Here is a 115,343-nt window from a genome sequence, read left to right as displayed (position 1 = left end):
TCTTGTCGAATGGAGGGGCCGTTGTCGTTATAGGGGCCGTGGATGGTGGCGAACCTGCGGCTGGAGACGGATTCCAGCCGCACTCTGGCGGGCAGGCCGGTGACCTGGCTCGAGGCGTCGGGCAGCATCAGGAAGCCGATCTCCCACTTCCCGTCGCTGCCCGCGTCGAAGACGAGTGCCCGCTTGGAGGTCCGATAGGCGCCCATGCGTAGAAGCATCTCCACGAGGTTCTCGCTGGTGCGGACCAGTGCAGCGATCTTGCGCACCACTCCCTCGGGCGGGGGATTGCGCAGGGTGTCCTGGATCTGCTTCTGCAGCATCAGTACCGGCTCGGGCACCAGCAGTGAGTAGGTGCCGATGTGATCGTCCTGGTTCGTCAGGATCTGCCTGAGGAAGGTGAGAATCATTGCGAACATCGCTACGGCCGCAGGAGGCACTCCGACGCCCGTCAGCTCACCGATGACGGTCTCGACCATGCCCTTCCAGGTGTCGATCGACAGCTCATCCATCAGGATCTTGAGAATCTCGTCGATGATGAATAGGGCCTTCTCGTCACCCCCACCGTGGTCCATCTCCCAGGCGTCGACCGTCACGGCAAGGCCGCCATTGGCCACCGTGGTGTTCCACAGCCGGTTCGGCTCGAAGGCGCGGGTATAGCCGGTGTTCATGCTGAACTGCTCGCTTACGTAGCGACGCTGAGTATCCCCGTCGCACAGGGCCAGCGAAAACTTGGGTTCGTCCTTGCCCCACTCGTTCGACTCACGATGGCATGTGAGGTAGTCGAGCGACACCCAGTACGTGCCCGAGCCGCCGGATCGTGCGGTCGCGGCAGTGGGGTGGTCGAGGGGCAGCCCCATGCAGACCAGCCCCCATCCCTTGTCGGCGGTCTCCTGCAGGAAGGCCGCGCTGGGCTCGGGGTCGGCCATCTCCCGCACGGCCTGTGCTTCTGCATCGTCACCGAGAGGACCCGTCAGGCGGGTGGCGTCCACCGCCCGGATGTTGCTGCACGTGGCGAGGAAATCCCTGCCCAGCTGCGGCAGATCGGCTCGCAGGTCGGCGAGACCGTAGGAGTCCTCCATGCCCAGAGCGGAGAAACGCCCGGGGAAGAGCCGCTCGCGGACCTCCGGCTCCGCGCTGGAGAAAGCTTGTCCCATCTCGTTGAGCTCGCCGGCAGTGAAACCGGCACGGGAGAAGACGTCCGTAAAGACGGCTTCCAGATCCGACAGGGGCTGCCCGGCCGCGCGTCGGGCGAACCCGTTGAGCATCACAGCCAGCAGAACGTTGGTGGAGCTGCTGCGCTCCATCATGGTCCCCATGCGCGTGCGGACGCCCGTACCGCCCAGTGCGCCGCAGATACCGGCCACCACGTCGCGCTGGAACTCATGCTCGTCGCTGACGACGGCACTGTCACTCATCCTCATACCTCCCCGAAGCTGGCAGGCGCGTATGCACGCCTGCGGACGTACTGTCTGATCAACGGCACCTCTGTCTGTACCGGCTCCCGGATCCTCCGATCCTGACAGGCCGACAGTCACGTCGCTGACGGCAAAGCAACTTGAGGTCTCGCAGGCTCAGCCCAGTGCGGATAAGAGCGCGCGCTCGACAGAACGGCAGCCCTTGCCCCACACCGCAGGGATGTCGCCGGAGCGAGTCCGGCAGATGGGATCAGTCAGCAGCCCGCTTTACGCTGTGATGGCCGGGCGCCGCGAGTCTGCGCTCGGCCAGTCCTGCAGGCGTCATCACTCGGGCTGCCTGGCCATTTCACCGTGCTCACGCTTACTGCGATCACCGCCCTACCCCCGCCCTGCTGCTTCACCACAAGCGCTGACCTGTCTGACATTCCCCGCCGGGTGCCGATGGTCCGCGCGTTGCGAGGACAGCAGGCTGCGCTTCGAACCGCTCCCTCCCGGTCGCAGGGGCACGCGCACGCGGTGGGGCAGCCCGTCAGGGCGTCGGACTGCCCCACCTCCGCCAATGGCCTGGCTATCGGTCTACACGAGGTAACTGGCGACCTTGTCCACGAGCATCCTGGCGAGCTCGGGCTGCTGCCCGTTGTAGTAACCGATGACAATGGCTGTGCTGGTCCTGGCGAGGGCGACGCCGGTGTCGCCGTTCTTGCCGTAGATCGAGCGCTCGTCGGCCTCGACCACCTTGTACGTGACGCCGTTGACGGCGACGCCCTCGACGTGCGCCTTGACGGGGGTCTCGAACTTGCCGATGATGGCCGCGCCCTCGCCGGCCTTCAGGCCGTACCCGTTGCTGTGGGCCAAGGTGGCGCCGTCGGTGGCGTCGATGATGACCGCGGCCGTGAGCAGGTCTCCGCTCAGGTCATCGTCGACGTACGACTGCCAGTCCGTCATTTCACGTCCTCTCCGCTAGTCCGCGCCGCGCTGATCGCGGCCGCTGCGCCCCGAGCCTTCCCCTCCACCGCCCTAGGAAGTCGCAGACGCGCTCAACTGGCCGAGATCCCGCGACATTCGTCATCCGCGTGGGAGTGCACCGCGTCAAGCTCGTCAGCCGGCGTGGTCGACAGCTTGTCCGGCGCTGACGTGCCCAAGGTGTTACTGATCTTGAAGTCGTCTTGTCGTAGGGGCTGACGGTTGGTGATCGTCGCGGTATCCCGGAGGTGTGAGGTATCCGCAGGGTGGGGGTCTGACCGCGGAGGGGCAAGCATTTCGCGAGCGGGTCCGGATGGAAGCGGTCGCCGTGTTCGTAGACGGACGTGGCAGTACGGAGATCGCGAAGGAGTTACGGGTCAGCGTCCGGTCGGTTCAGAGGTGGCGGCGGTCCTGGCGGGAGGCCGGCCAGGACGCGGTCCGTTCCCGCGGCCCGGTGTCCCGTCCGAAGCTGAATGACCGACTGTTCGCGGTGCTCGAAGAGGAGTTGGCCAAGGGACCGGTCGCTCACGGCTGGCCGGACCAGCTGTGGACGCTCGCCCGGATCAGGACGCTGATCGGCCGACGGTTCCACAAGTCCATGACGCTGTCGGGGATCTCCCAGATGCTGCGGCGCCGTGGCTGGAGCCATCAGGTTCCGGCCCGTCGTGCCGCCGAGCGCGACGAGGCAGCCGTCGCCGGCTGGGTGAAGGAGGTGTGGCCGCACCTGGAACCACCGCGGCGGCGCTCGGGGCCTGGATCGTCTTCGAGGACGAGGCCGGATTCTCGATGACCCCGCCGGCCTCACGCACGTGGGGGCAGACGGGGATCCACCCCGGTCATCAACGTCCGGGGCCGTTCCCAGCGTCGCTTCTCCGTCGCAGCCCTGTGCTGCTACCAGCCCGGCGAGCGGTCCCGCCTGATCTACCGGCCCAAACGGCATACCGACCACAAGAGCGGCGGCCGCAAGAGCTTCGCCTGGACCGAGTACCGCGACCTCCCCATCGCCGCCCACCAGCAGCTCGACGGAGCCATCGTCCTCATACGGGACAACCTGAACGTCCACAAAGACCGCCGCATGCGGGCCTTCATCGACGCACAGGACTGGATCACCGCCTACCACCTGCCGCCTTACGCACCCGACCTCAACCCCGTCGAAGGCATCTGGTCAGTGCTCCGTCGGACCACCCAGGCCAACACCGCCTATACCGACCCCGACCACCTCATCCGCCGGCTACGGCACGGCCTCCGCCAGATCCAATACCGCAGCGACATCATCGACGGATGTCTCATTGGGACCGGCCCCACACTGACGACACCACGCCTACAACCTCAGTAGTAGGGCATCTGGACAGCCCAGCCCCCACACCCGGAGAGCTGGGTACCGAGGCGGTTTGACTCCCACACAGGACGCGTCATCCCGTGCCCGCCAGCCGTCAGCGGGGCGGCAGGTCGATCTGGTCGCGCAGAAAGGCCAGCCCCGACGTTCCGCCACTGCCGGGCTGGTCACCGGTCATCCGCTCGACCAGGAGCAGGTGCCGGACCCGCCAGCGGACGACGGCCCCGCGCAGAGCCTGCAACGCAGAGCTGGCAAGGGGCTGCTCCGTCGGAAGGTCGTCGGTCGGCGGGCCGAGGAGGTTTGCTGCGGCGATGCGTTGGAACAGCTCGGCGAACTGGCTGGACTGGGCTCCGCTGGCATTGTCGAGCAGCGGGCGGAAGGAGGCGAAGCTGTCGGGTTCGAGGTGGTCCAGGAGCGTGAGGTGGTGTTCGAGGATGTCCACAAGTGCTGTGACTCTGCGCAGGGCCGCAGCGGCCTCGGGATCCTTGCCCGTCTGCGCGTGCTCGGCGGCCCGGTGCAGATATACCAGGGCCTGACTGGCCAGGACTTCGGCGGACTGGTGCACGGTGATGAAGAAGCGCTCGTCCGCCCACTGACCAGTCCGCTCGTCCGGGGTGCGCGGCTGCTGCAGATCGAGGAGCGCGGGAAGTCGAAGGTAACAGGCGTAAGGCGTCTCCATGCACTCGATGATGACGGGAGGCGGCCCCCGATGCGCCGGTCGCCGCCTGGTGTGCCACTACGTCACCCGACCGGCTCCCATTGGTGAATCGCCGTCGAGGGGCCTGACAGCGCCCTGAGGGAGCACACATCGCCCGCCCTCGCAATAACCGGCGAGAACGGGGGGGTCCCTGTACTTCACGCCCGCCCCGGGGCTTGAGGAACAGATCCGCGCTGCCGTCCACGACCGGGCACTGGGCCGCTGGCTGCTGTGCCTGACGCAGGGTCAGATGGAGTCCGGGGCCTACGGGTTGTGGCTCCATGCGGTGACCCGCTCGGCGGCGGAGGCGAACCGGTTCGGCCGCGAGTACGACATCATCTACCGGCCCGCAACCGACGGGAGCCGCTCGCGCACCGCCGATTGTTTGATCCCGATTTCGTTGGCGTTGAGAGTGTCCGCAGCGGACGAGATCATCCCGCATCGAGGTCCAGGATGTCCACGAACGTCTTGGTAATGCCGTACTGCCGCAGAAGGTCTTCCGCGACCGCGACGAGATCGCTGAGCCCCGGGCCCACCGGGCCTTCGGCGGCCATCTTGTGAGTCGGCAGGGGGGCGGTTTCGGCGGCCTGGGAGGGACGCTCCTGGACCACGAAGGGCATCCGCTCGCGGTCGGTGACATGCTGTGCCGCCTCACCGACCACATCGGCCCCGGCGTTGGAGGAGCACGGCGACACACGGCACGTCGAGCCGCTCCTGCACCGTCTCCTACGTGAAGGAACCGGCGCCGACCGGCAGCGCCAAGCCCTCCAGGAAGGGGGAATGGCCGGCCTCATCGGCTTCATCACCGGGGAGACCCGCGGCACGCCGCAGGACAGCGACTGACGCGGTTCCGGTTCGCCGCTTGGCCGGGACAGCTGAGGGGCTCGACGCGGCACCCGCGTCGAGCCCCTCTCGTGTGGTGAGGTCAGCCGCCCACGTACCAGTGGAAGCCGCCGTTGGAGGCGGCCACCATCAGCAGCACTACGAAGAGCAGTACGTCGATGATGCCGAGCGCGAGAGCGGCCTTCGCCATCCCTCCACCCCCCTTGGCCGCGGACTGCCGCAGGGCGACCGCACCGAAAACGATGGCCAGCGGACCGAGCACGATGTTCAGGAAGAAGATGCCGACGATGCCGCACACCAGCCCGGCCACGGCCAGACCGTTGGTGCGGGACGGGTTGGCCTCGGAGTTGCTGAACGGTGTCATCGCTGTCTCCCACCTCGGGCTTCGGATTCCGTATGGGTTGCGGATGCCCTGCTTCTCGATGGGCAGTCAACTACCGTTGCAGATAGGCCAGTTGAGAGTTTGGCTTCCGCTTCCGGCCTCATCTGCCCCTGGGCGGCGCACTCACCCGTCGCGGCGCCCCCTCGCCGACATGCCGCCGCTTGCGCGGAGCTACTCGCCGTGGACCGTCGTCAGATCGAGCAGGCCCGAGATGGTCAGGACGGGGACCAGCAGGGGGTTTGTGATGAGCTGGAGGCGTTCGGCGTGCGGGAACAGGACGCTGAGACCGGCGCTGTCGAGGTATTCGACGCCGCTGAGGTCGAGGACCAGGGGGGCGGCCGTTCCCGTGAGGGCGGCGGCCAGTTCGCCCGCGTTGCTCATGTCGATCTCGCCGACCGCGGTCAGCAGCGCGGTGCCGTCGGGCCGTCGTCCGTGAGTGAGGGTCAGGTGGGTGGTCATCAGGCGATCCTCGTGTGCATGTCGACGGTGGTACCGGAGGCGCCCGGCGTGACGGTGACCCGCTGCATCAGCGCCCGCATCAGGCGCATGCCGCGGCCGCGGTGGGTGTTGAGTTCAGGCTGCGGGTCCCTCCAGCTGCCACTGTCGGCGATGGTCAGGCGCAGATCGTCGACGTACACCTCGGCGCGGAAGTGGATCGGGTCGCCGGGGGAGTGGCGGTGGCCGTGCTCGACGGCGTTGGCGCACGCCTCGCCCGCGGCGACCAGAATGTTCTGCGCCGTGGTGGGCGGCAGGTCGCACTGGCTCAGCCAGCTGCGCAGTGACTTGCGTACGGGGGCGAGCTGGGACGACTCGGCCGGGAAGGACATCTCCAGCGGGGCCGGGTGCCGGTAGAGCAGCAGGGCGACGTCGTCGTCGTAACCGCCCGCGGGGGCCAGCCTGGACATGACGTGGGTGGCGAGTTCGTCGACCGCGGTGTTCCGGCCGTCCTGGAGGGCCTGGCTCGCCTGGTCGATGCCGTCGCTGAGCGGGCGGCGGCGGCGTTCCACGAGGCCGTCGGTGTAGAGGAGCAGGGTGGACCTCGCCGGGATGGCACATGTTCCCTCGGGGCGCCGGCTGCCGGTCCGTACGGCCAGCGGGAGTGACCGGCCGTCCTCCAGAAGCAGGGTGGCACCGTCCGGCCGGACAAGGATGCCGGGCGGATGGCCGGCGCTCGAGTACGTCAGCTGCCCGATCTCGGCGTTCAGGACGCCGCAGAAGACGGTGGTGCAGGCCGCGCCGGGGACGCCCGCCGCGAACTGGTCCAGGGCCATCAGCGTCTGCGCGGGGCTGGCGTCCTGGAGCAGCAACGCCCGGCAGGCGCTGCGCAGTTGACCCATGACGCTGGCGGCCTCCAGGCCCCGGCCGACACAGTCGCCGACGACGATGCCGATCCGGCCGTCGGGCAGGACGACGGTGTCGTACCAGTCGCCGCCGACCTCCAGCGGCTGGGTGGCGGGCTCGTACCGGACGGCGAAACCTGCGGGCAGGCGCGAGGGGCCGAGGATGGCCCGCTGCAGAGCGATGGCGGTCTCGCGCTGCTGGTCGATCTGGTGGGCGCGGCTCAGCCCCTGGGCGAGATGCCCGGCCAGCAGGGAGAGCAGCAGCTGGTCCTCGCCGGTGAAGGGGCGGTTCTCGCCCATGTGGATCCACAGGGCGAGCGGGCCCTCGGGGAACTCCAGGAGGATGCTGGCCCCGGTGGCGTCGTCGATCGGGGTCAGGACCGGGCCATGGCGCAGGGTGTTGAGCGCCGCTCGCCGTTCGGCGGGCAGGTCCCGCCAGTGGGGCGTCTCGTCGGTGGAAGTCAGCGTGGGTTCGTCGCCGCGGTCGAAGACGGCCGCCATGACCCATCGGGCGCGCCACAGCTTCTTCAGCTCGTCCAGGGCCCCCGTCAGTGCCTGCTGCACGCTGGTCGCCCGTGCCAGGCAGGTGCCCAGGGCCGCCAGGGCGCTCTCGCGCTGGATGGCGTAGTGCTCGGCCGTGACGTCGCGGAAGGTGCCGACGGTCACGCGGCGCCCGGTGTCGGGATCGTCGACCTGGTTGAACGTGGCCGTCACCCACAGCCGGTGGCCGTCCCGGTGGGTGATCGGAATGGTGTAGGAACCCTTCGGGTTGCCGAGCAGCTGCGTGAAGGCGGCGCTGACCTGCTCGTACGCCTCGGAGTCGGCGGCGTCGGGCCACCAGGGATGGACCGGCCGGTAGGGCAGCCCCTCGGGACCGTAGCCGAGGATGTCGGCGAACGCCGTGTTGATCTCGACGACGGCGCCGTCCTCGTCACAGACGAAGAACGCCTCCTGCAAGGAGTCCACCAGGGCGGTGCGCCAGCGGGCGTGATGGCTGCGCAGGCGCGCCAGCTCGACGTTGGCCCGTACCCGGGCGAGGAGTTCGGCCGCCGCGAACGGTTTGACGAGATAGTCGTCGGCGCCCGCCCGCAGGCCCTCGATCGATGACTCCTGCCCGGCCCGCGCCGATAGCAGCAGTACGGGGACCGAGGCGGTCCGCGAGTCGGCCCGCAGCGCCGCGACCAGGGCGAGCCCGTCCAGGTGGGGCATCATGACGTCGCTGATCACGAGGTCGAAGGCCTGGGCGCGTACGGCCCGCAGGGCCTCTCGGCCGTCATTGACCGAGGCCACCCGGTACCCCGCGCCGCGCAGCAGCTGGGTGAGGTACTCGCGCATGTCGGCGTTGTCGTCGGCGATCAGGACATGGGGCGGGACGTCCTCGCCGACGGCCGATTCGTCAGAGCCCGCGCCTGCGGAAGTCGCGTGCGCGGCAGTCCCGTTGGTGATGCTCTCGACCGAGGCGGGCAGCGCCGCGCTCTGTTCACCGGGCAGCCAGCGCAGGGCCTCCTGCATGAAGGGCTCGGCCATGGGGGCCGGGGCGCGGCACGACTCCGACCGGACGGCGCCGGCCGGGAGGTGCGCGGCGCCGAACGGCAGCCGGATGGTGAACCTGGTGCCGCGGCCCTCGACGGAGGCGGCGCTGATCTCGCCGCCGTGCAGTCCGACCAGTTCCTTCACCAGGGCAAGGCCGATGCCGCTGCCCTCGTTGGAGCGGGTGCGGGCGTTCTCGATGCGGTGGAAACGTTCGAAGAGCCGGGGCATTTCCCCCGCCGCGACACCGATCCCGGTGTCGGCGACGGTCACCACGGCCATGCCGTCCTCGACGGTGGTGGCGACCCTGATCGAGCCGTCGAAGGTGAACTTCAGCGCGTTGCTGAGCAGATTGAGAATCACCTTCTCCCACATGCTCCGGTCGAGGAAGACCGGCTCGGGCAGCGGCGGGCAGTCCACCTCGAAGTCCAGCCCGGCCCGGTCGATGGCCGAGCGGAACACGCTCGCCAGCTCACCGGTCACCACGGCCAGATCGACCGGCTCGTAACTCGCCTGCATCCGGCCGGCCTCGATGCGGGAGAAGTCGAGCAGGGTGTTGACCAGTTTGCCCAGGCGCAGCCCGTTGCGGTGGATGACCTCCAGCTCCGCACGGGCCCCGTCGTCCGGGAGCCGGTTCCTCAGCTCCTCGACTGGCCCCATGATCAGCGTCAACGGCGTGCGGAACTCGTGACTGATGTTGGAGAAGAACGTCGTCTTCGCCCGGTCCAGCTCCGCGAGTTCCTCCGCGCGGCGCTGCTGAGCCTGATAGCTGCGGGCACTGGCGACTCCGGAGGCGACGTGCCCGGCGACCAGTTCGACGAAGCCGCGGTATCCGTCGTCCAGGGCCCGATAACGGTTGAGGCCGACCACCATGAAACCGTACGGGTCACCGCCCTGTTGCCGCAGCGGCACGATCAACGCCTGCCGGGGTGCTTCGGGCCACGCCCCCGTCGGCAGATCCGTATGCGTCGCTCCGTCGAGCGGGACGAGGACGGTCTCGCCCCGCGCCGGGGCGGCGGTCGGCCACGCCGTATCGGAGCCCGGCGCGAGGTGGGGCACGGCGGCCGGGTGGTCGTCCGCTACCCCGGTGGCGGCGGCCAGCGCGGCACTGCCGTCGTCCTGGAAGAGATAGGTCAGCGTGAACGGCAGGTCGTGCGGATTGCGGCTCAGTTGCACGCGCGCGAAGTCGAGCATCTCCTGCTCGGTGCGCACCACACTGGGGTCGGAACCCAGATCGCGCAGGGTCGCCATCCGCCGTTCACCGATGACCCGTTCGGTCTCCTCGCTGACCACGCACAGCATCCCGACCACGAGACCCGCGTCGTCGCGCAGGGGGCTGTAGGAGAAGGTGTGGTAGCTCTCCTCCGAGTAGCCGGAACGCTCGACGAACAGCAGCAGCGCCTGGTCCCAGGTGGCCTCGCCGGTGGTGAGCACGCTGTCGATGCGGGGACCGATGTCGCGCCAGATCTCGGCCCAGACCTCGCTCGCCGGCCGTCCCAGCGCCCACGGATACTTGCGCCCCAGAGTGTCGCGCCGGTAAGCGGCGTTGCAGAAGAAGGTGAGCTCCGGCCCCCAGGCCATCCACATCGAGAACTTCGACGACAGCAGGATGCTGACGGTCGTCCTCAGGCTCTGCGGCCAGCCTTCCGGGTCCCCGAGCGGGGTGGTCGCCGCCCAGTCCACCAGCGCCAGGTCACCGCCGACCGCGGTGTCCGCGGCGAACACATCGCTTCCGGCCGCTGCCGTGCCTCGGGGCCCGGCATCCTCGGAACGCGTCACTACCCACCCCTTCGTTCACGGCAGCCGACGTACGAGCACATGGCCGCCGCGCTCGTCGTGCTGTCGTCCCTCCGCGCGCCGCGGTGTTCATGATTGGAGCTACCCGCGTGATCGCTGGACCATCCGGGGTACTTGCAGACAGATCCATAGGATATAACTGCCGCGCCTGACACCAGCAGGCACGATCCAGCGGGCGGAACGGGGGGCATGGCGGTGTGTGAGTACGGTCCGCGCCGCGGTGCGAGCTCCGCGACCAAGGACGAGCAGCGACGGCTCGACGCGGTGCGCCGCTACGCGGTCCTGGACACGCCCGCCGACCCGGTCTTCGACAAGATCGCCTCCCTCGCGGCGCGCGTCTTCGCGGCTCCCATGGCCATGGTGGCGATCGTGGACAGCGACCGGGTGTGGTGCAAGGCGGCGTACGGCCTCGGGGACGTCGGGGAGTTCCCCCGTGCGGCGGGCGCCTGGTCCCTCGCGGTCGCGCATGACGGCCCCCGCGTCCTCGTCGACACCCGCGCCGATGCCGGTCCGGTCGCCGGCCTCCTCGTCCCCGGGCAGCTGGACGTACGCTTCTGTGCCGCCGCGGCGATCACCACACCGGACGGGCACCAGCTGGGCACCGTCACCGTCTTCGACACCTGCCCCCGCCGGCCGGCCGACGACCAGCTCGCCGCCCTCCAGGAGCTGGCCGCGCTCGCCATGGACGAACTCGAGCTGCGGCTGGCCGCGTTGCACACCGTGGCCGCCGAACGGGAACGGCGCGCGGACGCGGAACGGCTGGCCCGCACGCTCCAGCGCACCCTGCTGCCGCCGACCCTGCCGACCGTCCCCGGGCTGGACACGGCCGCCGCCTACCACCCCGCGTCCCTCGACGAGATCGGCGGCGACTTCTATGATCTCTTTCCGCTCGACGACGGCCGCTGGGCGTTCTTCGTCGGCGACGTGTGCGGCAAGGGAGCCGACGCCGCCGCCCTGACCTCGCTGACCCGCTACACCCTGCGGGCCGCCGCCATTTACGACCCCGACCCCCGGACCGCCCTCGCCAACCTCGACACGGTCCTCAAGGGTGAGTTCCAGGGCGACTTCCAGCGGTTCTGCACGGCGGTGTTCGGCGTGCTCGACGCCGGTGCGGACGGGTCGTTCACCGTTACGCTGGCCGGCGGCGGCCATCCTCCGGCCCTGGCCGTGCGTGCGGACGGCACGGTCGAGCCGGTGTCCACGGCCGGCGGCCAGCTGATCGGCCTGCTGCCCGAGCCCCAATTCGTGCAGGCCAGCACCCTTCTCGCGCCGGGCGACGCACTGCTGCTGTACACCGACGGGCTCATCGAAGCGCGCACCGCGAACGGACACATGCTGGGCGAGGAAGGGCTCGCGCGCCATCTGTCCGCCCACACCCCCCGCGGAGCCGACCACTTACTGGCCACCGTGCACAAACTTTTCACCGATCTGGGTACCGGGGTGAGCGACGACACCGCGCTGCTCGCCCTGTCCGTCCCGCCCCGCCGCACGCCCCAACTCGCTCAGGAGACCCGGTGACCGACCCCACTCTGACCGCCACCCGCCGCACCCACGCCGGCGGGGCCACGGTGCTGGCCGTGGCCGGCGAACTCGACCACCACACGGCGCCGGAGCTGACCCGGCTCATCCAGGAAGAGCCCTTCGGTCCCGCCCTTCCCGTACTGATCGACCTCTCCGGCCTCACCTACTGCGACTCGACCGGCATCACCGTGCTGATCGGCGCCGACCGCCAGGCGCGCGAGGCCGGCGCCCCGCTGGTCCTGGTCGGTGTGACCGCCGACCAGATGCACGTCTTCCGCATCATCGGCCTCGACCAGCTCTTCACCTTCCAGCCCACCGTCGAGGACGCGATCGAGGCGCTACGCGCTTGACGGGCCCGCATTGAGTGGGGTCCGGCCGGGCGGGCGAACCGGTCCGCGGCAGGTCAGCGGTCGGCTGCGAACTCGGCTGCGGTGCGTACGGCGGTGTGGACCGCGCGTGCCAGGCGGGCGCCCCACAGCGAACGCGGACCGGCGAACGCGTGCACCTCCTCGTCGGCGCGAGGCACCCTGGCCGCCACGCACACCGCGTCCGTCGGCGTCCCCGAGCAGTCGAAGCCGGCGTCCAGCAGCGCCTGCACCTTGGCCTCCGTGGCCGTGGCCACGGCGTTGACCAGAGCCGCGTCACTCAGCGCGACCGGCACGGCGGCCACGATGTTGATCGTCCCGGGCCGGGCGGGCACGTCTGTACCGGACGCGGGGGATGCGGCCCAGCCGCGCACACCGAGTCCGGCGGTCGCGACGGTTTCGACCCCGCCGTCCTCCGCGCGGCCGGACGACCTGATGTCGGCGGCCGTCATCAGACCGACCCCCGGCCCCTCGGCGCCGATCCGCCGGGCGATCGCCGCCAGGTGCCGGTCCGGGTCCGTACGCCGATAGCCGTGCGGCACCTGGGTGTTGAGCACCCACGCACGCGCGCCGATGCCGCCCCCGAGGACCGCACTGCTGACCATGCGCCAGCCCGTGCCGGCCCGCCACACCAGGCTGCGCAGGCAGTCCGCCGTGTCGTGCGTGACTTCCTGCATGTGCAGCAGTCCGGCAGTGGTGCCGGCGGGCGGCAGGACGACGGTCACCGGTATGGGCTCCTTGTGCGGCGGGATGAGCGATGGTAACCGGGCCGTGGAACGACTCCCCGGGTGGGTGTGCTGGGGGCCGGGCGAGTGGCAGGGACGGCAAGGTCGTCTTCCGATCGGTGACACCAGCCGCGTGTGCGGGCCTGTCGACGTCACGGCCCGGACCCGCGGGCACGCGAAGACCGACACGGGAATCCGGGTCACGATCTCCGACTACGCAATCGGGCGGTGCGGCAGCATCCAGCTGACCGTGACCGCCTTGCCGCTCTCATGCACCGTGACGGTGTTGCTGTCGCAGAGGCGTCCCACGATGTGCAGCCCGAACCCCCCCAGCCCGTCGAACGGATCCGCCTGCCGGGGCTGGGGGAGGCGTGAGCTGGAGTCCGTCACCGTCATGGTCAGGGCCGTCTCGTCGGCACGCAGGAGCAGGTGCCAGGTGCCCGCGGCGGTGTGCCGCACGGCGTTGCTGATCAGTTCGCCCAGGACGAGTTGCACCGCGATGAGGTCCGCGCCGGGACACGTGTCCCTGACGAACGCCACCGCCCGGCGACGTGCCTCCGGAACGGCATGGCGTGCGGAGTCGGTCTCGAACACGGGCCAAGGGGTTTCGCGGGGTGCGCGCTCACGTCCGCCCCGGGTATTTGGCGGCGGGTCGGCGTTCGGGGTCTGAGCTGCGTCATTGCCTGTCATCGACCGCACGTTCGTCGCTGGTGAGGGATCGGGCGGCATCCAGTGTGGCGACCCGGGTGAAGACGTGGGCCACGCCCGTCACGTCCAGCAAGCGGTCCATGAACGGGTTGGTGCCCGCCAGGACCACGTGCCGTTGACGTGCCGTGCGCAGGAGGTGGTTGAGCAGCGACGAGTCGCAGAAGCCCATGGCGTCCAAGTCGTAGACCAGTAGGTGTGCGGTGGCCCGCTCGGCGCGAAGAGTGGCCTCCTCGACCAGGGCGACCACCGCGTCTTCGATGTCGCCCGACAGAGCGATGACCCACAGCAGGTCGTCGTGGCAGTGGCCGCGTACGTGAGGGATGGGGGTGTCCGGCTGGGGACCGGGTGTTCTCATGCTTCTGATCATCTCGTGTCACGGGTGTGGTGCGTGTGGTTTCACGATGCACGGCGGTGGGGAACCGGCGCGCGGCACGGCGCGATGGGTGCGCAGGTACCGATGGCTGTCTCCGCGATACCTCGGTACCCGGATGCCCGCGTGCCCGGGTGCTCCGTTGGCCACGCGCCACGTGTCGCTCGGCGTTTTCCCCGGCGTGCGCGGCGCGCTGGGGCACCCGGCGAGCAGAGCACGTACTCCGCATGGTCTTCCCCGTTGTGGACCCTGTTCCGTCAGGCATCGTGGAAGACGAAGTAGCTGTGGGTCCCGGTGACGTCGAAGAGGCGTGCGAGAACCGGATGCAAGGGTCCGCGCAGGACGAGCGGAGTGTCGTGGGAGCGCAGATGGCGCTGCGTATTGATGAGGGCGTGCAGCAGCGCGGAGTCCGCCCAGACCAAGCCGCGCAGGTCCACTGTGACGGACCGGGCGTCGACGGACTTCTGCATCGCGGTGACGAGTCGGCCGGTGGTGCTCCAGTCGAGGGCACCCGCGACCGTCAGGATCACCGACCTGTCCCCCTGCACTTGTTCGGTGATGGTCGCCCCGGGGAGGGAGGCGTGCGGTCCTGCGCCGGATTCGTCCGGAGAGGTTGTCGCCATGCGTGCACTTCCGTCGGGCGCCTGATCGGCGCGGGACACTTCTTTGCTGAAGAGCGCCGGTGGCGGGACGGTTCTGCCCCGGCTGCTCCTTCATGGCCGCCCGTCTACCCCTGAACGCCGTACATATCGCCACTCGATCGGGGGAAAAGAAAGACCAGTACACCTGGGGGTCGTGGAGTGGCAGGCGTCGTCAATGGTGACGCCCCACTCGTAGGGTCCTGCGAAGGCTACGTCGCGACAGGTCGGCGCGTGCCGCATCGCTGCGTCAATCCCTCGAACGTGTCTTCGCACCCCCCCGGCGCCGCTGATTTCATTCGCAGCACCGCGATGGAGTGCCACGGGGACGGTGGTCCGGCGAGACTGCGGCAGGGCCCGCCCGTCTCCCTGGTCGGATTTTGGTCCTGCGCCTACTCCCGCCGTGCCGACCGGGGCCCTTCCCCTGGGGTCGGTCGAGCCGGACTTCCGCAGCCTGGGCCAGGCCGGCGCGCCGGCTTTCGAGGTCGGGCTGCTGGCCGGCATGCGGTGACCCGGGCCTGGCATGCGGTGACCCGGGCCCGGCACGCGGTGACCTGGGCCCGGCACGCGCAGGCGATGGCGCTTACGCGCCCGGTCGGCATGCCGGCCCAGGGCATGAATGGATGTGCGCAAACAACTCACGGACTGAGGAACGGTGTTCGCCAAGCCCGCTGCAAGTGCGGGAGCCGTGTCCATGAGTCCGGCGCGCGGGCGTTCACGGGGGATTCCGACCTGAGTGCTGCGCGGTACACCGGCGTGCGAGCCGGTGCTCGTACTGGTGCGGCCGGCGTGCAGTCGGCGGAACACGAGCTGTCCGTGCTGGTCGAGCGCGGCCGGTCGACCGCTCGGGACGACCGAGCGGGGCGGATCCGGTGCCGCCTAAGAGGTGGCCGTCTTCTGGCGCAAGGTGACCTGGAGGGGAGGGCGTTCCGGTCAATCGACTTCAACTGGGCCTACGTGTGCGCTCGTTCGACAAGGTGCCGACGGGTTGGATCCCGTACGACGCCGTGAGTGAGGGGGATCGATGACCGAGTGCACGAGCGGGAAGCGCCTCCGGGAGCGCCCCCGTGTCGGCGCCGCCCGATCCTGACCGCGCGTAGGACCGTCCCGACGGCCGCTCTGCCTGAGGAAAGCAGACGTCGGAAAGCTGTCATAAATGAGCTTTATGAGGTCATAGCCAGAGATGGGCTGTTGTGGCGTTTCTGCACCAGTGAGAGTGATCTTGTCGAGTGCAACACGTGGAACAGAGAGCACCGTGCATTTTGAGAAGAACCGTGCTGGCCGTCGCGGCCGGTGTCATGGCGCCCGTCGCGCGCTGCTGGCCGCTCCGGCGGAGGCGGCCGGCGGCACGTGCGTAGGGCTCACGATGCCCGACCGATTGCCCGCTGACCCCGGCAGGGGGCGCGAAGCGGACGGGAACGGGCGATTGGACGACGGAGCGGAAGAGAGCCAGGGCGTGACTGTCTCCTTGCGGGGGCTTCCGGACGAATTCATCGCTGGTGGCCCATGGCGAGAAGTCACGGTCGTCGTAGACGCCGAGCCGTCGGCGCCGCTCGCGACGTGACGTTCATGCTCGTCGATGGTGACCTGGAACTGAGTTCCGACCACGTCGATGTGCAGGTACGCGAGGGGGCGGGTGGCGGAATGCGGATCCGACGATGCCATCCAGCACCGCGCACTTCGACCTGGTCGTTCCAAGCGGCATGGTGCAGCTGTCCATCCGCGTGCGGTTCCACGATGACGCTCCGCTCAAGGCCGTTGAGGTAGGAGCCTCCGACGGCATCAGTCTTGACTCGCCCTGGTACAGGTCGCATATCGTCCGTCCGCCGATCCCGGTGATCCGGGCGGTGACCCTACGGATCCCGGCGGTGAGGGTGGCGGTGACCCTGGCGGTGAGGAACCCGCGGATCCTGGCGGTGAGGCTGGAACAGAGGGGCCCGGCGAGTCAAACGGAGGCGGCGCCGGCGAGTCGACCACGGGCGAAACCGGCGAGCCCGCTCCGGGTGATCATCAACCGGCGCCCACCGGCGACCGGCCGGAGGTCGAGCAGGGGGCGGCTGCCGAATCCGCCGGGCAAGTGCCTGATGCTCCATCAGGCAAGCTCGCTGAGACGGGACTTGGCGCAGCGACGCGCTGGCAACTCGGTCTCGGCGCGACTGCCGTAGCTCTCGGTGCCGGTGTGTGCCGGTACCGCAGACGCACAGGCTGACCCTGAGCGGGCGGGCGGCTCGTCCGCCCGCCGGCGCACCTCCCCGACGGTCACCCCTCAGCCCGCATCGTGACCGGCTCGTGCCTGGAGGGCCCCATCGGGGGTCGGCGACGAGGGCTCATCATCACGGGCGGCGGGCAGCCGGGGCCCCCGGGGCCGGGGGAGCCCTTGGAGACGGCACCGAACTCCCGCGCCCGATCCTCACCGCCTCCGCCCGGCACGCCAGCGACAAAGCCCTTCCGTGGCAGCTGGCGCTGGGCCGCCCGAGCGCCGCGCCCATGGGTGACTTGCCCCCGCCGCCGGGCGTTACGGTGCCCGGTGTCGGGATGCCTGCTGCGAGGCGGGTTACTCCGCGTCGGCCACGCCCTTTCATGACGTGCTCACCTGAGGACAGACGGAGCCCCACTTCAGCGTCCACCAGGCGGACGCCCTCGATGCAGAAGGTCGCCCGGCGGGTCAGGTGAGGATGGCTCCGCTAACCAGATCGAGATCGTGTGCCAGGCGGAGCCCAGGCCGCGGGGCAAGGTGGCGACGCTGCCCGCACCGTGTGGGCCGAGGCTCGGCCGGCGTGGGGCCGCCGCCCCTGGCCGTGCCCCGTGATGCGGCGGAACCGGCTGGTGGCGAGGATGGGAACCCGTCGGCAGTCTTCGCCACGCTCCTACGGCGGCGCGCGCATCCTCTGTCGCACCAGGGGTACCGCCAGGAGGGCCATACGGAAGGCCATGGTCCCCCGCATCGTCCCTGGGCAAGGAGTACCGCCATGCAAGGCACCGCACGTGAGAAGCCGGCCGCGCCGGAGATCGGAGCGGGGCAGGCGCCGTGGGGTGAAGGGCTTCGCGACACTGTCGCGGCGGCCTTCGCCGACTGCGTGCAGGACATCACGTCGGGCGAGCTGGACATTCCCCTGCCCGGGTCGGGACGCACCCTGGACAGGTTCCTGGCCCTGGCGGACATGGCCGAGACGGACCTCTCGCTGGTGCGTCTGGTGGAAGGGCACGTCGACGCGGTCGCGATCCTCGCTGAACTGGACGGGCCGGCCGCCAGGCCCGGCGAGCGGTGGGGGGTGTGGGCCGCGGAGCCGCCGGGAGAGGGGCTCACCGCGTCGCTCGGTGACGACGGCTGGGTGATCAACGGACGCAAGCGGTACTGCTCGGGGGCGCACAGCTGCACCCATGCCCTGGTCACCGCGCGGGCCGACGACGGTCGCCGTCTGTTCGCCGTCGCCACGGGCCTCGGATCGGGTGCCGCGTGGTGCCGGCCGGTGGAGGGGAGCTGGCAGGCGCTGGGCATGGCGGCGAGCGACAGCGCCGACATGCTGTTCACGGATGTGCCCGCGATTCCGGTCGGCGGCGTGGAGTCCTACGTGGAGCGGCCCGGATTCCAGCACGGCGGCATCGGTGTGGCGGCCTGCTGGTACGGCGGGGCCCGGGCCGTGGCGCGCACGCTTGCCGCAGCTGCCGCGCGGCACGGCACCGACCCCTTGACCGATGCCCATCTGGGCGCGGTCGACATGCGTCTGCACGCGGCGAGCGCGGTACTGGCCCAGGCGGCGACGGAGATCGACAAGGACCCGGCCGATGTGGAAGGCGCGGGCCGCGCGCGGAGTCTGCGGGTGCGGGGCTTCATCGAAGGGGTGTGTGCCGATGTCCTGACCCACGTCGGGCGCGCCACCGGCGCCGAACCGCTGTGCCACGACCCGGCCCACACCCGCCACGCGACCGACCTCGAGGTCTACATCCGACAGCACCACGGCGAACGCAACCTGGCGGAGCTCGGCCGCCTCGTAGCGGAATCGGGGGAGTGGCAGTGACCGCTACCAAACCCGGGCCGCCCGCGCCCGCCGATCCGATCCAGGCCAATGGAACACCTGAGTCCGTGTGGCGGGCCTGGAGGCGGCTGGACCGGCTCCCCGCAGCGATTCTGCCGGACGGTGGGCGGATCGTGATCGTTGCCGCCCACCCGGACGACGAGGTACTCGGCGCGGGTGGCACCATCGCGCTGCTGGCGGCCGCCGGCGCCCGGCTCACCGTCGTGTCGGTCACCGACGGCGAGGCATCACACCCCCACAGCACCCGTGTCACGCCCGCCGAACTGGCCGCCATCCGGGCGGAAGAACTGCGCGCGGCTCTGACGGCCCTCGGGGCATCGAGCGCGGAGGTGGTCCGGCTCAAGGTCGCCGACACCCGGGTCGCCGGGCACGAGGACGAGGTCGCGGCAGCGCTCCGTCCCTTGCTCGACGGAAGCCGGCTGTGCCTGGCGCCCTGGGCCGGTGACGTGCACAGCGACCACGAGGCGGCCGGACGGGCCGCGCGGGCCGCGGCGCGGGCCGCATCCGTCGACTGCTGGACCTATCCGGTCTGGATGTGGCACTGGGCCCGGCCGGACGACACCCGCGTGCCGTGGGACAGTGCCGTCTCGGTCGGCCTGCCGCCGGGGATCGCGGAGCTCAAACACCGGGCAGTTCAGCGTTTCGTCTCCCAGATCCACCCGTTGGGCCCGGACGCGTCCGACGCGGCGATCCTGCCGCCCGACGAACTCGCCCACCATCTGCGCGACATCGAGGTGTTCTTCACGTGACCGCCGACTCGACCCCCGCCGCGTCCTTCAACACCGCTGACTCGACCTCCGCCGCGTCCTTCGACACCGGCGACTCGACCCCCGCGTCGTACTTCGACGACATGTACCGCGGCGCCGCGGACCCCTGGCACCTGGCCGAGCGCTGGTACGAACGGCGCAAGTACGACCTGACCGTCGCGGCCCTGCCGCAGGAGCGCTACCGCAGGGCCTTCGAACCCGCCTGCTCCGTCGGAGAACTCACGCGCCGCCTCGCCGCCCGCTGCGACACGGTGCTGGCCTGCGACCGGGTCGCCGGCGCGGTCCGCACCGCTCAGCAGCGCACCAGCGACCTGCCGCAGGTGACGGTGCGGCAGATGACCGTTCCCGCGCAGTGGCCCGAGGGGACCTTCGACCTGATCGTGCTCTCGGAAGTGCTCTATTACCTGGACTCGGCGACCCTCCAGAGCGTGCTCGACCACACGGTCGCGGCCCTCGAACCCGGCGGCACCCTGGCCACCGTCCACTGGAACCACCCCGTCGACGAACACCTCTGCAGGGGCAGCGACATCGCCGAGATCCTGGCGGGGCTGCCCTGGGTCCGCCTGCTGGCCGACCATCGCGAGGACGACTTCGTCCTGCAGATCCACCAGCGCCTGCGGGCCGACGGGGGCAGGCCCGCCACGCCCGCCGAGCAGGAGGGGCTGGTGTGAGGATCGAGGCCGTCGCCGTCGTCATCCCCGCGTGCGACGAGGAAGCCCTGCTGCCGGCCGCCCTTCGGGCGGTGCGCACCGCCGGTGCACATCCCGACCTGCCACCGGTCCGGCGGCTGACCGTGGTCGTCGCCGACTCGTGCGGCGACCGCACCGCCCGCCGTGCCCGGGAGGCTGGAGCCGCGGTGGTCACCGTGTCCTGCCGCAACCCGGGACGCGCTCGTGCCGCCGGTGTGGCCCACGCACTGCTCGAACTGGGGGCGCCCGCCGTTCCGGCGTGGATCGCCACCACGGACGCCGACAGCGAGGTCCCCCCGAACTGGCTGGCCCATCAGCTGGCCCGGGCGGCGCAGGGCTGGGAAGCCGTCGTCGGTACCGTCTCGCTGCCGCCCACCTCTTCGCTCACGCCCGTGCATCAAGTGGGGTACGAGAGCAGCAGACCGTCCCAGGGCGCCTGGGACCACCCGCATGTGCACGGCGCCAATCTCGGCGTCACCGCCGACGCGTACGTCTCCGTCGGCGGCTTCCCGCCCCTCGGCGTCGGGGAGGACCACGCTCTGGTCAGGGCCCTGCGCAAGGCAGGCCACCGCGTCCTCGCCACCGACGCCTGCCCGGTGCTCACCTCGGCCCGCCTCAAGGGACGGGCGGGCGGGGGATTCGCCGACCACCTGACGCAATTGGCCGCTCCGGAGGAGGCGTCGACGTGCTGACCCGCGGCTTGGTCGGTCGCGGCGCTCGCACCGAGCGGCGCCCGGCCGCTCTGGTGTGGTGCGCGTCGGCTCAGTGGCAGCCGCCGCTGTAGCGAAGTCCCCGAGCCAGGTGCTGTCAGCCAGATGCGACTTGTCGATACGGGTCTGATCGCCCTGGGCAGCCCAGACCTCCATGCCGTCGGCGAAGGGCTTCCCCACGCAGACCGCGACCTCGATCATGCAGAGCAGAAGACCGGCGGTAGGTCCGTGCCGAGGGACGTCCTGCGGGACCAGGGCCGCGGCAGCCGAGCCGCCGATGGGACGCATATCTGTCTCATGGGTCGGACCATGCCAGTACCTGTGAAGGGCGCGCCTGAGTACGCTTACTCATCCCCCGGTCCGGCTCCGGCACTGCCTGATCCTTCGGTTTGCGGGCGTCCTTCTCGGTGCGGTGCGGTGCGGTGCGGTGCGGTGCTGTGCGGTGCAGTGCAGTGCAGTGAGCCTCCGCCAACTTGAAGTCGCAGGTCAAAGGGCTGGTGCGACCCGTCCTTGGGGCGCTCATGCTGGTTGTGGGCAGAAGTCCACGGTGAAGATCGTCCGTCAGCGGTTGAACTTCGAGGTTCGTCAAGACGAGCAGGGCGCGCAGGAGATGGGTGGCGCGGGCGGGGTTGGTGCGGAGCTTGGTGAGGATCCGCCAGTTCTTGTTAATCGCCAAGGCCACCCTCACGCTGGAGCGGCAGCGCTGAAGAAGCTCAGTGAGCCCGCGCCCAGGTCGTCTCCGGGGATGGGGGCTGCGGAAAATGGCCTCACCACCTAAGAGTTGTCCCGTAAATGATTCACGGCGTGCTCGCTGACCTGTTTGTTTCTTCGTCACCCGGCGAGGGTGAGGTTGTGCAGGCGGGCGATGCCGAGCATCGCGTGGTGGACGCCGTCACCTTTGAGGCGGCAGTCGCGGAGGATCTTCCAGGTCTTCATCCGGGCGAAGGCGTGCTCGACGCGGGCGCGGACCTTGCGGTGCGAGGAGTTGTGCTCCTCTTTCCATGGCTCCAGTTCACTCTGGCCGGGTTCGCGGCGGTGCGGAATGACCAGGCCGGTGCCCCGGTAGCCGCCGTCCGCGATGACCGTGGTCCTGCCGACGGCGGCCTTCGCACCGGACAGCTCCCACGCCTTGCAGTCGTTGCGGTTGCCGGGCAACGGGCGGCCGACCGCGACGACCAGCCGGGTGTCCGCGTCGATGACGACCTGGTGGTTGGTGGAGTATCGGTAGTTCTTGGACTGCTCGGCGATGCTGTGGTCGCGGGTGGGGACCAGGGTGCCGTCCACGATCAGCACGGTGTCCTTGCGGAACCGCTTGCGTTGCTGGAGCGCGAGCGACGGCCCGAGATGGTCGATGATGCGATCGGCCGCGGACTTCGACACCCCAAAGAGCGGCGCCAGCTGCCGCAGGGTCAGGTTCGTCCGCCAGTAGGCGGCGACCAACAGGACGCGGTCCTCCAGCGGCAGGCTCCACGGCCGGCCCTTACGCACCGGATCCGCACCTTCCCGCCGGAGCGCAGTGATCAGCTTGCCGAACTGACGCGGGCTCAACCCGCTGAACGGGCCTATCCAGGAGGGCTGCGACGCCGTGATCACACCAGACACAGCAAGATCATCTCACCCCTGGCCAGTAGTTACGGGACAGATCTTAGAGGTATTTTTCCCCTCCGTGGCATTGAGGTCCAATTCTGCCCGTTGCGCCATGTCCATATACGTGCGGACGGCGAGCTTTCCCGCTTCTGACCCGAGTAGCAGACCCTGCTTCTTGATGTGCTGTGCCACCTGCTGCACGTAGGTATTTGCTCTGTCTTGCGGGATCTCCCTCAGCCATTGGCGCTGATCTTCACTCATGAGGTCCAAAATCTCCGCGGCCGTGCGGCCGTGCGGTCGTGTCCGGCGTTTCCGTCGTGTTCGTCGCTCATGATGTTCTCCCTGGATTCGGACATGGGCCAGAGCCTTTTTGATCGCCTATCTGACCACAGGCCGCGGGCCACGGACACCGCTCACGGGCTCGGCTGCTCCGAATGGCTCACGCTAACGTTTCAGCCCGGTCCGGCGATCGATTGTTGATCTTGCTCGCGCAAAGCAACGTTTGTGAGAAACCGGGGGGAGTTACGAGTTGGGTCCGCTGCCAGCGCCTCTCGCGCATCGGTGAACCTGACGGGGCCGCGCGGATCGGTGTCGGGCCCCGGTCTGGCTACGATTCCAGGAACTCAAGAGCCCGTGCGACGAATGCGTCGTGGTACTGGAAGATGCCCCCATGTCCGGCATCCGGGTAGAGGGGGACGAGTTCACCTCGGGGTAGCCGCGCGGCCAGGTCGAGTGTGTTCTCGCTCGGGACCATCCGGTTGCTCTCGCCGTTGGCCACCAGGACCGGCTGCTGGATGCGCGACAGGTCCTGCGGTGCTGTGCGGCCCCAGCGTTTGATGGCCTTCAGCTGGGCGCGGAACGACTGCACCGAGATCGTCTTGTCGCGGTCGTCCGTGCGCTCCTTCAGCCGCGCCAGAAATTCGCGCGCCGCCCGTTGGCCCCTCTCGGTCTGGGTGAAGAAGAGGTAGTGCTTCGGGTCCTTGCGCCGCAGCGTCGCCTTCAGCATGTCCTGGACGGTGAGGGACGTGACCTTGTCGATGCCGGGTCCGCCGGCGGGGCCGGTGCCCGCGAGGATGAGCTTGCGTACGAGGGCGGGTTCCTGTGCCGCGATGACCTGGGCGATGAAGCCGCCCATCGACAGGCCGAGCAGGTCGACCTGGTCGAGCCCGAGGGCTCGGATGAACAGCACGGTGTCGCGGGCCATCGCCTCGATGGTGTCGGGTGTGGAGCCGCCGGACGCGCCGACGCCCCGGTTGTCGTAGGTGATCACGCGGCGTCGGGCGGCCAGTTTGTCGACGACCCGTGGATCCCAGTTGTCCAGGACCGCGGACAGGTGGTTGAGGAGGATCAGCGGTACGCCGTCGTCCGGGCCGAGCTGCCGGTAGGCGAAGTTGATGCCCTGTACGGACACGGAGCGGGTCGGCGCGTTCTTGTACGACGACGGGGTGGGTGTGGGGGAGCTGGACGATGCGCTCATGGCTGGGTCCTGGTGTGCGCTGGGGGGTGAGGGGTTGGGCTTCTCGTTGTGACAGGCTGCCTCGGCGTCCGGCTGGGCTGTGCCCGCACTCACGTCATGGAGACGACGACTTTCCCGGCCTTCGCGCGTCCCTTCTCGACGTACTCCATGGCCTGGAGGGTTTCGTCGAACGGGAAGGCGCGGTCGACGACGGGTCGGACCTTCCCGGTGTCGATCAGAGGGGTGAGTTCGCGCAGTTGGTCTCCGCTGGCCTTCATGAACAGGAAGGAGTACGTCACGCCCAGGCGCTTGGCCTGGCGGCGGGTCTTGGAACTGAGGGCGGTCATGGCCAGGCGGAGGACCGGGTTCGCGCCGAGTTCGCGGGCGAAGGCGGGATCGGGCGGGCCCGCGACGCTGATGGCCGTGCCGCCGGGCTTGAGTACGCGCAGGGATTGGGCGAGGTTCTCGCCGCCGAGGCTGTCGAGGACGACGTCGTAGCCGTTGAGTACCTCTTCGAAGTCCTGGGTGCGGTAGTCGATGACGACGTCCGCGCCGAGGTCCCTGGCCAGGTCGACCTTGGCGGTGCTCACGGTGGTGGCGACGTGTGCGCCGAGCGCCTTCGCCAGCTGGACGGCGATGGAGCCGAGGCCGCCGGCGCCCGCGTGGACGAGGACCTTCTGGCCCGGTTGCACGCGGGCGCGCTCGACCAGTGCCTGCCATGCGGTGAGGGCGACCAGGGGCAGGGAGGCGGCCTCGGTCATGGTGAGGGTGGCCGGTATGGGCGCCAGATCCTCCTGGTGGACGGCGATGAGTTCGGCGAAGGTGCCGATGCGGTCCTTGTCGGGCCGGGCGTAGACCTCGTCGCCCACCGCGAAGCGGGTGACGGACGGGCCGACGCGGACGACCGTCCCGGCGAGGTCGTTGCCCAGGATGAGCGGGAGGCGGTAGGGCAGGAACGTCTTGAAGTCTCCGTTGCGGATCCTGAGGTCCAGCGGGTTGACGCCCGCCGCGTGGATCTTGACCAGGACGTCGTCGGCGCCCACCTGGGGGTCGGGCGCTTCGGCGGCGCGCATCCCGGCCTGGTCGCCGTACTTCTCGACCATGAAAGCCTTCATCCTCGTCTCCGTTCCGTGTCCCGTCCGTGGAAGGTCGGGGTCACCGCTCGCCCGGGCTTGTCCCAGCGAACTAGTTTGTGTTGTCTTTCTGGGTGCGGCGCGGGCGCACCGCGTCCTCGGCCGCGTTCACCTGTCAGGCCACCGGCACGACCGGGGCGGTGACGTGGTCGGCGTCGCCTCCCTGGAGGCGGTCCAGGGAGGCGGCGATCCCCTCGTGGGGCACGCCGAGCGGCACCGCGCTGACCTCGGCCAGACGGGTGTAGTGCTCGTCGGTCAGCTGGACGTCGAGGGCGCCGAGGTAGCTGTCGAGCTGGGAGAGACTGCGCGGGCCGATGATCGGGACGAGCGTGGCCACGGAGCGTGCGGCGCGCTCGCGCACCCACGCCACCGCGACCTGGGCGGGTGTCACGCCGGTCTCCTCGGCGACGGCCAGGACGGTGTCGACGACGGCGGTCTTCTGGCCGGTGCTCTCGGTGTGGACGACCGTGCCCAGGTCGCTCAGGCGTCCCTCGGCGGAGCTGCGGTACTTGCCGGTGAGCAGTCCGCCGCCGAGCGGGGACCACAGGGCCGCGCCGAGCCCGAGGCTCTCGGCCATGGGCAGGAGCTCACGGTCGGCGGTGCGCTCGACGAGGCTGTACTCGTGCTGGATGCCCACGATCGGGGCCCAGTTCTTCAGGTCCGCGAGGGTGACCGCGCGCGAGACGCGCCAGGCGGGGAAGTTGGACAGCGCGGCGTGGTGGATCTTGCCGGCGCTCACCAGGTCGTCAAGTCCGCGCAGGAGTTCCTCCATCGGAGTGAGCTCGTCGGGGAAGTGCACCCACAGCAGGTCGATGTAGTCGGTGCCCAGGCGCTTCAGGCTGGCCTCGACCGAGGCGACCAGGTTCTTGCGGCTGTTGCCGGTCTTGGAGATGTCCGGCTGCGGGGCGGCGCCGAGGGCGAACTTCGTGGCCAGGACGAAGTGGTCGCGGTCGGCGGAGATCAGCTTTCCGGTCAGTTCCTCCGACTCGCCGAACTGGTAGCCGTCCGCGCTGTCGAGAAAGGTGCCGCCGGCCTCGGCGAACCGGTCGAAGATCCGCCGGGCCTCGTCGGGCTCGGCGCCCGCGCCCCAGCCGGTGCCGAAGTTCGCGGTGCCGAGCGCGTACTCGGAGACGCGCAGTCCGGTCCGGTGGCCGAAGGTCGTGTAGCGCATGAGATGTCCTTGTCTGAGGGGTGTGGAGATGGTCGCGCCGGGGGGAGCGGCGTCAGCCTGCGTTCGGCTGGGGTGCCGCGGACAAGCTCTGCTTGACGTACCGGCTGGCCTCGTCCGCGAGGATCTCGGGCAGGCCGGTCTCGATGCCGTGAAGGGCCTGGGCCGCGACGTCGGCGGCGGCGACCTTCTGATCGGCGGGCACGCCGGCGGCCATGTCGGTGTCCATGTAGCCGACGTGCAGAGCCGAGACGGCGATCCCGCGCGGTGCCAATTCCTCACGGGTCGCGTCACTCAGCGCCCAGGCGGCGGCCTTGGACGCGGCGTAGGAGCCGAGGGCGGCCGGGTGGAACCAGGACAGGACGGACAGGACGTTGAGCACGGCGCCGCCGCCGTTGCCCTCGATCACGGGGGCGAAGGCGCGGGTCGCGGCGAGCGGGCCGAAGAAGTTGGTCTCCATCTCCCGGCGCACCTCGGCCAGGTCGCCTCCGATGAGTGCCGCGCCGGTGGAGACGCCCGCGTTGTTGATCAACAGTGTCGCGTCGGACGCCATCCGGGCGGCCTCCTGCACCGAGGCCTCGTCCGTGACGTCCAGCCGCAGCGGGACGACACCCGGCACGTCGACCGTCTCGGGGCGCCGGGCCGCCGCGTACACCTTCGCGCCACGCTCCACGAGCTGGGCGGCCAGATGCCGTCCGAGCCCCCGGTTGGCGCCGGTGACCACCGCGACCGCGTCCTTCAGTTCCATGCCCACTCCAGCGCTACGGCCGTCGGCGAGCTGCCGGCGGCCCCGAATTAGATTACAGCCACAATCTAAACACTGGTCTAGGATAGATGCCAGTCGACATCCAAGCAGGAGGTGGCCGATGGGGCGCGTATCGCAGGCACAGGCCGAGGAGAACCGCCGACGGGTCGTGGAAACCGCGTCTCGCCTGTTCCGGGAACAGGGGACTCACGCCAGCGTCGCCGACATCATGAAGGCGGCCGGACTGACCCACGGCGGCTTCTACAAGCAGTTCGCCTCCAAAGAGGCGCTCATCGACGAAGCCACCGCCCACGCCTTCGACGAACTCACCCGGCACCACAAGGACGGACTCGAGCAGCACGGCGGGCAGCGAGGCGCCGCCCAGCGGGCACTGATCGACGCCTACCTCTCCCCTGGACACCGCGACAGCCCGGCTGACGGGTGTCCCGTCGCCGCACTCGTCACCGACATGGCGCGTGAGGACGAAGTCCAGGAAGCCCGCCGGATCTATACCGAAGGCGTGGGCGACTTCGCCGAGTGGCTCACCACTGAGGACCAGGACGGCATCACCCGGCTGTGCACCATGCTTGGTGCGCTCGTCCTGGCCCGGGCCACCAACGGTTCCCCGCTCTCCGAGGAGATCCTCACCACCGCGCGCGCGGCACTGACGGCATCCGGCTGATCCGTGCCGCGCTGCCGGGCAGCCCGCCTGGACATTTGCCGACAGGGCAACCGGCCTCTCCCAGTGCGACCCGCACGACCGGATGGCGTGGCGATGCACCCCACCGGATCCAGCCCTCTGGGGCGACGTCGGGGATACCGGCTTTCAGGTTGCCGACCTGGCCGAGCCGCCCGCCGATCGGGCGGTTCCCGTCTCGGGCGGGGTTCGGGGGCCGGGCACTGGACGCCGCGGCGAGGGCGAGGTGTGAGTTCATGTCCAGCTCGAACCGGCCGTAGGGGTTCACGTGGGTCCAGAACAGCGGGGACAGGGCCCGCCGGTCGGCGTCGGTGAGCTGCTTCTGCCACTTCTCCTCACTCAGGACGTCCTGGAGGAGCAGGGTGTTGACGTGCACCAACGCGGACTGGAGCAGGTGCAGGGCGAGCATGGCGACTTCCTGGGACTCCTTGTCGGAGCCGGTCAGGTCGCCGTCCTTGCCGTAGAACAGGTCGTGGTTGGCGGAGTTCCGATTCTCCACGACCTGGAGCCCGTCGTTGATCTCGCGGCGCAGGTCGGCGTCGGCGAGGTAGTCGCAGATGAACGCCGTACGTACCGCCCGCCCGAGTTCCTCGATCGCCCTGTACGTCGGGTGCTTCGGCCCGCCGCGGGTGAAGCGCCGCCGGACCTGCTCGGCCTCCGAGGTGCCCAGGCGCAGAGCGGTGGTGTACTTCACGATCTGGTCGTACTGCTGGCGGATCAGGTCCCAGTCGATCGTCTTGGTCGACAGCACCGGCGCCAGGTTCGGCCACTTCTCGTCCTCCCCGGCCGCCGGCCGGTACAGGCGTGCCGAGCCGACGTTCTTCAGCCTGGGCAGCAGGTTGAAGCCGAGCATGTGGGCGAAGGCGAACCCGACGATGGAGGCGCCGTGCGTGTCGGTGTACTGCCGGTCGATCTCCACGTCCGTGCAGTGCCGCAGCACGCCCTCGATCATCGCCGCGACCTCGGAGGCAGAGCAGGACTTGAGCTGGCTGTAGACGCACAGCGACTTCTTCTCGACGTGCCAGTAGATCATCACCCGGGTCCGGAAGCGCGCGGGTTCGCGGATTCCTGGACGTGAACGGGGCGGAACCCGCGTGTAGTTGCAGCCTAACCGTCGCGAGTGTGGCGGGTTCCCGCATTCGCATACGCATGTGCCCGCCCCTGGGTAGCGTTGTTGCCCTCGTGCAGCTGAGTGTCGTAGTCCCTCTGGTGGTAACGGTGTTCGTGGCGGCTACCGGCTACGCGGCCACCTACCTGACGAATCTGCGTCTGGCGCGCCGCAAGGATCATCTGGATCGGGTCAACCGCCAGCTCAGCGAGCTCTACGGTCCGCTCTATGCACAGGCGGAGGCCGTGGACCGGGCCTGGCGCAAGTTCGCCGACGGGGGCGGGAACCCGTGGACTGCGTTGGCCCCCGTCACCACGGAGCACGCCGCCACCTGGCGCTTGTGGATGTCAACGGTCTTCATGCCACTCAACCGGCGCATGGTCGAGACGGTCGTCTCCCATGCCGACCTGTTGCGCGAGGACACCATCCCAGAGCCCCTGAAGGAGCTGTGCGCGCATGTGGCCTGCTATGAGCCCATCGTCGCCCGCTGGCAGGAAGACGGGTACGACTCCGTCCAGGTCGACGATCATGTGTCGATCGCTGGCAATTTCCCGCGTAGAGAGTTGGACGACTGCCTATCCCCGCGCCCACACGAGATCAGGCAGTGAGGAAATGCTTGTCATGCGTCTGCTCCGCTCCGTAGGCCGCGCGTCTATGGGCTCGATACCGGACACACTGTCTGGTATCTCGACGAGGGTGTCCGGTCCTGGGTAGGAGCGAGGGAGCCGGGTGGTTCCGGTGCAGTTCAGGGGGTGAGGTCGAGGGCTCCGGGGGCGTCGGACGGGGCGAGTCCGGTGGCCCAGACGCGGCCGTAGACCGACAGGTCGCGCAGGTGGGCGGTGATTTCGGCGGCGCTGTAGCCGGTGTCGTTCTCGACCCACCAGGTGAGCAGGCCGATGAGTTCGCCGGTCCAGGCGCGGGCGACGACGTCGAGGGGGATCCGCGGTGTCACCCCGAGCTGCTCGGTCCGTGTGCGGAAGGCGGCCTCGGCGTGGGCGCAGATGAGGTCCGTGAACTCCCGCAGGGCCCGGCCGTCGCCCTCGCCCCGCAGGACGACCCGGTAGACGGGTTTCTCCTGCTCGGCGTGTTCGAAGATGTACTTCACCGGCAGTCCGGTGAACCCCTCCGCGTGTGCCTGCCGGACCGCCGGCAGGAGGCGGTCCCGGTCCTCGGCGAGGTCGCGGACGATGCCTACCAGCAGGTCTTCCTTGTCGCGGTAGTGCGCGTAGAAGGTGGCCCGGCCGACGTCGGCGCGCTCGGTGATCTCCTCGACGGTGATCGCGTGGAACCCCCTCTCCAGGACCAGTTCGACCAGGGCCTGGCGCAGTGCGGCCCGCGTCCTGCGGACGCGGCGGTCTCCCGCGGGCTTCATGTCCAATTCGTTTCCTTCTCGTCCGAACCGTTGACCTGACCCTAACGCTGCCTTTACGTTGCCGCACACCAAGCTTGCTATCGGACATACTGTTCGGAAACTCTGGAGATGCGATGAACTTCGGGCGGTACGTACGCCGGACTGCCGGCCACCAACCCGATGCCGAGGCGGTGGTCTGCGGACCCGTGCGGCTGACGTACGCGGAACTCGACGACCACAGCAACCGGCTCGCGACGGCCCTGGTTGCCCTCGGCCTGAACCGGGGAGACCGGGTGGCGACCCTCGCCGGCAACCGCGCGGAACTGGTCGTCACGGAGGTGGCCCTCTACAAGGCCGGCCTGGCCCGGGCGCCGATCAACGCCAGGCTCGGCACCGCCGAGGTGGCCCACTTGCTCGCGGAGTCGGACGCACGGGTGCTGCTGACGGACGCCGCCCATCTGGACATCGCCCGCGCCGCGGTGCCCGGTACGGGGGTGAAGACCGTCATCGGCTACGACGGCCCGAGCGATCTGGGTCCGGGCTACGCCGAGACCCTCGCGGGCACCGAGCCGGAACCCGTCGAGACGGAGTGCGACGAGGGCGACATCGCCGTGCTGCACTTCACCTCGGGCTCCACCGGCACACTCAAGGCGGCGGTCCAGACCTACGGCAACCGGCTCGCCCTGATGCGCAAGTCGGTGATGAGCGCCGGCACCCGGGTGGGCCCCGGTGACCGGCAGATCCTGGCCGGACCCGTCACCCACGCCTCCGGCATGCCGCTGATGGGGATCTTCTTCGCCGGAGGCTGTGCGATCGTGCTGCCCCGCTGGGACGCCGAGGAGTTCCTCGCCACCGTCCAGCGCGAGCGCGCCACCCACGCCTTCGTCGTCCCCACCATGGTCAACACCGTCCTCGCGCTGCCGAACGCCCGCGACTACGACCTCTCCACCCTGCGCCAGCTGATCTACGGCGCCGCGCCCATGTCACCGGCCCGGATCAGGGCCGCCTGGGACCTCTTCGGACCCGTCCTCTCCCAGGGCTACGGGTGCGGTGAGACGACCTCCGGCGTGCTCTTCCTCTCCACAGAGGACCACCGGCGGGCGATCGAGGGCGAGGACGAGGAGCTGCTGCTGTCCTGCGGCCGTCCGCTCGCCGAGGCCGAAGTCGCCATCGTCGACGACAGCGGACAGCCCGTCGCCGACGGAGAGATCGGAGAGATCGCCGTCCGCGGCCCCGATGTCGTCCCCGGCTACCACAACGAGCCGAACCTCACGGCGGAGACCTTCCGGGACGGCTGGTTCCTCACCGGCGACCTCGCCCGCCGTCGTCCCGACGGCTACGTCTTCATCGTCGACCGCAAGAAGGACATGATCGTCTCCGGCGGGTTCAACATCTACGCCGTCGAGGTCGAGTCCGTCCTGCACCAGCACCCCGACGTCTACGAGGCCGCCGTCGTCGGCGTCCCGGACGAGCAGTGGGGAGAGGCCGTCAAGGCGGTCGTCGTGGCACGCGACGGCACCACCCTCACAGAGACCGGCCTCATCGACTTCTGCGCCGAGCACCTGGCCCGCATGAAGAAGCCCCGCTCGGTCGACTTCGTCGCTGCCCTGCCCCACAACCCCAACGGCAAGATCGACCGCCGCGCCATCCGCGACCGCTACTGGACGGGCGCCGAGCGCCGCGTCAACTGAACAGGACCCCTGGCATGCCCTTCACCCTCGAACCCTCCTACGACGACAACCCGCGCCTCCAGGACCTCGTCGTCCGCCTGCGCGCCTACCTTGCCGACGAGCTCATCCCGTACGAGCGCGAGCACGGCATCACCGCGGAGACCAAGCTCGACCGCACCACCCTCGAACACGTCTGGAAGCGCAGCGCCGAACTCGGCTTCTACGGCATCAGCCTGCCCCCGAGCTCGGCGGCCAGGGCCTGAGCTTCTACGAACTGTGCGCCCTCAAAGAAGAGCTGACCGCCTCCGGCGCCGCTCTCTCCCACTCGGTGCTCGGCGACATGGGCGGTCCGCTGCGCGTCGGCGCGATCGTGAAGTACGCCACCGAGGAGCAGCGGGAGCGCTACCTGATGCCCGTCGTCCGGGGTGAGCGGGCGTGCTGCTTCTCCATCACGGAGGAGGACGCCGGCTCCGACGTGCGCCGCATGACGACCACCGCCACCCCCGACGGGGACACCTACGTCCTCAACGGCAAGAAGGTGTTCTCCTCCGCGGCCCCCTTTGCGGACTTCGCGATCGTCGTCGCCCGCATGGCCGGCACCGAGGAGGCGTACAGCGCCTTCCTCGTCGACCTGGACACCCCGGGCTGCACGGTCCTCGACGGCGAAGTCCCCATGTCCGGCCAGCAGATGGAGGGCGACCTCGTCTTCGAGGACTGCCGGATCCCCGCCGCGAACCTCCTCGGCGAGATCGGACAGGGCCTGCGCATCGGCATCGGCCGCATCACCCTCAACCGCCTGCTGCACTGCCCGTCCCTCATCGGCGCCGCCCGCCGCGCCTGGGACCTGTCGGTGCAGTACGCCATGAACCGCGTCGTCTTCGGCCAGCCGCTCCTCGCCCACCAGGCCATCCACCACAAGATCGCCGAGATGGCCACCGAGATCTACGCCGCCCGCGCGATGGTGATGACCACCGCCGCCAAGGCCGACCGGGGAGACAACGTCTCCGTCGAGGCCAACATGTGCAAGCTCTTCACCTCCGAGGCGTCCTTCCGCGTCGCCGACCAGGCGGTCCAGATCCACGGCAAGGCCGGGCTGACCCGCGGCCACGAGGTCGAGCAGATCTTCCGCAGCCTGCGGATGTTCCGGATCGTCACCGGAACCACCGAGATCCACAAGAACGCCATCGCCAAGGGCCTGATCTGACCGACCCCTTGGTGCCCAGGGCGGTGCCGCGGGCCCTGCTTCGACCAGCGGGGCCCGCGGCCACGGGGGACGACCGCCCGCCCGTACGACCCCCTGCTCCACCCGCATCCGCAGGAGTCGCCCCATGACACCCCGTACCGCCGCCGCGCAGCCCCGGCACATCGCCGCCCCGGCGCCCGACCGTCGCAGAGCCTGGCTGATCATGGCGATGATCGTGGCCTTCATGGTCATCAACTTCGCCGACAAGTCGGTCCTCGGCCTCGCCGCCGTTCCGATCATGGAGGAACTCGACCTCAGCAACAGCACCTACGGCCTGATCTCCAGCTCCTTCTCCTTCCTGTTCAGCGTCTCCGGACTCCTCGTCGGCTTTCTTTCCACCCGGATCTCCAGCCGGGTCCTGCTGTTCGTCATGACCGTGGTGTGGGCCGTGGCCCAGCTCCCGGTCCTCGTGATGGCCACGGTCCCGACCCTGATGGCCGGCCGCATTCTGCTCGGCGCCGCCGAGGGACCGGCGGCTTCCATGTCCATGCACGCCCTGTACAAGTGGTTCCCGCCGGAGCGCCGCGCCCTGCCCTCGGCCCTCCAGATCGGCGGCGCGGCCCTGGGTACGCTGATCGCGGCACCCCTGGTCACCTGGTTGATCGACGGCTACGGCTGGCGCTCGGCGTACGCCGTCCTCGCGGTCGTCAGCGCCTGCTGGGCGCTGCTGTGGTGGCGCGTGGGCCACGACGGCCCGTACGACCACAAGCACACGGCCACCGGAGCCGGCGGGCTCCGGCTGCCGTACCGCAAGATCCTGCTGACCGGCACCGTGCTCGGCAGCATCGCCAGCGCCTTCGGAGCGGCGTGGGCGCTGTCCCTCAGCCACGCCTGGCTGCCCGCCTACCTCAGGACGCAGCTCGACATGTCGGCGGCGGCCTCCGCGACCGCCATCAGCGTCATATCCGGCTTCGGTCTCGTGCTGCTCCTTGCGGTCTCCCCGTTCGTCGACGCGCTGAAGTCCCGTGGAGTGAGCATCCGTTGGTCCAGCGGGGCGGCGCAGAGCATCGCCGTGTGTATGGCGGGGTGCGCGATGGCGGCGTTCCCGTTCGTCGACGCGTCCGGTCCGCGGCTCGTGCTGATCGCGCTGGCCTTCGGCGGCACCGCGATCGCCATCCCCCTCCACTACATGACGACCGCGGAGGTCGTCCCCCCTGCCCAGCGCGGCGCCGTCTTCGGCATCGTCGCCGGCATCGGCACCCTGCCGGGCCTCGTGGCACCGTTCCTGACCGGCCACCTCATCGACACGGCCGACACCCAGGCCGCCGGCTACACCACCGCCTTCCTCGTCGCCGGCTCCGTGATGCTCACGGCCGGCACCTGCGCCCTTGCGGCCATCCGCCCCGAGCGGGACATACAACGCCTAGGGCTCGACACCCGCCCCCGGGTCTGCCGCACGATCGGGTGACATCTGAACTGGCTTGCCCTGTGGGGCAGGTGGGAAGGATGTCGCTGTGCCCAAGCCTTACCCGGAAGAGTTCCGCCAGGACGTCGTGCGGGTCGCGAGGAACCGCGGTCCGGGTGTGACGGTCGAGCAGGTGGCCACCGACTTCGGGGTCTATCCGATGGCGCTGTGGAAGTGGATGCGCCGGGCGGACATCGACGACGGCTCCACGCCGGGAACGTCCAGCCAGGAGAGCGCGGAACTGCGGGAAGCACGTCGGCGGATCAAGCTGCTGGAGCAGGAGAACGAGGTCCTGCGCCGGGCATCGGCCTATCTGTCGCAGGCGCATCTGCCGGGAAAAGGATCTACCCGCTCGTGAAGGAGCTGGCCGGGGACGGGGTGCCCGTCACGGTGACGTGCCGGGTGCTGGGGCTCGCCAGACAGCCCTACTACCGCTGGCTCGACAAGCCGGTGCCCGACGCCGTTCTCGAGGAGGCGTATCGCGCGAACGCGTTGTTCGACGCCCACCGTGAGGACCCGGAATTCGGCTACCGCTTCCTGGCCGATGAGGCCCGCAGCATCGGGGCCACCATGGCGGACCGGACCGCGTGGCGGATCTGCCGCGACAACCGCTGGTGGAGCGTGTGCGGCAAAAAGCGCGGCCGGGGCAAGAAGGCTGGCCCGCCGGTGCACGACGATCTCGTCCGTCGTGACTTCACCGCGACTGGCCCGAACCGCCTCTGGCTCGCCGACATCACCGAACATGCCGCCGGCGACGGCAAGCTGTATCTCTGCGCGGGTGGATTCAACTGGTCGTCGCAACACCCTGATCTCGGAAGTTCGTCCGGGCGCTGGACCGCCACCGGATGGCCGGTTCGATAGGGAGGGTCGGGGCGGCCGGCGACAACGCGGCCATGGAGTCCTTCTCAGCCTGCTGCAGAAGAACGTCCTCGACCGCCGGACCTGGGCCACCCGTGAAGAACTGCGGATCGCGATGGTGACCTGGATCGAGCGGACCTACCACCGGCGCCGCAGACAAGCCTCTCTCGGTCGGCTGACCCCCATCGAATTCGAGACCGTCATGACCACACCGGCCCTCCAGGCCGCGTGACTCAACCTGTCACCCGATCGTGCGGCAGACCCGACGGTGGGAGCGCGGGTGTTTGTGTCGGGCCGTTGGCTTGGTGTCAGCCGCCGCAGTCCGTGCCGGCGGACGGGCCGAGGCCGCCGCAGCGTCCGGTGGTCCGACACCGCAGGACGGCATCTCAAGATCCCGCCCCCGCCCGTCCGGGCCTGGTGAGACCGGACGGGCGGGGCCTTACTTGGCGTGCCTCAGAACGTGTCCCGCTAGGGAGCCCTATTGGTCCTGTCCGTGAAGTCGCCGTGCGGGTCAAGCCAGAAGCTGCCGTGACCGTTGTCGTGGTCACCCTCGCCACCGTAGTACTTCTCGCCCTTGTCGGTGATGAGTCGCTCGCCCCCAGTACCTCGCACGGCTCCCGGCTCATCGCCCTCCCCAGGCAGACCGGCGCGAGCGCCTGGCAGTCCATCGCACTGCCATCAGCGCCGCCGGGCTCGAAGACGTGCAGCGTGATCCGCGGCCCGCGCCAAGCCGGGCCTGCCCGGCCCCTTTGGTATCTGGACCGAGCAGGACCATGGTGGGGCTCGCCCCGGGCAGCCAATGGGCATCTGGGGGTCGAAGTTCGCGTTCGGCATGGTCCGAGCGGGCCGGGGCCCAGGCGCCTCTGCGGTGGGACTCGTCGTCATGGGGCCTTCCTGAACAGTGGAACGTGGTGCCGAACCACTCCGTGGACGGCCGGACGCGCGCGCGGCGCGGCTTGTGCTGCTTGTGACGTCCCATGCCCTGCCTCGCAGACGTGACCTCGTACACCGGCCGGTCGGTCCGCTCCATCCCCAACCGGCCCCCGGCACCCCAGATACGCCGCCCAAGTCCCGCCTGTTGCCGCGTCTCACCGGGTGGTCTGGGCGGTGCGATCGTGGAGGGTGGCGTGCAGTGGCGCGGCCGGCTGGAGCTGTAGACCGGCTTTGGGAGTGACCGTCTCAGGGTGGACGTCGAGGTGGAAGCGCTGGGCGAGCGTGGCGAGGACGAGCGTCATCTCGACGAGGGCGAAGCGCGCGCCGAGGCAAGTGCGAGGGCCGCCGCCGAACGGGAACCAGGCGTGCTCGGGCACGTTTTCCGGTCGCTCCACATCCCAGCGCTCTGGGCGGAAGACGTCCGGATTGGGAAACCAGCGCGGGTCCCGTTGCGTGGACCATGGGCTGCACCAGATGGTCGTACCGGCTGGAACCGGCGTCCCTCCGAGGGTGACTTTGTCCCGAGCCGTCCGAGGAGGAAGAATCCAGGCGGGCGGGTAGAGCCGCAGGGTTTCCTTGACGATCTGTCTGGTCCAGCTCAATCGGTCGTAGTCGTCGTAGGAGGGGGCGCGCCCCGCGAGGACGCGGTCGAGTTCTGCGGTGAGCCTGGCCCGTGTGTTCGGGGAGGCTGACAGGAGATACCAGCACCACGTCAGCGCGGTGGAGGTGGTCTCGTGACCGGCGGCCCAGAGCGTCACCGCCTCGTCGCGTACCTGTCGTACGGTGAGTCGACCGCCCTCTTCGTCCCGGGCCGCGAGCAGCCTGCTCAACAGGTCCTCCCCGTCTTCAGCCTCGCGTTCTGCTTCCTGGCGGGCGCGGATGAGCCGATCGATCTCGGAATCGACCGTCGCAACCGCGGCGAGCACGCGCCGCCGTGCCGGGGTCCGCACCCAGGACGGAGTGAGAAGCCCAACGCCGAGCTCGACGCCGAACTCCCGCCCTACTACCGCCATCGCGTCGCCGAGTCTGCTGTCTCGGTCCGCGAGATCATTTCCGAAGAGCGAGCGGACCACGATCCGCTGGGTCAGCAGGCTCATCTCCCGCTGCACGTCGATCCGCTGCCGGTCCTGCCAGCTCTCGGCCAGGGTGACAGCGCAGTGAACCATCGTGGCGGCGTGTCCGCGCACCTACTGAGGTTGAACTCGTGGTGTCGTGTCGTTGCTCAGGTGGGTCTGATGCTCAGGCCGGTCTCGGCGAGGCAGCCGTCGATGAGCTCGCTGCGGTACTGGATGTGCCGTAAGCCGCGTCGGATGCGCTGGACGAGGTGTTCGGGGGTGCTGAAGGCGACGTTGGAGAGCCAGCCGCGCCGCAGAAGGGACCAGATCCCTTCGACAGGGTTGAGATCGGGCGCGTAGGGCGGCAGGTAGTAGATGGTCAGCCAGTCCCGGGCTTCGGCGAACTCCCGCAGTCCGGCGGCCTTGTGGACGTTGAGGTTGTCCCAGACGAGCACGATCGGGCCGCCGAGCTGCTGGTGGGCTGCGATGAGCAGGTCGCGGTAGTCGCGCCAGGAGAAGCTCTTGCGTCCGTCGCGTCGGCCGTCGTCCCGGCGCGGCCGGTAGATCAGCCGGGACCGGTGTCCGGGTTTGTAGCAGGTCAGCGCCGCGATGGATATCCGTCTGCGGGATCGGCCCCGCACCCGCACCACCGGAGTCCGGCCGCGCTGCGACCAGGTCCTGGCCTGCGGCGGCGTCATGGAGAAACCGGCCTCGTCCTCGAAGACGAGCCAGGCTCCACGGGCCGCCGCGAGTCTTCCGCGCAGGGCCACACCTCCTTGACCCACCCGGCCACCGCCTCGTCGTCCCGCTCAATCGCCCGGCGGGCCGGCACCTGGCAGGACCAGCCGTTGCGCACCAGCAGCTTGCGCACGCCCTGGACGGTGTAGGTCAGGTGGAAGCGCCTGCCGATCACCGTCTTCACACGGCTCAGAGTCCAGCGTTGATCCTCCCAGCCGTGCGCGGCCGGCCCCTTGGCCAGCTCCGCCTCCAACTGGGCGAACTGCTTCTCACTCAGCCTCGGCAGTGAAGCCGGCCCCTGTGACCGCAGAGCCCGCGGACCGCCCTCGTCCCACAGCTGTCGCCATCGCTGCACCGAGCGGACGCTGACCCTCAGGTCCTTGGCGATCACCGAGCTCGCCTCGCCCTGCGCGAACCTCTCGGCCGCCTTGAGCCGTAACTCCTCGCGAAACTGCTGCCGTTCGGCCGTCAGCCCGCCCCCTTGTGGATACCGCATGCCCCGGTGATACCGCACGGGCGACAAGTAGTCAGCCCCTACGACACCACGAGTTCAACCTCAGTAACGAGGACGGACGGTCGGCTGAACAAGGCTCCGCTTGCGACGCCAGTCGGCACCCTGGCTACGGACGACGCTGTCCCCTACGAGTTGCTTGAACACCCAGCTGACGTCGATCGGCCGGTAGCGTGTCTCGTCGCTGGCGAGCAGTTCGGCGATGTGCTCGGGATGGGAGAGCAGAATCATCCGCATGGATCCGAGAGACCAGGTCACCACGTCCCCGAAGTCGTCGCGTAGACGGACGAGAAAGGCCAATGGATCCCGTCCGAACATGGGCAGACTGCCGAGGAGCGGAAGCCCACGCGGACCGGTGACGGGAACGAAAGGAACGGCAGGCACACCCAGCCAACGAATCGCGGATCGAACGGTTGCGAAGGACGCTGTGGGCTCTCGCGTTGATCAGTGAGCGTTTTCAGCGTGGCCACTGATCGGGTGACGCCGATGAGGTCGAGGTGAGGGCCACAACGCACAAGGCCCCCGTGCCGTTGGGGGAGGTGTTCGAAGTCCCAACCCATCGGCACAGGAGCCCTGTTGGTTCCCTATCCTGCCGCACTCGACCTCCCGCATGCCCTCGTCGAGTGGGTCACGATGCTCATCGTCACCCGCGAGGGTGACCGGCGCTGCAAACTCCCGCCGCACCAGCGGGCGCTCGTCGCTCTGGTGTACCTGCGCCACCACGACACCCTTACCCGGCTCGCGTCCGGCTTCGGGATATCGGTCGGCACCGCCCACGCGTATGTCGCCGCCGTGACCGCCCTGCTCGCAGAACGGGCCCCGGGCCTGCTCAGAACGCTGCGCGAGCATGATCCGGAGTTCATCCTGCTGGACGGGACCCTTGTCGAGTGCGACCGCGTCGGCGACAGCCGGGCCGACTACTCGGCCAAGCACCGCCGGCACGGCGTGAACGTCCAGGTCGTCACCGACCCCGCCGGCGAGGTGCTGTGGATCTCGCCCGCGCTGCCGGGCCGCACCCACGACCTGACCGCCGCCCGCACCCACCGCATCATCCGGATCTGCGAACGTCAGGGCCTCCCGATCATCGCCGACCGCGCCTATCAGGGCGCCGGCCCCTGGGTCACCACAGGACTCAAACGGCCACCAGGCGGTGAACTCACACTCACCCAGCGCACCGTCAACCGGGCCCTGGCCGCGGCGCGAGCACCAGTCGAACGCGGCATGGCACGGCTGAAGTCCTGGCAGATCTTCCGCAGATCCCGCATCAGCCCCAACCGCATGACCGTCATCACCAAAGCCGTCCTCACCCTGGAGAGGCAACGCTGAAAACGCTCAGTGAGCGAGCCGAGGCATTCGAAACTGCGAGCCGACGACTGCATGAGCAGACCCACGGCCTCGACCAGAACAGCGAGCAGTCATCTCTGACTCAGATCACTAGACCGCGAGATCACCGATGTTCCCGAGGCCGGAGGCGTACCCCGACGCCATCGAGGGGCGAACCCACAGCAGACTCAGCGAGAAGGGGGAAAATCCCCACCGGTTCCCAGCCAAGCTCCTCCGAGAATCGGTAAACTCGTCGGTTTCAGGTGGTCGGCCAGAGCATGGTGAAAGCAGCCATCTGCGACGGCGACACAGTCGTCGTCCGCCGCCAACAGACGGCCCTGCCCGGCAACATCGTCGCCGCCCTTCTCGACGGTGAAGCCACGGTGAAGCGATTCCAACGCGACGCTGCCGGCCACGCCTGGCTCGTCCCGCACAGCACCGAGTTCGAACCCCTGCGCGCCGACGAGGCGGACATCCTCGGCAAGGTAGTTACCGTTCTCCGCGCCCTCAGGTGACTTGATGCTGTCGACGGAGCTGGCCGCTTGCCTGCGCCTGCGCCGACGCTGAGAAGGCCAGGGCGGTACAGAGTGTGTGGGCGAGCTGATCAGGCAGTCTCAGTCTGCCTTGACCCAGAAGCTGTCGAGGTGCAATATACGGAGCTTGCTATAGGCGTCGGCCAGGAAAAACCCCCCTTTTGAGTTTTCTGTACCGTTGATGTACTTCACGGAAAAGGCTTTCCCGCTGCCTCCGCCGTTGATGGTGGAGTTGAACGGGTACTCGTCGCACTGCTCATCCGGTTGATGCGGAGGCAGGGCGGCGCATTCTCGGTTCTTCGCGTTGGTGTTGTCGCGCTCAACTTGTGCGGACTCGTCGTCGCCCCACTTCGCGTAGTTGCGCATGAGAGGGAAAGCGGCATCAGGGCGGGCTACCAGGTCGTAGTAGTTACCGTCCCCTTGCGGATTCTGTTGATAGAATTCCTTGATGTGCTGTGACACGCCATTGTATGACGTGCCTGTCGTGCGCTGCGCGATGACCATTGCCACGAGCGGGAAACTTGACCCCTGTTTGGTGGAGAGATAGGACGCAGAGTCCGTCCGTGCGACGTTATAGAAGAGCCACCCCCAGGTCGCGAGCGGCCCGTCAGGGACGATCTGGGCGATGGAGAAGTTCGCCATCTGCCGGTCATCGACAAGCTCATGACCCCCAGTTGGGCATGTAACGGTGTAGATGCCGTACGCTCGCGGGACTTCCCACTCATCGAGGGTAAGCGTGGCCGGGTTTTGGCTGTCGTTGATCGTGCAGGGAATTTCGCCAGAGTCGACCCTCAGATATGAGGACAGGTGCGATTTTCCGGTGTACTTTCCTTTCGGTTTGATGTCGTAGGGCTTCGTCTTAACCTTGAAGCTTCGCGTCCCATTGTTGGTTGTGGCGGTCGATACCGTTGTCCATGTGACAGTGCCAACGATTTTTTCGCCTTCTCCCCACACGGCGGTACCAAAGATTCGATGGCACCAGTTCCACGAGTCCCCGTATTTTCCTCCTGGGTCCGCGGCCCCAGGAGTCGTTTTGCAGGCCTCCAGGTCCGCGTCTCCGTCATCCATTGCCCGCGTGGATGCCTTCACCTCGGGGGCTTCGGGGTCGAATATGACGTGCTCCCCGAGCCTCCGTTGTTCTTCAGCCACCTGTGCGTCCGTAGCGAGGGTCCGGGGCCGGGCGCCCTGCGCCGGAACGATGGTGGCTGCCTTCCTCTGCCAGGCGTATGCCGACGAGCCGATCTCTGGAACCTCAAGGGGCGTGTAACTGGTGTACCTCTGTGTCCAGGCTCCAGGCTGAACCGGTGAAGCTCCAGCGTATGGAGCGAAGATGATCCCCACGATGAACGCCAAGGCAGCCATGCCCCCTGCGACTCTGCTGCGTAAGTGCATCGAGCCTCCCCTTCTCGAATGGCCGATCTCCGGTTGATGGTGAGCGTCCCACCGAAGGGTGGGCAACAGTGCGTTCCAGGCCCATTGGGTCTCGTAACAGGAGGTCAGCCAGCCTCAGGAGCTGCCCGGAATCCTTCCGGTCCCCGTCTTCGTGAGGGAGACACATGACGGTGGCCCTGCTCCGCCGCACATGCGTTAAGCGCCGGGACGCGCTCCCCACCAGGATCCGGAACTCTCCTTCTGAGGCTCCACGCAGCAGACCCCGTGCTGAAACGTGGCGGGAACTGGCCTTCCTGACTACTCGCCGCGCAATCCTTCCCTGTGCCCGAAGTCATGGCAGGTGACGACGTGCGGGCTCCGGGGAGTCCTCGGCGCCGCGCGCTTCCCATTCCACAGGATGCAGTGCGCCCCCCAACTCTCGGTGGGTGGCGATCACTTGAACCACTAGTACTGCAATCACACTTGTGTGTGGTTGAGTTGGTGTATGGCTGAGCTCGGGGTGGGGTTGGTTGGGCAGTGGGACGGGGTGCTGGCGGGTTTACATGCCAGGTTCGCGTCGCGTTTCGTGAGGTCGGAGCCTCGTGCGCGGGCGCTTGCGTATATGCGAGGCCTGATCGCTCCATTGGAGCGGAAGAACGGCTGGACTCTGGCGGAACGGGCTGGTGACCGGCTGCCGATCGGGATGCAGCGGCTGTTGGGCGAGGCGGACTGGGACGCGGACGCAGTCCGTGACGATGTGCGGGACTACGTTGTGGAGACGATCGGTGACAAGGACGGCGTCCTGATCGGGGACGACACTGGCTTCCTGAAGAAGGGTGTGCGCTCGGCCGGCGTCCAGCGGCAGTATTCCGGAACGGCTGGACGTACGGAAAATTGCCAGGTCGGCACCTTTCTGGCCTACGCCTCGCCGAAAGGCCGGGCTCTGATCGACCGGGAGCTGTATGTGCCCGCCTCGTGGACGGACGACCGTGAGCGGTGCCGGGACGCGGGGATTCCGGACGAGGTGTTGTTCGCGACGAAGACGGAGCACTTCAAGGCCATGCTCCTTCGTGCGGTGGAGGCCGGCGTCCCGTTCGCGTGGGTCACCGCGGACGAGGCCTACGGACAGTCGAAATCCCTCAGGTGCTGGATGGAACAGCGGGCCATCAGCCATGTGATGTGCGTGAAGACCAGCGACACCGTCATCACCCGCGGCATGGGTGAACGCCGTGTCGACGACCTCGTCACCGGTCTCGCGCCGCAGGCGTGGAAGCGCCTGTCCGCCGGGAAGGGATCCCATGGCGAGCGCATGTACCAGTGGGCGCGGATCCCGATCCGGATCTGGTGGGAGAACGGCCACGGCCACTGGGTCCTGGCCCGCCGGAGCCTCAAAGACCCCACGGACCTCGCCTACTACGTCTGCTACGGCCCCGTCGCTACCCGGCTGAAAGACCTGGTCAGGGTGGCCGGCGCCCGCTGGGCAGTCGAAGAATGCTTCCAGACCGCGAAGGGCGAGTGCGGCCTGGACCACTACCAAGTCCGTCTCTACCACGCCTGGTACCGGCACATCACCCTGGCCATGGCCGCCCTCGCGGCCCTCACCGCCGTCCGCGCCTGCGAACTCTCAAAAGGGGAAACAGCGGTGGCCTGATACCGCTGTCCGTAGCGGAGATACGCCGCCTCATCGGCCACCTTCTCCACCCCGCCCACCTCACCATCCACCACCATCTGCACTGGTCACACTGGCGAAGACTCAGCCAGACACGTGCCCGCGACAGCCACTACAAACAACGCGGACACACCCCATAACTGTGATTGCGGTACTAGCGGCCTCCGGGACCGCATACTGCGCCCGGGCTACGACCCAGCCAGGCAACAAACCATGAGGTCGCGAGTGCCTCTGGCGGCAGACATGGGAATCAGGGCGCGAGGTGACAGGTCAGAAGTTGCTTTGTAGGCGGAAGGGGCTACGGCCGCGGTCCTGTCCGGCCTTGGCGGTGTGGACGAACGGCAGGTACAGGCGTGTTCCGTTGTGGAAGATGACGCCGAGACCTGGGGTGCTGGGCGGTCTGGCCGGGGCGGTTGCTGTAGCCGTAGGCCCGGGCGATCTCGGTGTTGTCGGTGTGGGTGAGCGCGGCGGTGAGGTAGGCCTCGGCTCGCAGCGGGCTGACCGTGCCCGTTTCGTCGAACAGGGCGGGCAGCGGCACAGGCACGGGGGCGCTCGCGGGTGTGCTGGGCTCGCGCGCCTGGGCTCCTGGTGCCAGGCCTCCGGTGATCTGAAGCCAGAGCCGGCTGCCGGACGAGAAGGTAACGGCGATGCCGTACGCCGGGGCGTCGTCGCCCTGCCAAGGTTCGACGGCGGTGATGTCCGGGCCGCTGGGAGGCAGGGCCTGGACGCAGAACTGGGTGAAGCGGTCCAGCACGAGGCTCTCCTCAGACGTGGGGGTGGCGGTCGGCGCCGCGCGCGGTGGCGGGCGGATTGGCGAGGGTGGCGGGGCGGATGGCGTGGGGGCCGATGTGCGGGCGATGGGGGTGCGCACCGCGATCCACCGCGGCTACGAGCCCGGCGAACGGTTCATGACCCGCTACGACATCAGCCAGCGGTTCGACATCGGCGGCAAGGAGGCCGCGGCCGCCGTACGCCAGCTGATCGCCGAAGGGCTGCTGACGGGGCCGCGCGGGCAGTACGTCAACGCGTTCAGCCCCGAGCACCAGCGCCGGCGCGTGAAGCAGCTGCGCGAGCGCGCCAGCCAGCGGGGGTGCTCGAACCGGCACCCCCGCCGACGACCGCGACGGCCAGCTCGCTGACCACCACCGGCAACCCGCTGCTCGCGTGCGACCGCACGCGGTGGCGTTTGACGTCGACTACCAGGGGCGGCGTACAGACTCTTCGACGTCTTGTGAGTAGCCAGCCAGACCTCTGGCAACCGCTGATTGCGGGTACACCATCCCCTAGTCGGTCCACGATGGGCCGGCGACAGCTGCATCGGGTGCGCGTGCGCGGAGGGGGAGCGGGGGATGGACGCAGTAGTCGGGCAACTAGTCCACGGCCGGTACAAGTTGAGTCGGCATTTAGGGTCTGGCGGGTTCGGCCAGGTGTGGTCTGCCGAGGACATGGTGCTCGGCGTGCAGGTGGCGGTCAAAGAGGTCCGGCTCGGGCACGTGCTGCCGGAGCAACGGGGAGAGCTTCTCGTGCGGGCCGCACGGGAAGCCCGTCATGCCGCCAAGCTGCGCGACCATCCCAACATCGTCACCGTGCACGACGTCGTCGAGGTCAACGGCGCGCCCTGGATCGTCATGCAGTTGGTGGAGGGGCACTCCCTCGCCGACGAGATCAAGGCGAACGGTCCGCTCAGCGAGGCCAGGGCAAGCGCCATCGCACAGGCCCTTCTGCGGGCCCTGCAGTTCGCGCACGCTGCGGGCATTATCCACCGTGATGTGAAGCCCGCGAACGTCATGCTCACACCCCACGGTGACGTCCTGCTCACGGACTTCGGCATCGCGGTGGACCACACTGACACACGGTTGACCGCGACCAACCTCGTCATCGGAACGCCCGGATACACCGCCCCCGAGCGGTGGCAGGGCGCCCCGGCGAGCGGCCCGTCGGATCTGTACTCGCTCGGCGTGACGCTGTACGAGGCTGTCGAGGGCGGGCTGCCGTTCCCCAGGGAGAACCCGTTCGCGGCTCTGGAGGAGACGCCGCGGATCGCACAGCGCGCCGATCGTCTTGCGCCCCTTCTCGCTGCTCTGCTGCAGCGTGAGCCCGCCCGTCGGCCGACACCCGCCGAGGCGCTCGCCCTCCTGTCCGCTGCCCCGGCCGTCCTGAAGGAGCCGCAGCAGCACAAAGCCGACGCGAGACAGGCGCAGACCACACTCACCATCGGGCAGGAGAAAATGATCGCCCAGTGGGTGCAGCGGCGCATCTTGCCAAGCCTCGGAACGGGGCTACTGATAGCTGTGGGGGTCGGGGTCTCGGACAAGGGACCGGCCCTGTTCAAGTTCGATGACCCGTTCGGCAGCCACATCCTGGCCGGTTCCATCGCGTACGTCGTCGCGGCAGGCATCATGCTGCTGAAAGCCGTGTACGAGGGGCGAAGATTTCAGTCCGACATCGTCGTCGTGAGCCCCGACGGATTCTCGGTGACGCGCCACGACTCGGGGAAGAAACAGTCCTTCACCATCGGATGGCGTGCGGTTGACCGCATCGGGCTCGGCAGCTCGACCCACGCGTCGGAACCGCACACGGACGTCCGGGTCTGGTTCAAAAAGGGCAGCGAACCCAGCCCCGCATGGCTGACCAAGCACGACATCAAAAAACAGGACGACGGCAGCTATCGGGTGTACTGCGCCGACCACGTCCCCTTCGTGCCGGCCGAGCGCCTGCACAGCGCGCTGCGCACCTTCGCCGGGCCACTGTACGACGACCCCCACCACACGTCTGATCCGGCATAGCTGAGCTGTGCTGAGATTTGTGGAGTCCCTGATGCCAGGGTTACGGTCCTGGCGAAGGAGATCCACCAGCACCATGGCAGCACCTCGCAAATACCCTGACGAGCTCCGCGAGCGCGCGATCCGCGAGGTCCGCACCACCGGCCGCCCCATCGCCCACGTCGCGAAGGATCTGGGCATCCACAAGGAGGCCCTGCGTGGCTGGGTCCGCCAGGCCGAGGCTGACCGCGGCGAGCGCGACGACCGGCTCACCACCGCCGAGCTGGACGAGCTCAAGCAACTCCGCGGAGAAGTAGCGGAGTTGCGGCGGGCGAATGAGATCCTGAAAGCCGCCTCGGTGTTTTTTGCCCAGGAGATCGACCGTCCCCGGACGAGGCCGAGCAGGTGATCGACCCCCTGCGCGAGAGGGGCCTCGGGGCCGATCCCGTCTGCCGGGTGCTGGAGTTGTCGCTGTCGACGTACTTCGCCCGCAAGAAGCGGCCGAAGCCGGCCCGCGGGCTCCGCGACGAGCAGCTCATGCCGCTGATCGCCCAGGTCCACGACGAGTCCGGGGCGACCTGCGGCGCCCGGCGGATCACCCGCGCGCTCCAGCGCAAGGGCGTCGGGGTCGCCCGGTGCACGGTCGAGCGGCTGATGGCCGAGCTCGGCATCGAGGGCGTCATCCGCGGCCGGCGACGCCGCATGACGATCCCGGACCCGGCCGCGCCGAGGCCACCGGACCTGGTCGACCGCGACTTCACCGCCGAGCGGCCCGACCAGCTGTGGGTCGCGGACATGACCTACGTGCGGACCTGGTCGGGCTGGGTCCACGTCGCGTTCGTCCTGGACGTGTTCTCGCGGATGATCGTCGGATGGCAGGTCGCGAACCACATGCGGCCGAACTCCCGCTGGATGCACTGGAGATGACGCTCTGGCGGCGTCGGATCAAGAAGGACTCCGGACTGGTACACCACAGCGACCGCGGGTCGCAATACGTGTCAGTTCGGTATACCGACCGGCGCGCCGACATCGGCGCTGCCGCCTCGGTCGGCTCCGTCGCGGACTCGTATGACAACGCGATGGCAGAGGCGCTGAACGGGACCTTCAGGGCCGAGCTGATCGAGATGCAGGGTCCCTGGAAAGACGTCGACCAGGCCGAGCGGGCGATCTTCCAGTGGATCACCTGGTACAACGAAGAACGCCTGCACTACGCGCTCGACTACGTGCCGCCCGCCGAGTACGAGGAAGCCTTCTGGCGCAGCCAGGAGCAAACCCCGCAGTCCGCCTGAACCGATCAAGAGCGGACTCTACGAAACTCGGGGCAGCTCAGGCTGTAAATGCCTCCATGCCCGTCGCGTCGGGGATGAGGTCGGCGGGGCAAGGGGCCGGCACCGGCTGCATGAGAAGCATCGTGCCAGGCCAGACATGACGGCGCGCGTTGACAGGGGCCCGTGCCCCACTGCGGGTGCTATGAAGGCGTCGTTGCCGTGTCGCCGAGGCCGGACACCCCGCCGATCGAGATCATCGTCATGTGCCGGTTGCGCAGCCCGGCGCGCAACCCGCCGGGCTACGGAGTGGACGAAGGGGGCGGGAATCGAGATCGGTCACGTGAGCCCCGGTGGCACAGCGGCAGCTGCTCGAACGGATGTCGAACGGCGGCGAAAGGACTGCCAGGAAGCCAGGCGGGAGCGGATGCCCGGCGAACTGCGCCGGGCCACAGCAATCCGCCGTGCGGTTGATTCGGGACGACAACGGGGCAGCCACCGGCCTGTTGATCGTTCCCAGGTGGTCCGGGACTCAGCTGTTGGAGTACGCCTGTGCGATCAGCTTCGCGCGGACCACCTGCCACTGTGCGGACATGTCGTGCACCAGGTACAGATCCCGACGCCGTGTCCAAGCCTGGCCGGATTGCGGGTCGTAGGTGTACGGCATGGCGAACCCGCGCGGCGCGTACGCCGTCATCCCGCGGTCCCGGGTGGTCTGCACACACCGCTTGTGGTGGTCGCGGAAGCCGACGACACAGGCTGTGCCGATACCACCGGGTGCCTTCTTCCGGTATTGCAGGACCTGCTGGGCCACCCCGTCGGTACTGAGGTAGGTGATCGTGCCGTCCTGCGCGATGACGGGTTCGATCGAGGTCACGTCGTCCATCCGGTACTTGGACTGAAGGAAGCGGGCGATCTCCCACTGCGCGTAGACGGGGACCTTTCGCTGCTTGCGTAGGCGCGCGATGGTGTCCGCCAACTCCTCGTTCACCGGGCCGGGTTCGGGGAGGGTCTTCGCCGGGTCGCCGGACGTCGCCAGCCGGTTGCCGAAGGAGTAGGCCACGATGAAGTCGAGGCGGTCCAGCTCCGCCGTCTCCGGATGCCAGACGAAGCCGACGTCGTACAGGTGCGGTGCCAGCGCCCGGGCCGTGTCCCGGTCGTCGCTCTCCCGCGCCAGCACCGCCCGCATGTGCTCGGTGAGTCCGGCACCGGCCCCGGCGCCCGCTTCCGGTCGTTCGGCAGCCTGGGCAGGGGACGTGCCGAGGACGGCGGGGGCTGCCAGAGCCGCTGCCAGGGCGGCTGCGAAGTCGCGTCGTTCCATGGGTCGGTGCCTTCCGTCGTAGAACCAGCGGATCTTGAACGCACCGATGGTCACGCGCGCGCCCTACCCGGGGATGAACGACAGGTGACACACGTGACGGATGTGACAGGGCTGACACCTTTTCGGTGTGCGTCACTCCCCGCCGCTGCTCAGGACTGCGAACGCCTCGTGCAGCAGCCCCGCGAAGTCCTCGACCGAGGGAGGCGGATCGGTCGGCCCGTCTTCGCGGGTCGTGAAGGCAATCAGGGCGCCGCGCACGGCGGCGACCGAGGCGCGGGCGAGGACGGAGGCGCGCAGGGCGCGCGAGCGGGCTGGCTCGTCCGGTGACCGGCGCGCGAGGCGGCCGGCGAGGGCCTCGGCAATGCCGTCCTCGAAGCCGGCGAGCACACCGCCTCGCCGCGGACCGGTGGACATGGCGCGGGGCGGCACGCCGACGAAGAGGATGCCGAGGCCGCCGTCGAGGCGCTCGGCTGCGGCCAGCAGGCCGCCCAGCACGGCCGCGTACGGGGGCTCGTCCGCCGGGCGGCGGGCGATCTCCTCCTTGAGCGGCGGTACGAAGTCCAGGATCTCGGCGAAGACCAGATCCTCCTTCGACGGGAAGTACCGGAAGAAGGTGCGTTCGGTCACACCGGCCGCGGCGGCGATGTCCTTGACCGTCGTCTCCTGGTAGCCGCGCTCCGCGAACATCCGGGCGGCCGAACGGAGCAGGTCCCGGCGGGTGGCCGCCTTCTTCCGGTCCCGCCGACCCATCTCCTGCTTGTCCCGTGCGTCCTGCACGTCGCGCGCGTCCTGCACGGCCCAGTTCTCCACCACCCGTTCATCCTGACACGCCATTCACCCGAGCCCGGATGTCGTGCTCATGAAAAGTGTCAGTCATGACAGTTTGTGTATCGTGTCAGTCATGACAATTTCTGGTCGGGCTGTTCCCCAGGCTGCGCCCGCGACGGCGTACGGCGCTCGTGCTGACCGCCGTCATCGCCCTGACCGCCCTCGCCGGTACGGCGGAAGCGGTGGCCCGGCACCGGATCGCGACCGTGACCGGCAAGCGTCTCGGCACCACCCCGGACGTCGGGCTGGGTGCCACGCCCGCGCTGTGGCAGCTGGCGCGGGGCAACCTCCCGGACGTCGAGCTGACGGCGAACGGGGTGTCCGCACGTCGCATGACCGGTCTCGACATCGACGCCCACCTGCGCCAGGTGCGCCGGAGCGGGAAGGGCGGCAGCGGCGGCACGGTCGGTTCGTCCCGCGTGACCGTCGACATCAGTGCCACGTCCCTGGCCGCCACCGACGCGAGCCGGCTGAACACCGAGGTGGTCCCCGATCTCGCGCACGGGCGGCTGGTCGTCCGTGTCGGCCGGGCCGGCGCCCTGGCTGTTCCCGTCGCCCCCCTCCTGGACGGCCGGACGATCCGCGTCACGCCCGGTCGGCCCACGTTCGCCGACAACCCCCTCCCCGATGCTCTGGCCGAGAAGATCACGGGCAAGGTCAGCCGTACCGTCGCCCTGACCGACCTCCCGCTTCAGCTGGCACCGCGCCGACTCGAGGTGACCGACGACGGCCTCCGGCTCACCCTGAGCGGCGGCCACGCCTCGTTCCACGCCTGACCCCGCCCTCCCCGGCTTCCGCAGGCGGCTTCACCCCCGAACGTGCCGCTCAACCCTGCACATCCCCCCTCAAGGAGCACGTTTCCATGGCCTCCCTCCTCTACCGGCTCGGCCGCGGCGTCTTCCGGCATCGCCGGGCGGTGCTCGCCGCTTGGCTGCTGGTGCTGACCGCGGTCGTCACCTGCCTGATCACGTTCGGCGGCACGACCAACGACGAGTTCACGGTCCCCGGCTCACCGGCCCAAACCGCGATGGACACCCTCAAGAAGGAGCTGCCCTCGGCAGCCGGGACCAGCGCCCAGATCGTCTTCGTCGCCCCCAAGGGGCACCACATCACCGAACCCCAGTACGCCAGAGCGGTCAGCGCCACCATGGCGGAAGCCGACAAAGCCCCGCAGGTCGTCGGCGTCACCGATCCCGTGCAGAGCAAGGTCATATCGCCGGACCGCACCGCCGCGCTCGGCCAGGTCCGCTACCAGGTCACCCGCGCCGACCTGCACGACGACAGCCTCACCTCGCTGGAGAAGGCCACCCGGCCCGCACAGGACGCCGGGCTCACGGTCGAGGTCGGCGGTTCCGCCTACGGCAGCAGCAAGAGCACCGGGCACACCAAGGAACTGATGGGCGTCGCCGTCGCCCTCGTCGTGCTCACGATCACCTTCGGCTCGTTGTTCGCCGCCGGCATGCCCCTGCTGACGGCGATCACCGGCGTCGCCGTCACCCTGCTCGGCCTCTCGGCGCTGACCGGCGTCCTGACCATTTCCAGCACAGCGCCCTCGCTGGCGTCGATGCTGGGCCTCGCGGTCGGCATCGACTACGCCCTGTTCATCCTCTCCCGCCACCGCTCCCAGCTCGCCACCGGCATGGACACCGAGGAGTCGGCGGCCCGGGCCACCGCCACCGCGGGCAGCGCGGTCGTCTTCGCCGGCCTGACCGTGATCATCGCGCTGTGCGGGCTGGCCGTCGTCCGCATCCCGTTCCTGACCGTCATGGGCGTCGGCGGTGCAGCCGCCGTGTTCATCGCGGTCGGCATTTCCACCACGCTCCTGCCCGCCCTGATGGGCTTCGCCGGTGAACGGCTGCGTCCCAGGCCCGGCTCACGCGCCGCCCGCCGCGAACAGGACGCCCACGGCGGCGGGCAGCACGGCGGACACCGTGGGCCCGGCGGACACGGTGCGCGCAGGACTATGGGCGAGCGCTGGGGCCGGATCGCCATCCGCCGACCGCTGCTGACCCTGCTGGCCATCCTGATCGGCCTGCTGGCCGTCGCCGTACCGGCCCGCGACCTCCAACTGGCCCTGCCCGACAACAGTTCCGCACCTGCGGGTAGCAGTCAGCGGCAGGCGTACGACCTGGTCTCCGAGAAGTTCGGCCCCGGCTTCAACGGCCCGCTGCTCGTCCTCGCCGACACCTCCCACGCCGGGAACCCGCAAGCGGCCAACGCCACGCTCGTCAAGGACCTGAAGGCCGCCGACGGTGTCGCCGCGGTCGGCAAGCCGCAGGTCATCGACCACGGCGAGGCGACCGTCATCCAGGTGGTGCCGAAAACCGGACCCTCGGACCAGAAGACGAAGGACCTCGTCCAGTACATCCGCGACGAGGCCACCGGCTGGCAGAAGCAGACCGGCTCCGAGGTGTCGGTGACCGGTACGACAGCCGTGAACATCGACGTCTCCGACCGGCTGGCGAGCTCTCTGATCCCCTTCGCGCTGGTCGTCGTCGGCCTGTCCCTGCTGCTGTTGCTGCTCGTCTTCCGTTCCGTGATCGTGCCGTTGAAGGCAAGCCTCGGCTTCCTGCTGTCGGTGGCCGCCACCTTCGGCGCGGTCGTGGCCGTCTTCCAGTGGGGCTGGCTCGCGAGCGCGCTCGGCGTCGCCGAGACCGGCCCCGTCGTCAGCATCCTGCCCATCCTCGTGATGGCGGTGCTGTTCGGACTCGCCATGGACTACGAGGTGTTCATGGTCAGCCGCATGCGCGAGGCACACGTCCACGGCGCCGCACCCCGCGCGGCCGTCCTGGCCGGCTCACGCCACGCCGCCCGCGTGGTCACCGCCGCCGCCCTCATCATGTTCGCGGTGTTCGCGAGCTTCGTCCCCGGCGGCAGCACCATGCTCAAGCCGATCGCCTTCGCCCTCGCCGTCGGCGTCTTCATCGACGCCTTCCTGGTCCGGATGACGCTTGTCCCGGCGGTCCTCGCCCTGGTCGGCCGGGCGGGCTGGTGGCTGCCAAAGTGGCTGGACCGGCTGCTGCCCGACCTCGACATCGAGGGTGAACGGCTGGCGGCAGATCCGCAGAAGGACTACACCGACGGGAACGGTCCCGGTCTGCCCGTCGCGGTCGGCGGAGCCTTCCGGGAGGACCCGCGCTGACCGAGCGGCCGGCACCGAGCCGACCGGAGTCCGTGACCTTCACCCGGTCACGGACTCCGCTGTTTTCGGCGCCTGCTTTACGAGTTGAGGTGGACGCCGATCCGCACGAACGCCTGCACCAGGGGGGCCGGCGGCACCGCGGGTGAGATGATCTGTGAGCCGAAGTGGACGACCACGAGGTCCAGGCCCGGCGAGACGAAGAGCCGCTGGCCGTGAATGCCGCTGGCCATGTAGGAGTCGTAGGCCGCCGGGACCGCCGCCGCAGCGCCGCCCAGTGCGATGCCGATAACGACAGCTACGGGCAACTGGAGGAGCGGGCCTCTCGACCTGGGAGTCGTCCAGCTTGGGCGGGCGCCCGGAAGATCCCCGGCGACCGCGCCGGGTGTTGTGCGAGGGCGGCCGACGGGCAGGCGAACGCGAACCTTCTTGAGTACGGGGATGAACTGCGGGCTGTCCCCGGCCTGCCCGGCGGTCAGGACCAGCGCGAGCGGACGGCACTGGCGGTCCGCGGCGAGGTGAATCTTGCTGGTGAGGCCGCCCCGGGACCTGCCGAGCAAGGCTTGCTTCAGGCGGATCCTGTGTCGGCGCCGGATGCGCCGGCGTTCGTCCTGTCCGTTCTGTTCCGCCGCGCCGCCCCCTTTTGGCGGGCCGTCTCCTCTTCCTGCACGGCGTCTTCCAAGGTCTTCATGAGATGCTTGCTGACCCGCAGGCCCGCGGCATCGTGGTGAGCACGGACCGTGGTGGAGTCCACGCTGACCAGCGACAAGTCCGTCCTGCCGGCGCCGGCCCCCTGGGTGATCAGACCTTCCAGCAGAGCGGTGAACACACCCGCGTCCCGCCACACGCGAGGGGCCTCCCCCTGAGTGGTGGACACGCTGATACTGGATCTGCTTGATCCGGAGGAAGCGAGAAGACCGCCGATGGCGCTGAAGGACTACTCGGACGAATTCAAGGCCGATGCCGTGGCCCTGTACGAGTCCACACCCGGGGCGACGTACAAGAGCATCGCCGCTGACCTGGGCATCAACCGGGCGACCCTGCGCGAGTGGGTGCTGCGGGACCGCGAACGCCGTGGCGTCACCGCCGCACCTGCGCGGCCTGCCTCTCCGCCGGCGGCGATCGCGTCCGCTGACCCGGACGAGCGGGTCCGCCGCCTGGAGGCGCGGGTGGCCGAGCTCGAGGCGAGTGAGCGCAAGCTCGCGACCGAGCGGGACATCCTGCGCAAGGCGGCCAAGTATTTCGCCGGAGAGACGAACTGGTGAGCCGCTTCCAGTTCGTCCACGACCACCGGAACACCTATGAGGTGAAGCGGCTCTGCCACGTCCTGGACGTCAGCCGGTCCAGCTACTACAAGTGGTGCGCCGGCGCCGAAGCCCGCGCCGCCCGGCAGCGCCAGGACGTGGCCCTGGTCAAGGAGATCCGCCGGGTTCACGGCGAGTCCGGCGGCGCCTACGGCTCCCCGCGGGTGACCGCCGAGCTCCGCGAGAACGGCCACCGAGTCAACGAGAAGCGGGTCGCCCGGGTCATGCGGGCGTTCTCGATCACCGGGATCCGCCTGCGCAGACGGGTCCGCACGACCGTCCCGGACCCGGCCGCGGGGACCGTCCCCGACCTGTTCGGCCGGGACTTCACCGCCACCGAGCCCGGGCGCAAGCTCATGGGCGACATCACCTATCTCCCGCTCCAGGGAGGGAAGTTCCTCTACCTCGCGACGGTGCTGGACTGCTTCAGCCGCAAAATTGTCGGCTGGTCCATCGCCGACCACATGCGCACGGACCTGGTCGCCGACGCGTTGCGGATGGCCGCCCGCACCCGCGGCTCACTGGAAGGCGCGGTCTTTCACTCCGATCACGGAGCCCAGTACGGATCCAGGGCCTACGCCGGCCTCTGCGACCAGCTCGGGGTGACCCGGTCGATGGGCGCGGTCGGCACCAGCGCCGACAACGCCGCCTGCGAGAGCTTCCACGCCTCCCTGAAACGCGAGACCCTCCAGGGCGACCACGACTACGGCGACGCCACCACCTGCCGCCGCACCGTCTTCGCCTGGCTGACCCGCTACAACACCCGCCGCCGGCACTCCACCAACGGCCACCTCAGCCCCGACGCCTACGAACGACGACACCACAAAGCTAAACTCACGCTCGCCGCGTGATCGATAACCGCGTGCCCACCTTCATGGGGGAAGGCCCCCCGGCGCCCTGCCCGGCGTGGGACACGCCCTGAAGTTCCTGCGGGACCCACTGGCCTTCCTCGCCTCACTTCCCGCCCACGGAGATCTGGTCAGCATCTGCCTCGGCCCGCGCACCGTCTTCGTGGCCTGCGACCCCGCAGTGACCCGGGAGATCCTGCTGGACCCGCGGACCTTCGACAAGGGCGGCCCCTTCTACGACAAGGCACGCCTCCTGCTCGGCAACGGCCTGGGAACCTCCTCATGGCAGGACCACCGCCGACAACGGCGTCTGCTCCAGCCCCTGTTCCACCCAGCCCACATCAAGACCTACGCCACCGTCATGACGCAGGAAACCGCGGCCCTGGCACAATCCTGGCGGCCCGGGCAGATCATCGACGCCCGAAGGGAATTCCAGGCGCTCACCATCCAGGTCCTCAACCGCGCCCTGCTCGCACTCAGCGAGGACGATCAAAGGCTCCTGGCGCGCTCGCTCCCCGTCGCCTTCGACGGCGTCTACTGGCGGATGGTGATCCCCTCCACGCTCTGGTTCCACCTGCCCACACCGGCCAACCGCCGCTTCACCAAGGCACAGCAATGCCTGCGCCACGTCGCAGCGAACGCCATCACAGAACATCGCCGCGCCCCGGACGGGGGCGGCCTCCTGTCGGCTCTGCTCGAAGCGCGGACCGACGACGGCGATCCGCTGAGCGAACGCGACGTCCACGACCACCTTGTCACGATCATGTTCGCCGGAACCGACACGACCGCCGACACGCTCGCCTCCGCGTTTCAGCTGATCAGCACGCACCCGGAGGTCGAGGCGCGCCTCCACGAGGAGGTGAGCACGGTCGCAGGCGGCCGGGCCCTGATACCGGAAGCGCTCCCCGCGCTGGACTACACCCGGCGCATCGTGCTGGAGACTCTCCGGCTGTTCCCGCCGGGCTGGATCGTCTCCCGGGTCACCACCACCGGCACAAAACTGGCGGGGCGACATCTGCCTGCGGGCGCCGATGTCCTGTGCAGCCCCTACCTCCTCCACCACGACCCGGCCCTGTTCCCGGACCCCGACCGGTTCGATCCGGACCGCTGGCTGCCCCAACAGAACGAGGCCCTGCCCCGGGGCGCGATGATCCCCTTCGGCGCGGGCAACCGCAAATGCATCGGCGACCAGTTCGCGATGACGCAAGCCTGCCTCACCATCGCGACCATCACCGCCGCCTGGCGGCTGCGCTCACTCTCGGCCCTCTCACCGAGACCGAGGATGAGTCTCGGGCCCGGCCGGCTGCGCCTGACCTGCGAGCCTCGCCCACGCGGAGCCGCAGCCGGCCGGTAACCACCGTGACCGCTCAGCGCCTGCGGGTGGTGGAGCAGGCCCGTCCCGAGCTGCTCACCCCGGATGGCGTGGGCCCGCCTCCCACTGCGCGGGGATGCGGGCCCGGGTTGCTACCAGGGGGTCTAGCGGCGGTCGTCCGTCTCGTCCTGGATGCCGTCGAAGGACTCCTGGCCCTGCTCGCGCTGCTCGTCGGCATACTGCCTCAGGCGCTCCTGTTCCTTCTGGCCGCGCTGGGAGGTTTCATCCTGCTTGCCCTGCAGCTTTCCCTTGGCCTGCATCTCGTCCGCCTCACCACATAGGACACGGTCTAAGCCAAGCCCGCCACCCCTCCGGGGGTCTGTACAGCCTGCGGTGTAACTGGGTTTGGTGTGGCTAGAGTTGGCCTGCGGTGAGGCGGCCGTCGAAGGCCAGGTCGAAGGCGTTCATGGCGCCCTTCCAGCGCATGGTCCAGCGTTTGCGGCCGACGCCGGTCGGGTCCAGGCTCATGACGGCCATGTACACGCATTTGAGAGCGGCCTGCTCCGTCGGGAAGTGCCCGCGGGCGCGGACGGCCTTGCGGATGCGTGCGTTGACGCTCTCGATGCTGTTGGTTGTGCACACAATCCGGCGTATTTCCGCATCGAATTGGAGGAAGGGCGTGAACTCGGCCCAACTGGACTCCCAGAGCCGGACGATCGCCGGGTACTTCTTCCCCCAGACCTCGGCGAATTCCAGGAAGCGAGTGGTTGCCGCGTCCTCGGTCGGCGCGGTGTAGACCGGCTTCAACGCCTTCGCGATCTTGTCCCAGTCCTGGCGGGCCGCGTAACGGAACGACGCCCTCAGGAGATGGAGCCGTAAAGAATCAACCTGTCGGCGTGTTGCTGCCGATGGATGCCAGCAGTTCGGCGCCGGTGGTGAAGCGGGTCGAGGCGGGAGGAAGGGTGATTCCGGCTTCGCGGAGGACGGGTTGGGCGTCTTTGAGCGCGTTGTTGAGGGTGCCGAGGCTGACGCCGAAGGCGTCTGCCAGGACTTGTCGGGTGCCGAGCTTGCGCTCGTAGAGGACTGCGGCCAGGAGGCGTTCGGCATCGGTGATCTTCTGCCGGAAGACGCCGCCGCGGGTGCCGGGCTGGCGTGGTCCGCCCCGATGCTGGTGGTGTCCGCGTACAGGTGGGGGTGTGTCAACTTAACGGCTGATCTTGGTTGTTGAGTTATCGCTGGTCGGTGGGGGTGAGGCGGCCGTCGAAGGCGATCTGGAAGGCGTTCAGGGGTGCCTTCCAGCGCATCGTCCAGCGGCGCCGGCCCTTGCCGGTCGGGTCCAGGCTCATCAGCGCCATGTAGACGCACTTCAACGCGGCGGCCTCCGTGGGGAAGTGGCCGCGCGCCCGAACCGCCTTGCGGATGCGGGCGTTGACGCTTTCAATAGCGTTCGTGCTGCAGATGACCTTGCGGATCTCGACGTCGAAGGACAAGAAGGGCACCATCTCGGCCCAGGCGTCGGACCACAGCTTGATCACGGCCGGATACTTGGCGCCCCACTTCTCGGAGAACTCCAGGAACCGCTCGGTCGCGGCGGCCTCGCTCGGCGCGGTGTAGACGGGGCGGAGGTCCTTGGCAACCTTCTCCCAGTCCTGCCGGGCCACGTATCGGATGCTGTTGCGAATCAAGTGAACGATGCATGTCTGGACGACAGTGCGGGGCCAGACCGTCTCGACCGCGTCGGGCAGGCTGGCTTTGTTCACGGGTTGTGAAGCGCATTGTTCATGGGTTTGGGAGGCGCCCGGATCCACGGTCGGGTGATGTTCACGAGTTTTGAAGTCGCCGGGGTGCTTGCCACGGGAGCATCGGGATGCTCCCGGTGAAAGGTCCTGGTCATGCCGCAGATGTCGAAGGTAGAGCTGTACGCGGCGATCCGTCGGGACCACCGCGGCGGCATGAAGATCCGGGAGATCGAGCGCAAGTACAACGTGTCGTGGCGGACGGTCCGCAAGGCCGTGGACTCGGTCTGGCCGGAGCCGAGGAAGCAGCTGCCGCCGCGACCGACCGCGTTGGACCCGTACAAGTCGCTGATCGACGGGATGCTGCTGGCAGATCTGGATGCGCCGCGCAAGCAGCGGCACACGATCACGCGGATCTTCCACCGCCTGGTCGAGGAGCACGCCGCGGACGTCTCTTACCAGATGGTCCGGCGCTACGTGAGTGACCGGAAACCGCAGATCCTTGTGGAGTCGGGGAAGGCGCCGGTCGAGGCGTTCGTGCCGCAGACCCACCAGCCCGGCATGGAGGCCGAGGTCGACTTCGGCGACGTGACCATCCGGCTCGCTGGCGAGCTTGTGACCTGCTACTTGTTCTCCTTCCGTCTTTCCTACTCGGGCAAGGCCGTCCACCGCGTCTTCGCATCTTGCGGGCAGGAAGCCTTCTTCGAAGGGCACGTCCACGCGCTACGGACGCTGGGCGGGGTCCCGCGGAGCAAGGTCCGTTACGACAACCTCAAAGCCGCTGTTGCCCGGGTGCTGGGCCTGAGCCGGGCCCGGGTGGAGGCCGACCGGTGGATTGCGTTCAGGTCGCACTTCGGGATCGAGAGCTTCTACTGCCGACCGGGCATCGAGGGCGCACACGAGAAGGGCGGAGTGGAGGGACAGATCGGCTACTTCCGTCGCAACCACTTCACCCCGGTGCCCGAGGTCAACTCGCTGGCCGAGCTGAACGAACTCGTTGACCAGTGGGATCTTCACGATGGGCGGCGTCGGATCGGTTCGCGGCCGCGGACGATCGACGAGTACTTCCAGGTCGAGCGGCCGCTGCTGATGCCGCTGCCGGAAGAGCCCTTCGAGACGGGCCGGCTCTTCACTCCGCGAGTCGACCGCTACAGCCAGATCGCGGTCCGCACGAACCGTTACTCGGTCCCGGTCCGGCTGATCGGCAAACGGGTCCGGGTCGTACTGCATGCCTCTCACCTGGTGGTTTTCGATCGGAATGTGGAAGTGGCCCGGCATGAGCGGCTGATCGCGAAGGGTGGCTGCCGCCTGGATCTGGACCACTACCTCGAAGCTCTGATCCGCAAGCCGGGTGCCTTCCCCGGCGCGACCGCACTCGAACAAGCCCGCTCTGCGGGCAAGTTCACCCCGGTCCATGACGCCTGGTGGGCCGCGGCGGTCAAGGCCCACGGAGACACCGCCGGCACCAGGGCCTTGATCGAGGTTCTGCTGCTGGCCCGCCACGTCTCGCACGAGCACCTGGTCGCCGGCCTCGCGATGGCTCTACGGGCCGGGGCACTGACCGCGGACGCGGTCGCCCTCGAAGCCCGCAAGATCGCCCAGGCCGAAGCCGAACCCACCGGGAAACCCTCGTCGGCCGGTGCCGCGAGGGCGACCGTGACGTTTCTGCACGAATGGCGGCTCGCCCATCTTCCCCCGGACACCAGGCCGCTGCCCTCGGTGACCCACTACGACCAACTGCTCCGACGCCGTCGCGCCAGCGGCGGTGAACACCGCGAGGGAGAAGCACAGTGACCCTGCCCCGCCAGCGAGGACTGACCGAGCAGGCCGCCAACACGGCCATCGACACCGCATGCCGCCTGTTGCGGCTGCCGTCGATCAGGAACGAGTTCGCCGACATCGCCGACCGGGCTATGAAGGACCAGATGACCTACCGCGGCTTCCTCGCCGAGCTGCTGATGGCCGAGTGCGACGACCGGGCCCGACGCCGTTCCGAGCGCCGAATCAAAGCAGCCGGATTCCCCCGGGACAAGTCCCTACGGACCTTCGACTTCGACGCGAACCCCAACATCGACGCGGCCACCATCCACACCCTCGCCAGCTGCGAATGGATCAAGAAGAGCCAGCCGCTCTGCCTGATCGGCGACTCCGGAACAGGCAAGTCCCACATGCTCATCGCGCTGGGAACCGAGGCGGCGATGGCCGGCTACCGGGTCAAGTACGTCCTGGCGACGAAGCTGGTCAACGAACTCGTCGAGGCCGCCGACGAGAAGCAGCTCTCCAAGACGATCGCCCGCTACGGCCGCGTCGACCTTCTCTGCATCGACGAACTCGGCTACATGGAACTCGACCGCCGCGGCGCCGAGCTCCTGTTCCAGGTTCTGACCGAGCGGGAGGAAAGGAACAGCGTGGCCATCGCCTCAAACGAGTCCTTCGGCGGCTGGACCAAGACGTTCACCGACCCTCGCCTCTGCGCGGCCATCGTCGACCGCCTCACCTTCAACGGCACCATCATCGAGACCGGCACCGACTCCTACCGCCTCGCCAGCACCCGAGCCCGCGCCGAAGCCGCGGCCAGCTAGGTTCCGCTGGGAGCGTCGGCCACTTCTCCGGTCTCAGGGGAGCTGGCCGACGACCCATCGGAGCGAAGCAGGGCCCGCAACTCTTCGGGAGTGACAGGCCCCGAGTCATGAACGGGCTGGCCGACGTCGGCAGGCCAACTGGGACGGAAGCGTTCGACGAAGTCTGTGAAGTCGGTCCGCAGATATCGAGAGTCGTACGGCTTCAGCCGGATCTGCTGGCGGCTGTCTGCCCACCAGATCTCGAAATCGGCAACAGTGCCCTCCGCTGGCCAGTCTTCGCCCTCGCTCGGCAGCAGCAGAACGTCGACAAAGCCTCCGACACTCAGGCCGATGTCTACGAAGATCCCGATCGCACCGGGTCTGGGAACCTTCACCACAGTGCCCTCGAAGACCTGCCCGAAGCGCAGGCCCTTCCGAATCCGAGCCCACTCGACATCTGTCACCACGAACAGATCATCGCATCTTCGTCCAGGATGCGAGCGGTTGAGACTCCACGTGAACTGCAGCAGTGCTCCCTCACGATGATCGCCTCATCGACACCGCACTGCCGCTACTTCTCGTGAACATCCGCGACCCAGATGCTGACCAACCGCTGCTGGAACTCATCGACAAACGCTGCTGCTGAACGTGAACAAAGCCAGGTCGTCCTGGACACATTCGCGCCATAGACCTCGGCCAGGTGCGACGAGATCTCGCCGTGCGTGAGGCCCTTCGCCGAGAGCGAGAGCACCATCTCGTCGACGCCAGTCAGTCGTCGCTGCCGCTTCTTGACGATGGCCGGCTCGAAGGAGCCGTCCCGGTCACGGGGCACGTCGATCTCGACCGGTCCGACGTCGGTCAGCACCGTCCTGGACCGCTTCCCGTTGCGGGACTTGCCGCCGTCCTTGCCCGCCGGGTCGTGCTTGTCATAGCCGAGATGGTCGGTGATCTCGCCCTCCAGGGCGGACTCCAGAACCGTCTTGGTCAGCTGCTGTAGCAGCCCGCCCTCGCCGGTCAGCTGCAGCCCCTTGCTCCGGGCCTGCTCGACGAGCTGGTCGATGAGCTTCCGCTCGACCGCCGCGCTCTCCAGCAACGGTTCCGCCTCGTCACCGGCGGCAACGAACTCGGTCACGGTGTCAGTCACTTGATGTCTCTTGCATGATCATCAATTACACCGGTGAGCGTACAGACCCTGTGAGCAGGGCCGTTGACCTTACAGACCCTGTCAGGTGGAGTCGAAGTCGGGGATGATGTGGTCTAGGCAGCGTTCGGTCACCGCAGCGATGGTCAGAGCGGGGTTGGCGGCGGCGGTGGAACCGGGCATGAGAGCTCCGTCCAGGCAGTACAGGCCGTGATAGCCGTGCAGTCGGCCATAGAGATCGGTGCTCCGGCCCAGAACGGCGCCGCCGACGGGGTGTGCCACGACGGGGTGTGAGGAGTGGGCGGCCAGGACCGTGCCGCCGCCGGGTATATGCTCGGCGACCTGGCGCACGAGGGTTTCCACCTCGGACCGGGACGTCGTGTCGTGCTCTGTCTTCCAGTCCAGCCGGGTGCCACCGTCCCCGGTCGGCACCCATTGTCCGAACCGGTCGGAGATGCCCATCCCCAGGCAGGTCAGCAGTCCTGGGCCGGTGGGGAAGGGCATGGGGGAGTGCATCACGGTGGCTGTGCCTGCGGCGTTGCGCACGAGCACGGCCGGGGGGCCGCCCTGCGGTGCGCCCAGAGGTAAGGCAGAGGTGCGAATCAGGGCCAGATGGTCGCCGTTGGACCCCCAGCCCGCGCCGACGGACTCGTGCAGGGCGGGCAGGGCTCCGCTCTCACGCGCGGTGACCAGCAGCCGTGGGGTGTGGGGGCCGGCTGCGAGGACAAGTTTGTCGCAGAGGAAGGTCAGACGCTCGATCACTTGTCCCCGCATGTCCGTGTGCTCGGCGAGGACTCGGTAGCCTCCCCGGCCGTCCTGGGACAGTTCGGTCACCCGGTGCAGTGGTCGCACCGTGGTTTTGCCGGTGGCCTCCGCGCGTGCCAGGTATGTCCGGTCCACGCTCATCTTCGCGCCGCTGTTGCAACCGGTGAAGTGGTATTGGCCTGTGATGACCGAGGCGGTGCGGGTGCCGCCGAGTTCGCTCCGGACGATGTCGAAGTCATAGTTGCCTACGATGGTTTCAGCGGCAAGGCCGGAGGCCATCGCGGCGACATTCCACAGGCGGGTCGAACGGTACTGGCCGTGGGCGAGAAGGTCTTTCGGGAAGGGGGCCGATATCAGGCGCCGCCGGGCCCGCGGGTAGTAGACGTCGTCGAGTTCGGTGTAGTCGAGTTCCGCAGGGAAGAGCTGGTGGAAGGCGCTAGCGTGAGGCTGGGCAAGCACTCCTCCGTAGACCAGTGTGCCTCCGCCCACACCCGTGCCGCTCAGGATCACGACATGGTCCTGAGTGATCACGTCCAGCAGTCCGGTCGAGCGCGGCAGCGCCCCTGCGAGCGCGCTGTGGAGCGCGGACAGCAGGGGGGTGCGGGGTGGTGGCAGGGGGGTGGAGTCGTTGTCCAGCCATAGCAGCCGTTTGTCAAGGGAGGGAAAGGTGGGGAAGGCGTTTGCGGCCGGTGTTTTCGGCCAGCGCCTGCCGCGCTCCAGGACCACGTTGGCTATCCCGGCCTCGGCGAGGCGGAAGGCAGTGACACTGCCGCCGACGCCCGATCCGATGATCACGGTGTGGTGCCGTTCCTCGCGGTCAGCGCGCCGCACGGGCCTGGCGGTCGCCGTGGTAGGCCCGTCGGGCGAGTCCGGTCCGCCGGGCGCATCGATTTTCGGCGTCTCGGTGATGTCCTGTAGAGGTGTCGTGTGCCGGGGAGTGTGATCGGTCACGGGTGTACTTCCCTCTCGGCGGTCTCTGGGGTGTCGGGCAGCGGGGCACGCAGGTCGTCACGGACGAAGGGGCCGAGCGCGTCCATGAACTCCCTGTGGCTGTCCAGGTAGGAGACGTGTCCGGCTCCGGGCAGGACGGTGAAGTGGCCCTGCGGCAGCCGGCGGGCCGCCGTCCGCCCCTGCCAGAGCGGGAACAGCAGATCGGAACCGCCCCAGATCACCAGGGCCGGAACTCGGATCTGGTGCAGCCGGTCGGTTACCAAAATGTCTTCACGCTGCCCGGTCACACCGCCGCACGCTTGGAAGACTTTGAGGGAGACCCGAAGGGTCTGCCTGGAGCGTGCCAGCTCGTACTGGTTCTTCCAGGTCCTCAGCGGGATGCGCCACGGCTGTCGCAGGAGCAGTGGGCTGGAGAAAACGAGCGCGGCGGCGCCTCCAGGAAAGGAGGCGGTGGCCGAGAGGGCGTCGGCCGCACGGTTCGGCAGCAGGGACAGCGCGATGGCCATCGGATGCACGGCCCGGCCCAGGCCGCAAGCGTTGGCCAGCACCAGCCGGTTCACGGAATCCGGATATGCCAGGGCTAGTTCGGCCACGATGATGCCACCGTAGGAGTGGCCCACCGCGGTGACGGATTCCACCCCCACGGCATCAAGGAAGTCGGCGACGAAGGCGGCCATGGCGGCTGGGTGCACGTCCATGCCCGGGCTGGTGCCGCCGAGGCCCGGCAGCGACAAGGCGATGACCCGGTGCGTCGGGGCGAGTTCTCCCATGACCTGAAACCAGTCCTGGGCGTTGGTGGCGATGCCGGGTACCAGCAGGACGACCGGGCCTTCCCCGGCCTCGTAGAAGAGGGTCGACAGTCCTCGCACCAGCACTCGCCGCTGAACTATCCGGGAATCGGTCACATGTTCCTCCTCTGTTGTGGGCGGAGTGGAGCGATGGTGCCGCAGGACGCAGCCGCGGCCCCGGCGTCGGGCGTCGGGTGTCGGGGTGTCGGGTGGGGTGTCAGGTGAAGATCAGTTCCTCCGTCACCGAGTCCCGCCCGGCGAGCCACATCCCAAGGGCCTCTCTGGTGCCGCGGACCTCGGGAGCGTGCGGCAACGGGGGGAGCCCGAGCTCGGGATATCCGTCGGTTGAGGTCAGCCGGTAGCGGAGGATCCGCAGGTTCGTTTGCATGCTCAGCATTGCTCCGTCCCAGAGGATGAAGGTGGGTGCGCAGGTGGGCATCTCCTGGTGAAGTCCCAGACCGCGCACGATGTCCTGATGGTGGATCGCGAGGTCGCCGAGGGTCACGACTACGCCGAGGCGGCTGCTCAGGGACGGCTTGTCCGCCCAGAGGCGGGCGGCGTCCATCAGACGTTCCCGCGGCAGCCGCCGGGCCCGTGCGACCTGTTTCCGGTTGGCGTAGTGGAGGAACGGCCCGAAAGGCAGATAGGTCGCGGCGAGGTGGTCCACGGACAGCAGGTGCCCGAGGATGTCCCGGGGGGCCCATTCGCTGCACAGGGTGCGCCCGGTCTCGAACACCTCGTCCGGCAGAGTGTCCAGTGTGCTGATCAACCGACGCCGTTCCGCACGCAGTTCCTGCTCCAGAGTAAATCGCACCGGTCCGCTCTCCTTGTCGCGCTGTGGGGTTGGTGCTTCGGTCGTTCGTGCCGCGGGCCGCGACGGACGGGCTCGGGAGCAGCGGTCAGGGAGTGCACAGGTCGTGAAGGCTCTGCTCAAGACAGTGGTGGAAGAGGGCGCTGTCGGTGACCGCGGCGGGGTCGAGGTTGGTTCCGATTCCGCAGGTGCCTTCGTGTGAGGCCATCGTGATGTTGGCCGCTGCCCCACCGCGGGGGGCCCAGGCCACGGCCTCCGTCACGCGGGCCCCCGCCGCGAACGTTGTGCGGGAGAAGCCGGGCACGCTGGTGACCACGATATCGACGGCGTTGCGCAGCGCGGGCGGGACGACCCAGCGGTGGACCGCGCCCGGGACGCAGGAGCTCAGGTCGGCGAGAATGGTGTACAGGTCCCTGACCAGGGTGTTGCGGGCCTCGGCGATCGCGGTGTGCACGGCTGCCATCCGTTCCGGCGCCGACATGTCCCCGATGGGGCCGGCGATACGCACCGAGGCGATGATGTTGCCCGCCCCGGTCTCGGTCGGCCGGCGTATGTTCACCGGCACCAGTGTGGGCAGACTTGCGCGGGTGACCCCGTGGTATGCGTGGTAGCGCTGGAATGCCCCGAGCACCGCCGCGATGTAGGCGGACGTCACGGACGCCCCCGCGCCCTTACCCGCCGCCTTCAGGTCCTCCAGGGGGACGGTGACCATGCCGCAGCGGATGGCGGCACTGCGGTCCCGCAGCAGAGGGGACGGAGCGACGGGGTCAAGGAGCTGGGTCGCGGCTCGGGCCACGAGGCGGACGCATTCTCCGGTGGCGCGTGGCGTCGTCAACAGCCGTGCGACACCCCGCAGAGAGGCCCTGGTGCCGACGGCGACACCGTGTCCCGCCGAGGAACGCGAGGCCTGCGTCCCCGGACCGCGGGTGAGCTCATGCGCAGGGTTCAAGCCGTCGAAGTGGCAGCCTGACGCGACATCGGGGAGCAGTTTGCCCAAGGCTGAGACGATGGTCACCGCGTCCCCGACGCTGTGGTGCCACTTGAGGACGATCGCCGCCCGACCCTGTCCGTAGCCCTCGATCAAGATAGCCTCCCACGGCGGGTGCAACGCGTCGAAGTCTGTGCCGTTGCGCCATTCCACCAGGTCGAGCAGCTCGCGTAGGCCCGCGGGTTCCGGCAGTCGCATGCGGTGGACGTGGCGGGTGAGGCGGAAGTCGCGGTCCGGCGTCCACGTCGGCGTCCCGGCGCGCAGTGGGGTCTCGGCCACCCGGTGGGTGAGCCGCGGCAGCTTGGTGAGGAGCCACTGGCAGCCGTCGAGGAGGGTGCTCCAGTCCGGGGTTTTGTCTAGAAGCCAGACCCAGGTGACGTGAGGGCGCGTCAGCGGGTTCGCGCCCATGCGCCAGAAGAGGGTGTCCGTGCCGTTCATAGGCCCGGGGGAGGACCATCCGCTGATAGGCCGAGATGCGTGCATCGTTCTCCTTCGGGCGAGGTGGCGGGTCAGGGACGGCCTCGGGACTGACGGGTTCGGCCCGGAGCGAGGGTCATCGGATACCCACCAGCTCTTCGGACCGTTCCCACACCTCACGTTGCAGGCCGGGCCGGAACCGGTGAAGGGCGGGCGGAAGGAGTACGGCTCCGGCGGTGGTGGAGTAGAAGCCGCCGCTGCGCCCGGTGAACGATGGGTCGTTGGCCAGCCGCAGGGCGTGTTCGGAGCCTTGCTTCGGACTTCGAACGGCCGGGGTCAGCCGGGCGAGGGAGAACAGGGCGGTGCCCATCGGGATGTTTCTGACGAGACCGCTGGAGACCAGGCCGGGACAGAAGGCGTTTGCGCTGATACCTTGTGCCGCCCACCTGCGTGCGATTTCCTGGGTGGTGAGCACGTTGAGCAGTTTGGAGCGGGCGTAGACGGCCAGGGAGCCGATCGGTCCGTAGGTGCCGGGGTCGGCGAAGGTGCGCGGGTCGATGCGCACGACGCTTCGATGGGACTCGGAGGCGACCATCACGATGCGGGAGGGCGCACCGCGCTCCAGCAGGTCCACCAGTAGGTGGGTGAGCAGGAACGGGCCCAGATGATTGGTGGCGATCATCCGGTCGAAGCCGTCGGCGCTGACCGCCGCACGCAGGTCGTGCGTGCCCGCGTTGTTGACCAGGACGTCGAGGCGCGGCAGGTGTTGGTGTATCTCCCCGGCGACCCGCCGGACGTCGGCCAGTACCGACAGGTCCGCCACGAACATCTGGACATCGGCCTGCGAGCGTTCCCCTCGCAGATCCGCCAGGGTGGCTTCGCCCCGGGCCCGGTCTCGGCAGACGAACAGGACCCGGCGGCCCGCGGCGATGAGCCCGCGCGCTGTTTCCTTGCCGATCCCGGACGTCGCTCCGGTGACCACGCAGTACTTGTCGTCCATCGTTCTCGTGTCACTCCTGCCCTGGTCGAGTCGTGCGGTTCCGCTGTTGGGACGCGCCGGTCGTCGTGTCGGGTCCCGCCGCCCGCTCCGGCATGGTCACGCCGCCATCTCCACCAGTTCCACGCCGGACATCTGCAGGAGCACCTGGCCCGTAGGGGTCACGGCCCGGTACGTGCCCTCTGCGTCCCGGGACACCAGCAGCTCATGTCCATGACGCAGCAGCAGGTCGTGGTCGTTCGCGCCGTGCGTGTACAGCTCGGCTCGGGCCATGGCGCGCGGAACGAACAGTGTTCGGCGGTACTCGTTGTTCCCGAGGCGTAGGGCGGAGGTCCGCAGGGCGGCGCACATGAGCAGTGCCGGTGTCGTCATGGTGTGCAGACCCGGGTAGCCGGCGAGCCGGGGGGTCCAGGTGCCACGGGCGGTGAAACCGTCCACGAAGCAGTGTGAGAGGTTCCGGAAGGGCCCGCGCAGTGAGACGCAGGCTCCGGGCAGGGCGTACGGGTCCTCGGTAGGTTCGCCGGCAGTGCCGGCCGTGGGTTCTTGGTACGTGGGGGCGGGCTGGGCGGTGTGGGACAGCAGCACCTCGGTACGGAAGTGGCGCAGTGCTCCCTGGCGCATCAGGCCGTCCGGCCCGAGGATGTCGGAGTGGATGCTCACTACGACAGCGCTGCGGTTCCGACCGTCCGCCCGATGACACAGATGGGCCCTGATGCGCAGGGGAGAAGGCTGTCGGCGATTGAACGGGCGGATGAAGGTGTCGAAACGTGCGTCGCGGAAGCCACTGACGAAGGTACCGGGTACCAGCGCCTCAGCGGCCTGGGCGGCGATGTCGAGGATGAAGGTCGCGGGCACGGTCGGCTTCCCACTGACGAGGTGATCGTAGAGGTGGGGTTCGTCCTCCGGGCGCACCTGGTGGGCCCATTCACCGCTGTCTGCGCCGGCTCCGGGAGTCCGCCACGCTGGCCATTGCCGGTCCGCCGGGTGTACGGGCAGCTTGTCGTGCACGAGGCCGGGGGAGTGGCTTTGCAGCCGGTCCCGTTCGGTGCGCCCCAGGTACGTCGAACTGCCGTCCGACCGAGGTGCGTTTGCGAGCTCCTCCAGGAACTGGGCGCTGCCCTCGGCGGTGGAGATCGGGGTGAACTGGCCTTGTCGGGCCACGTGTTCCTGGAACAGGGCGCCTGATCCCATGCCAGCCTGCCGCCACATCGTGAAGCCGATGGTGATTTCCCTGGAGCCGGAGACGGTCTCGGCCGCCGCGTCCAGGTAGGCGTTGCCCGAGGCGTAGTCGGTGTCACCGGGAGAGCCCGCGGCGCCGGAGTAGGAGCCGATATTGCACCAGAGGGACGGCTGACGTTCACCCAGCGCCGCCTTGAGATGGAGATGGCCTAGGACCTTGGTGTCCCGTGCGGCGCGGAATGCCTCCAGATGCTTCTTCGCCAGCATGGTGGAGGAGACCTGGCCGGCGGCGTGGATGACGAAGTCCACCTGCTTCTCCGCGCGCAGTACCTGGGCGATCGCCGACCGCACCGCGTCCTGCTCCCGGATGTCACAGACGATGTACCGCACCCGGTCCTCACCGAACCGCGCCCGAAGGGCCTGGAGCGTGAGATGCGTCTTGTGCTGTTTCAGCATGGTGTCGGCACGGTCCACCAAGGCCGACAGGGATAACTCGACCTGCTCAGACCGCAGATGACGTATGAGATGGGCGCGCGCCGCGGTGTCCTGTCCGCTGGCGAGACCACCGAGCTCCGGGGGCAACGGCCGGGCAGGGGTACGGCCCAACAACCACAGCGAGGGGCGCGCGTGCCCGGCCAGGGTCTCGAGCAGTTCCTGCACGATTTCCCCTGCCCCGCCGGTGATCACGCCGACGGATCCGTCGTCCACGGGGAGATCCATCGCTGGGCTCGACTCCGGAAGCGGTGCCGGGTGCAGGGCTTCGACCCAGCGCCTTCCCTGCAGGTAGGCCAGGGCCGGGGGCGGCGACGGGCGGGCGGTACGTTCCTGTGCCAGGCGGGCGAGGAGCGCGGAAGTGACGGGTTCGTCCGACGTGAGTGTCAGAGCGACGGTGCCGGTTCGTTCCCAGCGCAGGCTCTTGACGAATCCGCTGAAGAGCGCAACCACCGGGTGGGCACGACGGTCGCCCGGTGCCCTGCCCAGCAGGACCGCCAGGGTGCTTTCCGGTTGCCAGCGGGACCACAGGCGCTGGGTGATGAGGAAGACCGCGTCGTGGAGGGCCAGCGCGCGCTGCACGCTGATGGCGTCCAGATCTCCGATCACCGTGAGGTGCGGTGCAGCGGTGTCGACCGCCGAAAGTATCCGGTCGGCCTCTACCGGGGAGAGCTGCCCATCACCGGGCACCTCCAGGACGAGCGAGTCACTGATCCGGAGGTCCGCGCGGATCAGATCACCGGCCGCAGCGGATGCCAGCAGCACCACGCCCCGCCTGGGCAAGCAGGGGGCTCCTCCGCTGCTGCATTCACCCGGGCGGGGTGTCGGTTTGACCACGAGCCGCTTACGGTAGCGGCGAGTCAGGCGCTCCAAGGCCTGCGCTTCCTGCTGTCCTCCCTGCTGCACGGTCTCCTCGTGCGCCGGGGACACCAGCACCGCGTTGCCGGTGTGATGGGGGAAGATCCGAAGGGGCAGGGTCTGGCTCTCCACCGCTCGCAACAGGAGGACGGCGTGGTGGGCCGCGAGGTAGTTCCGGTCCGGGCGCGCAGGCACCTGTTCCTGGTGGTGCGTTCCGAACGACAGCTTGGCCAGTACTGGCAGAGCGCGTGCCTTGGCGTTGCCCTGCGTGGTCAGGGCCAGCAGGAACGCCCCCTCGCCCGCCGGCGCGGAGCCGATGCCCGCGAGGGCCACGTTCTCCGGACTCCGGTTGCCGTTGACGGCGACGACCAGGGCCAGGTCCAGCTCGCCGGTGCTGAGGTAGTGACGTGCCACGCGCAGGGCGCTGAGTGTGCTGTCCAAACCCGCGTCGACAGCCATGGACGGGCCGTGCAGGTCGTAGCGGGCAGCGATGCGGGAAGCGATGACATTGGGCAGCACGCCGGCCTGTGAATCCTCCGTCGTGGCTGGGAACCGTTGCCGGGTCTTCTCCAACTGCCGCAGTACATGCCGGAAGTCGGGGTCGCTATGGTGTCGGCCGAGTACCGTGGCCACGTCGTCGGCGTAGCAGCGTACCGCCGTCGCGACCAGCGCGCGTGGCATACCGGTGTGCGCGGCGATCACTCCGGTGGTTTCCCGGATGTCCGCCCACAGCTCGCCGTGCTCCGCCGCGAAGCGCGCCGTAGCCTGCAGAGCCATCAGCTGACAGGCATCGACGACCGGGATGGTACGGGCGGACAGCCGTACGTCGGCAGGCGGTGGAGAGGGATAGGGATGGGGAAACTCCGCTCCCGGCTCTGATCCCGCCCCGCGCAGCCACTCCCGCACCGAAGCATGGGAGGGGTCGCCGGGCAGGTGTGCCGACCAGGCGACGAGCACGAGATCGCAGGAGTCCGGGCGCGCTGGGAGTTCGGAGCGCAGGCTCGCGCTGTCAGTGCGGTCCGCAACCAGCAGATGTGCGTTGGTGCCTCCGAAGCCGAACGCCGAGACCCCCACGGTGCGGCGCCGGTCCGGCCGGGGCGCGAAGCGTACGGCCTGGCCCGGGACCCTGATGTTCGCGCCGCTGACCCGGCTTTCGGGCGCCTCGGCGCCTAGTTGGCCGGGGATCCATCCGTGGCGCAGGCCGAGGAGCGCGTGTATGAGGGACAGCACGCCGGCGGTCCAGCCGGTGTGGCCGAAAACAGGTTTATTGCTGCTGGTCCACTGGCCGGCAGCCGGGCCGAGTTCCGCGAGCACTTGAGACTCGACGCCGTCCCCGGCGGGGGTGCCGGTGCCGTGGGCCACGACCCAGTCGACCTGGTCGGCCGTGACACCGCTGACTGACCGGGCGCGCTGTACGGCGCGACGCTGCCCGGCGGGATTGGGCGCAGAGATGGACTTCCCGCGGCCATCCGCTGCCCCGCCGAAGCCGATCAGCACCCCGAGAATCTCGTCACCGTCCTCCTCGGCCCGGCGGAGCGTCTTCAATGCCACCAGTCCAGCGCCGTCGCTGAACAGCGTTCCGTCCGAGGCCCCGGTGAAGGCGCGGACGCGGCTCTGAGGGGAAAGGCCGTTCAGTTTGGCGAACATGACCGCCATGGTCGGGTCCACGACATTCACGCCGCCGCAGTACGCGATCTCGCACTCGCCCGCCAGCAGGGCTTTGCTGCCCAGGTCCACGGCGTACAGAGAGGAGGCGCACGCAGTGTCGACCACCAGTGACTCCACTACCCGCTCGGTAAGCCCCATGAATGCGTTTCGCACCACGGCATCGGGCGTGGCGGCCTCGTCAAGCACGAGCGCGTGCGGGTAGTGCTCCAGCAGCGCCGCACGTACCCGCTCGTTGAGGGCGCCCCCCGGCGCGGACCGGGAGAGGAGTTCCACCAGGACCGACCCCACGAGACTCTGGCTCCCCCCGGCCATGCCCCCACGTACGCCCCGCACCGGTAGCCGCGGCGGACAGCGACGCCCGTCCGCGCTTGGAGGACGGAGTGGCGCAGCCAGCGTGCCGCCTGGTCGCCGCTCCGTGCGAGGTTGTCCCTCTCCGCCGCGGCCAGGGTGGGGTGGGGACGGAAGTCGTGCAGGTAGCCGGCCCGGCGGGCGTAGGTACGGTCCGTCTCCTGCGGGTCCTGTGACCAGAACCGGTCGAGGTCGTATCGGTCGCCGGGCTCGCTGAAGACGTCGCGCACACCGTTGACCGTGCGCCAGAGCTCGGCAGGACTGCATGCTCCGGGGACCGCGACGCCCATGCCCACCACGGCGATCAGCTCATCCGCTCCGTGGGAGGTCATCGACGCTGCTCCTCCACAAGTTCGGCGATCTTGTCCAGCGTGGTCGCGCGGACCCTTCGCTCTGCGGGTGGCTCCGCCAGTCCGTACTGGGTGCGCACCCGCTGAAATAGTGCGAGCTGTTTGGCGGAGTCCACGCCAAGGTCGGCCTCGAGGTCTATGTCCGGCGTCAGCATCTCGACAGGGAACCCGAGGTCTTGTGCGTACAGCTCGGCCAGTTCGACGAGTACGCCGTCGCGACCGGGCAGTGTTTCCTGCCCGGAGGCCGTCGGCCGGGCTTCCGGAACCGCCTCGGAGTCCGACGTGACATCGGGGACAGGGCCCGTGGCGGTTCGCCTCCAACTCACCTGAAATCCCGCCTCGGTGAGTGAGGTGATGATGCCGTCGATGTCGCCCCGGCTGGGCAGGAGCGGTGTCGCGAGGGCGGCGGAGGGCAGTGAGGACCGGACGATGCCGGTGAGTGCCTGGCGGGCGCCGGCCTCGACAAATACAGAGGTGCCCGTCCGGAACAGGAGGAGCAGCGCGTCGTAGAAGTGCACGGGTGCCACCATGTTCTGTCCGATCACCTCACGGACGTCGTCGACCGTGCGCACGTAACGGCTGAGCACGGGGGAGAAGACCGGCGTGCGGGGTTTGGCCAGTGGCACGTCGGCCGTCGCACCGCGGAAGATATCCGCAGCGCCGTGGAGCAGCGGATTGTGGAACGCGTAGCGGGCCCGTAACCGGGTGGCCCGGAATCCCAGCTTCACTGCGACCTCCTCCGCCGCTTCGAGGGCGGCCAGGTGCCCGGACACAACCGTCTGACCCGGCCCGTTGTCAATGGCCAGGTGGAGTCCGGGGTCGTCCAGGAGGCCCACGAGGTGCTTGGCGCGCCAGGCGGGTATGTCCAGGGCCAGCAGTCCGCCCTCGGCAGGATCGGCCCGGTGGAAGGCTGCGGTACGGGTGCACGCCATGTGTGCGACGTCGGCTACGGAAACCGCGCCCGACGCTGAGAGGGCGGCGAATTCCCCGAAGCTATGACCGACCAACACATCGGCCTGCAGCCCGAGTCCGCTGAGGATTTCGAAGGCCGTCGCGTTGACGGCGTAGATCGCCAGATCCAGCTGGTCGCTGTTCTTGGCCAGCAGGTCTTCCAGCGGAGTCGCGTCCCGTTCCAGGACCAGTGGCGTCACGGGTTCGAGACCGTGCTCTGCTGCGACCGCGTCGATCGTATCGAGTACGTCGACGGCCCTGGGGAAGTGCCGGGCCCGTTCGGCGAGCACCCCGGGAAGGTAGGCGCCCTGACCGGGGAACATCACTGCAGCGCGTGGACTCATGACACACCTTCTTGTGGGAGGGATGCTTCATGGGGGGAAGTGCCGTTAGGGTGAGGACGCTCAGCGAGCGGGGACGTCCAGCGAAACCGGATGCAAACTACTGCTCCTCCGGCGGAAGAACTCCCTGGCCGGCGTAGAAGCGTTTGGCGACGGCCAGTGCATTCAGCGTTCTGGGGAAGCCGGCATACGCGCTGAGGTGGGTGAACGCCGCGACGACTGTGGTGGGGGGCACGCCGATCCGGTGGGCGATTCCCAGGTGTATGATCAGTTCCTTCCCGGTGTCCCCCAGTACGGCGAGTGCCGTGAGTGTCACCAGTGCCCGTTCGCGCTGGTCCAGGCCGGGAAGATGATGCAGGGAGCCGAACACTGTCTCGACGACCAGGCGCGAGGCGGCCGGGCTGACGGGCCGCAGATCTGCCAGGAAGGCCTGGACGGCCTCGTTCCCGGCCAGCTCGGTCGCCGTTTCCAGGCCGAGCCGGTATTTCGCGTCTGAGCAGTCCTCACACGTTTCCCTGGCGGGGCCGTCCGGATTCATCGGTATCACCTGGCCTCTCGCGCGCGGACGACTTTATTACTGCGGAGGATTGTCATGGCGGGAGACTGGAGAGGGGCGTCCCGTCCCTCGCAGTGCGGCGACGAATACCGCCCGGGTTTCGTCAGGCTGGATGATGGCGTCGACGGATGAGGCTCTCAGCAGCGCGCTGAGAGCCTCATCCGTCGACGGTATTCATCGACCGAGCGAGAATAGCGGTGCGGATGCTGCGCCCGCGGCTGCGTCCAGCACGCCACACAGTCGCAACGGCTGGTTCGTGACGATCCCTGCAGATCTGCCCTCGAGACGGGCAAACCCGAAGGCGAGATTGAGGGCGAAATGCGGCTGCCGTTCCATAAAGGAGCCGCCGTCCACGACCCCGTCCACCACACCGTGCACGTCGCAGACGGTGCGCTGCTCCGAGGGGACATGAGGCATCCGCGCCGCCGCCCGTGCGGGGGCCGATGTCGGTTCGTGCCAGCATGAGTTGGCCAGGTACGACAGGACACACCAGGCCAGTCCGATCGCGCCGTCCTCGCCATCGGCCACCAGGTGGGCGAGGCCGGAGTGGTGGCTGTGCATCCGTGCCCCGCCTATCTCCTCCCCGCTCAGATCCTCGCCCGTGACTGCCTTGACCACGGCCGGGCCGGTGAGGAACATCTGCCCGCGACCGCCTTGCATGGTGATGAGGTCGGTCAGTGAGGGAGTGAACGGCGCCGCCGACGCAGGCGCCGAGAATGACGCTGATCTGCGGTATTCGGTTCGATGCCAGCACATTCTGCCGGAAGACGGCATCGTATCCGTCCAGTGCCGCGACGCCCTCTTGGATGCGGGCGCCCGCAGAGTCGATGAGTCCTACCAGCGTACTGCGGGACCGTAGGGCCTGCTGCTGGACCCGCGCGATCTTCAAGGCGTGCATTTCTCCCAGTGATCCCCCCAGCGCGCCGCTGTCCTGTGCAAAGACGGCGGTCGCGCGCCCTTCCACCAGCCCGTTCCCGGTGACCACTTCGTCTCTGGCGGGCCGGGCGCGCACGCCGTCGAGCGGTATGGCGAGTGCGGTCTTCCCGAATTCCAAAAATATCGCTGGGCCAACGAGCCTGGATACTCGACTACGGGGTGAATTACGCACCTGATGATGAGTCTTCAGCGCAACGCTGGTCAATGTTTCTCCCTGGTAGCAGCCGTTCATTTTCGCGTACTTCTGGGCGGGGAGTCGACCATAGGGGCAAGGATGCTTCGTGGTAGACGGTGAGAGCCAGAATTTGTGGCGTGGCGGAGATGTTATTCATGAGATGCCGAGAGGGGTGAAACGTATCCAGTCGAGAAGTGCGGCGAAGGTCGGCTTCCGCTTCCTATGCGGGGGCGCAGTTGCGGCATGTGTTCGACATCGGCAAACTACCCACGGAGTCAAGTTAGGGAAACACGTGCCAGATAGGTTGGCCGAAAGTATTGCTCTGCATTCGCCAGAGCTCGGACTTGCAAGTCCTCATCCGTGTCATTGAGCCGCATGTTCACCAGGAGTGTGGGGGGCGACATCAGCCCGGTAAGAGTTCGTAACGCGACTATGATCTGACCTTCTTGCGGCGTCTCCAGCAGATCAGGCCGCAGGTCAGAGGGATACTGAGCCCTTTTCAACCTCGCGCTGATGTGTGATGAAGGACGAGAACGGCCTGGACGATCGCGGTGACGCGGTTGGTGCTGCAGCGGAGCTTCCGTGGGAGTCTCCAGCCCTTCAGGGTGGCCATGGCCTGCTCTCCGAGGCAGCGGATCTTGGCGTGTGTGCTGTTGTGCCGACGCTGCCACCGTTTGAGACGACGGCCGCGGAAGGGTACCCGGATGGAGCCGCCTGCGCCCTGGTATGCCTTGTCGGCCCAGCACTTGAGGCCGGCCTCGGTCAGTGCGTTGACGATGCCGTGGGTGCGGGCGGCGGTCAGGTCGTGGGTGGAACCGGGCAGCGCGGGCGAGGCCCACAGCAGCCGCCCGAAGGGATCGGTGAGGACTTGGACGTTCATGCCGTGACGTTTGTGTTTCCCGGAGTAGTACGGGGTGTCGGCGGCGATCCGGTCGATCGCCGGGCGAGGAGGCCGGCCCGCTGCAGGCCCTGTTGAGCCGGGCCGCGGCCACCCAGGTCGAGGTCGGCCGTCGTCCGCTGTCGGTCTATGCCGAGCTGACGGGAACCCGCCCCTTCACCACCCATCCAGCCACGGAGGAATCCTTGTGAGCGAGCTGACCGGCAACCGCATCCGCACCACGGCCGGGAAACTCGGCCTGCCCCATCTGGCGGAAACCATCAACGAGTTCACCCGCCGCGCGGACGAGGCCAAGATTACTGAGGTTGAACTCGTGGTGTCGTGTCGTTGCTCAGGTGGGTCTGATGCTCAGGCCGGTCTCGGCGAGGCAGCCGTCGATGAGCTCGCTGCGGTACTGGATGTGCCGTAAGCCGCGTCGGATGCGCTGGACGAGGTGTTCGGGGGTGCTGAAGGCGACGTTGGAGAGCCAGCCGCGCCGCAGAAGGGACCAGATCCCTTCGACAGGGTTGAGATCGGGCGCGTAGGGCGGCAGGTAGTAGATGGTCAGCCAGTCCCGGGCTTCGGCGAACTCCCGCAGTCCGGCGGCCTTGTGGACGTTGAGGTTGTCCCAGACGAGCACGATCGGGCCGCCGAGCTGCTGGTGGGCTGCGATGAGCAGGTCGCGGTAGTCGCGCCAGGAGAAGCTCTTGCGTCCGTCGCGTCGGCCGTCGTCCCGGCGCGGCCGGTAGATCAGCCGGGACCGGTGTCCGGGTTTGTAGCAGGTCAGCGCCGCGATGGATATCCGTCTGCGGGATCGGCCCCGCACCCGCACCACCGGAGTCCGGCCGCGCTGCGACCAGGTCCTGGCCTGCGGCGGCGTCATGGAGAAACCGGCCTCGTCCTCGAAGACGAGCCAGGCTCCACGGGCCGCCGCGAGTCTTCCGCGCAGGGCCACACCTCCTTGACCCACCCGGCCACCGCCTCGTCGTCCCGCTCAATCGCCCGGCGGGCCGGCACCTGGCAGGACCAGCCGTTGCGCACCAGCAGCTTGCGCACGCCCTGGACGGTGTAGGTCAGGTGGAAGCGCCTGCCGATCACCGTCTTCACACGGCTCAGAGTCCAGCGTTGATCCTCCCAGCCGTGCGCGGCCGGCCCCTTGGCCAGCTCCGCCTCCAACTGGGCGAACTGCTTCTCACTCAGCCTCGGCAGTGAAGCCGGCCCCTGTGACCGCAGAGCCCGCGGACCGCCCTCGTCCCACAGCTGTCGCCATCGCTGCACCGAGCGGACGCTGACCCTCAGGTCCTTGGCGATCACCGAGCTCGCCTCGCCCTGCGCGAACCTCTCGGCCGCCTTGAGCCGTAACTCCTCGCGAAACTGCTGCCGTTCGGCCGTCAGCCCGCCCCCTTGTGGATACCGCATGCCCCGGTGATACCGCACGGGCGACAAGTAGTCAGCCCCTACGACACCACGAGTTCAACCTCAGTAGCTATCTCGACTTCCTCGACCTGGTGCTGTCCGAGGAACTGGCCATCCGTGACGACCGCCCCTTCCGCACCGGCCTGCGGATCTCCCGGCAGCCACCGGCTCAAGAACCGCCTCAAAGCCATCGAACGCGACACCACGCCGACTCGTCCGCCATCACGGCCCCGGCACCGCGCGCTTCGTCGGCCAGGAAGCGGTAGCCGAACTCTGGGTCGTCAGGGTGCGCGTCGAACAGCGCGTTCGCGCGATACGCCTCCTCCAGCATGGCGTCGGGCACCGGCTTGTCGAGCCAGCGGTAGTAGGGCTGTCTGGCGAGCCCCTTTGCCGTATAGCGCCACCGGCTCAGCACTTTACAGAACCAGGATATCCGTCTATCGGGGCCGCGTGATAGCCCGCAAAATATCTGCATAGCATTCTGGCGCTGTCGAGCGTCAGCTGTCTTAATGAGAGAGACAGGAGCAGTAGAGAGGATCTCTCATGGATGTGCTGGCCGAAAGTCGCTCACCCCGCCGGATGTCCGGTGTGGGGGAGTTGTCCGGCCGGCTGTCCGGGCAGGTGCGCGGCGTGTGTGACACGGTCCGGGAGACCGTGATCGGGTGGCGGGTGCGGCCGCCGGTGTTGAACGAGGCGGTGCTGGCCGAGCTGTTGGCGTATATCCGCCGCGATCTCGCTGCCGTGAGCTGGCGGCGCGTCCCGGGCACCCTGCCCTGAGCTGACTGTGGTGCGCTGCGGGGCGGGAGGGGGGCTCGGGCTGGTGCCCGTCTGGCGAAGCTGCTTCGGTTGTTCCGTGGAGTCCTTTCCACAGCGGCGGTGGTGTGGTGGGTGGGGTTGTGGTGGTGGGGGCGTCACTTCCCGTACCTTCCCCGGGGGTGTGGTCAGTGCTTTCCGCGGGGCGGGACGGTCATCGCGTGATGATTGCCACCACGCTGCCGCTGATGAGGAAGGGTCCGTAGGGGATCGCGGTGTGCGCGTGGGCTTTGCGGAGCGCTATAAGTCCCAGGCTGTAGGCGGCGGCGATCAGCGGGCCGGCGAGGGCGCCGAGGGCCAGTGCACGCCAGCCGTACCAGCCGAGTATGGCGCCGAGTGCGGCGGCGAGTTTGACGTCGCCGAATCCCAGACTCCTGGGACTGATCAGGAAGAGCGTGAAGTAGCCGCCGCCCAGTGCGAGGGCACCGCCGAGTGCGGCCGGCCAGGAGCCGCCTGTGTTCGGGAACAGAGCGGCGGCGCCGAGGAGGAGCAGGGTGGCGGGGGTGAGGGGGAGGGTCAGGATGTCGGGCAGGCGGTGGACGGTGACATCGATCCAGGTGAGCAGGACCAGGATCGGTGTGAGGAGCAGCCAGACGGCCAGCTCGGGCCTGGGCCCCGTTCTGTGGGCCAGAGCACCGCATCCCAGGATGGTGATCAGAGCGACGGCTGGAGCAGGGGGCCCGTACCAGCGCCGGGCGCGGAGCATGGGCGCTTGCTCGGTGGCGCAGTGCTTGCAGCGGGGGAGTCCGAGCCAGGCCTGAGCTGGATGCCCGGCCGGGCAGCGCGAGCGCCAGCTCTCGTCTGCCGGTACGGCCAGTTTGTACACGGCGCGCGGCACAAGCAGCCCGGCCAGGGCACCGTAGGCGCAGGCGAGGGTCACGAGCATGCGCACCGCCCGGCCCCGCCAACAGCGCCATCAGCGCCCTCAGCGCCATCAGCGCGAAGAGTGCTGGCTGTGCCGGCGTCGGCCTGGTGGGCGGCGGCCGGCCGGGGTGGGGCGTTGGGGTGGGGGCTGTGGGCCGCTGGCCACGTGTGCCGGCTCTCGGCAGCGGCTTCAGCACGGCGCATACGCGAGCGGGCACTGCCCGATCCAGTGGCGGATGCGTGTGCGGTGCGGTGCGCGCGATCGATGCCGGGACCCTGGAGTGGTGGTACAGCACGCAGCTCCTGGACCACCCAACACCCCCTGCGCGCCGGCGCCTGCGCACGGCGCATACATGAGCGGGCACTGCCCGATCCAGTGGCGTGTGCGTGTTCGTGTGCGGTGCGGTGCGCGCTGGCGATGCCCGGACCTTGCCGTGGTGGTGCAGCGTGCAGCTCCTGGTCCACCCAGCGCCCCCTGGCTGCCGGGGGCTGCGCACCGGTCGGTCGGGTTGCGTACCGGCTCGCGGCGCGCTGACGCCTACGCTCGGTGGCGGGCGTCAGCGCGCCCGCCTGTGGGCGCCGGACGTTCCCGGTTGTCCTAGAAGCCGTGTGCACGCTGGCCTGCTCCGAGGAGGTGGTCGATGAGGTGTTCGGTTTCGGGGTCGAGGGGGATGCGGTTGTCGCGGCTGATCTGCTGGACGCGGGTGGAGATGGTGAACAGGCCGGGACGGTTTCCTGCGGCATGCTCGATGCGTAGCCAGTCGCGGTAGAGGATCTCTGCTGTTTCGTCTACCTCGAGTCCTGTGGCGACGGCCTGGCGGGCGGCGGCGAGGTCGTGGTGGGGGCCGGGTGTCATGCGCCAGATCGCGATGGTGTGGGCGATGTCGATGATGCGGGTGGTCATTTCCTGCTGGTGAGGTTCGGCCCAGGGCGGGGGGCTGGCGCCGAAGGGCTTTCCGCGGACCAGGTGAAGGGCGCGTTCCAGGTCGTGCACGTAGGCGGGCCCGCCTGCGAGGGCTTGTTCGGCGAGTTGCGTGAACCGGGTCCAGTCGCACCTTACGTGGGGGGAGAGGCGGTAGGGGTCTTCTCGGGCGGTGCGCCGGGGGACGTAGGGGGTGCCGTGGGGGTCGTCGCCGAAGCTGCGGCGCAGGTCGCCGATGCGGGAGTCGAGGGTCTTCTTCGACCAGGGGTTGAGGGGGTCCATGTCGGCGCACAGGGTGTCGGCGCTGCGGCCCGGTTTGAAGAACAGCAGGGCGGCGAGCTGGGCTGTGCGCGGGCCGTGGCCGGAGCTGGAGAGGCCGGGGACGTGGACGGGCCCCAGGACGCTGATTTCAGGGGCGTGCAGATCGCGGGTCTGTGCCGGATCCCTTCTGTCTGTCTCCTCGTGTGCAGTGGGCGCAGGATTCCTGGTGCAGGGGGCCGGTTCGGATGCCTCGGCCTCCGTGGATGAGGTGGCCGGGGCGTCGGCGGGTCGCGGACTGGAGGGCGGGGGCCCGGTGGGGGCGAGGTGGAGGGCTGCGGGGTCGGTGCTGGCGCTCACCAGTGCTGGGAACGCTCCGAGGTTCGCGGGAGCAGGATCCTGCGTGGTGTCCTCGGCGTCTGGGACAACGCAGGGGGACTCCGCCGCGGCAGGCGCGGCCGTGGCGGGTGTGGTGGCGGGTTCGGCCGGCACGTTCTGCCACGCGCCTTCTGCGGGGAGGGGTGGCTGGCCGGAGATGCGGAGTTGGCCCGCGATCTGCTGGAAGGCCGCCTCATCGAGGCGCTGCAGCCGGAGCGGGAGGCCGAGGGTGTCCAGGTCCTGGAGTGCGGATGTTGAGGCGTCGAGGATCTCGGCGTCGGGGAAGTGCTGGCTGGTCTGCGCGGCGGGGGCGACTAGGGTGACGGAGAGGCCGCCGGCTTTGTCGAGGGCTTCGGCGAGCTGCCAGGCGGTGTCACTGTCGAGTTCTGCCGCACACAGCAGGAGGTAGGGCTGGGCGGTTTCCTCGGGTTGTTGGTAGGCGGTGAGCATCCAGTCGCCGAGGTCGCGTACAGCGTGGGCGGGCTCGCGTTTGTGGGCGATGCGTGAGGTGGGCAGCAGGTGTGGCAGTTCGTCACCGAACCCGAGTGTCACGATCTCCACGTGTGCGGCCCAGGGGCTCATGCCGAGTTCCAGCGCGATGGAGATGCACACTTCCCGGATCTGCTCCGCGGCTCCCTCCAGGAGAACAATGCGCGGGTGGGCCAGGTTGAGGAGTACGACGCTGTCGTCCTCGGTGGCGCCGATGGTGGTCAGCAGCGGGTAGGGGGCCGTGATGGATGTGGCCTCCTCTCTGCTGAGCAGTGCCGCTGTGGTGGGGAGTACCCACCAGCTGTCGTTTCCTTCCACGAAGGGAGGCTGCGCGTCGGTGTCCGCGGCCCCCGGCAGAACCTCGATGGCTTGGCCGCTGATCCGGGCGGCCCGGATCACGGGGAGGGGCCGGTTGTCGGCCTGGGCGTGGTGGGCCAGGGTGCGCAGGGCGAGGTCGAGTTCGTCGGCGAGGGTGGGGTGGGCGGCTTCGGACAGTTGGGCTGCGGCCAGGGTGGTTTCCTCGGCGATGGCGATGGTCTCGCCGGGTGCGCGGCGTCGGCGCTGGAGGATGCGGCGCAGTGTGAGGGCGCCGGTGATGGCGGCGGCCAGGAGCGCGAAGGCCCCGGCCACGGTGGTGAGCTGGATGTGCTGGCGTGTGGAGGGGCTGGGCTGCACAGCCGGGGGAGTTGTGGGCGTGGCCGGGGTGGAGGGGGTTGTGGAGGGGGCCGGGGTGGGAGGACGGCTGGCGGAGTTGGCGGAGCCGGTGGGGGGTTCCGGCGTGGAGGGGGCCGGCTGGGCGGGTGTGGCGGTCGGTGGGGCGGGTGCGGCTGAAGAACCCTGCGCTCGCGGAGTGTCGTGGGGTGTGGCGGGGCGGGGCGCAGCCGGGCCCGGAGCGGGGATTCCTGGGGTGGGCGCAGCGATGTGTCCCGGACTCTCGGGTGCGGGTGCGGGTGCGGGTGCGGCGGGTGTGGGAATGTCGAGACTCCAGCCGACTTCGAGTTCGTCGGGGTCGCTCAGCCGGCCCCCGGTGGGCTGGGGCTTGTCCCGGTTCGCGTCGAAGATCTCCTGGTAGCGGGCGCCGTCGTGGTACTCGCGTTCGGCGATCGTCCAGAGGCTGTCGCCGGGTCGGACAAGGTGACGGTGCGGCGTGCTCGCTGGCGTGTTGGCGGCCGGTGTGGTGCTCGTGGGCTGGGCGTGGACGGGTGTGGGGTTGAGCAGCGGCAGGCCGGCGGGGAGCTGGAGGATCCAGCCGGGCTGGATGGGGGAGTTGGTGCGGAAGGTCGTGCCGTCGGCCATGGTGCGGCCCTCGTTCGCGGCGGCGATGGTGGTGTAGAGCTCGCCGTGGCCGGTGAGGTGTTCGGCGATGCTCCACAGGCTCTCCGCGGGACGCACCGCACGCACGGTGTAGGTGTGCTGGGCCGCGGGCGCCGGAGATGTGTCGGCGGCTGGTGCTGTAGAGGTGGCCGGCTGGGCCAACTGAGCAGTGGCCGCGGGGAAGTTCTGGACGGGGAGCTGGGCTGCGGTGACGGCGTGCGCGGTGGCGGGGGCGGCCAGCGCGGTCCCGGTCGGCAGCAGCACCAGGATGCTGCCCACCAGCGTGGCCGCGGCGCGCTGGCTCAGACGCAGGCCCGGCAGCCGGGGCGCGCTGCGGCCGCTGAGCCGGGCCGGAATCTCTACGAGCAGCGAGACGACAAAGGAGAGCCAGCCGGTCCAGCCGATAGCCGCGACGAACAACAGCGCCACGTTCGTGGTGTCGCTACGGGTGAACAGATGGCTCAGAGCGTCCATACCACCGGGCAGCAGCGCGGCGGTGGCCTGCCACAGCAGCCAGGGCAGGCCCGCGAGCAGGGCGGCCAGCGTCAGGAGCGCGGCCAGGGCGCGCAGGACGGCGGACAGCGTACGCAGTCGGGAGGCGGGGCGGGGGAGGGCCATGAGCAGTCCCTTAACTGTCCGGTTGAGTGATGCCGTGGAGCAGCGTGGCAGAGCTGGTGGCGTGCACCGTGAACGTCTTTGGCCAGAACACGGCGTGGTAGCGGCCGGTGACGGTGACCGTCACGGTGCGCCCTGCGTCAGTGACGTGGACGGTGCCGGTGACCCCGGTTTCGGCGAGGTAGGCCCGGGCGGCGGCAAAGGCGCCGGCGGGATCGGCGACGAAGGCTGTGCCGGGGATCGCCTGGGCGGGGTCGATGGCCTGCTGCGCGGCGCGCGCCGCTTCCACCGAGAGGTCGTCGGCGTGCTGTTTGGCGCGCAGGACGCCGAACGCGTCGATGGTGAGGAGTCCGCACAGCAGCAGCAGGGGGCCGATGATCAGGGCAGCGAAGACCGGTACGGAACCGCGGTCGTCCCGCCGGGATGCTCTGGTCATCAAGCGGCGGATGAGGGTCGGGTTCATCCGCGCCCCCGGTAGGCGTCGACGATGGAAGTGAAGGTAGAGCGGACGGTGCGCACGCCGGGACCTCCGCCGATGAGGACCAGGTCGCCGACCGGCACGGTGCAGGACACGGTGACTGTCACGGTGGACACCTGCCCGACCGGCACAGCCAGCCCTGCCACCTGGGCATCCACGGCGGTGTGGCTGCAGACCTGGCCGCTGGAGGTCAGCGCGTCGGCGGCCGCGGCCTTGGCATCGGCGCTTCCTGTGGCGGGAGTTCGCGCCAGCGAGGCGGCGCGGGCGGCGGCCTGGGCGGCGGCGTCCGTTTTCTGCCCGGCCAGGGAGAGGCGGGCGCCGGCGACGAACAGCAGCACGAGGACGATGAGGACCGGGACGATGATGGCGGCTTCGATGGCGACGCTGCCGTCATCGGCCGGGCGCCGCAGCCGGTGTGCAGGGGGCATCAGGGTGCTCCCGCTGTGGTCCACCGCTCGATGGGCCCGGACACGGTGGCCTGGACATGGATCCCCGATATGCCCGGAATCATCGACAGAGCCTGCGCATCGACGCGGACCCGCAGCCGCTCGGGCGTGCTGCCCTCAGTGGACACGCTCCGGTCGGTGAGCAGGCTGGAGCCCGCCTCGTCGAGCATCCGCTTCGCCTTGGCAGCCCCGTCGCCGGGGGTAGCCCCGTACAGCCGGCCGGCCGCCACACCGGCCCGGGCGGAGCTGTAGGCGACATTGCGGGCGTAGGCCCACATGATTCCCTGCAGCAGAATGAGGATCAGGATGATCACGAAGGGGTAGATGACGGCCATCTGGACCGGGTTCGAGCCCCGGTCCGAATCCCAGGGCAGGCGGGGCGCGTTCACTTGCCGTCGAGGTTCACGTTGTCCACCTTGGTGGACGCTTTGGTGCCGAGCGCGACCAGCGCGGCGGCGATGCTGAGGGCGATGCCGATACCCGCAACCCACAACAGGACCGTCACGACGGGGTTGTCGCCACGCTCCCCGCGCTCACTCATCTCCTCGTACGCTTCGTTGAGGTGTGCGCGGATCTTGCCGGTCAGCAGCGACAGGGTGACGCCGGCCTTCATGTAGGTGTCCTTCACGGCTTGTTCTCCTTACGCAATACGGGGATCGGCGGGCTGAGAAGGCCCTGGCGTCAGGACAGCGCGAACAGTTTCAGCACCACGGGGAAGCCGAGCAGGCACATGATGAGGACACACATCACGGCGCCAGGGATGTGCATCTTCTCGCTGTCGGCGTTCGCCCTGGCCACGGCCATGGCCAGCTGCTCATCGCGGGTGCTCTTGGCGCGGGCCCGGACGGGTGCGTAGATGGAGGCGCCATCCCTGCCGGACATCTGGGCGAAGTCCGCGACGTCCCGCAGCACAGGGATCCTCAGCTGGGTGCCGAGGGTTTCGAGGGCCTGCCAGGGCGAGGTCTTCTCCATCCGGGCGCGCAGCAGGGCCTCTTGGAGGCGCAGGAACGACCAGCTGCTGCCGACCCGCGCGGCTTCTTCCAGGGCCTGGTCGACGGCGATGTTGGAGGCCAGACGCAGAGCGACCAGTTCGAGGTAGACGGTGACGGCGTGGGTGAACTCCTCCCTTGCCCGCCCGGCATCCCGGCGCACCATGAGGTCAGGCACGAACCACAGGACGACAGCGGCCACGATGCCGGCCGCTGCGGGCACGAACAGGGGCAGCGTGATGCCGAGCAGGATCCAGGCCGCGCTCAGCACGGACGGCAGGACCAGCCCGGCGAAGGCGAGGAGCACCTTGTTCAGGAGGAACTGCTCGACCGGCTGGTTCAGCAGATTCAGGTCGGCACGGGGCAGCGGCGCCGGAATCCGGGCCACCAGCCACGCGCCCACGAGGTTGTCCGCACGCTGTTCGGGCAGGGCGGTCCCGGCCGTGGGGGCGGGCGGGCTGAGGCGCCTGAGGGCCGGGCCCAACTTGGGGGGAGCCGGGGCGAGTTCCCGCACCACCAGGGCCAGGCCCGCGCCGATCAGGCAGCCCAAGAGCGCCACGACAGATGTTGTCGTCACTGTGCGGCCTCCATCCAGGCAGGTGCTTTCACGGGGCTACGCGCGTCTGGAACCAGGACCCGGGCGGTGCGGCCGCGGGAGGCGTAGCTGCGCGACCACACCAGCACGGCGACGAACGCCGCCGAGAGCAGCCCCAGGACCAACTGGCCGAGCAGCGTGGTGAAGACATGGGTGACCTGGGGGACGGTGAAGCCCAGCGGCACCAGGGCCAGGGTGATGAAGGTGAGGGTGCGCACGACGGTGCGGGACTTCTCCCGCTCCGCCTCGATCTTCTGGCGCGCACTCACCTCCTCCCGCAGGGACGCGGACATGTCCTGCATCGCCTGCGCCAGCCCCGGCCCGGGGTCGGTGACCGACAGCTTGAGTGCGGCACACACCTTGTCCGCGGTCGGATCGTCCAGGGCGCGCCCGAAGTCCTCGACCGCCTCACCGAGCGGCCACCCGGCATCCACCTTGTCGACCAGCTCCTCAATCTCCCCCTCCAGCGCCTGGGGAGCATGACGACGGCTGGTCTTCAGGGCCTGCTCAATCGCGACACCCAGACGCAGTACCTCCGCCAAGCGCTGCGTCCACTCGGCAAGCGCGTCCCGCTTGGCCATCTGCTCCTTGGTCGCCGCCACGGGGGCCGTGAGCCACGGCACGCCCACCACCGCAGCGGCTGCGATCAACGCGACCACGAAAACCCCGCTCACCAGCCACACCACAACCCCGGCCACCATCGCTCCGCCGAACAGAGCCTTGCGGCGGGCCGCTGTGCGGGCCGCGGGCCCTGACCGGGATCGGTGGCGCCAACTGGCCAGGAGCCCGGGGCCCTTGGGCGCGGTCGTTCCGACCAGCCCGGCGGTCAGGGCGACCAGACCGGCGCCGAGCAATGCCCCCGACAGCGCCCACCACCATCCGGTGATCATGCGCCCACCTCATGCGGCCAGGCAGCCGGCTGCGCGACGAGTTCGGTGCGCAGGCCCGCGGCCTCGAGTTTCTGCCGGTTGCGGACCGACAGCGCGGCATAGGGCACCGCCCGCTGGTCCCACTCGCTGGCCGGCCGGTAGATCTCGTTGTAGGTCGGGCGGCCGTCCGGACCCACGGGCTTGATCTCCCAGATGTGCGAGACAAAGCGCCGCTTCGCGGGCCCGGATTCATCGACCGACAAGAACACCAGGAAATGCAATCCGTTAGCGATCTGGCGATAGGCCAGTTCCGGCGTGAAGTTGGACTGCGCCAGCAGATACAGCTCCGCGATCCGGTCGAAGACCGCCTCGGGCTCGGAGGCGTGGATCGTGCACATGTTGCCGGGCCTGTCCGACGTCATCGCCTGCATCATCGCGGTGATCTCCTCACCGCGGACCTCCCCGACCACCACCCGGGTCAGCGACATCCGCTTCGCGCTTCTCAGCAGGTCCAGCAGCGTGATCTCGCCCGCCGCCCGGCCATCCACCCGCTCCCCGTTGGACGCTCTCGCCTCCATCGGCACCACATGCCGGTGATAGCCGTTCTTGTGGGTCCACAGCTCGAAGGTCGTCTCCAAAGTGCCGAACCGCTCGCTTGCGGGAATCTCCCGCAACACCGCCCGCAGCATCGACGTCTTGCCCGAGGACTGCTCCCCCGCGAAGATGATGTTGCGTCGCGCCCGGACACAAGCGCGCAGCAGGTTGGCCATCTGCTCATCGAGCGCACCCAGACTGACCATCGTGGGCAGGTCGGCGTCCTTGAGACGGTGGCGGCGGATTGCGACATGCGTGAACTCGCCGGTCACCTCCGGGCCCAGAGCCTGGACCCGGGAGCCGTCCTTGAGGCGCAGCTCGACCTCCGGGCTGAATGTGGAGAATGTGCGTCCGCTCTGCCCGCTGGCCCGGATCAAGTCCCGGACCAGTTCCTGCAGTTCCTCCTCGGAATCGGCGACCGGTGCGACCTGCATCGGCTCCGCGTCGTCGCTGTATTTGAGGAAGACCCGGTGCGGACCCTCGATCCAGATGTCCTCCACCAGGTCGTCGTCCAGGTAGCGCTGCAGCCGCCCGGCCCGGAAACACATGTCGAAGGCGAGTCCGGCCAGCTCCCGCTCCTCGAAGGGGGAGTAGCCGCCTCCGCGGCCGGTCGCGTCCGCCCAGATCGCCACCTGCTCATTGATCAGAGCGCGACCCCGCTGCTCCTCCACCTCCCCGGTCAGCGACGGCGTGGCCTTCTTCTCCTTCAGCAGCTGCTCGACGACGATCCGCTTGATCTCCTGCGCCGCCCGGTAGTCGATCCGCGCCTGCGGCACTGCCCCTTGGCCCACCATGCGCGCCGTGGCCGCGCCCCCCAGTACGCCGCTCAGTGACGCCGGTCCGGCAGGGGCGGGCGGGCTCGGGGGGTAAGGCTCCCCGTTGTATACCGGTTCAGCGTGCATCGAGGCCTCCCACCATCCGCTGGTGCAGGGGCGAGGCGAGGCGGGCGCGCTGGGTGGCCACCCGCTGCCGGATCGGCGTCGAGGCGTCCAGCACGGCCCGCATCAGCTTGCTCTCCCGGAACCGCTTGCCCTCCGCGGCGCCGTCGGACAGCACGGCGGCCTCCTGTGGCCGGAACGGCAAACTCGCCACCACCGGCACCTGCAAGTGCTCCTCCACCTCCCGCGCCGCATACGGCCCTTCAGTAATAAGCAGGACCCCCAGACGCCCCGAGCGCCGGCCCTCCCCGTCCAGCAGCGCGGCAAGCATCCTGGCCCGTGCGGCGGCCATGTGCAGGCTGCGCAAGGTACTGCGCATCACCAGCAGGACCAGGTCAGCCCGCTGGGCCAGGACCCGGGCCGGCCCGAAGGCCCCGTTGCGCCCCAGGTCGAGCAGCACGTCGTGACCGTGCTGCTCGATCCGGTCGATCCCGACGAACAGATCCGCGATGGCCCACCATTCCGGTGCGAGGCCAGCGGCCTCGGCGGGGCTGGTCAAGCCGGGCAGCAGCATCCGGGCGGGGTCATCACGCCGTTCCTCGTCGGAAATCCGAACGAGCTGGGTCCAGAAAGCATCCTGCAAGCTGGCACTGCGGCGGGAGGCGGCCAGGTTGTGCAGGCCGCGGTCAGCTGTTAGCCGGCTCTGCAACGCCCCCGCCAGCACGGCGCCGCCGTCCGGGCAGCACTCGGCCAGCAGCACCCGCCGGCCGTGTTCCACTGGCCACATCCGCAGCAGGCCCAGCGCCGTTGACGTCACGCCGGGCGAGCCCGGCACCCCCACCAGAGCGATCACCGCCATCAGGAACCGGCCCCGGTTGCCGCCTTCACAGCAAGCGCCACCGTCCCGGCTGCGGCCTGAGCGGCCAGCCGCGGTCCGCCGGCCGACTTGACGGCCACGTCGATCACTTGCTGGCCCGTGCTGTCCTGCTTGGCGCCCACGCGGACGATCCGCGCATCCACCGTGGCAGGGCCACTGTCCTGACCCGGCTTGCCATTCCTGCCCGGTGCTGCGCCCCCGCTGTCGCCGGTGAACACGACCTGGACCTGGTCCTCCGGCTTCAGCGGGGAATCCGGTAACTGCCCCGGCTTCAGGTTCAACCCGACCAACTGCTCATCCTGGCGCACCAGCGTGCGGCTGGTGATCTGCCCCGGCGCGAGCAGCACACCGGGCAGCAACTCGAACGCGGCGCGCTTGCCGACCACCTCCGCCCGCTGCCCTGCCCCGATCGCCTTGAGCGCGGGATCCAGGGCTACCGACGCCTCCGCCAGGTCCGCATCCTGGATCACCGTGCCCGCTGCCACGTCCCGGGCCATGACCAGGACCGGGGTGCGCTGGCCGTTCTGCGTCCAGTACCAGTAGTTGCCCACCGCGCCCGCCGCGATCAGCGCCGCGGCCAGGGCGAGCATCCCCGGACGCCGGCGACGTGCCTGCCACCGCAGGGACGGCGGGCCAGGCTGTGCCGGAATCTGACCCGCCACTGAGGCGGGCGCTGCCGTCTTGCTCACGCTGTAACGCCTTTCGCTCTCATGCTCAGTTGCCGACGGCCTGGAGTTCCCCGACCCCGACCTGGGCCTGGGACTGGCGGATCTCGGTGAACTGGCCCGCGTCCACGGCGCCGGCCGTGACCGTCCAGTTGACCTGCCACGTCGCGGTGGCTGTCAGCGCGAACTTCTGGCCTGCCTGACCCGCCGACGATTTCGCGAAGGTGTGACCGCACGTCGGCGACGGGTTCATGCCGGATGACGCCTGGTACGCAGTGCCGGGGCCGTGGCAGGTCACTGATGTGCCGTCACCGAACTTCCAGATGATGGCGGCGACCTCGGCCCGCGCCGAGACTGTCACCGCGCCTGCGGAGGCGGTCGCCGTGTTCGGACCGAACGTGGTGGGGGCCTGGTTCACCCACAGCCACATCGGCACCCCCACCGCGTATTTGCCCGTCGCCTGCGGGCTGGCGATGTCCGGACCGACCAGCTTCATCGAATCGACGGCGCGGTGGGCCAGGACTTCGGGGTCGACGGGAGGCGCCGCCGGGCCGCCGTCGGGGATCCATTCCACCCCGATCCGCATGGTCTCGGGGCAGTACACCTGATACACCGCGCCCTTGTCGCCGGGCTGGTGCCCGTCCCAGCCGAGGTTGTTCGCCGGGGGCTGCGGGGCCAGCTTGGTGTAGGTACACGGAGGCGGGCTGCTGCTCGCAGCTTCTGAACTGGCTGCTATTGGCTTCTGCCCACCAGTTCCGGGGCTGTCGCTGTTGTCTCGGGCACACACGCTGACCCATGCCTCCGAGCCCTGGCATCCTGGGTCATTGCCTACAGTTGGTCCGCCGTCGGCGTGCGCGACCGCCGTGGGGAAAATGCTGCTGGCTAAAAAGATCGCCGCTGTGGTTGTCAGCCGCCGCATGGCTGGCTGCCCTTCGTAATGAAGTCCGTGATCATCCACCTGCCGCCGTCCCACCGTTCGGCTTTCACCTGCGCGAGATAGCGCATGGGCTGAGCGCTTGGAAGGGGGATGGGCTTGTTGGCCTTGGTATCCCATGTCTGCCAGTTCGACAGGTCGACGCAGTCAGTCATGGCTGCAGTCGGAGTTTTGGGACTGAGGTCCAGTTTGGTCACGGTGACTTGGTGCCCCATGGCCCCCCGGATCACGGTGCCTCGCTGCTTCATCTTGGCGAGGTCGATCCGCACCTTGGCTAACGCATCAAGTGTCGCGTACTTCTCGAGGTCGGTGCCCGATGCGTCGGCCTTGCGGTACGCCTTCATCTGTTCCACCCACATCGCGTTGTACGACGCGAGGACGGCCGACTTCTCGGCGTTCGGGGGCGGAGAGCTGGCCGGGTGAGCCGGCGACGGGGAGGCCGCGGAGGGTGCCTTGTGGTCGGGGCTTCTGTCAGCGGAGTTGTCGCTCTTGTCGGTGCAGGCGCAGAGAACAGCAAGGGAGGCGGCGATGGCGACGGTGTAGCGCCAGCACATGAGCGTGCGTGGGCGATTGTGGTGTGAGCTGGTGGTCAACTGGTCCTCCTCGTGCGACGTTTCGTGTTCCGGTTCCGTTGGTGGGCCCGCACTCGCACATTCGCGAAGGCTGTTCTCGCTTTGCTGCAGACGCACCGTAGCGCCACGCTCCGTAGATGAGGCAAGGGGTTTGCGGAGGGAGCAGAGGGCCTTTCGTCCGGATCCGTCCTGAGTCTGGTGCAGGTCGTAGCGCTCCAGACGTGCACGATCAGGCCGAAATGGCTGGCGTCTGGGTGACGGGGGAATCTCACTGTCCGTGCTGATGGATTCGCATGTGGAATCCGATGCATATGCGTCAAGTCCCTGCTCTGTGGCACGAGGGACGTCAGTAGCGGAGCGGTGCGGAATTGACGAAGGGGACGGGAGCGGCGGGCTGGCCGCCCGTCAGGAGGCTGTCGGGGTCTGCCCGTGGAGAGGATTCGGCCAACCTGGGCCCGATCGAGCGGTAGGGGCGGTTGTGAGTTGACGCTGTCGGCAGGGCCGGGGCCGTTGGTGGGGACAGCGTCGAGGGGAATCCTCTGCTGGCCTTGGTGCGACCGGCGCGGCGTGCGGTGGGAACGAGCCCGGGCTTGCCTGGTCACAGCTGGGTCCAGGGGCGGCGTTGGCCCCGCCCGTTGAGCGGGGTCCATACGTGTTCGGTGGGGCCCTGTTGTTCGAGGTCGTCCAGGAGGGCTGCGCCGAGAGGCACGGTGCGTGCGAGTTGCGCGACGGCCGGGTGTTCGGCGGTCATGGCCTGGAGGTCTTCGATGCGGTGGGCGAGGGTTGTAGGGCTGGCGCCGGTGAGGATGAACAGGAGGCGGGGGAAGACGGGGTACCAGCGCTGCCAGGCCGGCGGCGTGTTCGCCTGGATGGCACGCCGTCCTGGCGGAGTGGGGGTGTAGGTGTGCAGGCGGGCGTACTCGATGAGTTTGGTGGCCAGGCGTTCGCTGCTGGTGGTGGCGCGGTCGACCTCGACCAGGGCACGGAGCTTGGTGCGGCTGCCGTCGCTGGCGTGCAAGACGTAGTGCAAGAGCGCGTCGGCGATGACGCGTTCGCTGTCGCCGAGTGAGTGGGCGACCTCTGGGGTCCAGTCGAGGTGGCCGTGTTCGTCGCCGCGGCGGCGCGCGTCTTGCAGGAAGGTGAGGTGGGCGCGGACCACGGTCAGGACGTGCGGTGTCTTCATCGAGGCAGCGGACGCCGAGGTGATCGGGTAAGGGGGGCGGCCGCGGAGCTGGGGCCAGTCGCGGGCGATGCGGGCTCCTTCCGGGGTGAGGAACCAGGCGCGCCGCCGGTTGGACTGGGGGAGCACGGTGAAGGCGGCCAAACCTTCTCTGTGCAGTCGGTTCAGCGGCTTGGTGATGGTCTGCCGGGTGGCCTGGGGGCGCAGCATGTCCTGGAGTTGCTGGGTGGTGGCCATGCGGTGCTGGGCGAGTGCGGCGACGATTTGGTGGGGGAGCGGTTCGGCTGGACTGGGCAGGAAGGCGGGCACGGCCCGCCTGTCGGCGGGGCGGGTCTGGCTGGTCACTGGAACTCCTTGGCCGGTGGGGTGGGCCTTGTGGCGGCGGGTGTGTGTGCCAGGAGGAAGGTCTGGACGCGCTGCTGCTGGGCGGTGGCGCGGTCGGTGAGCTTGGACAGGGGCAGGGCCCCGGCGGTGCGATCGGCGGCGGCTTCCAGAGCGCGGACCTTGCCGGACTCGCGCAGGTCGGTGAACACCTCCTCGAGCAGGGGGCCGTGCAGGAGGACGGGGCCGATGCGGCGGCCGTCGACGGTGAACTGGGCGTAGTGGTCGTAGCGGTCGAGGTTGGCGACGTGGGTGGGGCTGGGCCGGTCGCCCCATTCCTCAGTGATGGCGCAGACCGCCGCCCGGGAGCCGGTGGTAGTGGACAGGGTGGAGGCGTTCTGGAGCAGTGACTGGCGTACGGAGGCGGGGAGTCGGGCCAGGATCTGGGTCATGCCGTGGATGTGGACGCGGAACTTGCGCAGGTCTTCGAACATCGCGGCGATGGACTCGGCGGCGGTGCCGGTCAGGGTGATGAGCTCGTCGAGGTAGACGCGGAACGCGATGCGCTGGTGTTCGGGAAGGTCGGTGCGGGAGCGGCCGGCGCGCAGCAGGTCCCGGGCGAGCAGGGCGATGAGGAGTTTGTCGGTGGGGCCGTTGCCGTCCGTGCACACCCACACGATCATCTGGGCGTCCATGGCGGAGCGGATGTTGTAGACGCCGTGGCCTTGGCCGAGGAAGGCCCGGGTGACGGGGTTGGCGGCGAGCCGGGTGAGCGGGTTGATCAGGATGTTGAAGGAGTCGGCTGGCAGGGTCGGGAAGACGTTCTGCCACCAGGCTCGTGACTCCTCGTCCAGGTGGCCGTGCAGGGCGTCCAGGGCGCTGGTCCGGAAGCCTGCGTCGGTGAGCAGGGCGCGGATGTGGAAGATGGTGGCCTGGTCGTGGGGGCGCTGGGCTTTGCAGGCAAGCTCGTTGATCGCAGTCAGGATGGTGAGGGCCTGAGTGAAGATGGCGATCGCGCGGGGCGCGTTGGTGTCGTCCCAGGCGAACGCGGAGGCGAACGCGTCGACGGTGTCCTCGACGACTTCGTGGCGGGCCCGTCCGTGGTGCATGCCGATCAGGTTCCAGGAGCTGATCAGTGAGTGGGGCCCGGTGGCTTTGAGGTCGATCCGTGCGATGCGGCCCATGATGTGGTCGTGGGCGAGGTAAGGGGCGCCGCGCTTCCAGGAGTCGCGGTGCGGGTCGACGAACAGGAGTCCGCCGCCGGCGTGCGCGAGGGCGATCGCCTGGGCCAGGGCCCGTTCGGTTTTGCCGCCGCCAGCTTTGCCCACCGCGACCTCGAAGAGGGTTTCGGCCGCGTGGGTGGCCACCAGGCGGCGCCGTCCGTCCGGCCTGCGGTACCAGCCCTGCAACAGCAGGGACGGATCGCCGTGCGCGAAGGACGGCAGGTCGGCGGGGAGTAGCGGGAGCCGGCAGTGGACGGTGGGCGGCTTGAGGAGGCCAAGGAGCTCGGTCAGCTGGACCCAGTTGGCGCTGGGCGGCTGGCACTGCCCGGTTGCCCAGCGCCTGTCGAACCGTTTGCGTTGGGGGAAGCGGTCGGCTCCCAGCCGGCACGGCCCGATCTGCCACCCGCGCATGGCGAACCGGGCCGAGCCGCCGAACACGTCCATGGCGGCCTGGATCCGGGCGAGATGGGCCTCGGCACGGCCCGTGGTGTCCGAGGCGCAGCGCACCAGGATCTGCACCCGCACCAGGTGGCTGTCCTCGGCGAGCTTGCCGAAAGCCTTCGCGGTATCCACCCGGACCGGCGGTGGCGTCATGACCATGCGGCCGCCCTCCCGGGACCGGCGGCCGTCGGGGGTGAGCATCTGGCTGATCTGGAACAGCCAGGAGTCCTCCAGGCGCTGGTGATCCCGGTGCATCCAGCGGGTCAGACGCGAAGCCTCGCCCCGCTCGCTGCGCCGGGCGGCATCCAGCAGTTGCCACCGGCGAGCCCTGAGCACCGTCTTGGGGGCACGCTGCAGGTCGATGCAGAGCTCGGCCAGGTCGCCGAGGTGGGCACGCAGATCGGCGACGGCGTCCACGAGCGGCTGAAGGGGGTCCGGGTCGAGCGGAACGTCGCGCAGGGTAGCGACCGGATTGCCGCGCAGGATGAACTCCGCCCGCACATCGTGCTTGCGCTGCTTGTCCGCCAGCGGGGCGGCCTTGGTCACCGTGACATGCGGGCCGAACGGCGTGGTGGACAGCAGCCGTTCGGCACCAGCCGGCCCCTCGATGCGATACATGAGGGGGCTGGCGCCGTCGGCGCGCAGCCGGATCCGCACCGCCTTGGCGCGCCGGGGTGCCCACCAGGGCATGGAGGTGGAGGCCCGGGTCAGCTCGATGCCACGGCGAAGGATCTCCTCGGCGCAGGGGTCGAAGTGTGGTGCCGGGGCCAGGTCGAGAGCCATGCGTTCCTGGGAGGCGCGCGTGGCAAGGCGGCGTACGACATGTTCGCCGGTCACGGCGGCGGTCACCAGGACTAGGAGCAGCAGCCAGGCATGGTCGGTGATCCAGCCGGCGCAGCCGACGAGCTGATGGAGTGCGCCAAGGACGGGTCCCGCAGCGGTCGGTGGTGGGGTCAGGACAGCGGCATGGGCTGCCATGCGGTCGCTCCGTTCGGTGATGGACTGCGGGTGAAGGACAGGTCGGCAAGGCGGCCGTCGGTGTAGGTGCCGCCGCGGTCGGCGCCCGCCCACACCAGGTGCACAAGCGCTCGGTCAGGGTGGGCGGGGTCGGCTCGGGCGACAGCGGCCTGGATGCGGATGCGCGTGAATGCCGGGACCATCACCGTCTGTTGACGTGGCGGGAAGATGACTGGGAAGGCGGTGCGACCCACGCCTGTCGCGTCGGCGGTCAGGAGTCTGCGTCCGGCTGCGAGCAGCTGTTGCTCGTCCCCGGCGGGAAGGTCGCGGGGCCAGGATTGGTCCAGCAGGGCCTGGATGGCAGGGTCGCTGCCCGGCCCGTCGCCGCGCGGCGGCGCCGTCACTGCTTCAGCTCTGGGGGTGGTGGGGGGAGCCGCAGAAACGGTTGCCGCGGCGGCAGTTGCAGGGAGGGAGGGTTGGGGGAGTGGCCGCTCTGTTCGTGTGGGAGTGGCCGACGGCAGGGCCGTAGCACGCGCCGTGGTCGGCCCGGTCACGCCCGGGTGCCCCGAGTGCAGGAGCAGGAGGAAAGCGCCGCAGGCAAGCAGCGCGGTGCACAGCGCGAGCGGCCAGATGGGACGTGGCTGCGGACAAAGGGGTGGGGTGTTCACAACAGGCGCGCCCCTCCCGCGAAGCCCGCCATCGCATCGACGGCGTCCAGACGCACAGCGGCGCCGGGGCGCGGGGCGTTGACCATCTGTCCGTTGCCGGTGTAGATCCCCACGTGGTAGATCGTGGAGTCACGGCCGGGGGCGTAGGCGTAAAACACCAAGTCCCCCGGGGCCAGCGCGTTTTGTCCTTGGGAAGCGGGGATGCGCCGCCCGGCTGCTGCCTGCTCGGCCGCGGTCCGCGGCAGCCGGACGCCAGCCTTGGCATAGGCGTACAGCGTCAGGCCCGAGCAGTCGAATCCGGTGATGCTGGCGCCGGACTTTCCGCTGGGAGAGCAGCAGCTGCCCGTGGTGGGACCGGAGGCCGCGCCGCCGCCCCAGGAGTAGGGGACGCCCCGTTGGGCCAGGGCCGCATCGAGGACGGTGCGCGCCGTCCCGGTCACGTGGCTCAGGTCGATGTTGGTCTTGGTGGCGGTGCGGTACTGGCGGATCCATCCCAGGACCTCGTCCGCGTACGTCCCGGACTGGTTGTACTGCAAGATCGCTGAGCGGAGTTGGGCCGAATCGCTCAGGTCGCGTCCGTTGCCGCACAGGTAGACGGCGGCGCCGAGGGCTGCGTCGTCGGCGTTGTGCGGGTCTTTGACGCCGTCGCCGTTGGCGTCGCGTCCCGCGCTGTCGTCCCAGGTGGAGGGCAGGAACTGGAAGGGTCCAACGGCCCGTTCACCCAGTGCGGTGCCGTCCCACCGTCCGTGGTCGCTGTCGGCGACTGCGGTGGTGTTGCCGCCAGCTCCGGAGCCGTTGAGGAGTACGCCGTAGATGCGCGGGGTGATGTCGCCGTTGGCGGCGATACTGTGCCCGGCCGCGTGGTTGGACTCGATCTTCGCGACGCCGGCGAGGACCGGCCAGTCCAGGCCGTGGCAGCCCGGTACCTCGTGTCCGATGAGGGATGCGGCCTTCTGGTAGGCCTGCAGCATCCGGGGCGGGATGTCGGCGATGGTGCCGCCTCCTGGGTCGTTGGTGGTGGTGGAGCGCGTGGCGGCGAGCGCGGCCAGCGCGTTGAGCGTCCCGGCGAGCGGGGCTGCGCAGCACACTGCGGTGAACAGCACGAGCGTGAGCAGCACAGCCCACTTGGCCCGTCGGGGGCGCGGCAGGGACGGCAGTCTCATCCGCCGTCACCGTCCGCGTCCGGGTCGCCGAAGCGGCGGCGCATCTCGTCCTGGACGCGGCGCGTCTCAGGCGGATCCCCGGACCCGAGCCGGTCGATGATCCTGCGCCGCAGCTCCGCGGGATCCGGGGCAGCCGGAGGAGTTGGCGTGGGCGGGGGTGTCGGCGTGGCTGGGGAAGCTGTCGGACGCGGCGGTGGCGTGGCCGGCGGCACCGGGGGAGCAGCCGGTGCGCCAGGAGCAGAGAGCCCGCTGGTCCGCGGGCTTGTCGAGCGCAGGGTCCGGCCGGTGAAGGGAGCGGTGGCGCCCCGGTCACTGGGCTCCTCGCGCAGCCGCTGGGCGGCGGTGCTGCCGACACGGACCCAGGCCCGGCCGTCCTCACGGACGGTGTTGCCCCAGACCTTCACCTGCTGGCGGGCGTCCTGGGTGTAGCGCGAGCTGTGTCCATGGCCGCGCCGGATGTTTTCCGGAAGGCCCCAGCTGGAGCCGTACGCGATCCGTCCCGCGCGGTGCAGGATCCGGTAGCCGCGCAGCCGCACGAGCCGGTTATGGGCCCGGGTGGAGAGCAGGGTGCGGTCCTGGTGCTGGTCGTGCAGCAGAGTTCCGGAGTCCCGGTCGGCAATGGTTCCGTCCGGATCGCGGTAGCGGTCCGCGGGTCCACGGCGACGCGCCGGGCCCCCTGCACCCGCCTCCCCTTCTGCATTCGCGGTGTCGACATCGGCGGTGGGTTTGCGCCACCGCTCCAGCGCCTGGTCGTCCGGGCGGCGGCCCACCAGCAATCCCCAGCCACCGCGGGCCCCGAGCCGCAGACCGGTGGTGGCCAGGGCGAGCGGCGCAAGGCCTCGGGAGGCCTCTGCCCCTGCGTCGGCCAGCAGACGGCCGGGGTCGAGGGGCATGCCCGTCCCGTCCATCAGCGAGGCCAGTGAGCCCATCAGCCGGTGGCGGGTACCGAGTTGGCCGTAGGAGGCGGACATGGCCAGGGAGCGCAGCCCACCGATTCCGAATCCTGCTCCTGCTGCGGTGTGCACAGCCAGAGCGGCGCCGATCTCCGAGGTGTCGCCGGGCAGGTGCGTGCCGCCGACCTTCGCGTAGCGCATCCGGAGCGCCAGACGTTGCCCGAAGCCGGAGATGCCGCGCATCAGCAACCGGTGGAAGGCCAGGCCGGCGATGCCCAGGACGTCCAGGACCAGCAGGCGTTCGGCCGGCAGCTCGGGCCCGTCGGTGAACACCACGTCCACGCCGATGCCGTAGAACGGCAGGAACATGCAGACCAGGAACATGACCGCGACCGACATGATGAACAGGGCGGCCCACTTCCACACCGCCTGCCGGCTGGGGCCGGGCAGCATGCCCCAGACGAAGGAGATACCGCCGATCGTGGCCGCGCCGGCGTCGGCGGCCTGGGTGCCGAGCAGGACCACCGCCGCGGACAGCGGGATCGCGCAAATCAATAGGGCAGCGATGAACAGCATGAGGGCACCAGCGGTGCGCCAGCCAGTCGGTTGCGCCGCGTACTGGGCGCAGGCCTTGCCGACCGGACCGGCTTCCTCAAGGTCCTTGAGGAACGCGGCGAACTGCTGATCCTCCTCGGTCAATACGGGCTGGGAAGCCTGCAGCAGCGCGTCGCCGGTGGTGAGTGCGGGCAACTGGTCGCCGCCGGGGCTCTTGAGCTGTCCGGTGGCGCCCTGCTCGCAGTACTGCCGGGCAGGTCCCCGGAGCAGAGAGCAGGCGTCCTTGTTCTTCTTGGGCTGGTTCTCGGGCTTGTAGCCGCCGGAGACCCATTTGAGGTGGAGGGCGTAAGCCTTTCTGTCGGCTTCCTTGGCGGGGTCCAGGACGCGGCCGTACTCCAGCAGCATGTAGCCCTTGACCACCAGGGCGTTGGTGAGAGAGTCCTGGATCGGGCGGGCCACCTCGGCCGGCGAGAGCGGTTTGGCCCCCTCGATCTGGAGGCACTTGAGTTCGGCGTGGCCCGCCATGCCCGCACACGGCCCCTGGTCGCTGGCGATCTTTCCGCCCCAGTAGTGGGAGTTGACGGTGTCGCGGGCGACTTCGGCGGCGGCCTGCTCGGTCTGGGCGAGCGGCCCGTTCTGGGCGAGCAGGTAGTCGGGGCGGACGAACGCGGACGCGGCGAGCGCGCCGATGACCAAAGTCAGGGCGATCTCGCCGAGGCCCTTGCCGGCCTTGCCCCGCACGAAAAGGATCAGCCCGAACACGAACGCCCAGGCCAACAGCAGCCCCTTGAGGCCGAGAGTGTCCACGACGGCGTGGTTGTAGGCGTCGGCTGCTTTCTGTGCCGGGTCGGCCAGCATCTTGAGCAGCGGGAACTTGAAGGCGTAGCCGATCGCCCAGCACGCCAGGCCAACCACCAGGCGCAGCAGGGTGAACAGGCCGTTCATGACGAAGGCGTACGCGTTCGACTTGAACGAGAAGATGGAGCCGCCCTCGGCCGACAGCTCGTAGCCGTTGATGGGGACACCTTCGGAACTTTTGATGTTGAGCGGGGAGAGCATGTCGCCGCCGCTGGTCTCGGCGGCGTGCGCGACTTGGGCGTTGACGAGCAGGAACACCACGGTGATCAGCGCCGTGAAGCAGGCCGATCGCAGCCGGCCACGATCCAGCCACCGCATCAGCGCCTCCGCCGTCCGCTGGAGCGCACCGTGTGCACGAGGATGAGTCCGGCCGCCGGTACCGCCAGGCGCCAGGCGTCCGCCGCACCCGCTCCGTCCGGTTGCGCACCGGAAGATGCGGGGGTGGCGGTGCAGGAGTCCTTGGCCGGCCCGGTGATGAGCGCGCACGGTCCGGCGGACGCCGCGGGCGGGGTGGGCTTCGGGCCGGCGGCGAACGCCGAACCGATCTGGGGCCACCATGCCTCGGGGACGCCGACCGTAGCGCCAAGGGTGATCACGGCGGTCAGTACCGCCAGGACGGCCAACGTGCCGATGGTCTGGGCCCGGCGCCGCGAGCGGTCCCAGTCGCTGCTGGTCATTGCACCTGCTCCTTCGCCGTTTCGGCCGAGGGGCGGTCCACTGCGGCGGGCGTGGGGTGTTGGCCGGGGGTGGTGGTGATGCCGGCCTGGATGCGCGGTAGGCGGGGGATGGCGACCTTGACGCGGCAGGTGTTGCCCCGCGGCGCGGTCAGGAGCATCTCGCCCTTCCTGCTCTGGTTACGCAGGGGCGACAGATCGGTGGTGACGATCCGCAGAAGCTCGGAATCGGTGGGGTCGAGACCGATGAATTCCAGGCCTCGGCGGGCGATCTTGTGATCCTGGGTGCGGGCGAGTGCCCGGTAGGCGAACAGGCCACGGTCCGGGCCGAGTTCCTTCTCGTCCTGGGCACCGGCGAACAGCCCGGCATTGTGCTTGCGCCCGTCGTGGAGGATCTCGCTGATCAGCGCGGTTCCCTCGGCGGAGTTGGTCAGCCACCACAGCTCGTCCGCCGCAATCGCGCAGAACCGGCTCGGGTCGGCGAACGCGGTCTGGCGGGCCAGGGCCGCGATCAGATACAGCACCGCGCGGCCGATCAACGCTTCCAGGGGCTGCTGGCGCAGCACTTCGGGGTGGGCGAGCGCCTCCCCCGGCGGCAGAGTGAGCCCGGCGGTGGTGATCACGATGAGGTCTGAGTCCAAGTCCTGCTCGAGACGGACCGGCGGAAGAATGGGGTCGAACACCATCTGCGCGAGCGGGTTGGAAGCGACAATGCGCATCAGGTCGACCAAGGTGGCAGCCGCCTCCGTACGGGCGCCGTCGCCCCCGCTTGCCATCGTCTTCAGGTGGTCCAGCACCTGGTGCATGGACGGAGCGGCGCTGTGAGCTGCCTCCTCGACCGCCCGGTGCAGGACGCCGCCGGCCGCGGTCATGGGTCCGATGCCGAGCTGGAGAGTGAGGTAGCTCAGCGCGTAGTGCGCGCCCTGTGCGGTGCCGGGAAACATGCGCAGCGGGTCGATGGAGACCCCGGCCGCGGCGGCGTCGATGATCTGGCAGCGGCCCGGGGCCGCAGAGCGGGCGAAGGTCGCCCACTCGCGCAGCGGGGTGCGGTCGATGCAGATCGCCCGCCCGCCACGGTCCACGGCGGACTGGGTGAGCAGCTTCAGCAGCGCGCTCTTACCGCCGCCGGGGTCTCCGCTGACGGCGAAGGAGGCCGAGGCATCCGCCTTGGGGGCATCTGCGATGTTCAGCAGCACCGGCCGGGTGGTCCCGGTGTCCTGGTCGAAGCCGAGCAGCATTCCGTTGGGGTCGCCTGCCTCGGTGAGCGTCAGGGCACCATTCATCGCCCAGTCCTCGGAGACCTGGTGCTGGACGAACTCGCGCAGCGTGGGCGGGCGTACGGTGCCGGGCAGGCCGAGGGTGAAGAGGGCTTCTTGAAGTCCGGCCGGGCGCACCGCCCGGTAGTCCGCCCCGGCCAGCAGCGCCGCAAGCGCCCGAGCGCGGGCATCGCAGTCTGCCGCCCGGGCGGCCCACACGCTCAGAACGGTGACCGACTGGACCTCGACCTCGATCGACGTCCGCGACAGCCGGGAATCCAGCTCACCGAGATCGCGGGCGGCATCCAGCAGGGTGGAGGGCATGCCGGTGGGGCGCGCGTCGTACTGGTCGGCCTGGTCGACGAGCTCGTTCTTCTTCCGCTGCACCTGCGCTTTGGCCTTCTCGGCCGGCACCAGGGCCAGGTCGATGCAGTAGTCGACGGGAAACGCCAGACCCTCCAACTGCGCGAAGAGATCAGCCGCTTCGGCGCCGACAGCCGGAGGGCACTCGGCGAGCGCCAGGTGGGCCTGATAGCCGCAGCCGTCCTCCGTCTCGACCTGCAGCCAGCGCCGTCGCAGCGGTGAGGACGTACCCCGGCGCCACCACGGGCCGCGGCCCGCCCGGCCCGCAGCGGCAACGGCATCGTCTTCCTCGCCGACCGCGACATCCCCTCGACGTCCCCCTGGGCGGGGGTGATGCCGCCTTCGAGCAGGCGGATTTGGCCGAGGTCGGCGTAGCTCGGCGAGCGCAGCTCCCCGCCCTTCAGGCACCCGCCGTACAGTGCGCTGGACTCGGCCTCGGCCAGCAAAGGCTCCGCCAGCCCGCGGCGCAGAGCGTGCTGCACCATCCACACGACCTCCGCCGGGCGGGCCGGACGGAAAGAGACCGCGCCCGACAGCTGCGCCTCGATCTGCTCGGCTTGGCGTCGGCAGGCGGTCACCTCGCGGCGGGTGACCGGGGCCGGGGCCAGCCCGAGCTGGCTGGAGAGGTCGGCCCACACCGCGCCGACGCCGGCTGCCCAGGTGAGTGCCCTGTTCTCGGTGTTCAGCGGCACGGCCAGCCACAGCGTGCGCCTGTGCATCTCCTGGCCCTCCAGGAGGGTGAGCGCCGCCTCGGTAGTCTCGGCCCAGGGGTGCTGGCCCACGTGCCGGGCGGCACTGCCGGCCTGCGGGTCGACTCCGTCGAGCATCCGCAGCGCGACTTCGCCCGGATCGACCTGAGCGCACAGCCCGTACAGCCGCGGTGTCCCGGACAAGGAGCGCACCAAGTGCGCCGCCTTGGACAGCAGTTCCTCACGGACCTGGGCGGGCACGTAGGTGCCCTGCACCGTCTCGGTGGTTGCTCCGTGTGCGTCGGGCCCGCAGTTCAGGCGGTAGATGGCCCATACCCCGCCCTGAGCCGACCACAGAAGATGCCCGGCGAGATGACGGATCGGCACCCTCACAGCCACACCCCCTCGTTCTGGCGGGCAGCGGCCTGGGCGAGCAGCCGCTGCGCAGGGGAGGCCACCCGTGCACGCGTCACCGGGGCCGGGCGGGCAGCGGCCCGCGGCCGCCGCGCACGCGGCGCTGTCGGTGTCCGTGGCCGGCGCACCGGCCGGGGAGGCCTGTCAGCGCGCGGAAGAGCACTGCCCGCCGCGGCCGTACGGTCAGAGGCCACGTCATCCGCGCCCAGGTCCTCGATGAGGAAGCCGCCCCGCACAAGGCGCGGTGCGCGGTCGCGGGCGGTGCGGCCGCCGATCCGCCCTGCGGCGGGCTGCGCCAGCAGCGTCATCCATCCGACCGCCGCCGGCAGCGGGGCGCGAGCGGCGAACTTGGGGCGGCGCACCGCCCAGATCGCCACCAGCCACGCGGCGAGGGGGAGCGGGCCCAGCCAGCTCCACCACGTCACCGTCTCGATCAGCAGCAGCCCGCCGACGGCCGCGACCGCGATCTGCGCAGGCGTGTACGGGCCGAGCGGAATCTTGAAGTCGGCGACCTTGCCCAGCACCCACGGGTGGCGGCGGGCCGTGGTGTAGAAGCGCCCCGTGCGTGGGGCCGCGCTGTGTGTGCTCACAGCACTACCTCCGTCTGCCGAAGCTCAGCGTCGAGCGGATGCACCGGCACCACGAGAGCGGGGGCCGACTTCTTGGTGGGGTTCTTGACCTCATCGGTGAAGATCGCCGCGAGGTCGTCGCGCGCCTGGTAGATCCCCAGCGCGATCGCCATCAGCAGCAGCGCCCCGATGCCTGCCTTGATGGAGAACCGCTGCACCATGTAGACGACGACGATCACGATCAGGGCGGCCTTCAGCCCACGGCTGCCCCATGTGGTGAACATGTCGATCCACGAGTTGCCGAGGTCCTCCAACTTCCCGGCCAGCACCACCGAGTGCACGGTGTTCACGACCGGCTGCCCCCGCCCGTAACCGAAGCGGTGGCGAACGCGGACACTTCCCAGCGGCCGGCCCGAGCTGTGAGCGTCAGCTCGTAGGTCATCGGCCACGCGCCCGACTTGTCGTGGGCCGTGACCTGCACCTGTACTCGCACCCTCGTGCCATCGGCCGGGACCGTGCCGGCGGATGCCGCCTCTTCGACCGCGGTGGCCTGCTCGACCTGAAGATCGGTGTACGACGTCCCGGACAGAGCCGCGAGCTGCACCCCCGGGGCCAGGTAGCGGTCAACCTGACCGAGTCCGGTGAGATAGGCGCGCAGGAACTCGCCGACGGTGGCGGCGAGCACCCCCTTCGTTGGCAGGCTCACTCCGTATGCCGACTCTGGGGTCTTCGCCGGCGTGGGGCCCGCTACCTGACCGGGAGCCCCGGTGACCGCGAACGAGCCGCCGTCCGAGCCGGCCACGACGGGCACCGCGAAGTAGCGCACCGAAAAGTCGGCGTACTGCGCAGCCACCGTCACCGACCACTGTCCGCGCTCGCGCTGCGCACTGCGCACCGCCACTGCGCGCTCGAGCACCGGCTGCGCACCCTCCGGCCGCGGCAGCGCAACCGACGGTGCCAGGGCCTGGGCGAGGCGTGCCTGCGCACTGTTCTCGTCGCTGCCGGTGCTGCGCAACCAGGCCGCCAGGTACAGCTCGGCATACCCGGACGGATCGGTGGCTGCCGGTGTGCGCACCGTGCTGCTCGACGGCGCCGGTGCTGCCGCCGCCGACGCGTCGGGCGACGGCATGGCCGCTGCTGCGAGGGCGAGGGGGCCGCACGCGAGCGCGACCCACACCCCCCAGCGCCCGAGCCGGACCTGACGGCGCATCCGGGCCAGGGCTACCCCCGCAGCCATCGGCGGCTCTTGGCCGCCCGAGGCCTGTGTCGCAGGAGACATGTGGAACTCCCAGGTAGAAGCGATGTGTTGCCACCTGGACGAAACCCGTCACCTCCGACCGGTTCGCCGACCGATCTGCCCCCTCCACGGTCACGAAGCGGCCTCAAAACCGTGGAGGGGGCAGTGGAGGGACCCCTCCACTGCCCCCTCCACGCCCTCCGCTGACACCTTGACGGCGGTTTCCCGTTCAGCCACAGGTGCGCCACGGACTCCACCCCGGCGTCGTGTGGTCCGTCGGGGCCGGCGCCCGAGAGGTCCATCGGCGATGCGCGCTTCCCGCTCCGTGGCCGATGCGCAGACGACCCGGCTCCGGCTGAGCCGCCGAGCTGAAGCGGCGGCCGCGCACGGCGAGGAGAACCGGCGGCCGCGTGCGCAGCCCGTCGTCGGAACACCGAGCTGGTCCAATGCGCATCCGATGGTGCGCAGCGCGGGTGACGGACTCGTGGCGGCCCAGGGCCGCTCACACCGCCACTGCGCACCGCCCGAGTTGGCCGGCCAACGGGGCGAGCCCAGGTGCGTTACCGCGACCGGAGGCACGACAGCGTCGCGCTCGAGCAGCCAGACCCGCGTGGATGCGAACCGTTCCCGGGACACGGCCCCGAACGACGCTGACAAGTCCGGCATTGCGTCGAACGCGCCGCTGGCGGAGAGCGTCTCGGCAACGCGCGGCGCAGTACGGGATAGCCGATGCTCACGGCAACTCCGGTCCGCCCGTGGAGGGGGCGACGGGTCGTCGTCGTGGTGCCCGTTCTCCTGGGGAGCCTGCGAGGCGGGGGGCAGGGAGTCTCTTCGGGCTGCGGTCCGAGACCGTGGGATGCGACACCGTGCCCTGCTCCTCCGCTCATGATCCCCGCCCCGGCTGACGGCGCGGAGTCACCTTGCAGCGGGTCCCTTCGGTGCGCACCCCTGCCGGAGGGGGCCCTCCACCGGTCCCTCCACCAGGCTCGGCGTGGAACGTCATCGGATCGTGACGGCTGGTGGGGGCATCCGGTCGGCGTTCCGGTCGGAGGCCGCGGGTGGACTCAAGGCATGGAACATGCGCACGACGCCTCGCAGCTCGCTCCGGACATCACCGCCTCACCGACTACGGGTTCCGGCACCCGCCGACCTGCCGTGACGTCGGCGGGAGGCTCGCGATGAGCGGCTACGGGGCGGGGATCCGGCGCGGTGTGATGGCCGGGGACCGCTTCACGCAGATCTCCAACGCCCTCTTCCGCGACCCGCGGATCAGCTTCAAGGCCAAGGGGTTGTTCGGGCTGATCTCCACTCACCGGGACGGCTGGCGGGTCACGGTGGCCGAGCTCGCCAGGTGCGCCACTAATGGGCGGGACGCGGTCAGTAGCGGCCTCAAGGAGCTGGAGCAGCACGGCTACTTGACCCGGGACCGTGAGCGGAACGAGGACGGGACGCTCGGTGAAGCCGTCTATGCCATCACCGATATGCCCGCGCACCTGTACGACCTGCTGGGGGATGCGGCCTCCACCGTCCTGCTGCCGCGAACGCGCAGGTCGCAGCCAATGACGGAAAATTCGGCATTGGATAACCCTGTTCTGGCTGATCCGGCACCAAAGAACACCAAGAGAAAGAAGACCAACAAGCAGAACACCAACCCCGTCCATCCGTCCGTCCGTTCCGCGCCCGCGCGCGAAAACGACGACACCCCGGCCCCCACCGAGGCGCCCGAGGCGCCGGACCGGATCGAGTCCACCGCGGGCGTCCGGCTGCTGCTCGCCATCGGGATGCGGCACCCGAACCTGCTGCTGACCGGATCGGCGCTCCGAGACCAGGGGCAGATCGCCACCGCCCTTCTGGACAACGGCTGGAGCGCCGAGCAGCTCGAGCACCTCATCGCCGACCGTCCGCTGCCCCACCCGGTCCGTACGTCGGTTGCTGCGATCATCGCCGCCCGGCTCCGCGCCGCCCAGAGCACCCCGACGCCCCACTCCGCCGGGCTCACCGTCTACGAGCGGACCGGGGCGGGTGGCGCCGACCGATCCCCGGCTGAGGCCGTCGCCCGCCGGGTGCTCGTCGAATGCGCCGCCTGCGGCAACCCCGGCCCGGCACCGGCAGAAGACCTCTGCCCGGCCTGCCTCAACTGGCCGCTCTGCACCACCTGCACAGGACCCACCCCGCGTCGCGCCCGCCCGGGCAGCGACGGCCGCTGCACCCCCTGCACCCTTGCCGCCGCTTCCCCGTGGGATCCGGCAGAGCCGAGCGGCACCTGACCCTCCATCACACGCACGCGCTTCCGAGCGAACCGAGGAGATCATGACCACCGAACCCCACCACCCCCTGCCGGAGCCGGAGCTGCGCCCCTTCGCCACTGAGCCCGGGCGCTGGCACCGTGAACTCCAGCGGACCCAGGCCCGGCTCGCAGCCGGGGCCCTCGACCAAGGCCCCGGCTACCGCCGGGAGAGCCACCGCGTGGAGGAGCACACCCGGATCGACGAGCGAACCGCGTGGGGATGGCTGCGCTGGCCGGCCCCGCTGTCCGAGGACGCGCCGGTAGTGCCGCTACAGATCGCCGTGCTGTCGCCGATGCCGTCCCGTGCCGCGCGGCTGGCCAGCCGCTGGCTCACCCGGCGTCCGCCTCTGCGGATCTACTTCGACGCGCGCTGCCGGTTCTGGGTCACCAGCACCACCGTGCTCGCCGCCTTCCTCGCGCTGACCTTTGTGGGCGCGGCGATGGCCAAGGGACTACCGGCCGACGTCGGGGTGCCCCTGATGCTGCTCATCCCAGCACTCGCCGAGCATGTGCCCGGGCGCCTGGACGCGCGGGCCCGGGTGCACGCACGGATCGTCCAGGATGAAACCGGTCTGCGGGAGATGCAGCGCTTCCTGGGCTGCCATCAGATCATCCAGGCAGCCGACGACCGCGAGACACCCGAACTGGCCCGTGCCGTCGAGCTCGGCCATCACCTGCTGTGGGATATCGCCGGGGTGCTGACCCGGCCCGCCGCAGCCCCGGTCCACGAACTGCTCCTTGCCCGCGAGTACCGGTTCACTCAACTCGCCTCCCAGGCTGTTGAGACTCAAACCGCGAAGCAGGAGCGGGACCGTCGCATCACCCGCACCGGATGGGACAGGGACACAGCCATGACCGTGGGGCGGCCGGTCGAGAGCGCACTGGAACGGCAGCTCCTGCCCGATGCGTTGATCGAGGAGGCGATCCACGCACTGCACCAGGCCGCGACCGCGTACCGGGCGGCCACGGAGCATCTTCACCAGTTGGACCATTCGCATTCGGGCTGGAGCCCGCGCCCCACGGGTACTTCCGACTCGGAGTTCGGCTGCCTCACCGCATCATCTCTCCACTCGCGCGAAGGAGGGAGCGACCAGTGACCGGGCAGCGATCGACCAGTGTGCTTCCGCCCGACAGGATCGTCGACCCCGGCCTGCCCCAACGCCGGCGCACCGTGGTGCTACTGGCGCCCCACGCTCTGCTGACCCCGCTGGCGCGGAGGCCGTCCCCCGTCCCCGGCTGCGCTCGCCGTTGCGGCCCGCCCTGGCGGTGCTGCTCAAGGGCAGCGTCCCGGTCTCGGTCGGTGCGTTCCTTCTGTACGGACTGGACCGAGCCGCCGCCCCATCGGGCGGCCGTCACCGGTTCGCTCTTGAGGCCCTGGCACAGGCCTTGTCGCAGAAGGCCGTGCCGTACGTGCACGCCGGGGTGATGGTTCTCGCGGCGCTCGTCGGGGTGTTCGCCCTATTCGCTGCTCTGGAGTGTGCCAGTGACAACCGGTGGCTCAAGGCACTCGCTGACGCGCACGGCCACTACGTCCTGGTCGACGAACTCAGCGACCCCGCCTGGGACTTGCTGCGCCGTGCCCATCGTGCCCAGCACGTCATGCTGAAGTCCCGGGTGCACGGCGAGGATCTGATCGACCGCGCTGCGAATGAGTACATGTTCCCCGCGCAGCTGTGGGAGATCGCGTTGTCGCTGGCCCTGTACAGCAAACTGTGCCGCCAGGAACCTGACCATCCACAGGGCACCGCCCTGATCAGCGTATTGCGGGACCGGCGGCGCGCGCTGGGGGCCGGTCTGCGCGGGATCACGAGCCGAGTGCGGGCGCTGGAGGACTACGCGCAGCAGACCGCGGAGGCGGACGCGCGGTACGCGGAGCTCGAACAGATCCGCTACCTCAACGACCGGAGCGATCAAGTGCCTGACCTGGTGGCCCGGACCGCCGGGGACGAGCACGCCGTCGAGGAGGTCGAGGGTAAGGCTGCGTGGGCTGAGACGGTCACGGACGCCTTCGGCCAAGCGTTGCGCGAGGCCCAGGAGGCAGGGCGGGAGGCCTTTCCCCGATGAGCCGGCAGGCGCTGTCCGCCCGGCGCCACCGGGCGAGCACGGCTCCGTACCGTGGGAGTGACAGGCTGTCTCCACGGCCTTCCGCTTCCGCGTGACACTTCAGCTCCGGCCCGGGGGGCGCAGGTCTACGGCTACTGGCATGACCGCGACGTCGGCGAGCGCAAGTTCTTCGCCGACGCGGCGTCTACGGCGTCGGCGAAGCGGTCGTCGCTTGGCCGAGAGGGCGGCTCCTACGCCGTCAATCGGTCCTGCAGCAGACCGGCATGATCAGCGGCGACGTGCCGTAACCGGCAGACGGATCGCGCTGCTCTCGGGCGCACCGCAATCCGGACCACGATGGGAACGCGTGGCACAAATGATAGAAGCTAAGTATCATTGCGTCATGCTGTACTCGATGCCCCGCCTCACTCCCGCCGACGTCCAGGTCCTGGAGCAGGTCGACGCGATGCGGGACCAGCTGCGCCACGCGGTGCAGCAGGCCCCCATGAAGTGGACCCTCGACCTGCGCAAGGCGCTGACCGCGAGCGCGATCGCCGCCTCCAACACAATCGAGGGCTACCGGGTCGACGCCACCGACGTGGCCGACCTGATGGACGGCGAGCGCGAGGGGGTCGACGCGAGCGAGGAGAACAAGGCCGAGACGCTCGCCTACCAGCAGGCCATGACCTACATCCAGTCCCTCCACGACGTCGAAGACTTCCACTACAACAAGGAACTCCTCAACGCACTGCACTGGATGCTCCAGGGCCACCACCACCCGCTGAAGACCGCGGGCCAGTGGCGCAAGACCTCCATCCGCATCACCGCCCCCGGCGACGAGCTAGCCACCGACTACGAAGGCCCCGACCAGGACCTGGTGCCCCACCTGATGGGCGAGTTCGTGGACTGGCTCAACGCCGGCGACCTGGACCACCACGTGCTGATCCGGGCGGCCATGGCCCACCTGAACCTGGTGAAGATCCACCCCTGGTCGGACGGCAACGGACGGATGTCCCGCTCCCTGCAAACCCTCCTCATCGCCCGCGGTGGCGTCCTGGCCCCCGAGTTCTCCTCGATCGAGGAGTGGCTGGGCATGCCCGGCAACACCTGGGAGTACTACAAGGTGCTCCGCGAGGTCGGCGGCCCCGTCTGGTCCCCCGAACGCGACACCCTGCCGTGGATCAAGTTCAGCCTCCTCGCCTACCACCAGCAGGCCCAGCGCGTGCAGTTCCGCGTGGACCGCTCCAACGGCTGCTGGATGCAGCTCATGGACGCCCAGGGCGAACTCGGGCTGAGCGAGCGGCAGCTGACCGCCCTGCACGAGGTCGCGATGACGGGCCGGGTGCGGCGCTCGCGCTACGAGAAGGCCGAAGCCATCAACACCCAGCAGGCCACCCGTGATCTCCAGGCCCTGACAAAGGCCCAGGTGCTCACGGCGGTCGGCCAGACCAAGGGCCGCCACTACACCGCCGGCCCCCGCTTCCCCCAGGACGTCCTGACCACCGCCCGACGACCCCACACCATCATCGATCCGTACGCCACGTAGCCGGGGTCACTGCGCCTGTTGTCAGTCTTCGCCGGGGAGATCGCGCCCGGTGAGCTTCCCGTCGGGAGTGAGCGTGAAAGTAGCGGGGGCCATGCTCGTGGTGACGTGGGACCCTCGCCGCACGCCTCGAGCGTGATCGACTCGGCCTTGCCCAGGTGGACCTCCGCCTCGGCGGCGTGCGCCCGCCTGTTGACGCGGATGTGCGCCCACCAGTGGGGTACCTCCTGGGACCGCCAGATGCCCCAGGTCGCGTCGAGGAGAACGCCTGCCGCAGGGCCCTGCCGGAGGGCAAAGACAGCAATACGGCGGCCAGGATGCGGCAGATCACCATCGCGCGAGACCGGCTGCGCAGGGCGGGCACCAAGACCCTGCCGGTCGGGCGGCGGCCGGGTCGCGTCGCAGCCCCGCGCGCCACAGCAGAGGCTGTGCAACAGGCGTAGGGCTGATACTCCCTCAAGACCGCGCGCACACGGAGCCGACTAACTGTGATCACTCCGGCTTGAGCGGCAGCCACGAGATCCTTAGCTTCATTCCTGGGCTTGCAGCTTCGCCTCGTGGCTTTGTTCACGTTGCGTGCTGCTGGAGCCCCACTGCACGAGCTCTACCTGCGCTCACTCCCCCGAAGAGGGGAGGTTCGCGGCTGTGTACTCATCCGCGACGCCGAATCTGCTGGCACACCGCGGGCATTCAGCCATTCCGAAAAGGTAGGTGAGACCGTTCGCGAGCCAGCTCTGGTCATCACGGACTGCCGTGTCGTACATCCAGCGTCCGGTGCCTACGAAGTCTTCCGGCGGCACGGGCTGCAGATCGCGTCGCTCAATGTCTCCGGCATGCCAGTCCCGGATTGCTGAGTACCGCCCATGGTCGCCGATGGCGACCGTCACTTCCACGTCGCAGTGAGGGCAGCGCAGGTCGTAGAAGTCGTCCGAGAGGTCTCCAAGTACGGCACTCCAGTGGTACTGCCCATTGGCTGCCAGCAGGTCACGGAAGGCATGCAGATAGCCGACCGGCCGCAATGTCAGGCGTTGGTCCAGAAGTGCCTGAAGTCGGGGCACCACGCCGGTGCAGCACCTCAGCAGGTCGTCAGCGCCATGGTTTTGGAGGGCTCCCCGCATGATTGATCCGGCCAGGCTGAGCGCCTCAGGGCTTTTTGCACCGATCGCCACCAGGCGTGGAAGTGCGGCGAAGCTCGCCGGAACCACGGTCTCACCTTCGAGACATAGCGCATCCCCAAGGTCGTCCCATGCTTCAGCACTGCTTTCGGTCTCCACCTGGTCCAGGAGTGCGGGCACGCGGCCGGCGGTTCCTAGGGGGTCGAGCACTTGTGTCCAGTCGATCACATGGGTATTCAATCGCCGTGGCACTAATCATGGTCAAGCTGGTCTGGGACCCGTGCTCGTCAGGAGGCGAGCAGGACTCGCCTCCTCCTCCCAGATCTTCCAGGCGTCGCTGCATCCCTCGTTCCAGCGGTCGTCGCGGTAGGTCTTGTTACTCGTCGAGGACGCAGGTCCCGTTCTGCCACTGGCCAGTGAACAGCTCCTCCGGCGACGTAGCGTCGGCGAAGCGCTGGGACCGTTCGCCAGGTCATGCCAAGCTGACGCTGAATCGACCCTCGGTGGTGGTCTATCGGGCGGCCCGCAGACGATCGGCACGCGCAGTGACCAGGGCACGCCAGCGGTCGCGCGTGACCTGCTGGCCGTCGAGCCAGCGTGCGCCCGAGCCGGGCTCGGCAAGCGGCAGGTCAGCCATGAAGCGGGCGATGTCGGAGTAGTACGCGCGGTCGCCGCCCTGGGTCAGGTCGTGGAGCCGGGAGAGGGCGGCGGTCACGCCATCGCGATCGTCGTGTACGGCGTGGTGGAAGGCGAGGGCCAGTTCGAGGGCGGGGAGCTGCGCGGAGTTGAGGCCGGCGACGCTGATCTCGGTGCGCAGCCGTTGTGCACGGTCCTCAATATCACCGCTGATTCCGGCGTCCTGGATGAGGGCGGCGATGCGGGTGGTGATGGTGGTGGCGCGCAGGTCGACGCCGGCCAAGAGCTGCTCAGCGAGCTCCAGTTCGACGGCGGCACGGTCGGGGTCGGTGAAGGCGGTGGCGAAGGCGAGCTGTGCTTGTGCGGTGGCCCGTTCGCCGGCCACTGCGTGCTGTTCGGCCTGAGCGCGGTCTTGCTCGTACGCGGCAATCGCGCCCGTCATGTCGCCCTGAACCCAGCGGACGTCGCCTTCGACGCGGTGCTGACGGCCCTCCCAGCCCAGGCTCTGCGCGGTCTGGAGGGCGGCGGGGAAGTCCCCGTCGAGGCGGGCGAGGTGGGCGAGGCCACGTCGTGCGGCGGGCGCGAGCCGCCCTCCGCCGTCGGCGACGCGCTGCATCCCGAGACGCGATTCGGTGGCGTGGCCGAGGTCGCGATGGGCTTTGGCCAGGTAGTACACGGCCAGTTCGGTCAGGTCGGCGGGCAGCAGATCGGCAGCGACGACTGCGGTCAGGCGGGTGACGGTGCGCTCGCGGTGCTCGTGCTGGCGGCGGGCGAGGGCGCTGAGTGTCTCCACCAGGGCCTCGGCGGCCGTAGCCAGCGGCACCGGACCACCGGCCGGGTCGGGGGCGGCGGGGAGGGCGATCGGCTCCCAGATCTCGTCGGCCACATACGCCCAGGTAGCGTCCGCGAGCCAGTCCAGGTCGAGACGGAAGTCGCGGGCGATTGCGAGGCCTTGGCGCAGGGCACCGGTCAGCAGAAGGCGATCGCGTCCACTGTGGGCGGCCCACTGCCCGCCCAGGGCGGCGAAGGCGCGGCGGGCGGCGTGGTCCCAGTCGCGCGGCGACCATCGGTCATCGGCCTGGTCGTCGGCGGACCGGATGGTGGAGCGGATCAGTGCGTGGAGGCTGAAGGGCCACCGGGACAAGGCGTTTTCCCGGACGAACGGCCGCTCCGTCAGGCGCAACGCGGGTGCCTCGTGCGTCAGGCCCGCGGCCTGGGCCGCGAGCGTGAGATCGAAAGAGTCGAACAGGCTCACCGACCGCAGGACATGCCGTTCGTCGGGAGTGAGGTCTTGCAGGGTGCGGGCGACCAACGCTGGGAAGTCGGCGGCGAAGTCGTCCGGCTGCGGGGTCCGGCCGGAGCGGCGGATCTCCAGGAAGCGCATCGCGGACAGGTCCAGGTGCAGGGGCAGGCCGTGCGAGCGCTCCGCGATCACGGCGCGGATCGCCGGCTCGATCAGCGGCCGGCCGTCGCGGGTCAGGCGCCGGGCGAGGTAGTCGTCGGCGTCCTCACGGCTGAAGTCACCGATCAGGACCTGCCCGCGCGGCGCCGGTGCCGCAGATCCGGCGGCCGCGGTACGCGGGGACGGCACGGGGCCGGCGGCGAGTCCGGGCCAGGCGGCCGGCCCCGTCCAGTCGAGCTGGCCCTCCAGACCGACATCACCCCACTGGAGGCGGGCGCGTCCAGTGATGACGAAGAAGGTCTGCGGCATGAGCCAGACGACCCTCTGCAAAAGGCGCTCCAGGTCGCGTGGGTACGGTCGCCGATCTCCTCCCATGTGTCGAACAACACGACCGGGACGACCCGCTGCTTGGCGGGAAGCTGGGAGATGTCCCAGGACAGCAGGTGCGGGTAGAAGGAAAGCGCGTCGAGGGTGGGCTCGGCCTCCAAGAGGTCGGCCAAGCGCGTACATCCGGCGAGCGCGCGGACGGCCTGGCGCCGCTCGCGCAGCGCGGTGACCAGCGCTCCGGTGACCTTCCCGACGGCGGAGCCGACAATGCCGGGCAGCAGCAGCGCCTGGGCGACTTCGCCGAGCACACCCTCCATCTGCTGGGGCAGCACCTTCCCGAATTGTGCGAGGAGGCCGCTGCGGCGCAGGTACTCCTCCAGCGGCTCACCGGGGTGGGCGTTCTCCCAATAGCGGCGCAGCGTCAAGTCGAAGGCGGGCATCGGGCGGCCGGTCGCGGCGAGGGCGAGGCGGAGCAGCAACACGACCCGCTCGAAGTCGATCCCCTCGGAGCGGGCCAGGTCGATCCGGACGGGCAGAATCCGCACCTGCTCCGGCCAGGGAGGCGCGCCCCACTGGGCGGGCCGGCGCGAGGTGTCGGCGAGTGCTGCCTCGACGGTCCGGGACAACGCCGTCTTGCCGACGCCTCCGACACCGTGGAGCGCCACCACATTGCGGCGGGCCGCCTCCAGGTCCTCCACGTCGAAGCCGGGCAACGAAATCGTGTGCAGATGCTCAGCGAGCGCCTCGGCGATGATCTGCCACTGGGCCTGCCGGTTGGTGAACGCTTCCTCCGCGCGCAGAGCGCGGTCGTTCGTGCTGAACAGCGTGCGCAGATCCATGCCCCGCTCGACCACGACACCCCCATAGAAGATCAACTGCCTCCACTGTAGGCAGCGTTGGAGCTGTGCGCCGCGCCATCGCGGAACCGTGTGACCGCCACCGCCGTGCTTTGGCCAACAACTGGCGGACAATGGTCCTTCCCTTCCCGAAACAGCAAGGTGGCAGCCGTGCACGAACCCGAGTCCACGCCCGGTCGGATTCCTCCCGGGGAAGGAGCCTCGGGAGCGTTTGAGCCGGACGACTCCCGATACGAGGGGGACGCGTTCGAGGAGGCCCGGGCGGTGCTGCGCCGCTTCATCCGCAGGTGCATGCAGCAGATCCTTGAGGAGCGGCGTGCCGCGCGGCCTGATGCGGCACGGACCGAGGAGCTGACGGCCGCAGTGAAGACAGCCAAGGCGGACGAGAAGGCGCTGCTCGCTGATCCGGGCCAGGCGTCCCGGATCACCGCCCTCTACGCGGTGCGGTTCAGCGAACTGGAGGCCGAGTAGGTGGAGCCGGGGGCTGGAGACCGTCCTGCTTCGTCCGGCCCTCATCGATCAGCTTGCGCCGCCGTCAGGCCGCGCGGCCGGCGTGATGACGCGATGGGGCGGGCCGCCGAAAGCGCCGGGCCAGCCGAGGACTTGGACTGCACGATGCCCGCAGGCTTCTAGGTGCCGGCCACCGCGCTCCTG

Annotated in this window: 97 protein-coding genes and 12 pseudogenes (1 of these 109 running past the window's edge); 37 read left to right on the top strand and 72 right to left on the bottom strand. The window is 69.3% G+C overall.

What is annotated here, in order from left to right; genetic code table 11:
- Positions 1 to 1,415: the 5' portion of an RICIN domain-containing protein gene (locus tag DWB77_RS00835; protein ID WP_162952312.1), read on the bottom strand. Its footprint begins 334 nt before the window's first position; only the first 1,415 of its 1,749 coding nucleotides appear in the window; it begins with the start codon at positions 1,413 to 1,415; its stop codon lies beyond the left edge, outside the window.
- Between the two features lie 576 nt (positions 1,416 to 1,991).
- Entirely contained in the window at positions 1,992 to 2,360 is a 369-nt protein-coding gene (locus DWB77_RS00830) for a profilin (RefSeq protein WP_120719429.1), read from the bottom strand.
- A gap of 268 nt (positions 2,361 to 2,628) precedes the next feature.
- Here DWB77_RS00830 and DWB77_RS39525 point away from each other — a divergent pair.
- Positions 2,629 to 3,714, top strand: a pseudogene (locus tag DWB77_RS39525) (IS630 family transposase).
- 97 nt (positions 3,715 to 3,811) lie between these two features.
- Here the strand turns inward: DWB77_RS39525 and DWB77_RS00815 are convergent.
- Entirely contained in the window at positions 3,812 to 4,393 is a 582-nt protein-coding gene (locus DWB77_RS00815; protein WP_120719427.1) for a tryptophan 2,3-dioxygenase family protein, read from the bottom strand.
- Between the two features lie 169 nt (positions 4,394 to 4,562).
- On the opposite strand from DWB77_RS00815, the gene DWB77_RS38540 reads away from it, so the two are divergent.
- Complete coding sequence (locus tag DWB77_RS38540; RefSeq protein WP_281280083.1) at positions 4,563 to 4,886, top strand: DUF6417 family protein; 324 nt, start codon at positions 4,563 to 4,565, stop codon at positions 4,884 to 4,886.
- Here the strand turns inward: DWB77_RS38540 and DWB77_RS00810 are convergent.
- The 4 genes from DWB77_RS00810 to DWB77_RS00795 form a co-directional block, all read right to left on the bottom strand.
- Positions 4,843 to 5,106 carry a hypothetical protein gene (locus tag DWB77_RS00810; protein WP_120719426.1) on the bottom strand — a complete coding sequence of 88 codons (264 nt, stop codon included), beginning with the start codon at positions 5,104 to 5,106 and terminating at the stop codon, positions 4,843 to 4,845. The two genes, DWB77_RS38540 and DWB77_RS00810, sit on opposite strands and share 44 nt — an antisense overlap.
- A 230-nt stretch (positions 5,107 to 5,336) precedes the next feature.
- Positions 5,337 to 5,618, bottom strand: a complete 282-nt coding sequence (locus DWB77_RS00805) for a DUF4190 domain-containing protein (RefSeq protein WP_120719425.1) — start codon at positions 5,616 to 5,618, stop codon at positions 5,337 to 5,339.
- A gap of 189 nt (positions 5,619 to 5,807) precedes the next feature.
- The gene (locus tag DWB77_RS00800) at positions 5,808 to 6,095 is read right to left on the bottom strand and encodes an STAS domain-containing protein (RefSeq protein WP_120719424.1); all 288 of its coding nucleotides are present in this window, start codon (positions 6,093 to 6,095) and stop codon (positions 5,808 to 5,810) included.
- Positions 6,095 to 10,285 (bottom strand): SpoIIE family protein phosphatase, encoded by a 4,191-nt coding sequence (locus tag DWB77_RS00795; protein WP_120719423.1) that lies wholly within the window; start codon positions 10,283 to 10,285, stop codon positions 6,095 to 6,097. Before DWB77_RS00795 ends, DWB77_RS00800 begins: the two co-directional genes overlap by 1 nt.
- Positions 10,286 to 10,492: 207 nt before the next feature.
- On the opposite strand from DWB77_RS00795, the gene DWB77_RS00790 reads away from it, so the two are divergent.
- Together DWB77_RS00790 and DWB77_RS00785 are read left to right on the top strand one after the other, a co-directional pair.
- Positions 10,493 to 11,821, top strand: coding sequence for a PP2C family protein-serine/threonine phosphatase (locus DWB77_RS00790; RefSeq protein WP_120719422.1), 1,329 nt, complete (start codon positions 10,493 to 10,495; stop codon positions 11,819 to 11,821).
- The gene (locus DWB77_RS00785; protein ID WP_120719421.1) at positions 11,818 to 12,174 is read left to right on the top strand and encodes an STAS domain-containing protein; all 357 of its coding nucleotides are present in this window, start codon (positions 11,818 to 11,820) and stop codon (positions 12,172 to 12,174) included. Before DWB77_RS00790 ends, DWB77_RS00785 begins: the two co-directional genes overlap by 4 nt.
- Positions 12,175 to 12,227: 53 nt before the next feature.
- Here DWB77_RS00785 and DWB77_RS00780 read toward each other — a convergent pair whose 3' ends face one another.
- The 4 genes from DWB77_RS00780 to DWB77_RS00770 form a co-directional block, all read right to left on the bottom strand.
- On the bottom strand, positions 12,228 to 12,914 hold the full coding sequence (locus DWB77_RS00780; protein WP_162952311.1) for an adenosylcobinamide amidohydrolase: 687 nt from the start codon (positions 12,912 to 12,914) through the stop codon (positions 12,228 to 12,230).
- 213 nt (positions 12,915 to 13,127) lie between these two features.
- Positions 13,128 to 13,508 carry an ATP-binding protein gene (locus tag DWB77_RS00775; RefSeq protein WP_162952310.1) on the bottom strand — a complete coding sequence of 127 codons (381 nt, stop codon included), beginning with the start codon at positions 13,506 to 13,508 and terminating at the stop codon, positions 13,128 to 13,130.
- 82 nt (positions 13,509 to 13,590) lie between these two features.
- Positions 13,591 to 13,977: an STAS domain-containing protein gene (locus DWB77_RS37430; RefSeq protein ID WP_162952309.1), complete on the bottom strand. Its 387-nt coding sequence runs from the start codon at positions 13,975 to 13,977 to the stop codon at positions 13,591 to 13,593.
- Positions 13,978 to 14,249: 272 nt separating this feature from the next.
- Positions 14,250 to 14,615, bottom strand: a complete 366-nt coding sequence (locus tag DWB77_RS00770) for an STAS domain-containing protein (RefSeq protein WP_120719419.1) — start codon at positions 14,613 to 14,615, stop codon at positions 14,250 to 14,252.
- A gap of 2,984 nt (positions 14,616 to 17,599) precedes the next feature.
- Between DWB77_RS00770 and DWB77_RS00760 the strand changes: the two genes are divergently transcribed.
- From DWB77_RS00760 to DWB77_RS00745, 4 genes are all read left to right on the top strand, one after another.
- Positions 17,600 to 18,649, top strand: coding sequence for an acyl-CoA dehydrogenase (locus DWB77_RS00760; protein ID WP_216826805.1), 1,050 nt, complete (start codon positions 17,600 to 17,602; stop codon positions 18,647 to 18,649).
- On the top strand, positions 18,646 to 19,416 hold the full coding sequence (locus DWB77_RS00755) for a PIG-L deacetylase family protein (RefSeq protein ID WP_246033325.1): 771 nt from the start codon (positions 18,646 to 18,648) through the stop codon (positions 19,414 to 19,416). The genes DWB77_RS00760 and DWB77_RS00755 overlap by 4 nt, the downstream gene beginning before the upstream one ends.
- Before the next feature lie 101 nt (positions 19,417 to 19,517).
- A complete protein-coding gene (locus DWB77_RS00750) occupies positions 19,518 to 20,105 on the top strand; it encodes a class I SAM-dependent methyltransferase (protein ID WP_120727213.1) in 588 nt (195 codons plus the stop codon).
- Positions 20,102 to 20,815 carry a glycosyltransferase gene (locus DWB77_RS00745; protein WP_120719416.1) on the top strand — a complete coding sequence of 238 codons (714 nt, stop codon included), beginning with the start codon at positions 20,102 to 20,104 and terminating at the stop codon, positions 20,813 to 20,815. The genes DWB77_RS00750 and DWB77_RS00745 overlap by 4 nt, the downstream gene beginning before the upstream one ends.
- An 849-nt stretch (positions 20,816 to 21,664) precedes the next feature.
- On the opposite strand, the gene DWB77_RS00735 is transcribed toward DWB77_RS00745, so the two are convergent.
- From DWB77_RS00735 to DWB77_RS00715, 6 genes are all read right to left on the bottom strand, one after another.
- Positions 21,665 to 22,435, bottom strand: coding sequence for a transposase (locus DWB77_RS00735; RefSeq protein ID WP_120719415.1), 771 nt, complete (start codon positions 22,433 to 22,435; stop codon positions 21,665 to 21,667).
- Between the two features lie 12 nt (positions 22,436 to 22,447).
- The gene (locus tag DWB77_RS37425; protein WP_162952308.1) at positions 22,448 to 22,681 is read right to left on the bottom strand and encodes a hypothetical protein; all 234 of its coding nucleotides are present in this window, start codon (positions 22,679 to 22,681) and stop codon (positions 22,448 to 22,450) included.
- Positions 22,682 to 23,027: 346 nt separating this feature from the next.
- A complete protein-coding gene (locus DWB77_RS00730; protein ID WP_120719414.1) occupies positions 23,028 to 23,897 on the bottom strand; it encodes an alpha/beta fold hydrolase in 870 nt (289 codons plus the stop codon).
- Positions 23,898 to 23,986: 89 nt separating this feature from the next.
- Positions 23,987 to 24,991 carry an NADP-dependent oxidoreductase gene (locus DWB77_RS00725; protein ID WP_120719413.1) on the bottom strand — a complete coding sequence of 335 codons (1,005 nt, stop codon included), beginning with the start codon at positions 24,989 to 24,991 and terminating at the stop codon, positions 23,987 to 23,989.
- A 133-nt stretch (positions 24,992 to 25,124) separates the two neighbouring features.
- Positions 25,125 to 26,180: an aldo/keto reductase gene (locus DWB77_RS00720; RefSeq protein ID WP_120719412.1), complete on the bottom strand. Its 1,056-nt coding sequence runs from the start codon at positions 26,178 to 26,180 to the stop codon at positions 25,125 to 25,127.
- A gap of 52 nt (positions 26,181 to 26,232) precedes the next feature.
- Positions 26,233 to 26,925, bottom strand: a complete 693-nt coding sequence (locus DWB77_RS00715; protein ID WP_120719411.1) for an SDR family oxidoreductase — start codon at positions 26,923 to 26,925, stop codon at positions 26,233 to 26,235.
- 118 nt (positions 26,926 to 27,043) lie between these two features.
- Here DWB77_RS00715 and DWB77_RS00710 point away from each other — a divergent pair, with 118 nt between their 5' ends.
- Positions 27,044 to 27,604, top strand: coding sequence for a TetR/AcrR family transcriptional regulator (locus DWB77_RS00710; protein WP_120719410.1), 561 nt, complete (start codon positions 27,044 to 27,046; stop codon positions 27,602 to 27,604).
- Here the strand turns inward: DWB77_RS00710 and DWB77_RS00705 are convergent.
- On the bottom strand, positions 27,567 to 28,652 hold the full coding sequence (locus DWB77_RS00705; protein ID WP_216826804.1) for a Tn3 family transposase: 1,086 nt from the start codon (positions 28,650 to 28,652) through the stop codon (positions 27,567 to 27,569). The two genes, DWB77_RS00710 and DWB77_RS00705, sit on opposite strands and share 38 nt — an antisense overlap.
- Positions 28,653 to 28,801: 149 nt before the next feature.
- Between DWB77_RS00705 and DWB77_RS00700 the strand changes: the two genes are divergently transcribed.
- Positions 28,802 to 29,335 carry a hypothetical protein gene (locus DWB77_RS00700; protein WP_120719409.1) on the top strand — a complete coding sequence of 178 codons (534 nt, stop codon included), beginning with the start codon at positions 28,802 to 28,804 and terminating at the stop codon, positions 29,333 to 29,335.
- A gap of 137 nt (positions 29,336 to 29,472) precedes the next feature.
- Here the strand turns inward: DWB77_RS00700 and DWB77_RS00695 are convergent, their stop codons facing one another.
- Positions 29,473 to 30,099: a TetR/AcrR family transcriptional regulator gene (locus DWB77_RS00695; RefSeq protein ID WP_174248501.1), complete on the bottom strand. Its 627-nt coding sequence runs from the start codon at positions 30,097 to 30,099 to the stop codon at positions 29,473 to 29,475.
- 113 nt (positions 30,100 to 30,212) lie between these two features.
- On the opposite strand from DWB77_RS00695, the gene DWB77_RS00690 reads away from it, so the two are divergent.
- From DWB77_RS00690 to DWB77_RS00675, 5 genes and pseudogenes are all read left to right on the top strand, one after another.
- Complete coding sequence (locus DWB77_RS00690; protein WP_120719407.1) at positions 30,213 to 31,769, top strand: acyl-CoA synthetase; 1,557 nt, start codon at positions 30,213 to 30,215, stop codon at positions 31,767 to 31,769.
- Between the two features lie 14 nt (positions 31,770 to 31,783).
- Positions 31,784 to 32,011, top strand: a complete 228-nt coding sequence (locus tag DWB77_RS38535; protein WP_246033324.1) for an acyl-CoA dehydrogenase family protein — start codon at positions 31,784 to 31,786, stop codon at positions 32,009 to 32,011.
- Positions 31,942 to 32,952 (top strand): acyl-CoA dehydrogenase family protein, encoded by a 1,011-nt coding sequence (locus DWB77_RS00685; RefSeq protein ID WP_246033797.1) that lies wholly within the window; start codon positions 31,942 to 31,944, stop codon positions 32,950 to 32,952. Before DWB77_RS38535 ends, DWB77_RS00685 begins: the two co-directional genes overlap by 70 nt.
- Before the next feature lie 124 nt (positions 32,953 to 33,076).
- Positions 33,077 to 34,399: an MFS transporter gene (locus DWB77_RS00680; RefSeq protein WP_120719406.1), complete on the top strand. Its 1,323-nt coding sequence runs from the start codon at positions 33,077 to 33,079 to the stop codon at positions 34,397 to 34,399.
- A gap of 46 nt (positions 34,400 to 34,445) precedes the next feature.
- Positions 34,446 to 35,486 (top strand): annotated as a pseudogene (locus DWB77_RS00675) (transposase).
- Positions 35,487 to 35,722: 236 nt separating this feature from the next.
- Here the strand turns inward: DWB77_RS00675 and DWB77_RS37420 are convergent.
- The 4 genes from DWB77_RS37420 to DWB77_RS00650 form a co-directional block, all read right to left on the bottom strand.
- Positions 35,723 to 35,866, bottom strand: a complete 144-nt coding sequence (locus tag DWB77_RS37420; protein ID WP_162952307.1) for a hypothetical protein — start codon at positions 35,864 to 35,866, stop codon at positions 35,723 to 35,725.
- 476 nt (positions 35,867 to 36,342) lie between these two features.
- Positions 36,343 to 37,374: a cytochrome P450 gene (locus tag DWB77_RS00665; RefSeq protein WP_162952306.1), complete on the bottom strand. Its 1,032-nt coding sequence runs from the start codon at positions 37,372 to 37,374 to the stop codon at positions 36,343 to 36,345.
- 35 nt (positions 37,375 to 37,409) lie between these two features.
- Positions 37,410 to 38,476 (bottom strand): IS630 family transposase gene (locus DWB77_RS39520; protein ID WP_428985090.1). Its coding sequence is split into 2 segments (ribosomal slippage): positions 37,410 to 38,030 and positions 38,033 to 38,476, totalling 1,065 coding nucleotides; the frame shifts between segments, so codons are not numbered across the junction.
- Between the two features lie 60 nt (positions 38,477 to 38,536).
- Positions 38,537 to 38,875 carry a cytochrome P450 gene (locus DWB77_RS00650; protein ID WP_281279966.1) on the bottom strand — a complete coding sequence of 113 codons (339 nt, stop codon included), beginning with the start codon at positions 38,873 to 38,875 and terminating at the stop codon, positions 38,537 to 38,539.
- Between the two features lie 192 nt (positions 38,876 to 39,067).
- On the opposite strand from DWB77_RS00650, the gene DWB77_RS00645 reads away from it, so the two are divergent.
- Together DWB77_RS00645 and DWB77_RS00640 are read left to right on the top strand one after the other, a co-directional pair.
- The gene (locus tag DWB77_RS00645; protein WP_120719402.1) at positions 39,068 to 39,817 is read left to right on the top strand and encodes a transposase family protein; all 750 of its coding nucleotides are present in this window, start codon (positions 39,068 to 39,070) and stop codon (positions 39,815 to 39,817) included.
- A 257-nt stretch (positions 39,818 to 40,074) separates the two neighbouring features.
- Positions 40,075 to 40,329, top strand: a pseudogene (locus DWB77_RS00640) (LexA family protein); the annotation flags it as partial.
- A gap of 99 nt (positions 40,330 to 40,428) precedes the next feature.
- On the opposite strand, the gene DWB77_RS00635 reads toward DWB77_RS00640, so the two are convergent.
- Complete coding sequence (locus DWB77_RS00635) at positions 40,429 to 41,709, bottom strand: NucA/NucB deoxyribonuclease domain-containing protein (RefSeq protein WP_162952305.1); 1,281 nt, start codon at positions 41,707 to 41,709, stop codon at positions 40,429 to 40,431.
- Positions 41,710 to 42,223: 514 nt separating this feature from the next.
- Between DWB77_RS00635 and DWB77_RS00630 the strand changes: the two genes are divergently transcribed.
- Positions 42,224 to 43,369: an IS701 family transposase gene (locus tag DWB77_RS00630; RefSeq protein ID WP_120719399.1), complete on the top strand. Its 1,146-nt coding sequence runs from the start codon at positions 42,224 to 42,226 to the stop codon at positions 43,367 to 43,369.
- A 316-nt stretch (positions 43,370 to 43,685) separates the two neighbouring features.
- Here the strand turns inward: DWB77_RS00630 and DWB77_RS00625 are convergent, their stop codons facing one another.
- Positions 43,686 to 44,141 (bottom strand): hypothetical protein, encoded by a 456-nt coding sequence (locus DWB77_RS00625; protein ID WP_120719398.1) that lies wholly within the window; start codon positions 44,139 to 44,141, stop codon positions 43,686 to 43,688.
- A gap of 82 nt (positions 44,142 to 44,223) precedes the next feature.
- Between DWB77_RS00625 and DWB77_RS00620 the strand changes: the two genes are divergently transcribed.
- The 5 genes from DWB77_RS00620 to DWB77_RS00600 all read left to right on the top strand — a co-directional run bounded on the left by DWB77_RS00620 (position 44,224) and on the right by DWB77_RS00600 (position 47,438).
- Positions 44,224 to 44,526: a hypothetical protein gene (locus tag DWB77_RS00620; protein ID WP_216826803.1), complete on the top strand. Its 303-nt coding sequence runs from the start codon at positions 44,224 to 44,226 to the stop codon at positions 44,524 to 44,526.
- A 210-nt stretch (positions 44,527 to 44,736) separates the two neighbouring features.
- Positions 44,737 to 46,173: a serine/threonine-protein kinase gene (locus tag DWB77_RS00615; protein WP_120719396.1), complete on the top strand. Its 1,437-nt coding sequence runs from the start codon at positions 44,737 to 44,739 to the stop codon at positions 46,171 to 46,173.
- A gap of 73 nt (positions 46,174 to 46,246) precedes the next feature.
- On the top strand, positions 46,247 to 46,558 hold the full coding sequence (locus tag DWB77_RS00610) for a transposase (RefSeq protein ID WP_162952304.1): 312 nt from the start codon (positions 46,247 to 46,249) through the stop codon (positions 46,556 to 46,558).
- Positions 46,555 to 47,076, top strand: coding sequence for an IS3 family transposase (locus tag DWB77_RS00605; RefSeq protein WP_120719394.1), 522 nt, complete (start codon positions 46,555 to 46,557; stop codon positions 47,074 to 47,076). The genes DWB77_RS00610 and DWB77_RS00605 overlap by 4 nt, the downstream gene beginning before the upstream one ends.
- Positions 47,022 to 47,438: an integrase core domain-containing protein gene (locus DWB77_RS00600; protein ID WP_120719393.1), complete on the top strand. Its 417-nt coding sequence runs from the start codon at positions 47,022 to 47,024 to the stop codon at positions 47,436 to 47,438. Before DWB77_RS00605 ends, DWB77_RS00600 begins: the two co-directional genes overlap by 55 nt.
- 508 nt (positions 47,439 to 47,946) lie before the next feature.
- Here DWB77_RS00600 and DWB77_RS00595 read toward each other — a convergent pair.
- Positions 47,947 to 48,735 carry a hypothetical protein gene (locus DWB77_RS00595; RefSeq protein ID WP_120727211.1) on the bottom strand — a complete coding sequence of 263 codons (789 nt, stop codon included), beginning with the start codon at positions 48,733 to 48,735 and terminating at the stop codon, positions 47,947 to 47,949.
- Positions 48,736 to 48,867: 132 nt separating this feature from the next.
- Entirely contained in the window at positions 48,868 to 49,548 is a 681-nt protein-coding gene (locus DWB77_RS38330) for a TetR family transcriptional regulator (protein WP_216826802.1), read from the bottom strand.
- Positions 49,549 to 49,694: 146 nt separating this feature from the next.
- Here DWB77_RS38330 and DWB77_RS00585 point away from each other — a divergent pair, with 146 nt between their 5' ends.
- Both DWB77_RS00585 and DWB77_RS00580 read left to right on the top strand, forming a co-directional pair.
- Positions 49,695 to 50,339 (top strand): LmeA family phospholipid-binding protein, encoded by a 645-nt coding sequence (locus DWB77_RS00585; RefSeq protein ID WP_162952302.1) that lies wholly within the window; start codon positions 49,695 to 49,697, stop codon positions 50,337 to 50,339.
- A gap of 86 nt (positions 50,340 to 50,425) precedes the next feature.
- A complete protein-coding gene (locus tag DWB77_RS00580; RefSeq protein ID WP_120719391.1) occupies positions 50,426 to 52,705 on the top strand; it encodes an MMPL family transporter in 2,280 nt (759 codons plus the stop codon).
- A gap of 362 nt (positions 52,706 to 53,067) precedes the next feature.
- Here DWB77_RS00580 and DWB77_RS00570 read toward each other — a convergent pair.
- Positions 53,068 to 53,552: pseudogene (locus DWB77_RS00570) on the bottom strand (hypothetical protein); the annotation flags it as partial.
- Positions 53,553 to 53,625: 73 nt separating this feature from the next.
- Here DWB77_RS00570 and DWB77_RS00565 point away from each other — a divergent pair.
- A protein-coding gene (locus tag DWB77_RS00565) for an IS3 family transposase (protein ID WP_120719390.1) occupies positions 53,626 to 54,857 on the top strand; the annotation gives its coding sequence in 2 pieces (ribosomal slippage) (positions 53,626 to 53,953 and positions 53,953 to 54,857; 1,233 coding nt in all).
- A 46-nt stretch (positions 54,858 to 54,903) separates the two neighbouring features.
- Positions 54,904 to 56,208, top strand: coding sequence for a cytochrome P450 (locus DWB77_RS00560; protein ID WP_120719389.1), 1,305 nt, complete (start codon positions 54,904 to 54,906; stop codon positions 56,206 to 56,208).
- 122 nt (positions 56,209 to 56,330) lie between these two features.
- On the opposite strand, the gene DWB77_RS37415 is transcribed toward DWB77_RS00560, so the two are convergent.
- From DWB77_RS37415 to DWB77_RS00545, 4 genes and pseudogenes are all read right to left on the bottom strand, one after another.
- The gene (locus DWB77_RS37415) at positions 56,331 to 56,486 is read right to left on the bottom strand and encodes a hypothetical protein (protein ID WP_162952300.1); all 156 of its coding nucleotides are present in this window, start codon (positions 56,484 to 56,486) and stop codon (positions 56,331 to 56,333) included.
- A 94-nt stretch (positions 56,487 to 56,580) separates the two neighbouring features.
- A pseudogene (locus DWB77_RS00555) lies at positions 56,581 to 57,039 on the bottom strand (transposase); the annotation flags it as partial.
- Positions 57,040 to 57,049: 10 nt separating this feature from the next.
- Positions 57,050 to 57,349 (bottom strand): annotated as a pseudogene (locus tag DWB77_RS39515) (ISAzo13 family transposase); the annotation flags it as partial.
- A gap of 46 nt (positions 57,350 to 57,395) precedes the next feature.
- A pseudogene (locus DWB77_RS00545) lies at positions 57,396 to 57,911 on the bottom strand (IS256 family transposase); the annotation flags it as partial.
- Positions 57,912 to 58,067: 156 nt separating this feature from the next.
- Here DWB77_RS00545 and istA point away from each other — a divergent pair.
- Both istA and istB read left to right on the top strand, forming a co-directional pair.
- A complete protein-coding gene (istA, locus tag DWB77_RS00540) occupies positions 58,068 to 59,696 on the top strand; it encodes an IS21 family transposase (protein ID WP_162952735.1) in 1,629 nt (542 codons plus the stop codon).
- A complete protein-coding gene (gene istB, locus DWB77_RS00535; protein WP_120719387.1) occupies positions 59,693 to 60,484 on the top strand; it encodes an IS21-like element helper ATPase IstB in 792 nt (263 codons plus the stop codon). Before istA ends, istB begins: the two co-directional genes overlap by 4 nt.
- On the opposite strand, the gene DWB77_RS00530 is transcribed toward istB, so the two are convergent.
- From DWB77_RS00530 to DWB77_RS00470, 13 genes and pseudogenes are all read right to left on the bottom strand, one after another.
- Positions 60,481 to 60,930: a hypothetical protein gene (locus DWB77_RS00530; RefSeq protein ID WP_246033323.1), complete on the bottom strand. Its 450-nt coding sequence runs from the start codon at positions 60,928 to 60,930 to the stop codon at positions 60,481 to 60,483. The two genes, istB and DWB77_RS00530, sit on opposite strands and share 4 nt — an antisense overlap.
- Before the next feature lie 104 nt (positions 60,931 to 61,034).
- Positions 61,035 to 61,556: a transposase gene (locus DWB77_RS00525; RefSeq protein ID WP_428985181.1), complete on the bottom strand. Its 522-nt coding sequence runs from the start codon at positions 61,554 to 61,556 to the stop codon at positions 61,035 to 61,037.
- 132 nt (positions 61,557 to 61,688) lie between these two features.
- Positions 61,689 to 63,320: a GMC oxidoreductase gene (locus DWB77_RS00520; protein WP_162952299.1), complete on the bottom strand. Its 1,632-nt coding sequence runs from the start codon at positions 63,318 to 63,320 to the stop codon at positions 61,689 to 61,691.
- Positions 63,317 to 64,225, bottom strand: coding sequence for an alpha/beta fold hydrolase (locus DWB77_RS00515; protein WP_162952298.1), 909 nt, complete (start codon positions 64,223 to 64,225; stop codon positions 63,317 to 63,319). Before DWB77_RS00515 ends, DWB77_RS00520 begins: the two co-directional genes overlap by 4 nt.
- 100 nt (positions 64,226 to 64,325) lie before the next feature.
- Positions 64,326 to 64,922, bottom strand: a complete 597-nt coding sequence (locus DWB77_RS00510; RefSeq protein WP_120719384.1) for a maleylpyruvate isomerase N-terminal domain-containing protein — start codon at positions 64,920 to 64,922, stop codon at positions 64,326 to 64,328.
- An 85-nt stretch (positions 64,923 to 65,007) separates the two neighbouring features.
- Positions 65,008 to 66,345: a wax ester/triacylglycerol synthase domain-containing protein gene (locus tag DWB77_RS00505; protein WP_162952297.1), complete on the bottom strand. Its 1,338-nt coding sequence runs from the start codon at positions 66,343 to 66,345 to the stop codon at positions 65,008 to 65,010.
- 115 nt (positions 66,346 to 66,460) lie between these two features.
- A complete protein-coding gene (locus DWB77_RS00500; protein ID WP_120719382.1) occupies positions 66,461 to 67,324 on the bottom strand; it encodes an SDR family NAD(P)-dependent oxidoreductase in 864 nt (287 codons plus the stop codon).
- Positions 67,325 to 67,420: 96 nt separating this feature from the next.
- Positions 67,421 to 71,806, bottom strand: coding sequence for a beta-ketoacyl synthase N-terminal-like domain-containing protein (locus DWB77_RS00495; RefSeq protein ID WP_246033322.1), 4,386 nt, complete (start codon positions 71,804 to 71,806; stop codon positions 67,421 to 67,423).
- A gap of 26 nt (positions 71,807 to 71,832) precedes the next feature.
- Positions 71,833 to 72,198 (bottom strand): annotated as a pseudogene (locus tag DWB77_RS39510) (beta-ketoacyl synthase N-terminal-like domain-containing protein); the annotation flags it as partial.
- Positions 72,195 to 73,511 (bottom strand): acyltransferase domain-containing protein, encoded by a 1,317-nt coding sequence (locus tag DWB77_RS00485; protein ID WP_120719380.1) that lies wholly within the window; start codon positions 73,509 to 73,511, stop codon positions 72,195 to 72,197. The pseudogene DWB77_RS39510 and the gene DWB77_RS00485, both read right to left, overlap by 4 nt.
- Before the next feature lie 97 nt (positions 73,512 to 73,608).
- Complete coding sequence (locus DWB77_RS00480; RefSeq protein ID WP_120719379.1) at positions 73,609 to 74,046, bottom strand: carboxymuconolactone decarboxylase family protein; 438 nt, start codon at positions 74,044 to 74,046, stop codon at positions 73,609 to 73,611.
- 192 nt (positions 74,047 to 74,238) lie between these two features.
- Positions 74,239 to 75,232 (bottom strand): annotated as a pseudogene (locus DWB77_RS00475) (carboxyl transferase domain-containing protein).
- Between the two features lie 442 nt (positions 75,233 to 75,674).
- Positions 75,675 to 76,112 (bottom strand): annotated as a pseudogene (locus DWB77_RS00470) (transposase family protein); the annotation flags it as partial.
- A 148-nt stretch (positions 76,113 to 76,260) separates the two neighbouring features.
- On the opposite strand from DWB77_RS00470, the pseudogene DWB77_RS39405 reads away from it, so the two are divergent.
- Positions 76,261 to 76,371 (top strand): annotated as a pseudogene (locus DWB77_RS39405) (AAA family ATPase); the annotation flags it as partial.
- 33 nt (positions 76,372 to 76,404) lie between these two features.
- Here the strand turns inward: DWB77_RS39405 and DWB77_RS39505 are convergent.
- A protein-coding gene (locus tag DWB77_RS39505; RefSeq protein WP_428985090.1) for an IS630 family transposase occupies positions 76,405 to 77,471 on the bottom strand; the annotation gives its coding sequence in 2 pieces (ribosomal slippage) (positions 76,405 to 77,025 and positions 77,028 to 77,471; 1,065 coding nt in all).
- Between the two features lie 65 nt (positions 77,472 to 77,536).
- Here DWB77_RS39505 and DWB77_RS39400 point away from each other — a divergent pair.
- Positions 77,537 to 77,632 (top strand): annotated as a pseudogene (locus DWB77_RS39400) (AAA family ATPase); the annotation flags it as partial.
- A 17-nt stretch (positions 77,633 to 77,649) separates the two neighbouring features.
- Here DWB77_RS39400 and DWB77_RS37405 read toward each other — a convergent pair.
- The gene (locus DWB77_RS37405; protein ID WP_162952277.1) at positions 77,650 to 77,883 is read right to left on the bottom strand and encodes a hypothetical protein; all 234 of its coding nucleotides are present in this window, start codon (positions 77,881 to 77,883) and stop codon (positions 77,650 to 77,652) included.
- 128 nt (positions 77,884 to 78,011) lie between these two features.
- Between DWB77_RS37405 and DWB77_RS00445 the strand changes: the two genes are divergently transcribed.
- Positions 78,012 to 78,245, top strand: coding sequence for a hypothetical protein (locus tag DWB77_RS00445; protein ID WP_120719375.1), 234 nt, complete (start codon positions 78,012 to 78,014; stop codon positions 78,243 to 78,245).
- A gap of 190 nt (positions 78,246 to 78,435) precedes the next feature.
- Here DWB77_RS00445 and DWB77_RS00440 read toward each other — a convergent pair whose 3' ends face one another.
- The 23 genes from DWB77_RS00440 to DWB77_RS00330 form a co-directional block, all read right to left on the bottom strand.
- A complete protein-coding gene (locus DWB77_RS00440; RefSeq protein WP_120727205.1) occupies positions 78,436 to 79,167 on the bottom strand; it encodes a prepilin peptidase in 732 nt (243 codons plus the stop codon).
- A 576-nt stretch (positions 79,168 to 79,743) separates the two neighbouring features.
- Positions 79,744 to 83,124: a LysM peptidoglycan-binding domain-containing protein gene (locus DWB77_RS00435; RefSeq protein ID WP_120719374.1), complete on the bottom strand. Its 3,381-nt coding sequence runs from the start codon at positions 83,122 to 83,124 to the stop codon at positions 79,744 to 79,746.
- Between the two features lie 10 nt (positions 83,125 to 83,134).
- Positions 83,135 to 83,557, bottom strand: a complete 423-nt coding sequence (locus DWB77_RS00430; RefSeq protein ID WP_120727203.1) for a hypothetical protein — start codon at positions 83,555 to 83,557, stop codon at positions 83,135 to 83,137.
- Between the two features lie 23 nt (positions 83,558 to 83,580).
- On the bottom strand, positions 83,581 to 84,027 hold the full coding sequence (locus DWB77_RS00425; protein WP_120719373.1) for a TadE/TadG family type IV pilus assembly protein: 447 nt from the start codon (positions 84,025 to 84,027) through the stop codon (positions 83,581 to 83,583).
- Positions 84,027 to 84,434: a pilus assembly protein gene (locus DWB77_RS00420; RefSeq protein WP_246033321.1), complete on the bottom strand. Its 408-nt coding sequence runs from the start codon at positions 84,432 to 84,434 to the stop codon at positions 84,027 to 84,029. The genes DWB77_RS00425 and DWB77_RS00420 overlap by 1 nt, the downstream gene beginning before the upstream one ends.
- Complete coding sequence (locus DWB77_RS00415) at positions 84,431 to 84,673, bottom strand: hypothetical protein (protein WP_120719372.1); 243 nt, start codon at positions 84,671 to 84,673, stop codon at positions 84,431 to 84,433. The genes DWB77_RS00420 and DWB77_RS00415 overlap by 4 nt, the downstream gene beginning before the upstream one ends.
- A gap of 53 nt (positions 84,674 to 84,726) precedes the next feature.
- The gene (locus DWB77_RS00410) at positions 84,727 to 85,611 is read right to left on the bottom strand and encodes a hypothetical protein (protein WP_162952295.1); all 885 of its coding nucleotides are present in this window, start codon (positions 85,609 to 85,611) and stop codon (positions 84,727 to 84,729) included.
- A complete protein-coding gene (locus tag DWB77_RS00405; protein ID WP_120719370.1) occupies positions 85,608 to 86,519 on the bottom strand; it encodes a type II secretion system F family protein in 912 nt (303 codons plus the stop codon). The genes DWB77_RS00410 and DWB77_RS00405 overlap by 4 nt, the downstream gene beginning before the upstream one ends.
- Positions 86,516 to 87,868 carry a CpaF family protein gene (locus DWB77_RS00400; protein WP_162952294.1) on the bottom strand — a complete coding sequence of 451 codons (1,353 nt, stop codon included), beginning with the start codon at positions 87,866 to 87,868 and terminating at the stop codon, positions 86,516 to 86,518. The genes DWB77_RS00405 and DWB77_RS00400 overlap by 4 nt, the downstream gene beginning before the upstream one ends.
- Positions 87,869 to 87,983: 115 nt before the next feature.
- Complete coding sequence (locus DWB77_RS00395) at positions 87,984 to 88,829, bottom strand: hypothetical protein (protein WP_120719368.1); 846 nt, start codon at positions 88,827 to 88,829, stop codon at positions 87,984 to 87,986.
- Positions 88,829 to 89,536: an SAF domain-containing protein gene (locus tag DWB77_RS00390; RefSeq protein ID WP_162952293.1), complete on the bottom strand. Its 708-nt coding sequence runs from the start codon at positions 89,534 to 89,536 to the stop codon at positions 88,829 to 88,831. Before DWB77_RS00390 ends, DWB77_RS00395 begins: the two co-directional genes overlap by 1 nt.
- Positions 89,537 to 89,561: 25 nt before the next feature.
- Positions 89,562 to 90,125 (bottom strand): ATP/GTP-binding protein, encoded by a 564-nt coding sequence (locus tag DWB77_RS38530; protein ID WP_246033320.1) that lies wholly within the window; start codon positions 90,123 to 90,125, stop codon positions 89,562 to 89,564.
- Between the two features lie 293 nt (positions 90,126 to 90,418).
- Positions 90,419 to 91,039: a hypothetical protein gene (locus DWB77_RS00380; protein WP_120719366.1), complete on the bottom strand. Its 621-nt coding sequence runs from the start codon at positions 91,037 to 91,039 to the stop codon at positions 90,419 to 90,421.
- Between the two features lie 577 nt (positions 91,040 to 91,616).
- A complete protein-coding gene (locus DWB77_RS00375) occupies positions 91,617 to 92,543 on the bottom strand; it encodes a replication-relaxation family protein (RefSeq protein WP_281279965.1) in 927 nt (308 codons plus the stop codon).
- A complete protein-coding gene (locus tag DWB77_RS00370; protein ID WP_120719365.1) occupies positions 92,540 to 95,161 on the bottom strand; it encodes an ATP/GTP-binding protein in 2,622 nt (873 codons plus the stop codon). Before DWB77_RS00370 ends, DWB77_RS00375 begins: the two co-directional genes overlap by 4 nt.
- Entirely contained in the window at positions 95,137 to 95,544 is a 408-nt protein-coding gene (locus DWB77_RS00365) for a hypothetical protein (RefSeq protein WP_246033319.1), read from the bottom strand. The genes DWB77_RS00370 and DWB77_RS00365 overlap by 25 nt, the downstream gene beginning before the upstream one ends.
- A gap of 260 nt (positions 95,545 to 95,804) precedes the next feature.
- On the bottom strand, positions 95,805 to 96,971 hold the full coding sequence (locus DWB77_RS00360) for an NlpC/P60 family protein (RefSeq protein ID WP_120719364.1): 1,167 nt from the start codon (positions 96,969 to 96,971) through the stop codon (positions 95,805 to 95,807).
- A complete protein-coding gene (locus DWB77_RS00355; RefSeq protein WP_120719363.1) occupies positions 96,968 to 99,595 on the bottom strand; it encodes a hypothetical protein in 2,628 nt (875 codons plus the stop codon). The genes DWB77_RS00360 and DWB77_RS00355 overlap by 4 nt, the downstream gene beginning before the upstream one ends.
- Positions 99,595 to 99,954, bottom strand: a complete 360-nt coding sequence (locus DWB77_RS00350) for a hypothetical protein (protein WP_120719362.1) — start codon at positions 99,952 to 99,954, stop codon at positions 99,595 to 99,597. Before DWB77_RS00350 ends, DWB77_RS00355 begins: the two co-directional genes overlap by 1 nt.
- Positions 99,951 to 101,669, bottom strand: a complete 1,719-nt coding sequence (locus tag DWB77_RS39395; protein WP_342777896.1) for an ATP-binding protein — start codon at positions 101,667 to 101,669, stop codon at positions 99,951 to 99,953. The genes DWB77_RS00350 and DWB77_RS39395 overlap by 4 nt, the downstream gene beginning before the upstream one ends.
- A 979-nt stretch (positions 101,670 to 102,648) precedes the next feature.
- Positions 102,649 to 103,263: a hypothetical protein gene (locus DWB77_RS00340; protein ID WP_120719361.1), complete on the bottom strand. Its 615-nt coding sequence runs from the start codon at positions 103,261 to 103,263 to the stop codon at positions 102,649 to 102,651.
- The gene (locus tag DWB77_RS00335; protein WP_216826801.1) at positions 103,260 to 103,592 is read right to left on the bottom strand and encodes a hypothetical protein; all 333 of its coding nucleotides are present in this window, start codon (positions 103,590 to 103,592) and stop codon (positions 103,260 to 103,262) included. The genes DWB77_RS00340 and DWB77_RS00335 overlap by 4 nt, the downstream gene beginning before the upstream one ends.
- Positions 103,589 to 104,479: a conjugal transfer protein gene (locus DWB77_RS00330; RefSeq protein ID WP_246033318.1), complete on the bottom strand. Its 891-nt coding sequence runs from the start codon at positions 104,477 to 104,479 to the stop codon at positions 103,589 to 103,591. Before DWB77_RS00330 ends, DWB77_RS00335 begins: the two co-directional genes overlap by 4 nt.
- 1,178 nt (positions 104,480 to 105,657) lie before the next feature.
- Here DWB77_RS00330 and DWB77_RS00325 point away from each other — a divergent pair.
- The 4 genes from DWB77_RS00325 to DWB77_RS00310 all read left to right on the top strand — a co-directional run bounded on the left by DWB77_RS00325 (position 105,658) and on the right by DWB77_RS00310 (position 110,355).
- Positions 105,658 to 106,746, top strand: a complete 1,089-nt coding sequence (locus tag DWB77_RS00325; RefSeq protein WP_120719359.1) for a hypothetical protein — start codon at positions 105,658 to 105,660, stop codon at positions 106,744 to 106,746.
- A 43-nt stretch (positions 106,747 to 106,789) separates the two neighbouring features.
- Complete coding sequence (locus DWB77_RS00320; RefSeq protein WP_120719358.1) at positions 106,790 to 107,863, top strand: hypothetical protein; 1,074 nt, start codon at positions 106,790 to 106,792, stop codon at positions 107,861 to 107,863.
- A gap of 151 nt (positions 107,864 to 108,014) precedes the next feature.
- Positions 108,015 to 108,830, top strand: a complete 816-nt coding sequence (locus tag DWB77_RS00315; RefSeq protein ID WP_120719357.1) for a hypothetical protein — start codon at positions 108,015 to 108,017, stop codon at positions 108,828 to 108,830.
- 382 nt (positions 108,831 to 109,212) lie between these two features.
- Positions 109,213 to 110,355, top strand: coding sequence for a Fic family protein (locus DWB77_RS00310; RefSeq protein ID WP_120719356.1), 1,143 nt, complete (start codon positions 109,213 to 109,215; stop codon positions 110,353 to 110,355).
- 611 nt (positions 110,356 to 110,966) lie between these two features.
- Here the strand turns inward: DWB77_RS00310 and DWB77_RS00305 are convergent.
- Both DWB77_RS00305 and DWB77_RS00300 read right to left on the bottom strand, forming a co-directional pair.
- On the bottom strand, positions 110,967 to 111,695 hold the full coding sequence (locus tag DWB77_RS00305) for a hypothetical protein (protein ID WP_120719355.1): 729 nt from the start codon (positions 111,693 to 111,695) through the stop codon (positions 110,967 to 110,969).
- Between the two features lie 283 nt (positions 111,696 to 111,978).
- Positions 111,979 to 113,814: a hypothetical protein gene (locus tag DWB77_RS00300; RefSeq protein WP_342777895.1), complete on the bottom strand. Its 1,836-nt coding sequence runs from the start codon at positions 113,812 to 113,814 to the stop codon at positions 111,979 to 111,981.
- Positions 113,815 to 114,839: 1,025 nt separating this feature from the next.
- On the opposite strand from DWB77_RS00300, the gene DWB77_RS00295 reads away from it, so the two are divergent.
- Positions 114,840 to 115,160 carry a hypothetical protein gene (locus DWB77_RS00295; protein WP_120719354.1) on the top strand — a complete coding sequence of 107 codons (321 nt, stop codon included), beginning with the start codon at positions 114,840 to 114,842 and terminating at the stop codon, positions 115,158 to 115,160.
- Positions 115,161 to 115,343: the final 183 nt, after the last annotated feature.

The sequence above is a fragment of the Streptomyces hundungensis genome (assembly GCF_003627815.1).
Taxonomy (GTDB): domain Bacteria; phylum Actinomycetota; class Actinomycetes; order Streptomycetales; family Streptomycetaceae; genus Streptomyces; species Streptomyces hundungensis_A.
Note: the sequence above shows the minus strand (reverse complement) of the source record. Positions and strands in the feature narration are given on the sequence as shown.

What these genes read in the sequence shown, in the direction of transcription:
- DWB77_RS00505 (WP_162952297.1), bottom strand. Translation starts at nt 66,345, where the DNA reads ATGAACGGCACGGACACCCTCTTCTGGCGCATGGGCGCGAACCCGCTG.
- DWB77_RS00720 (WP_120719412.1), bottom strand. Translation starts at nt 26,180, where the DNA reads ATGCGCTACACGACCTTCGGCCACCGGACCGGACTGCGCGTCTCCGAG.
- DWB77_RS38535 (WP_246033324.1), top strand. Translation starts at nt 31,784, where the DNA reads ATGCCCTTCACCCTCGAACCCTCCTACGACGACAACCCGCGCCTCCAG.
- DWB77_RS00805 (WP_120719425.1), bottom strand. Translation starts at nt 5,618, where the DNA reads ATGACACCGTTCAGCAACTCCGAGGCCAACCCGTCCCGCACCAACGGT.
- DWB77_RS00405 (WP_120719370.1), bottom strand. Translation starts at nt 86,519, where the DNA reads ATGATCACCGGATGGTGGTGGGCGCTGTCGGGGGCATTGCTCGGCGCC.
- DWB77_RS00595 (WP_120727211.1), bottom strand. Translation starts at nt 48,735, where the DNA reads ATGGAACGACGCGACTTCGCAGCCGCCCTGGCAGCGGCTCTGGCAGCC.
- DWB77_RS00310 (WP_120719356.1), top strand. Translation starts at nt 109,213, where the DNA reads ATGCTGTACTCGATGCCCCGCCTCACTCCCGCCGACGTCCAGGTCCTG.
- DWB77_RS00445 (WP_120719375.1), top strand. Translation starts at nt 78,012, where the DNA reads ATGGATGTGCTGGCCGAAAGTCGCTCACCCCGCCGGATGTCCGGTGTG.
- DWB77_RS00355 (WP_120719363.1), bottom strand. Translation starts at nt 99,595, where the DNA reads ATGCGGTGGCTGGATCGTGGCCGGCTGCGATCGGCCTGCTTCACGGCG.
- DWB77_RS00630 (WP_120719399.1), top strand. Translation starts at nt 42,224, where the DNA reads ATGGCTGAGCTCGGGGTGGGGTTGGTTGGGCAGTGGGACGGGGTGCTG.
- DWB77_RS37430 (WP_162952309.1), bottom strand. Translation starts at nt 13,977, where the DNA reads ATGAGAACACCCGGTCCCCAGCCGGACACCCCCATCCCTCACGTACGC.
- DWB77_RS00350 (WP_120719362.1), bottom strand. Translation starts at nt 99,954, where the DNA reads ATGACCAGCAGCGACTGGGACCGCTCGCGGCGCCGGGCCCAGACCATC.
- DWB77_RS00690 (WP_120719407.1), top strand. Translation starts at nt 30,213, where the DNA reads ATGAACTTCGGGCGGTACGTACGCCGGACTGCCGGCCACCAACCCGAT.
- DWB77_RS00300 (WP_342777895.1), bottom strand. Translation starts at nt 113,814, where the DNA reads ATGCCGCAGACCTTCTTCGTCATCACTGGACGCGCCCGCCTCCAGTGG.
- DWB77_RS00635 (WP_162952305.1), bottom strand. Translation starts at nt 41,709, where the DNA reads ATGGCTGCCTTGGCGTTCATCGTGGGGATCATCTTCGCTCCATACGCT.
- DWB77_RS00610 (WP_162952304.1), top strand. Translation starts at nt 46,247, where the DNA reads ATGGCAGCACCTCGCAAATACCCTGACGAGCTCCGCGAGCGCGCGATC.
- DWB77_RS00600 (WP_120719393.1), top strand. Translation starts at nt 47,022, where the DNA reads ATGGCAGGTCGCGAACCACATGCGGCCGAACTCCCGCTGGATGCACTG.
- DWB77_RS00705 (WP_216826804.1), bottom strand. Translation starts at nt 28,652, where the DNA reads ATGATCTACTGGCACGTCGAGAAGAAGTCGCTGTGCGTCTACAGCCAG.
- DWB77_RS00695 (WP_174248501.1), bottom strand. Translation starts at nt 30,099, where the DNA reads ATGAAGCCCGCGGGAGACCGCCGCGTCCGCAGGACGCGGGCCGCACTG.
- istA (WP_162952735.1), top strand. Translation starts at nt 58,068, where the DNA reads ATGTCGAAGGTAGAGCTGTACGCGGCGATCCGTCGGGACCACCGCGGC.
- DWB77_RS37425 (WP_162952308.1), bottom strand. Translation starts at nt 22,681, where the DNA reads ATGAGTGAAGATCAGCGCCAATGGCTGAGGGAGATCCCGCAAGACAGA.
- DWB77_RS00395 (WP_120719368.1), bottom strand. Translation starts at nt 88,829, where the DNA reads ATGGCGGTGATCGCTCTGGTGGGGGTGCCGGGCTCGCCCGGCGTGACG.
- DWB77_RS00725 (WP_120719413.1), bottom strand. Translation starts at nt 24,991, where the DNA reads ATGAAGGCTTTCATGGTCGAGAAGTACGGCGACCAGGCCGGGATGCGC.
- DWB77_RS00800 (WP_120719424.1), bottom strand. Translation starts at nt 6,095, where the DNA reads ATGACCACCCACCTGACCCTCACTCACGGACGACGGCCCGACGGCACC.
- DWB77_RS00830 (WP_120719429.1), bottom strand. Translation starts at nt 2,360, where the DNA reads ATGACGGACTGGCAGTCGTACGTCGACGATGACCTGAGCGGAGACCTG.
- DWB77_RS00325 (WP_120719359.1), top strand. Translation starts at nt 105,658, where the DNA reads ATGAGCGGCTACGGGGCGGGGATCCGGCGCGGTGTGATGGCCGGGGAC.
- DWB77_RS00790 (WP_120719422.1), top strand. Translation starts at nt 10,493, where the DNA reads ATGGCGGTGTGTGAGTACGGTCCGCGCCGCGGTGCGAGCTCCGCGACC.
- DWB77_RS00500 (WP_120719382.1), bottom strand. Translation starts at nt 67,324, where the DNA reads ATGGACGACAAGTACTGCGTGGTCACCGGAGCGACGTCCGGGATCGGC.
- DWB77_RS00750 (WP_120727213.1), top strand. Translation starts at nt 19,518, where the DNA reads ATGTACCGCGGCGCCGCGGACCCCTGGCACCTGGCCGAGCGCTGGTAC.
- DWB77_RS00360 (WP_120719364.1), bottom strand. Translation starts at nt 96,971, where the DNA reads ATGAGACTGCCGTCCCTGCCGCGCCCCCGACGGGCCAAGTGGGCTGTG.
- DWB77_RS00435 (WP_120719374.1), bottom strand. Translation starts at nt 83,124, where the DNA reads ATGGCCCTCCCCCGCCCCGCCTCCCGACTGCGTACGCTGTCCGCCGTC.
- DWB77_RS00615 (WP_120719396.1), top strand. Translation starts at nt 44,737, where the DNA reads ATGGACGCAGTAGTCGGGCAACTAGTCCACGGCCGGTACAAGTTGAGT.
- DWB77_RS00770 (WP_120719419.1), bottom strand. Translation starts at nt 14,615, where the DNA reads ATGGCGACAACCTCTCCGGACGAATCCGGCGCAGGACCGCACGCCTCC.
- DWB77_RS00715 (WP_120719411.1), bottom strand. Translation starts at nt 26,925, where the DNA reads ATGGAACTGAAGGACGCGGTCGCGGTGGTCACCGGCGCCAACCGGGGG.
- DWB77_RS00730 (WP_120719414.1), bottom strand. Translation starts at nt 23,897, where the DNA reads ATGAGCGCATCGTCCAGCTCCCCCACACCCACCCCGTCGTCGTACAAG.
- DWB77_RS00480 (WP_120719379.1), bottom strand. Translation starts at nt 74,046, where the DNA reads ATGAATCCGGACGGCCCCGCCAGGGAAACGTGTGAGGACTGCTCAGAC.
- DWB77_RS00760 (WP_216826805.1), top strand. Translation starts at nt 17,600, where the DNA reads ATGCAAGGCACCGCACGTGAGAAGCCGGCCGCGCCGGAGATCGGAGCG.
- DWB77_RS00430 (WP_120727203.1), bottom strand. Translation starts at nt 83,557, where the DNA reads ATGACCAGAGCATCCCGGCGGGACGACCGCGGTTCCGTACCGGTCTTC.
- DWB77_RS00440 (WP_120727205.1), bottom strand. Translation starts at nt 79,167, where the DNA reads ATGCTCGTGACCCTCGCCTGCGCCTACGGTGCCCTGGCCGGGCTGCTT.
- DWB77_RS37415 (WP_162952300.1), bottom strand. Translation starts at nt 56,486, where the DNA reads ATGCAGGCCAAGGGAAAGCTGCAGGGCAAGCAGGATGAAACCTCCCAG.
- DWB77_RS00815 (WP_120719427.1), bottom strand. Translation starts at nt 4,393, where the DNA reads ATGGAGACGCCTTACGCCTGTTACCTTCGACTTCCCGCGCTCCTCGAT.
- DWB77_RS00320 (WP_120719358.1), top strand. Translation starts at nt 106,790, where the DNA reads ATGACCACCGAACCCCACCACCCCCTGCCGGAGCCGGAGCTGCGCCCC.
- DWB77_RS00330 (WP_246033318.1), bottom strand. Translation starts at nt 104,479, where the DNA reads ATGGCTGCGGGGGTAGCCCTGGCCCGGATGCGCCGTCAGGTCCGGCTC.
- DWB77_RS00425 (WP_120719373.1), bottom strand. Translation starts at nt 84,027, where the DNA reads ATGCCCCCTGCACACCGGCTGCGGCGCCCGGCCGATGACGGCAGCGTC.
- DWB77_RS00580 (WP_120719391.1), top strand. Translation starts at nt 50,426, where the DNA reads ATGGCCTCCCTCCTCTACCGGCTCGGCCGCGGCGTCTTCCGGCATCGC.
- DWB77_RS00680 (WP_120719406.1), top strand. Translation starts at nt 33,077, where the DNA reads ATGACACCCCGTACCGCCGCCGCGCAGCCCCGGCACATCGCCGCCCCG.
- DWB77_RS00485 (WP_120719380.1), bottom strand. Translation starts at nt 73,511, where the DNA reads ATGAGTCCACGCGCTGCAGTGATGTTCCCCGGTCAGGGCGCCTACCTT.
- DWB77_RS00370 (WP_120719365.1), bottom strand. Translation starts at nt 95,161, where the DNA reads ATGGCAGCCCATGCCGCTGTCCTGACCCCACCACCGACCGCTGCGGGA.
- DWB77_RS00710 (WP_120719410.1), top strand. Translation starts at nt 27,044, where the DNA reads ATGGGGCGCGTATCGCAGGCACAGGCCGAGGAGAACCGCCGACGGGTC.